We start from the raw sequence: 115,343 nt of genomic DNA, 5'->3' as shown, positions 1-115,343 counted from the left end.
GTTGCGGGATGCGAAGAGATTTAAAGAGCAGATACGAATAGCGGGATGTAAAAGCTCTAAGATCAGACTTTGGATGCAATGAAAGCTGAGAACAAGTAATAAAAAATGCACTAACCCAAAGATGAATTAGTGCATTCGAAATATCTAAGCTTGGCTGCTTTTAAAGCCGCAGACGCTAACTAATTATGATGATGAAAGTACCTGCTAAGGTCATCAATATATTGGCTATCGCGTACGTACCCGCGTAACCCAGAGCAGGGATAGTTGAGCGAGCGTGGTCATTTACGATGTCCATCGCCGGAGCACAGGTTCGCGCGCCAATGATGGCTCCAAATAGTAGAGCTCGGTTCATCTTCAATACGTAAGCACCCACCAAGTAAGCGAAGAATACCGGTAGCACACTCACTACTAGAGCAATACCGATGACCTGAGGGCCTACTTGCGTTAAGTGTTCAAACATCTTACCACCAGCGCTCAAGCCGATACCGACCATAAAGAACATCAAACCTAGGTCTTTGACCATGTTTAACGCCCCTTGAGGCACGTAACCAAAGGTAGGGTGGTTCGCTCGTAAGAAGCCAAGCATGATGCCCGATAGAAGTAGGCCAACCGCATTACCTAAGCCAAATGACACCTGACCAAATGTCATGGTAATCAAACCAAACAAAATACCCAGAATGAAGAAGCTACAGAAGGCCATCAAATCCGCCATTTGGCTGTGGATTGAGATGAAACCAATTTTCTCAGCTAGGCCGTGAACACGACTCTTTTCACCACTGACCTGCAGTACATCACCTTTAGAAAGCACGATGTTTAAGTCCATCGGCATTTCAATCTGAGCACGTACTACGCGGTTAAGGAAACAGCCGTATTCAGACAGGTTTAAGTCTGACAGGCGCTTACCTGCGATGCTGTCACTCTTAACGACGATCTCTTCTTCAACGATACGAAGGTCGAGAAGGTTACGGTCGAAAACCTCTTTACCATTACGGAAGCTCGGGTCGAGACGCGCATGGCTATCAGGGAAGCCTACCAATGCGATCTCATCACCCTCTTGCAAGATCGCATCACCATCTGGGTGGGCAAGAATACCATTACGGCGAATACGTTCGATGTAACAGCCCGTTTGGCGATAAATACCCAGTTCACGAAGGTTCTTACCGTCTGTCCAAGATATAAGCTCTTGTCCTACGCGGTAAGCTCGTATGATTGGAAGGTAAACCTTACGTTGCCCTGAAGCACCTAAGCCACGCTCTTGGGCGATTTGCTCAGCTGAATCGTGTAGGTTAACTTTCTGAAGCTTTGGAATAAGGCGAGCAAACATAATCATACTGATTAAGCCAACTAAGTAAGCCATCGCATAACCAACGGAGAGGTTCTCGATGATCAGGCCTATATCCATGTTTCTTGGTAATTCTGCAAGCCCAGAATTCAGAGCATCTTGAGCACCTACTAATATAGGCGTTGCTGTTAAGGCCCCCGCCATCATGCCTGCGGATAAACCAAAGCCTAACCCAAGGTAGTGACTACTGAAATACGTTAAAGCAATTGCGGTAGAGAGCACCACAAGGCTCAGAATGAGATAGTGCTTACCGTCTCTAAAGAAGATACCAAAGAAGTTTGGTCCTGCTTCAATACCCACACAGTAGATGAAAAGCATGAAGCCAATCGTGAGCGCATCAGCGTTAAACGAAAAACCAAGATGTCCCATGATAAGGGAAGTAATCAGAACACCGATTGAATTGCCAAGTTGGAGGCTACCGAAACGAATTTTACCAATGGCTAATCCAATCGATAAAACAACAAAGATGAGGAGAATGGGGTTTTGTTCTAACAGAAAAACAACGTCGATATTCACAGTGGTCGCTCAATAATTGGCGTGAAACACAGGGTAAGTTTGAGAGGTGAATTGTATCTAAATATAAATTAAATATAAGCGATATTTTGCTATTTTACTTGATTTTGACTTTATTATTATTCCGTACGAAAACTGGTCATAAAAAAAGCCCGCTACAGTGAGCGGGCTTGATATAAATCGTACAGTCTAACGCGTAAATTAGTCAGCTGTTTAAGGCCGTAGCCTCGATTCTCGTATGAGAAATCCTAGCTTAGTCGAAAAGACCTAGGTTTTCTTTTGCGTATGCTTCAAATTCTGTGCAGCCGCCGATGTGGTCTTGGTCGATGAAGATTTGTGGCACTGTGTCTACAGGCTTACCAACAGTCTTCTCTAGGTCAGCTTTGCTGATGCCTTCAGCGTGGATGTCAACGTAACGGTAGTTGAAGTCATCGCGTTTAGCTTTAAGAGTTTCAGCATGCTCTTTTGCACGAACACAGAATGGGCAAGCAGGGCGACCAAAAATAACTACAAACATTTAATTTCTCCTAAATACGGGATGAGGCTCGTTAACTCAATTATGTTAACTATTCTTTAATGAATGCCACTCAAAATTTCTTAAAACCAACTATGCCTCAATGCCATGGGGAAATAAAGATGGAATTGCCTCTTAATACGATAGGTTTTGCCTATCAGCGCAAATATTAATCATAAAAAGGCAGGGTCGCGTTCACTGGCCTCTACCATTGTTAAGTACCCTTAATATTAGAGTGTGAATTACCCCTAAGATTGCGACTTTAATCCATCTTTAGTGTGACAAGTTGCACCTCGTCAAAAAAATCAAACACAGAACGAGGCATCTTATCATTGGGTATAGAACCATATTCGGTAAGCTGCCTGATGTAACCCCATTTTAGTCTGCTTGTATTTAAGATGCAGGCATTGTGTTGTAAGTACAAAAGTTACATTCCGAAGGTTAAATTCCAAAAAAACAAGAATTTCAAAAAAACCAAGAGTTCGTAGTTTTGTTTAGTCATAGGCGCAGGAGGCTCCATGTTTCAATTTATGACATCTACAAAGATCATCTTTGGTGATGGGGCACTTCCCGCTTCATTGTCTCTCTTTAATCAATACGGCTACAGCGTGTTATTGGTTACTGGAAATACATTAGAACGCACCTCACTTGTTACTGATTATCTAGATGCGCAGAGTATGCGTTACCAGCACATTGCCGTTTCCGGTGAACCCAATATCAAAATGGTTGAAGAGGCTGCCACGTCTGCTCGGCGATTTAAACCTGATATGGTGGTGGCAATGGGTGGTGGCAGTGCCATTGATATGGGAAAAGCGTTAGCTGCGGTTTTACCTAATCAAGGTAATTTATACGACTATGTTGAAGTGGTTGGGCGTAATGTTCCTCTTAAAACCAAACCACTGCCGTTTATCGCTATTCCAACCACAGCGAGTACTGGCGCTGAGGTTACTAAAAATGCGGTACTTAAATCAGGCCAAGACCAAGTCAAGATAAGCCTTAGAAGCCCAGACATGCTAGCTGACGTCGCGATTGTTGACCCAGCATTAACCCATGGCACTAATCCGTATTTATCTGGCCGCGGCGCTATGGACGCATTTACCCATTTAATGGAAGCCTATGTGTGTGGTGAACCGAATCCGTTAACCGATATGATTTGTGAAGAAGGGTTGCGTAAGCTGAGTCGTTCTGTCATTCAGGCGTGTATCTATGATGAACCTCAAGCGCGTTCTGATCTTGCCTTCGCTTCTATGCTCGGAGGAATGGCGATAACCAATGCTAAGCTCGGCGCTGCGCACGGGTTAGCTTCTGCGTTAGGAGGTAAAATTTCTGCGCCGCACAGTGTGATTACAGCGCGCTTGGCGCCATTTGTGATGTTAGAAAACATAGCCGTAGCGAAAGAGCAGCAAAGAAACGACATATTAGCGCGTTATCAGCGAATCGCTCAGATAGTGACGGGTAACGTAGAAGCAAAAGAAGAAGAGGCGATTGCTTGGTTATCTGAAGTGTTGGATACACTCAAGCTACCAAGCTTACTTGAATTTGGTGTCTGCGAAGCTCAGTTTGATGAGGTGTCTGCCGATGCGCTCAAATCAGTGGCGATTAAAGGAAACCCTTTACCGTTGAATCAAGAGAGGCTTGTACATATTCTGAAGCAGGTTTGCGAGGAGTGCAGTTGTGGAGAAGGGGATCATGAGGAAGCTTCAATGAATCAAGTTGTGCAAGAACAGGCTGCCGAGTCGAGTTTTACCATTATTAACTCTTATGCGTCTGAGAATAATGTTGTAGAGAAAGGCAATAGCTGGACGATCTAACGGTCTTCGAACAGTTCACGGCATAAACCATTATAAACAGATAAATAAAAACGGAGCACTAGGCTCCGTTCTTTAATTCAACTTGTTCTCAGTTCATGCCTTAACAGATTAAAACTGAGAATACTTCTCGTAACGTGAATCACGAAGTGACTCTTTCACTCGCTTTAGGTTCTCTCTGAAACCAGAACCACGACGAAGCGTAAAGCCTGTTGCTAGCACATCAATAACCGTCATCTGAACAACGCGACTTGCCATTGGCATGTAAACGTCAGTGTCTTCCGGTACATCCAATGAGATAGACAGCGAGCTCGCTTTATCTAATGGAGAGTCTTTCGCTGTGATAGCGATAACTGTTGCGCCGTTCTCGCGAGCTAAGTTCGCAATCTCAACTTGGCTTTTTGTGCGGCCAGTGTGAGAGATCAGAACAATAACGTCGTTGTCACTGCAGTTAATGCAGCTCATGCGTTGCATCACGATGTCTTCGAAACAAGTGATTGGGATATTGAAACGAATGAACTTGTTTTGAGCATCTTTGGCTACAGCAGAAGAGGCACCCAGTCCGAAGAATGAAATGCGTTTTGCTTGAGTCAGCAGGTCAACCGCACGGTTAACTTGCATCGCGTCTAGACTGTTTTTAGCTACGTCTAGACAAGCCATAGTTGATTCGAAAATCTTATGCGTGTAAGCATCTGGACCATCATCTTCTTCAACATTACGGTTCACGTAAGGTGTACCGTTCGCCAAGCTTTGAGCTAGGTGAAGTTTGAAGTCAGGAAAGCCCTTTGTGTCTAAACGACGACAGAAGCGGTTAACTGTAGGCTCACTCACGTCAGCCATTTTAGCTAAGGTAGCAATGCTAGAATGAATTGCAGTTTGAGGGGAAGCCATGATTACTTCGGCTACCTTACGCTCAGACTTGCTGAAATTTTCCAGGTTTTTTTGTATTTTTTCTAATGTATTCATAGTGTTCACAAGGGTATAGAGAACAACTTGCTAGTTAATATCTTTTACCAGGGGGTATGGCTGAAGCAAATATCAGTAAACACAAAGCCAAAGTTATATTCGGTCTTGTAAATACTGCTGCATCAAATAGATATCAAGCTAACTAGCACCATAGAGTCAGTATAAACCCAACATACTATTTACTAATACAAAAACACGGCATGAATGCTTAAGAATATGACAAACCTCAACAAAATTTTAGAAAACTACAGAATTGGAAGAGAGTTTGAGCAAAAAGAATGCAAATTGAGTATGAACTGACAGCTTAGTTACATCAAAAAGAAAGAAATTTTCAATTTGATGCAACTAAAATTGAATGACTATGCGTTGATTTGCGTAACCAGTTTAGTGATTTTACTCATCAAGTTAGGTGCTAGTTTAGAGATTTCACGCTGTTCTTCAAGCACTGAAGAAAGAATATCATTACCTGTCAGTGGATTTGCTAACACTACCCGGAAAACGATGATTGGTTGATGCGCCCATGCTTCGGGATTTAAGCGCGTTCGCGATACGAAAGACTTGCCTGTTTCACGCTGCTTCTTTTGAATAAACTTGGTCAGTTCATTCAGTAGCTCATTCAGTTCAACGCGTTTTGTTGCGTCAGCTTTAAGCAGCGCCGCTTTAACTGGTTCAGGCACGTAGCGATAAGTCAGTAGGCACAGCTCAGGCTCTGAAACCAGTTCGAAATCGCTTTGATTTTTAATCAGGTCGGCAAAGTAGCGCGCTTTGTTGATGCTTTGGTCGATTAGCAGTTCGTAGCCAGGTCGGCTGATGATGTGCATCGACGCATAAACAAGCATTGCCATACCGGAACGAGAGCCTTCTAACGTATGGCTACCTAGGTCTTTCGAACCCTTACGCAATATGTATTGAGCATGATGTTCGATCGCTGTCATCGCATCTGGTTTCTTAAACAGCACCATACCCGCACCCATAGGGATATAAAGTTGTTTATGAGCGTCAATCGTGACTGAATCTGCTAGCTCGATGCCATCAAGCAGGTGACGATGATTGTTCGACATCAGAGTCGCACCGCCCCAAGCTGCATCTACGTGGAAGTGACAATCTGTTTCGGCACACACCTCAGCAATGTCTCTTAGCGGGTCGATATTACCAGTTTCGGTTGTACCAGCCACACCAATGACGGCGAAAGGTTTGATCTTGTTCTGCTTGAGTTGCTCGATCTTGAGTCTTAGATCGTCAGTGCAAATGCGGTTGTCGTTATCCGTCTTAACAGACACTAGACCTTCTTGACCAATACCAAGGACATCTGCGGCTTTTTTCAGAGAGTAGTGACCACGTTCAGAAACTAAGATGGCTAGGCCTTCGTAGTCGTAGTGTTTCATGGCTTTAAACAAGCCTTCTTTTTCTACACCTTTGAATGAGCCTTGTGCCTTCAGCGCATTGTTGCGTGCAACCCAAAGCGCAGTAATGTTCGCGATGGTACCACCAGAACAAAACGCACCCAAAGAGTGGTTCGCACTGTGCATCCAGCGTGAATAAAACTGATCGTCATCTTGGTAGATCAAGCGATGTAGCATACCCAGAACTTGACGCTCTAGGGGCGTGAAAGCTTTGGAGGTCTCAATTTTTACTAGATTCTGATTCAACGCAATCATGATTTTAGAAAGCGGCATCAGAAAGTACGGCAGAGCAGACGTCATGTGGCCAATAAAACTTGGCGAAGACGTATGAACCGAGTGAGACACGAGAGAATCGAGGAGATGCTCAGTATGTTCAGAAACAAACTCAGGCTGCTCAGGGATATGAGCATTTGAAAAATCTTTCTCAATTTCACGCAGCGGCTTTTCTTCAGCCACAATGTGTTCACGTAAGAATTGATTCAGGTTTCGTGAAAGTTTGTCTTCAATTTGAGTGAGTGTTGAATCTGGGCCTTCAGGTACCGTGAAGATACGTAAAAGACTGTCGAAGCTAACATCTGCTGTTTTTTGTTCCGTAACCATAGCAAGCGATTTATTTTTTTTTATATTGACGCGAGCGGGACAATCTAAACGAAAACGGGAACAATGTCCCGTCTTAATTATGAAATCCAACTTCTCAAAAAAGCATATTAAATGAGGGGTTATTTACACTTAATCGCTTCAAGTTTAGTAATTGACTGATTGTAGCGTTGCAGTGCCGTATCGATTTGCTTAGGGTGGCTAAGCAATTCTGCAAAGGCTGAGCGTAGCTCGTAGTTTTGAGCATGAGGCGTTGACTGGCGGTCGTCGAACGTTGTTTTCGCGATTTTACCTAGCTCATCATCACGTGTTGATAGCGTTTTAATGTCGTGTTGCTCTAGTTGTAGCCAACCTTCGACAGGTTGTTCTGTAGCCACTTTGCTTGAGTCGTTCACAAGGTAGTAGTTTACTGCAGCACGATTAAGCTCAAAGTGGTGCTTACGACCTTCTAGGAACCACTCACTGACTTCTGTTAGCTCTGGGTATTGCTCAGAGGTCAATGCAGCAAGGTCGGCATACCAATTCAAAGAGGCGTCGATGTACGCATCATATTTTTTTGCTTGGCACTGGTTTGTTTCAGACATTGAATCTGCTGCAAAAGAGAAAGTAGAAGTTGAAGCTAGCAGTAATGCGACGCAAAGGCGTTTCATAGTGGTTCCTTTTGTAAGTTTATTCTTTTTATAACTTTGTCGTTACAGGTTACCGTGATCGTTATTTGTTGAGCAATGACACTTAGTGTCTTTTTATTTCGGTAACTGTATCGGTGTCTTGGGCATGGGTATTCGAGTTGCATTCTAATCTAAAACAAACGCTATTCCTGCGATCTAGTTAGCAAGAGATACAAAGAACAACATCAAAATCGGGACAAGCAAGCTTAGGATAAAGCCACTGACGATAGCGATAGGCACACATCGCACACCGCCTGTTGTTTGAATGACAGGTAGAGTGAAGTCCATCGCCGTAGCACCTGCATAGCCTATAGAGGTACACGGATAGCTGCGAATCAGCACTGGAATCAGTACTAAGGCAACTAACTCTCTTAACAGCTCAAGCATGAAAGAAGCACCGCCATAAACAGGGCCAAAGGCGTCACCCATCAAGATACCAGCCAGAGAATACCAACCAAATCCAGAAGACATAGCCAAGGCTTTGAACAGAGGGATATCCAGAATGTAAGCCGCGATAACGCCACCTAGCATTGAGGTGATGATAATCGTGATTGCGATGACCATGCCGTGTTTGTTCAGCAAAATTTGTCGAAGTGTTAAACCGCTATTACGCAGTTGAATGCCAATAAAGAAGAGAAGTACAAACAAAATCCACTCACTGGCGGTATCAACCCAATCAAGGCCAATAGGGAGCACTAAGCCAGCGATAAGGCCTGAACCCACAACTAGGATCAGTTTGGCAGACTCCATCGCCATCGAAGAGAGGGGAAGCTTCTTTTTGCTGCTGTCGGTTTTGAGTGGTAGTAACTTATCAATAGCGGGTAGTGCCATCAGATTACAGACGCTTAAGCAGACAAAGAAAGTGACGGTGTAAAGAAGGATTGTTTGCAGATTACTGCCTAGGTTATCGAGGGCGGCTAAGCTTAGCCCCATTAACGCGAGAATCACGTAGATCAACCGCGATGTCGAGCGGTTGATAAATTCTAGCGTCTGATCGTTCGAAATAGAAAAAAGATACCCCACGACGAGTGGTGCAAATATAAAGATCATCCCTGTAAACATGCTTTCCCCATTGCATTTACTTCATATTACATTTACTTGTCACTTAACAGTGACTTAGAAGCCACTAGTATTGATCACGTCGCTTAGCTTTGCATTAAAATCATGTTTGCTCAAGTTGCTTAATTTATAAAGCACCTCTGCACCTGTCACGTTAAGTTCAACTTCGTGATCATCGATGTTCTCATCCTTGTTTCTGAACATCAGCAGGTGATTAGCGATTCGAGCAATATCCAAGTAAGACACTTCGCGTTCTTCGTGGCTATTAATGGTATTACTGCACACATCAATAAAGTCGCTGTCGAAGCCCCAACGATTAAGTACCAGTTTACTGGTTGCGGAACATTGGCCTTGGAATATTTGTAGGGCGATATCGTGGTCTAGGTAATTGCCATTTTCGAGGTAGAGATGGTATTCGCTAACTAAACAGAATAAACCAATGTCAGCCAGTAACCCAACAAGCAGTGACTTCTCATGTTCAAGGTAGCGGTATTCAATAGGGGAGAGTTCTTTGAAGCCGTTGGTAACCAGTACCATAGTGGCGCCGAGTTCTTTGGAGACAGAAGCGCTCTGAACCAGTAACTCATTACACTCTTTGCTCAGGTTGACTGAATGCTTGAGTTGTTCAATAGCCTGAGCCGTAACGATGTCACGCACTCTTAATATGCCAAGGCGTGACACAGCCGTCATCATATCGACGCAAGTAATGTTGCGTCTGTTGAATACGACAGAGTTAGCCACTCGAATGACGACAGCAGTGAGGCCGGGGTCTTCAAGTAAGCATTCGGCAACTTCGGCAATCCCGGTTGATTCGAGAGTGCAAAGCTTTTGAATTTTCAGTACAACGTTAGGGATAGGAGGAAGTGTTATTTTTCCCGCTGAAATAGAATGGCCAACAAGTTGGGCAAACTCTGATTCTAGACCCTTTAAGAGAAGAGCCTTATTTTGTGGTAGCCAGAAAAACGATAAATGATTCATAAAAAAAGTAACAACATGTATGTTCTGCCATTTTACAAGCCGCGATGCTGTGAAGCAATACTCATCCGACGACATAACCTTGAATAATTTGAACGGGTGTATCACTGGGTGTCGAAATTTAAGCATGGTTTGATAGTTTACTGTGATGTCAATCATGAAAAATCATAATACTCAATTGATTGATGTGAACTAAGCCCAGACTTATTTTTCTTTTCGAAGTATCATTTATTTAAAGGTGGAAAACGAAATCATAATATTCACCTAAAGAATAAAAAAATAGATTAAAAATTTTTCGCATAAAAAGCTGCTTGTCTGGTAATGAACCTAATCGGGGTAATTTGATTAAGGATCAACGGATATGACCGAGACAGCATTTATTAATTACGTGAATCAATTTGGTGAGCATCAAAAACGTTCTATGTTTGGAGGTATTGGCCTCTTTCAAAATGACGCTATGTTCGCTTTATTGAGTGAAGGTTGTTTATTCATCAGAGGTGGAAAGTCATTAGATAAAAAACTGACGGATCTTGACTGTGAAAAGTATCGTCATGTAAAAAAACAGACAACAGCTACCGTAAATTATTACGATATTACTGACCTGTTTACCTGCGAACATCCTGAATTGGATAGTATTATTCGTACTTCAATCGATAATTCAATTCAGCAACGTAGCTTTAAGAAATCATCCGCTAGCCGTCGATTAAGAGATCTACCAAACATGCAGCTTACATTAGAGCGCATGGTTAAAAAGGCGGGGGTGGATGATGTTTCAATGTTTATGCAGTTGGGCGCGCCTGAAGTGTTTAATAAGGTTCGCAAAGCGTACGGAAACGATGTTGACCTAAAACTACTTTGGAAATTTGCGGGTGCAATTGATGGTATTCACTGGAAACTATTACAAGAACCACGCAAGCAGCAATTATTAAAGGGCTGCCACTAAAGAAGTTTGCCTTATATGCTTAAGATTATTACTAATAAATAAAAACCGAGGAATGTCCTCGGTTTTTTTGTTTCTGTCTTAGCCGGATTTCTTAAAAGACTATGTATCAAAAGGCTAAGTGCTCATGGAGAGCTTATTTGCTAGGGCTTGAGCGTTAAGTATTAGTACTTGAAACGAGCCGTGAACATTAGCTGATCACCGTAGAAGTCGTTAATACGAGCTTCAGCACCTAAAGAGAAAAGCTCTGTAGAGTGGAAACGCGCGTAAACAGAACCCGTCCAATCATCGTTATCATCGATAGAAACGTAACCACCTTTACCACCCACTTCTAGTTGTGGACCAAGCCATTGGCGAACACCAACGTTGATTTCCATACCGATATCAGTAGAGCTTGAGTTTTCAGGCTGAACGATACGAGCTAGCATTTCACCTGTTAGGTCTGCCCAGTTGTTTAATGGAGCGTGGAAACCAAGACCTACAGCTGAGTCGTAATCGCCTTCAAATTCTGAATCGATACGTGCTATAGCGTGAGCATTCGGGTGAATTGACTTACTGAACGCGCCACCAAATGTTACTGGGCTAGCACCGATACGTGCTTCAAAGTAATCGTAGTTAAAGTTGCTCATTACTTGTGGTTGTTCATCAACAGCTAGTGCTTGGCTAGAAGCCAATAGCATAGCGGTAGTAAGTAGAATTTTGCGCATAACGACCGTAAACCTTTATTTAGTGTTAATTCCTTTGGCTTGAGAAAAATCAGGCAAACCATAAACATTGAGACAGTTTAATCTAACTCGTGGAAAAGTAATCCATAAAAATGCCAATCCTTTGCCATTTAGTTAAAAAATATACAATTTAGGCGCTGCTCTGCAACTGAGATCTCATGTTTATAGGACTATTCACCAAAATTTAAGGTCGATGCACAATGTTAGGTTATTCACCAAAGCTTGTTCGCTTGTTTGCCATTGACGTGAGGATGCGCTCGGTATCTAAAATGGAAGTCCAGTTTAGCAATTGCTTGTCGTTTGCAATGACATAGTCGGTCAGTTGTTGAGTAATCGTGTCTCTGAGTTGATCACCTTGCCAAGGCTTAGAAATATAGAAATCAAGCGCAGCGTTGTTAATCGCGGTCACCGTATCTTCCAGGCCTGCTTGCCCTGTGAGCAGTAGTTTGCGTGTCGGCTTAGTGTAATCGTTCTGATTGAGCTCTATGAGAAAGTCGATACCGGTTTTGTCAGGCATGATGTGGTCGCACAAGATTAAGGCGAGTTTAATGCCATCTTGTCCCATTTCTTTGATTACCTGCTTGGCTTCATAGACCGATTCGGCGCCTTCAACAATAAAGTTTTCTTCAAATGGTGCTAAGTCTTGAAGGACACTGTTGAGGACTTCAGGCTCATCATCGACACATAAAATTAGGTACTTATTCATGAGGTGCTCCTTCTTGTTTGAATGGAAGCCACACTTGCATGTGTGTATGGCTGCCTACCTCAGACTCCACCAAAATAAACCCTTGATGAGCCGAAACGATTTGTTGAGAAATAGATAAACCAATTCCTAAACCAAAATTGCCTTCTTTTTTGGTCGTGAAATTTGGGTTGAAAATGGTGCTGATGTCTTCTTTCGCAATGCCATGGCCGGTGTCGGAGATTTCCACTACAAGAAATGTGTCGTCACCTTGCGTCTGTTGAGAGGTAGTGATTGACACTTTTCCTCGTTCAGAAAGGGCATCGAGTGCGTTAGAGATCAGGTTTGTCCATACTTGTTGTAGCGAGAGCGACTGGCACAATAAAGGCGGTAATTCGGTGTCGTAATGTTTTTCGAGTTGGTGATGTTTGAGTCTGTTTTCAAAGATCACTAAGGTATCTTCAAGCCCTTCGTGAATGTCTGCGTAGTGGCGAACCTCTTCATCTTCTCGGGCATAGCTTTTTAGGCTTTTAACCATATCGGCAATACGCTTGCTGCATACCTGAATTGAGCGGATAGAGTTTCCCACATAGTGGTAATGCTCTAAGTCATTGAGCAGCTCTTTGCCTGCGACAGGGGAGTCTTTTAGGGTATCTAAAACCGCCGAATCTTGGCTTAGGTTTAGTCTCACGGCTTTTTTGGCTAGCGCACGATCATCGATAGTAGAGGTGAGGTGCTTTACGAGTTGTCTTTCTTGAGCCGTTGATAGTGGCTTGGCTAACTTTGAATGCGCCAGCACGTCAGTCCCTTTATTCGATTCTGGGAGCGACGAGTTTACGAGTATCTGGTCGAGATGTTCAGACAAGGTTTCAATACTTCGTAGAATCGCAGCAATAGGGTTGTTCAACTCATGAGCAACGCCCGCGACAAGTTGCCCGAGCATCGCCATCTTCTCTTTCTCGATCAATTGTTGATGTGCAGATTCCAGTGATTCGAGCGTTTGCTGCAGCTTGATCTTATTGGTGATGCTTCTTTGTAAGCGTCGGTTAAAGTGACGGAGCAATAGGTTGGTGAATAACGGCAGCAGGGTATTGTTTGAGTGCATCACTTGAGCAAAGCTATCTTTATCCAGCTTGATGACTCGTGTTTGCGTTAGGGTTATCGCGGTTGAGAATGAAGGTTCACCCGTCACAAACGACATCCCGCCGACAATGTTGCCCTTAGAGTGTCGTACCACTTCCCGTTGTTGCCCCAACTCGTCTTTTTTATAGAGAGCGGCTTCACCCTCAATGATCAGCCATAAAAAGCGATTGTCTTCACCTTCTACAGTGAGGAGATGTTCGGGTGAGTAGTCTCGAATAGCCTTGGTTTTGTCATCTTTTGAAAACACATCTTGTAATGCACTAACGACACGCTCTGCAAGGGCATTGTCAGAAAGCTGGTGGTAGTCGTGAATGAACCCCGATTGAAAAGAATGAATCTTTTGCTCGATGTGCGCTCTGAATAAGCGCTGTTGATCCAACGCATCACTGTAAGATAACAGGTTTTCTGAGTCGTATTGGATAACAAAAGAGGTCAGTTCTTTTTGCGCCGATTTGAATAGAACTTGATCTTGAACGGGTTTGGTTAGGCAGTGATTGAGCCGGCCTTCATTCACCGCGGTCAGAATGGATTGAATGTCTGACGAAGCGCTGACTAATATCGTTCTTGCGGTATTACTATGGGGCAGCTGTTCCAGTTCAATAAGAAATTGCACACCATTAAATCCAGAATGATGATGAGTGATCACTAAAGCAACGGTTTGGTGGTGATCATGGATATCTTCTAATGCGTGATGCGCGTCTTCTATGTTCTCGGCAGTATAAATATCGAATACAGAAGCTAACGGAGCCAGCTCCGAACGTATTCTTTCAATGCTAACCGGATTATTGTCCAAACAGATAACAGCGTATTGATTCACAGCTCAACCTTAATAGTAGCGACGTCTCTAGCCTAGCAAGAACCGCTGAATAAGGATGAGAGCTAGCCGTTAATTTATTGAGGCAATCGAAGTATCGAGCAATAGACTGATTTAACTCAATGTTTCTTGTTTGCTACTGATGGGTTAGACTAAAAAAAACAGACTAGTGTAGAAAGAGAACTCATGGAACAGTTAAGAAAAATTGGTGCAATTGGCGGAGCAATCTCATTGGCACTTTGTTGGCCATTAGCGGTTGGGCAAATTGGACAAAATGCGATTACTGATGGCGTTGCAAAGCTTAACAATTCAAGCATTCAAGCTGAGATCGTGGAATACGATAGAGGTTACCTTTCTTCTACTGTAACCACTCGCGTAACTGTGACGGATGAGAGCTTGAAAGAGCAGCTTGCGCTCGATGGCTTACCAAGTGAGTTTGTCATTAATAGTGCGGTGAGCCATGGCTTAGTGAGCTTAAACGCGCTGTCGACGTTTGAGAATACTGACATTCTGCCTCTTACTCTGACTACCAGCACTGAACTAAACGGCAACACGGATTTCAACTTCGAGTTAAGCCAGTTCAATCACCAAGGCTCAGAAGAAAATGGTACCTCGGTATCTATCACGAAGTCGAATCTGTCTGGCCACGCCACTGTATTAGGGCAGGTTGATTACCAGCTTTCTATCCCATCGGTTCAAATTGATTTTGAAACGGGTGAAGAGGTGACACTCTCAAATCTAAAAGGTATTGGTTCAGGCCAACAAGCGAAAGGTTACTGGTTAGGCACGCAAAACTTTACTATTGATAGCTTCTTGATTTCAGATTCTGCAATGCAGCCATTCATGACCATCGAAAACTCTAAGTACGATTTTGAATCGCATCTAGATGAAGCGACTAAGCGCTTGAGCAGCAGTCTTAAGTTGGATGTCGCCAATATTGAGACCAACGAAGGCCAGTTGAACAATCTAAACGTCGATTTTGAAATGTCGAAACTGGACAGCCAGTCGTTTGAGAAAATCTTTGAAATTTACCAGGCGAACCCTGTTCTGACACAAGAAGATGTGGCTGAGATCATTCCGTTCATCGACGTACTGTTTGCTAAAGGCTTCGACCTTTCAATGAACAATATGTCGTTAGAATTAGGTAAAGGTCAGTTTGAATCTAAATGGTTGGTGAGCGTACCGGAAGGCACAGAAAACATCAGCAGTAACCCTTCAATGATTGTTCCTGCATTAACAGGTAATGTTCAATCTAGCTTCTCAAATGAGCTTGTTGAAGAATACCCTTTTATCCGTGAAGGTATCGACGAATTGATCGTGATGGAAATGATCAAGCAAACAGAAAGTGGTTATGAAATCACGGCTGACCTAAAGAATGGAAATCTAGTGTTTGAAAATGGACAAGAAATTCCATTAATTGCACTGCTTATGCCGGCTTTTGTTCAATAAAAAGAGTCGGGCTTAATACTGATAGGGCGATCTAACGGGTTAAGTTAAACATTTTGTACGGTACGAAACAAAAGAGGTCTTAAGACCTCTTTTGTTGTTTTTATGTTGGGTAAAACATGGTATTACTTTCATAGTTATTATTTAGCAGGAGCAATTATCCCCATGGAACTTACATTAGATAACGTATTTAACTTTAGTGCTGGCCCAGCGGCACTGCCTAAACCGGTAATGAAACAAGCGCAAGCAGACTTCATTGATTGGAATGGTTTAGGCACTTCCGTTATGGAAATCAGCCATCGCAGCAAAGAGTTTATTCAAGTTGCCGATGAGTCTGAGCAAGACCTACGTGATCTTCTGAACATCCCAGACAACTATAAAGTTCTTTTCTGTCAGGGGGGAGCTCGTGCTCAATTCGCTGCTGTTCCTCTAAACCTTCTTGGTGACGCGACGAAAGCGACTTACATTGATGCGGGTTACTGGGCAGAAAGCGCAGTGACTGAAGCGAGCAAATATTGCGAAATCGATGTATTTAACGCGAAGACATCTATTGATGGCAAAGCGGCGGTTGTTCCGGCTAAAGATTGGAAAATCGACCCTGAAGCGGCATACGTGCACTTTTGTCCAAATGAAACCATCGATGGCATTGAAATCAGTGAGCTTCCTCAAACGGATAAGCCAATCGTCGCGGATATGTCATCTAACATTCTGTCTCGTAAGATCGATGTGTCTCAGTACGGTGTTATCTACGCGGGTGCTCAAAAGAATATCGGCCCAGCTGGTATCTGCATTGCTATCGTACGTGATGATCTACTAGAACTAGCAAACGAAGTATTGCCGAGTATTCTGAACTACAAAGTACTTGCTGAAAAAGACTCAATGTTCAACACACCGCCAACGTACGCTTGGTACCTATCAGGCCTTGTATTCAAGTGGCTGAAAGCTCAAGGTGGCGTTGAAGCGATGGAGTTGGTGAACAAAGAGAAAGCGGCGTTGCTTTATAATGCGATTGATAGCTCTGCTTTCTACAAAAACGATGTTCACACCGCAAACCGTTCAAGAATGAACGTACCTTTCCAATTGGCGAAACCAGAACTAGACGCAAAGTTTTTAGAGTTAGCTGATGCTGCGGGTCTGAAATCGCTAAAAGGTCACAGAGCGGTAGGCGGAATGAGAGCTTCACTTTACAACGCGATGTCTTTGGAAGGCGTGCAAGTATTAGTCAGCTTCATGAAAGACTTCGAAGAGAAATACGCTTAATCAATAACAGAAGTTTGAACAATAAACAGCATCCTTGCTTTTGATTGTGTCAGATGTACTAAACGAGAAGAATGCCGCTTTTGCGGCATTTTTTTTGGTTCATCGCGGCTTTCCGGGGAAAGCCGCTTTTATCTTCAAGAAGAAGTAGTCTGTATCTCGATACCCATACCCCATTCGCTTGATTAACTTTATCTTGTTGTTTATCCCTTCCAGTGTGCAGGTGTTCAACGGATAACTTGCCGATGCGATAATGCCGTGAAGATAAGGACTCAGTTTTCGTGCGAACTCTTTCAATGGCTTAATTCCACTCTCTTGCACTTGTTCCCACCACGTGTCCCAGAGCCCCTTCGCGTGCCCTTCGGATTCACAATACCAAAGCTCTTTGAGTTGGGCTCCGAGTATATAAGTGGTCATTAAGTCCTTATTGATATTCAATATTTCAGTAAGATAGCTATCTTGACGTGTATTTAAGTTGCCTCTATTTTTCAGCAGTACCCACCGTGAGCGCTTCACCCATTGCCTCGCTTTTTTATCTTGCTTGAGTTTGTTGGCTTGGTCGACTCTGACTCTATCCATCACCTCGCGACCGAACTTAGCAACAACATGGAATAAGTCGTAAACGATTTTTGCGTTCGGGCAGTGCGCTTGAACTTCAAGGTCAAAAGCCGTATTCATGTCCATCGCTACTGCTTCGATATTTACCCCATTCTCGCCTAGCTGCTCGAAGAACGGCCGTATGTCCTTGCGGCTGCGGCCTAATCCAACCCAAATGACTTGATGAGTCTTCGCATCAGCGATGACGGTGGCATATCGATGCCCTTTAAAGATGGCGAACTCATCCATCACGAGCTGCTTTAGCTCACCCCATTTCACTGGCGGCACCACTTGTCGAAGTCGGCGTTTATCTATTTCTTTAATGGTGTGCCAATGAACGCCCGTAATTTGGGATATATGCTTAATGGGAAGCAGGGGTAGCAGTTGTTCTATATAGCTTTTTAGGCGCTTTGTTATACGAGCATAAGGCTCTAACCAAGAGAGAGATTCTGTTTTTATGCCGCAGTCACGACACTTAATCCTTCGAGTTTGAACGGAAAGTTCAACAGGCACACCGAGCAACATGGCATCCTTTACGTGACGCCATTGATACTCATGGATAGCCTCGGCCTCAAGACCACAAAGGCATTTAGCCTCAGAGCTAGGTTTAAGAGTCAGGGTAATAAGTGATGCAGTCTGGAGAGACTTTACTATTTGAAAGCCTTCCCAGAATGAAGATAGGAAAGTATGATTCGGCATAGAAACGGTAGTTTGTGTATGATTTTTGTTTGGCGACTAAACCATATCACTTACTACCGTTTTTGTTTTTAGTTCCCGCTAATCCGCGATGAACCTTTTTTTTTGCCTAAAAAAGCATAAAGGGTATGATATGTTGCATTTTTTGTTCAGAGTTAAGTTGAACAAAAAGGTTTGGTTGTTATCGGGGAGAGCAATTTGTATCGATCGAAAAAATGAACAGATAGCTTGGTTTTTCTGTTTATTACTGACCTTTTACTATATAACGTCTTGCCCCAAAATAACGACAAACCCCAACAGCCAATGTCATCAGCATTCTTGATGATTTCTGGCGCCATTCGAGACATGATACTTTTCGCCATGAGGAATTAGGTGTGAGATTTTTGAGTATATTAGCGGCGTTGTTCCCCGTGGTTACTTGCGCCTCTACGCTCGAAATATGGGCCGGTATCAATTATGAAACCGCTGACTACGTTAAAGAACACATCGAATCGATGACTGATCATCGTGTTGAAATACGACCATTTGATATCAACAGTATCCGATCAGAGCTGCTTGTCGCAGATCCTCGAGACAATACCTTTCCTGATGTTATTTGGGTGCCTTCTGATTTCTTGGGGCTTACTGAGTATATTGAGCTCTCAACGTTACCTTCCGCTTGGGTCGATACTTCACGCTATGAGAAAAAAGCTCTTGATGCCGTAGTGATTAATGATGAACTAAAGGCGTTACCAGTAGGAATCGGTAACCAATTAGTTCTGTATTCGAACAAGCCGCAAGATCATGACATTACTTGGGAAGAGTTGATTCAACGCTCATCTGATTCGAACCGTGCCACTATTTTGTTCCCAAATCCAAACATGTACTTCTATTTGGCTTTCTTCCAACTGTTTTCTCAAGACATGCTTTCATCGATAAACATTGATGGGGAAGGTTTGGTCTCAATTTTTGAGTTCATCGATAAGCTTGAGAAAGCCAAAACCATTGAAGCGTTTTGCAATGAGACATGTGCGCGGCAACGTTTCATTACTGGTGAAGTCGAGTTTTTGATTGATGGTGATTGGGCTTTTAGCGAACTAGATCAGGCGTATGGCGAGCACTTACATGTGAACTCTTTACCTACCTATCGCGACAAGGCGATGTCTTCATTTAGTGGTGCCAAGATTTTTGCGATCACAAAGAAAGGGATGAACAACCCGGAGAAAAGAGAAGCATTAAAAGAAGTTGTTCAGTACTTACAATCGAACAGTTTTACTTATTTAGCGCATTCAAGCGCGATGATCTCGCCATTTCGTGAGGTGAACCAACGCCGTGTTGAAGAAGGAAACAAGACTTTCTCTAACATGTACGATGAATTTCAATCTTCGCAAATGATGTCGAGCGACTATAAAATGGCGATCGTATGGGAAGCTTCAGCACGAGCGTATGAGCGATATAAGTCGGGAATGCCGAAGCAAGAGCTGAACAAGTTTTACGATGACTTTGTAAGCTACTACTCAGCGAACATGGGGGCTGGCGATTGAAACTTTCATTGAAATACTCCATGGGTTTGGTGTTGTTGGCGTGTTCGTTATTCCCAGTTTATCTAGCCGGTCAACTGATACTGAATAAGCAGAATGAAAGCTCTCTTGAACAAAAAGAGATCAAGCTAGCCAACTCAACGGTAGGTATTCAGCAAACGGTGCAAGAGCAGCTAAACCTTACAGCCAGTCTCACGCAGTGGTATTCGCAAGATCGTTCATTGATTAAAGCGGGTGGGAATATCTTTTTCTCTAGTGTTGTGTGGGACAAGATGGAGAGCTTTAACGCACTAGCCGATAGCGTGTCCGCAACCTATATATTGGATAGTAACTGGAAGCCCATTTATGACAGCAAAGGTAGCTTGTATCATTTTGAACAAAGTCAATTACTTGAGGGTTTGAAGCTTCCTCATTCTGCGTACAAGCAAGGCAAGTTGTTTCACGCTGAGTTTATAGAGCCAGAGATCGCAGATAACGCGGATTCAGGTATCGTTTTTGTCGCGCCAATTTTGCCGTATCGGTTGATAGAGGGCTCAAGTTATACGCCGCAAGGCTATCTCGTCGTGCTGATGGGTTACGGCCGATTAGAGTCTAAAATGGCGCCTTTCCTGTATGACAATGAGTCAGTGGAGTTTGATTACTTGGCTTCGGTTAGCGATAAAACTGAACAAACAGGCACCCAGTTAATCTCTAACGACAATAAGTTGTTTTCAGAAGCATTAACATTAGCGGTGAAACACCATGTATCGGACAGTGCTCGTTTACAAGAGATGCAGCAATCTCAGGTAGTGTTCGTTCGAATATTATTTGCGACATTAGCCGTCGCAATTGTCTTCGCGTTAGTATTGAATCGCGCCTTTTCGAGACAACTTAATTTGCTCACAGGTTCGGTGGAGTCCTACTCAAACAACCAGCCCCCTGAGCACAATCCAGATAAGCATCGTTTTACTGAGTTCACTGTATTCAGCCGTTTATTGGAAAAGATGTGGTCTCGAATACAGAGTCAATTGAGTGAACTGACGATACGTAATAATCAGTTGAGATCCGCCTATCAACAGATAAAAGAGAACAACCACAAGCTTGAAAGTTTTAACACACAGCTAGAGCAAACGGTTGAAGAGAAAACGAGTAAATTAACGCATTCATTAGCCCGCGAAGAGTCACAGAAAAACCGTATTCTTAAGATCGTTAAGTTTGCTTCTATGAGACAAAGTGTCGAGTATCGCTTGATTCCTGAGCTGGTGGATCAACAACTGGAATCGTTGCTTCCTGATAGCTTAATCCAATTCAGCTTTAACTCTGTTTCTGATGGCGACATTGCTGATAGCGATATGACTAGTCGCGACAAAGATTTAAAAGATTCAAAAGGCACCACGATTGGTTACTTCTCGTCTCAGGGTTTTGGTTTACTGAGCGAGGAAGACTTATTGATTTTTGACCTATACCAAAAACAGTTAGCTGGTTGGATAGAGCTTGAGAACATTACTCGTATCAACATGCCAACAGGGTGCTACAACCGTAAAGCCTTCGATGAAGATCTGGATTTCTCTAAGCAGCGTGCTACAGAGTATAAAGACAGTTTGTCTTTGCTGATCATTGATATTAATGGACTAAAGACCGCTAACGATCAGTATGGACATGCGGTTGGTGATGAGTTGATCAAAGGCTGTACGGATGTGATTCGCAATCGGTTAAGCCATACCAGTAATCTGTATCGATTAGGTGGTGATGAGTTTGCTATTCTTACTTTGAAGTCTGCTGAGCAACACGCGCAAGGCCCTCACCAACTCGCTGAACAGCTGTATGCGGATCAAATCGATCAGGCTATCGAAACGCAAGTCGGCGTTAGCATACCGGTTAGATTCTCGATTGGCGTCGCGTCAACGGAATCGACAGAAGTCGAGCTACTGTTTTCTCAAGCGGATGAAGATATGTACCGCCAAAAGCGTCGTTATTATCAAGATCTAGCTGAAGTAGCAAAGTAGCAAAATAGCGTAAGTCACCTTGTAAATTAGAATCAGGGCCTAAAGATAGGCTCTTACTACCTTCTTCGACCATTTAAGCGAAACTGCTGCGGGGTTACATCAAAAGATGCCTTGAAAGCTTTAATGTAAGACGAGTCGTTTTGATAACCGACTTGATCAGCAATATTCTGGATTGAGAACTCTTCATCCAACAAAGACAACGAGTAAATCAGGCGGATTTGTTGTCGCCATAACTGAAATGACGTGTTGAACTCTTTTGAGAATAAGCGCGATAAGGTTCGCTCTGATGCACCGACTTTACCTCCCCATTCCTTCAACGAAAAGTCCAACGTTGGTGCCTCTGTCAGCGCTTCAAAGATAAGCTTCAATCGTCGGTCTTCGGGTAGCAACAATTGATAGGTCTGAACGTTGTCTTTCATGATCTGATCGTGCAATACCGAGAGCAATCGCGATACCTCTTCATCACTCACTAATCCTTCGCACTGTCTGCGAATTTCCTGCAATAACTCATTCAAAAACGGCGTCAGGGTAATGGTTCGCACTTGAGGCTCATACTCAATACCAAAGGCTGGATTAAGGTAAATACCGACAAACGTCGTATGGTTCAATGCGATAGATTCATGTTGAATCCCTGCAGGCACAAACAAAGCAGAAGTATGGGGCACAAGATGCTGGTAGTGATCGGTTTTCGTTTGCAATAGGCCTTTGAGCGGGAAGATCACTTGATGCCATGTATGTTGGTGCATTGCATCGACGTAGCCCTTGGGCATATCGATGGTCTTCACTAACGCTGGTGAATTAGGATTAGCGACCATCATCTCATTTGAGGTGATGATTCCGGAGTGAGAATCTATTTGGCGGGTTGGCATGGTTAAGTGTCTTTATGTCCCTATTCTGACGTGGCGAGACTAGGCTATCATGCCCGGCAGAGTGAATGAAGTAGAGAGGGCACGCGTATGCGATATCAAGTTGAAATATCGAAAGAAAACCAACTACTATTCAAAGTCGAGATTGAAGGTATTAACCAAAATAAGTGTGAAACATCGCTCGAAACGGTCTTGGCTAAGTTTCCGAAAACAGAAGGTTATCAGCGTCATCTATTGCTTTCGAACAGCGAAACGCGTTACTTAAAGAGCGCAGAAAACCACATTGAAGTATTAGCAGCGGTTCCGGTATTTAAATCACTGGGCGAGCAATAAGTTGGCTTTAGCTCGTATAAAACAGCAAATAAGTTTAGGTAAAAGGGAAAGATATGAAGAAGTTAGGCTTAGTAAATAGCGTATTGGTAGGTAAAACTGTTGCCTTTGCACACGGTGCAAATAGTGCCATCAACAAGCAGGTTTCACCTGAGCGTCAGCATGCCACAGAACTTGGTTTTACCAATGATGAACAAGGCGACCCTCGCTTTCACGGTGGTATTCAAAAAGCCCTTCATATCTACCCAAGCGAGCACTACCCAGTTTGGCAGGAAGAGTTAGGTGACAAAATCATCTTTCAATCTGCAGGCGCATTTGGCGAGAACCTAAGCTCAAGCGGCGTCACGGAGCATTCCATTTGCTTGAAAGATAAGATTCGTATTGGTTCAACATTGTTGGAAGTCTCGCAAGGGCGTATGCCGTGCTGGAAGCTGAACGTGAGATTCGATCAAAATGATATGGCAAGAAGGCTGCAAGATACGCTAAGAACTGGCTGGTATTTCCGTGTATTGGAAGAGGGTGATATCGGCGCTGGAGATGAGATCATTCTATGTGAAAGACCTTATCCAGAATGGCCGTTAACTCGCATCATGGGGGCGGTGTTTACAGGTTGTTTGGATAAACAAGAGCTCAAAGAATTGGCGGAGCTACCTTTAGTCGAATCTTGGGGAGCACTTATAGATCGTCGCCTTGAAACTGGCAAAGTCGAAGATTGGGAAATGCGATTAGTTGGTCCGACAGCGAAGTAAGCTTTTCCTAATACGCAAAAACAAAACGCTCACTATTTAGATAATGTGAGCGTTATGAGTATTAAGGTGTAAAACGGCTAATGGCTAGTCGCTTCACGTACGATTTAAACAGTATTTAAATCTAGCTATAACCAGAAATCTTTAACCGGCATGTCAGGGCTAAAATGATGCGCAATCTGCGCTTGTAGTAACTCTGCGGTTGCAATTGCATCCGTTAATGCATGATGCGGCGTGTAGTCGGGTAAGTGGTACCGACGGCGACTCTGACCAAGCCTTACTGATGCTGGTTTCTTTCCTTTGAGCTTATTCCATAAGCCGCCAGCCAGTTTGTTCTGGATTTGAGATTCAATCTCGAGTGTGTCGAGGACTGGAAATTCGATCCCTTCACCTAATCTCACTTTCAGTGCGTTATCCAAGAAATCACGCTCGATACGACGGTAATGAACCACTGGGATGTGACCCGCCAGTGATTCTAATATCTCATCTAACACCTCGCTAAGGTCTGGTGCGTCAATGATGTCGTTGTGAGTAATGCCATGAATAACCACAGAGTCTTCTTCTAATTTCTGCTTTGGTCTCAGTGTCCAGTGTTTGGCTTGTCGTAAGTAAATACGATTTAGCGTAAACGGGACAAGGCCAATGGTAATGATGCCATCTTTGTTTGGGTTTAAACCCGTAGTCTCAAAGTCGACAGCTAAGAAGGTTACTTCTGATAATGGCGTATCAGGTACAGGAAGAGGTTGGCTATAAAATTGCTTTAAACGCTCGTCTCTCGCTCGTTCCAGCTTTTGAGCAAACTTAAATGGCCAGTCGACCGCAGGTGATCTGAATAGTTTGTTCATAGGCCCTACTTAAACTTATTGCTGGCTTGATAACGGAACTTAAGGAAGTTCTGCGCATTACTTAATATTTGGAATGCGTCCTTTAGGTTGCGTCGCTCGAAGTCAGATAGGTTCTCTGGCTCAATGTTGTTATCCGGTTCTATGTTGTTGTCGACATCGTGTGCCTGGTGGCGAATACGAACTAAGGAGATAAACTCCATCGCATCTTTCAAATCTTGAGCTCGGCCTTTTGGCAGAATACCTGCGTCGATAATGTCATCCAAACGTTCGAATGAGTTCTTCGAACGAGATGCTACCGCCAAAGAGTGAACACGAATTAGATCGGCAAGTGGTGCGGTACCACGACGTTTAAGGTTGATCGAGTTGTTATGACGACCATCTTTTTCCATAACGAAATCTTTGAAGAACCCGAGTGGCGGTGTGCGGTTAAGCGCATTACGAGCAAGACATGCTAAGAAACGGTTGTTCTTACGTGCTCGGCGAACAATAAAGCTGTTCAGTTGTTCCGCCCATTTCAAGCGGCCGTAGACACCGTCTAAATCAAAGAAAATAGAAGCGTTCAATAGCGCTTTCGGGTTTGGATCATCAATCCAATCGGCAAAGCACTCTTCCCATTGGCGACGAGTCATACGCCACGTTGGGTTGGTGGCCATGATGTCACCAGTACAATACACGTAGCCACACTGATCTAAGCCATCACAAATGAAGGTTGATAACTCTTCAAAGTATTTACCGTGCTTTTTCTCGTCGTAGGTGTCATCAAGAATAATGGCATTATCTTGGTCTGTTACGAGCAATTGCTCATCGCGCCCCATTGAACCGAGCGCAAGGAAACAATAGGGAATGGGTGCTTTACCCAATTTTTCTTCACCAAGCTCGATAATACGCTGTTTAAAGCTACGGCCAATTACCGACATAGCTGTGCCAACCATGTGGGCGTTGGCATCTTCGTTTACTAGGCGAACGAAGCTGTCTTTTACTTGTTCAGAAAGTACTTTAAGATCTTCAATGCTTTGTTGCTGGAAGATGCTGCTTACCAATAACAGCGAGTTTTGAGACTCGTAGCGAACAATATCGGTCGCTTCGATAATACCGATAGGTTTCTTATCTTTAAGCACTGGCAAGTGGTGCACGTTGTAGCGAAGCATAGTCATCATTGCTTCATATACATAGGCATTGTGGTCGAGTGAGATAACCTCTGGTGTCATTACACTGGATACTTCATCTGATGGGTCAAGGCCTTCGGCTAGAACGCGAGTACATAAGTCTCGGTCGGTAATGATGCCGATAACAGGTGTTGAATCGTCTTCATCATCTTCAACAATATCAGGGTCGATGATCAGTAGAGAAGAGACATTGTCTTCTGCCATCATGGTTGCTGCTTGTTGGATAGTGCGCGTTTTCTCGATCATCGGCGCTTCGCTGGTCAAGAGCGTTTTGACCTTAGATGTCGATAAATCGTTGGCGTCGTTGCTGTCTGAGTTTGCTTGGCGAAGTCGCGCGTTATCTTCCACCTCGACAAAGTCGGCGAATGAATCATAGTTGTCGTAGAGCTCTTGGAAAATCGGCTCAGGGATGCAGTAGAGAAGGGTATCTTCGGTCGCTTTAACTGGGAAGCGAACTTTGTTGTTGGTCAGCAGCCCCATTTGTCCAAACACATGCCCTTCATCAAGGCGATTATAGAGTTCGCCCTTACGACGATAGACTTCAACTTCGCCACTTCGAACGATGTAGAGATCATGAATTTGATCACCAAAGTGAATGATAGGGGTATCTTGGCGGTAATAAGAAATTTCCACACTACTGGTCACTTTCACCAATATCTCTTCAGGAAGTTCAGAGAAAGGGGGGTATTGTGCCAGAAAGTTTTGAATCTCTAATAACTCAGCATCCATAATGATCATCCATTGGTTTGTATGATTTCATGGTACAACATTTGATAATAATTTTCCGGCACAAATCAATCTGTGAGCTAAAACCTTTTTAAAGTCTTATGGATAGACTAATCTTTCAGTTAATGGAGTGACAGTTGAAGGATGATAGGAATGTCGAAGTGGAAGCTTAGTTTGGTACCTGTAGTTTTTATGTTTTCTCCAAGTTTGTGGGCGGACACTAACGCGGTGGATATTCTTGATTATGACCATATATATGCCACCGCGCATTCGGGCAGTTTAAATGAAGATGCAGGTGGCAATAATAATGCCTCATCGTATGGATTAGGCGTCAGTTACGCGATGACGGATGATTGGTTGTTGTTGGGCGACTACAGTGCGCGCTTTATTCACCCGGATGACACGACAACTCGAATTGATACGCTTATGCCAGGTGTTGGTTACCGTTACAGCATTAAGAAAGATTTAGATATAGTGGCTTACTACCTGCTTGGTATCACTAAGGGGGAGGTGGAAGATAACGATACCAACCGAACTGAGTCTTCAGATACCGAGTTTATCCAAGGGATTAAAGCCGAACTTAACTATGGCTTCGCCAAACGCTGGATTGCGAACGGTAGTGTGCAAGCAAATCGCAGTGACCTGTTTGATGAAGAGATCTATCACCTAGGTTTACGCTATCTGGTGACCAACAAGTTTGCGATTGGTGGCTCTTATCAACACCGAGATGGCGAAGGTAAGATTCGTAGTGAGCGTACTAACGAGCTAGGTGTAGAGTTCTTCTTAGAGTACTAACCAGTAACGCAGAGGCTAAGCGTTAGTACACAGAGACAGACACAAAAAAGCCAGCTTAATCGCTGGCTTTTGCATATCTATAGGTCGACAGATAAAGGTTTCGCTTTTCGATTAAAGAACCGCAGCAAGACCTTTACATAGAGGACCCATGTTTGACTTAGTCATGCCAGCAACACTGATACGGCCAGAACCAACAATGTAGATAGCGAATTCGTCTTTCAGGCGAGTTACTTGCTCTTTGCTTAGGCCAGAGAACGAGAACATGCCGTTTTGGCGCTCGATGAATGTAAAGTCTGCATCAACACCTTCAGATTTCAATGTTGTTACGAATAGCTCACGCATCTCTTGGATACGGTCACGCATTTCTGCCACTTCCGCTTCCCATTCAGCACGTAGATCAGCATCACCAAGGATGTGAGTTACTACAGCACTACCGTGCGCTGGTGGGTTAGAGTAGATAGAGCGGATGATGCTCTTAACTTGAGAGAACGCTGTCGTTGCTACGCCTGCAGATTCTGCAACTAGAGTAAATGCGCCCACACGCTCGTTGTACAAGCCGAAGTTCTTAGAGAATGAGCTAGCAACAAGGATCTCATTGTTGTATTGAGCAAAAATACGTAGACCAGCTGCATCTTCTTCAACGCCTTTTGCAAAACCTTGGTAAGCAAAATCGAATAGAGGTAGCAGTTTCTTCTCAGCAACCAGTTTAGCCAGCACTTCCCACTCGTCAGTTGTTGGGTCGATACCTGTTGGGTTATGACAGCAACCGTGAAGAAGAACGATATCGCCTGCAGATGCTTTCTCTAGGTCAGCCACCATACCAGCGAAGTCTTTGTCTTTTGTTTCAGCGTTGTAGTAGCTGTATTGAGCTGTTTCGATACCTGCAGCAGCGAAAACGCCGTTGTGGTTAGCCCAAGTTGGGTTACTGATCCAGATTTTTGCGTCGCCTAGTTGGCGCTTGATGAATTCGCCCGCTACGCGAAGTGCACCTGTACCACCTGGAGCTTGTGCTGTTTTAGCGCGTTGAGACGTTACGATCTCTGCGTCTGAACCGAAAAGAAGTTTCTGAACCGCTAGGCCGTATTCAGCTGTACCTTCAATTGTTAGGTAAGATTTGGTTTTTTCGTTTTCAAGAAGTGAAGCTTCTGCTTTCTTTACTGTTTTAAGAACAGGCGTTTGACCATCTTCATTTTTGTAAATACCAACACCAAGGTTGATTTTTTCTGCGCGAGAGTCTTTTTTAAACTCTTCAGTAAGGCCGAGGATAGGGTCGGCGGGAGCAGCTAGCACTTTTTCAAACATAATCTTCATCCATGTCAATTGAGAGGGGATAGTATCTATTGGTAGTTATACCTGTATGAAATTTTTAAGACAATACGAAGTGAACAGAAAGACCAAAAAAAATCCATTTCAATCAGATTAATTGACTAGAGAGGGTATTTGATAACAAAACACCCTACGGATTAACCTATAGGGCGTAAGAAGTTAGTGCTTTTTGACAGGATTATGCAGGTTGAGCAATGAAGCTTTCTCGCTCAAGTTCGCTCTGAACATTTTTGCCATCTTTGTAGATCGCGGCAATCTCTACAAATTGCGATTCAACGGCAAGAAACGCGAGTACAACTTGCGGGTCAAAATGCGTCCCATTGCCCTCTAAGATGATCTGCTTGGCTTGCTCATGAGTAAAGGCTGGCTTATAAACTCGTTTCGATATTAGCGCATCATAGACATCCGCTAATGCCATTAATCGACCAGACAAAGGGATCGCTTCTCCAGACAGTTGATTGGGGTAACCGCTGCCATTCCATTTTTCATGGTGAGTCAGTGATATTTCTTTTGCGACTTTTAAGAAAGAGCAGCTTCCCAACTGCTTTTCTGCGATAGACAAGGCTTCAGCGCCAATTGCAGGGTGGCCCTTCATTATTTCAAATTCTTCGTCGGTTAATTTCCCCGGCTTTAGTAAAACATTGTCAGGGATACCCACCTTGCCGACGTCATGCAGGGGAGCCGACTTATAAAGCAACTCGATATAATTTGGTGTTAACAAAGTAGAGTGCGTTTCAGATTTGCTGAGTTCTTGTGCGAGTACCTTAACGTATTCTTGGGTTCTTAGAATATGGGCGCCAGTTTCATTGTCTCGAGATTCTGCGAGTGCAGACAGGCTTACAATTGCAACGTCACGGGTAGTTTTGACTTCGTTTTGTGCCGTTTCGAGGCTATCAAGCATGATGTTGGTCATTGATGCCATTGAACCCAGCTCATTGTAGCCGAAAATAGGTAAGCGAACGCCTTGTTCGCCACTGGTAACCTTTCTCAATGCGTGTTCTTGGCTTAGGAGAATTCGCTTAATCAGCTTACTCCATAAAGTCATAATGGTTATCGCGTATCCACCCAGAACTACTGCCAAATAAATGAACTCTTTAATCACGCTGATCTTGCCTGTGCCATCCAACAAGCGTTCAGGGTTGTGCTCTAACCAGAAGATGTCTTTAACTGCAATCATCGTCAGCATGGTGGTCAGTGTAACCAGAAGTACGATGACTAAACCGACCATTTGTTTAACTAATGAACTTCGTTCGCCAATCAGTTGGAAGTCAAACTGCCCAGAATGTTCCATTTTGTCCATTTGCGCAAGTTTAGCTTTCAACTGAAGAATGCTTCCAGTAAAGAAGCCAAATAACGTCATTCCAAAGAGCACTTTTAAATTGCTATCGATGGTGAAGTCATAACTTAAGTTGTAATAAAGCGCAAAAGGGACACTAGCAGCAAAAAACAACAAGGTGTCGAGCTGCGCAAACCGACCTTGTTTAACTAAAGCATGGCGGGCTAATAGGTAATGGCGCACAAACCAGACTAAGGCAAAAACGACACTCACTTGAGTGAAAATTTCTAACGTCGTTAAGGTGTCGAGCATAGGGCATACCCGACTGCCATAGGTGCCAAAAAGCACACCAGCGATGGCATATAGCTGGGTTGTTAGCGATTGATTATAGTTTGATGTATCCATCGATAAGCCTTTGTTCAGTTTCGTTTCTGGTCTGTATAATTCTTACTAGATTCACGACTTTTAAGTACGCATATTTTACTTTGCAAGACGCATTGCTTGCTTTGAAATATACATAACTTGAATGACTTGCGTAAATAGGACCAGAAATTCTATCGATAGCTTTCGCTGAATGATACAAGAAACTGGTTTGTGTTAGTGATTTGTTAGCTAGGTGGGGGTTATTGCAGCATTACTATGAAGATACTTGAATAGCCTCGTTAAGATTAGAGGCTATTCAGTCGGTATACTTGAGTGGAATCGCGAGTGATTGAGTTCGCTATCTACTTTAAAACAATTACTTTTTCAGGTTGATTTCAGCTTCGATAGAACCTGTTTCAATCTCAGGGTGAGATGCTAGTTTGTCTGATGCCCATTGGTTAAGGTGTTTCAGAATAGCAGACACCGCGTGTTTCTCAGTTGGTGCTTGGTCTTGATCGACGTCGATCTTCTGCTTTGGATGTGAGCCTGTTGCATCTTCAGCGATATGTAGCCAATCTGGGTGCCAGTAATATGGCTGGCCACTCGGTGTTGTCCAACTATGAACACCGTTTGACTCTCCTTTATAACTTAACTGGTCTGCTTCTATTTTTTTCATTGTTATCTCGCATGTTTTTTGGGTTACATCAAATTATAGAGGCGTAGAGCGAACTTGGCTCCCGCCTTGGTTACAAACTTAGCAAAGCATACAAAGTTATCTGTGAACCAATTCACACTATTATAGAAATTAGGTCCAATCATATGGATAGCAGCAATAGTTGTTAACGTTAGTGATAAAATCCTCGGCTTATTAGAATTTATCTAGGTAGTACAATTAGATGGCGCGTTATGAAGAGCTTGCAAAGGATATTCGAACTCAGATCGCTAATAACACTTGGCGATCCGGAGAGAAGATCCCTTCGGTACGCATGAGTTGTCGAAATTACAACGTCAGTAATAGTACTGTCTTACAAGCCTACCAATTGTTAGAAAGCGAAGGGTGGATCATCGCTAAGCCTCAGTCGGGCTACTTTGTTGCACCACGTGTGGACGGCGTTGATTATGAACTGCCGTTAGTACACCAAAAGAAAGCCATTAATGATCGCTTATTCGACTTTTTGAAGTCGAGTTCCGCAGAAGGTGTGATTCCTTTTGGCTCAGCATTCCCAGACCCTGATCTGTTTCCTTTACCTACCTTGACCCGAAATCTCGCGAGTGCTGGCAGAAAAATGACTGGCGCGAGTGTCATTAATAATCTGCCACCGGGCAGTGAGTCCTTAAGAAGACAAATCGCGCAGCGTTACCTGCAACAAGGCATTACGGTTAACCATCAAGATATCGTGATTACCTCTGGCGCAATGGAAGCGCTTAACTTAAGCCTGCAAACGGTTACTAAGTCGGGTGATAATGTTGTGATTGAATCTCCTGCTTTCTATGGTGCTTTACAGGCCGTAGAGAGGTTAGGACTCAATCCTATCGAAGTGGATGTTTGTCCAATCAATGGATTGAATATTGAGCAGTTTGAAAGCGCACTACAAAACCAAGATGTAAAAGCGTGTTGGTTGATGACGACGTTTCAAAACCCGACAGGGACAAGTTTGTCTGAAGAAGCGAAGCGCCGTGTGGTTGAGATTGCAGAACAACACGAAACCTACATTATTGAAGATGACGTATATGGTGACCTCTACTTCGAAGGGCATAAGCCCAAGCCACTAAAAGCCTTCGATAAGACCGATTCTGTTCTGCTTTGTGGTTCGTATTCAAAAAGTTTATGCCCAGGTTATCGTGTGGGGTGGGTTGTTAATACTCGTTTCAACGATGCCATTCAAAAGCTTCAGCTCCTTTCTACGTTATCAAGCAGTGCGCCTGTTCAGCTTGGTGTCGCACACTTTTTAACGCATGAAAGCTATGACAATCATCTTCGTAAATTGCGTAAAAATCTTCTAGTGAGAAAAGAGCGATTCATTGAGGTCATCAAGCAGTACTTCCCGCATTCCGTCGAGATTGAAGAACCGGCTGGTGGATACTTCATATGGATTCGTCTTTCCACCAAATTCGACAGTCAACAATTTTACCAACTAGCGATTGCTCAGGGGATCAGTGTCGCTTCAGGCGATCTGTTTAGTGAGCAGGGCAGAGTAGATAACGCGATCAGATTGAACTTCTCTTATGAACTCACAGAAGAGAAAGAACAAGCACTAATCTTGCTTGGCAAACTGGCACATCAACTTACGCATTCGTAAAACCTTAAGTCACTCATAAAACAGACCATGATTTCAACTGTACGGATTGTTTCTGGCGCAACTGTACGCCTTGTACAACAAAGAGTTGTGATTCAATACAGTTAGACCAAATATTGGAGATACCGTTATGTTGAAAATGACTATGGGAAATGAAGTTAAGCTGATTATCGTCGCGATTGTGTGTGCGCTTCTGCTTATTCTCGGCCACGTATTGCTGGCAAAAGCCTTCGCTGATATGGCTTGGGCGGAATACACAACTGCGGCTATCCCGTTCGTTATGATGGCAATCTGCGGTCTCGCGATAAAATACGCTATCGACCAAGATGTAGATTAAGCCGATTATCCAGTCGAATTATTTTAAGCCCTGCCAGAATTTGGCAGGGCTTTTTCGTTTCAAATAACCTGAATTTTTGAATAATGGCATCAAACCTGAGCTCTGAAGGCTATCTCATACTTTAATGCCACAGGCTTTGTAAGTCTGTGTAAGCGCGAAATGGTGATTATTTGGAATATGCATCACCTTTAGTCAAAAACTTGGCTTATTGGTTGTGCTAGGAAATAACCAGAGCCTACCTTTCATTGTTATACATTCACGTCAATTATTGGTCGCTGTGCGATAAAAGTGACCCAGTTAAAGGCTTACAGTACCTTACAGGTTTAAATTCCCCATTTATTACAATTGGTTATGACTAATTGAGGTGCGGGATTATGAGATTGAAATATACAAAAACAAACCTGTGCATGTTGGCTTTGATAGCCACTAATGCTTCAGCAAGCGAACTCGATGTTGATTTAAATCGACTAAGCAATTTTTCGGAAGTTGGTACTAATAGACTGTCTATTACCAGTGAATTTATCGGCTATGAGCTTGATGAGGGAAAGTATCGTTACGCAAGAGAGGTGGATCTAAATGGTTTGGATTGGGCATTTTTGTATGGTGATCATCAAAGAGTTGAGAAAGAAAATATTGATCTGATAAGCGATGTAACCGTGAGTGGTGAATTAAATCAGATCATTAATTCAGATAGTAAAAACGCCTTTGGCAATCGTTATTACTGGCAAGGCGGTGACTCTAACGATTATAAACAGGAACTATCTTTTGCTGGTCTAATTCAAGGTGCTGGTGGTTTTGATTTTCATGTTAAACCGGGGAAACAAGGGCGTTTTTCTGTTGAACTGTACACGCACAACTGGCTGTCTTCTGCCAATGTGACGGCGTGTATTAAAAAGCAATGTAACACTATCAAAAATGATATTTCCTTTCACATGACCAGTGTAAAAAACATCGTCACCTTTGAAACCCAATCTCCAGATGACATCGTTGAAATCTCATATTCACGCCAATATAGGCAGTTTGATTTTGAATCGAGACAAGGCTATCACGCTATTGAGGCTATCCAGTTGAGAGAGGTTGAGTAACATGAAAAGAATCATTCTAGCATCAGCAATTGTAGCGACTTTTTCTGCGCACGCGGGTCTCGGAAAAATGGATCGTTCGGTCACTCAACACAAAACGTTCGCTCTACAAACTCAATTCGATTTTGCATGTCATATGAATGCAGGCTCGGCAACGTTGATTGACCCTTACTGGGTGATAACGGCAAATCACGTATCAGGCTCTAAAAGTGAAGGGTATGAAAATGCAGTAACTTGTTCTTCTTATGAAAAAGATGAGAACGGTAAGTACAACGTTATTCATACATCACGTGCGACTACTGACCCTGATGGTGAGTGGGGGGAGTATGAATTTACCGATGGCATTTATGATTTCGCTCTGGTGCGCTTAGACACGCCAATAACCGGTATTAAACCTGCGAAGTTACCAGAGAAAGGGATGTTCGATCATTCAGAGGTTTATGAAGTAAATAGCGTTGGCTTTGGCAACTACAACGGCCGTAATGGCGGAAAGAAATTTGTTAAGTACAATGACACAGATAAGAAATGGTTAGCTGAATATAAATATAACCCGGTGATCATGCCTCAAAGTGATTTGCAGTGGCTGATCATCCATGGCGACTCAGGTTCAGGCATTACGATTGAACGAGACGACGAGTTTTACATTATTGGAGAAATTGGCCTTCAATATTATGGCGAGCTTGGTTGGCAAGATACCTTTGATGATGTTTTGGGGAGATTAGATTCCTTAAACAAGGATATGAGAACGCATGGGTTTAGTTACTCGAAGCCAGTAAATCTTGGTGACGTAAGATGGACGCCAACGACCCAGAACAGTATCGAAGATCTTCATGCCTTTTACAGCTACTGGAAAGCTGGAAGTATGGACTTTAATGGTACTTATTGGACGAAGGATGGCGGTATTTACAACACCGCTTATGCGCAAGAAGGTGAAACGTACACTTTTGAAACTGTCATTCCTGCAAACCCAAAAGCGCCCGCTTTTGATGTGTTTGTAAATGGTCGTCAGGTTGCTCATAACATTAGGGCGGATAAGGATAGTTTATTCTTTAAAGTGAATGCTTTTGAGCAAAAGGGTGATCAGATGGTGATTGAATTTAAGCCGCTAGAACAGACGGGCGAGAAGATACTTTTAGATCACTTTTTGGTTCGTACTGTCGAGTAGATTGAGCAGTTAAGCTTTTATCAGTAGGCGCTTATCAATGGCGCTTATGAACATGCCCTTATAAATGAGCGCGTATAAAAAAACCTCCGTATATACGGAGGTTTTTATCTATCTATACTGACTTCTCTGAAAGAAGAAAGCTGAGATTAGAAGTTAGCAGAGCGTGGCGTACGTGGGAATGGAATCACGTCACGAACGTTGCCCATACCTGTTACGTAAGATACTAGACGCTCGAAGCCAAGACCGAAGCCTGCGTGTGGCACGGTGCCGTATTTACGTAGGTCGCGGTACCAGCTCATGTGTTCTGGGTCGATACCCATGCCAATCATGCGCTCGTCTAGAATGTCTAGACGTTCTTCACGTTGTGCACCACCGATGATTTCACCGATGCCTGGTGCAAGTACGTCCATTGCTGCAACTGTTTTACCGTCGTCGTTTAAGCGCATGTAGAAAGCTTTGATGTCTTTCGGGTAGTTCTTAACGATAACAGGAGCTTTAAAGTGCTCTTCAGCTAGGTAACGCTCATGCTCAGAAGACATGTCGATGCCCCACTCAACGTCAAATTCAAACTTCTTACCAGAGTCTAGTAGGATTTGGATTGCGTCAGTGTAGTCAACTTGTGCGAAATCAGCGTCTACAAATTGCTCTAGACGAGTGATTGCTTCTTTGTCGATGCGAGAAGCGAAGAACTCAAGGTCGTCGCGGCGCTCTTCAAGAACAGCAGCAAAAACGTACTTAAGCATGTCTTCAGCCAGTTTCGCTACATCGTCAAGGTCTGCAAACGCAACTTCAGGCTCAACCATCCAGAACTCAGCTAGGTGGCGGCTTGTGTTTGAGTTTTCAGCACGGAACGTAGGACCGAACGTGTAAACCTTGCTTAGTGCACAAGCGTAAGCTTCAGCATTAAGTTGGCCAGATACAGTTAGGAAAGTCTCTTTACCGAAGAAATCTTCGTTGAAATCAACTTTGCCTTCGTCAGTGCGAGGTAGGTTTTCCATGTCTAGCGTAGATACGCGGAACATTTCACCAGCGCCTTCTGCATCAGATGCAGTGATAAGCGGAGCTGAAGTCCAGAAAAAGCCTTGCTCGTGGTAGAAACGGTGAATCGCTTGAGATAAACAGTTACGTACACGTGCTACTGCGCCGATCACGTTTGTACGTGGGCGTAGGTGAGCAACTTCACGAAGGTATTCGATAGAGTGACGTGTCTTAGCCATTGGATAAGTGTCAGCGTCTTCAACCCAGCCTACAACTTTAACGTCAGTTGCTGCTAGTTCGAAGTCTTGACCTTTCGCAGGAGACTCAACAATCTTACCCGTTACTTCAACAGAGCAGCCAGTTGTTAGCTTTAATACTTCGTCTTCGTAATTATTAAGATTATTAGGAACCACGGCCTGAATCGGGTCGAAACAAGAGCCGTCATAAATGGCAAGGAAAGAGATTCCAGCTTTGGAATCACGACGTGAACGGATCCAGCCGCGAACAGTTACTTCACTGTCTACCGCTAGCTTGCCGCCAAGTACGTCTGTTACAGGCGCGTAAGTCATGTTGGTTTCATTCTCCATTGAGGGACAAATTCAGCTCAAAGTTACTGGCATTAATACAAATAAATAGACATTTGCACAATAATTAGCCGAAACATTGAGTTGTATAAACTTTTTAAATCGATTGAACATATTACCTGTCATACGGACAGCTTCAACCTTTATTCTTGCTCGACGAAAGAAATATTGTGTCTACAGACAATAAAAACCACTAAGGGTTGTTTTTTTGTTCGATTTCATGCGGTGTAATTGCCGTTAGACGTTTATAAACGTCATGCCGAAGTTAGGTTATTAAACTAGGTTAGTAACGGTTTTAGTGAATAGCAGTAACCGTTTTAATGAATAGCCGTAACCGTTGACGAGCTGATATAGGTTTGGAATCTTTGTTTGCAATAATGAATGTGTGATTGCATCAAGACTCACTTTATATTGGCGCGGCTCAAGATAGCTCAATGCTTACGATCCAACTTGATACTTACGATCTAGTCTAATGTTTACTCGCTAGCTTAATTTTTACTGTTTACCTTAGTGCCTATTATTAATCGGCTTGAGCTTACTTGATCAATAGCAAACCAATCACAAACCAGAGGAGTTTAATATTCACGTGTTAATTACGCCGCCTTAGCCCCTGCATTCTCTCTACACCCGCACTTTTCGAGCGCTCGCTCATTCAAGAAAAACAGTCGATCAAATTATGTCTCAACAAGGCAGGGATGACTGTATAAGTAAAAGAGAATTACATGCTTAATTATTTAAAAAAACACTGGTTATCAAATGTTAAAGGAGATTCATTATCTGGGATTGTCGTTGCACTTGCATTGATCCCTGAAGCTATCGCATTTTCAATTATCGCAGGCGTAGATCCAAAAGTAGGGTTATACGCATCTTTCTGTATTTGTGTCGTCACCGCTTTGGTTGGAAGTCGTCCGGGAATGATCTCCGGAGCAACAGGCGCAATGGCGCTGTTAATGGTTACTTTAGTTAAAGACCACGGGCTAGAATATCTACTCGCCGCTTCATTCCTTGCTGGCGTGATTCAAATTGCCGCGGGTTATCTCAAGCTGGGTAACTTAATGAACTTTGTTTCAAAATCAGTCATAACGGGTTTTGTTAACGCACTCGCGATTCTTATCTTCATGGCGCAACTCCCCGAACTCATCAATGTGCCATCAAGCGTTTACCTGTTAGTCGCTCTTGGTTTAGCCATTATTTATCTGCTTCCTTATTTCCCTAAATTAGGCAGTGCGATACCGTCTCCATTGATTGCCATCGTAGTACTTACTATCGTCAGTCTGCTCCTTGGTTTGGATGTCAGAACAATTGGCGATATGGGTAAGCTTCCCGATTCACTCCCGGTATTTTTGATTCCTAATATTCCATTCACGTTTGATACGCTGGCGACCATACTTCCTTATTCTATTGCTCTGTCCCTCGTAGGCTTATTAGAGTCCTTAATGACAGCGACGATCGTCGATGATCTGACTGATACAGAAAGTAATAAAAACAATGAATGCAAAGGGCAGGGTGTAGCGAATATCGTGGCCTCTTTATTTGGTGGCATGGCGGGGTGTGCGATGATCGGCCAGTCGATAATCAATATCAAATCTGGCGGTTTGACGAGGTTATCAAGCTTAATTGCAGGTGTTGTCTTGTTGTTGATGGTGGTGTTTGTTTCTGATTGGTTGAAGCTGATACCGATGGCCGCTTTAGTGTCTGTGATGATCATGGTTTCAATCGGCACGTTTTCATGGCGTTCCGTTGTTGAGCTTAAAGACCACACACTCCCAACTAACGTAACCATGCTAGCAACCGTGGCGGTGGTGGTGTTTACTCACAATCTCGCAATAGGTGTTGCGGTTGGCGTGGTGCTATCGGCTCTATTTTATGCGCATGCTAGCAAGTCGATGGTCTTTATATCCGATGAGGTCGTGACCAACGAACTGCACACCACTCATCGAGTAAAAGGCCATGTCTTCTTTGCTTCTTCGGATGCCTTTGTCGATCTATTTGATTATGACAACGCCACGTCTTTAGTGACGATCGATATATCGGATGCGTCGTTCCTAGATAACACGTCGGTTGAGGCGCTTGATAAGGTCGTGTTTAAGTTCCGTAAAAAAGGCGCTTATGTAGAGGTCGCAGGAATGGATACCGTGAGTGCGAATCTGATATTCAAACACGCGATGTACCACAAGCATAAAGATTTAACCGCGGTTTCCATTACGCATTAATCATGGTTTAAGGTATTTTGAAAGCCTGAACTAGACATTGTTATGAAGATAAAGCGCTCATCTTTGAGCGCTTTTTTTGTTGATGTCGGTCTGGGAGTTCTAACGACCTATGACTGACCTTTATCGTTGGTGTTTGAGTTCGATAAGGTGAATTGGTTGATAAGAGATTCAAGGTGATCAGACAGCTCTTCTAAATCATTACTGATTCCACGAGTCTCAGCCGCAGACTGCGATGTGTTGTCGGCGTGAGAAGTGATGGTTTCAACTTTTTGTTGAACATCTTCAGTTGCGTGTGTAGTGGATTGCGTCTGTTGTTGAATATTTTTCGCATGAGCCAGCACTTGTTTCATTTCTTCAACGACACCATTCATTTCAACGGACAGAGCGTCGATATCTGTTGAGCTTTGATGTGCTTGTTCGCAAACACGGTCGGCCGAAGTTAACGACTCTTCGCTACCTTGTTGGAACTGATGGATAATCGATTCAATACTGCCTGTCGCTTCAGCCGTTCGTGATGCAAGATTACGAACTTCATCAGCAACCACAGCGAAACCACGGCCTTGTTCGCCTGCGCGAGCAGCTTCAATCGCTGCATTTAAGGCTAGAAGATTGGTTTGGTCGGCAATGCCACGAATCACACTCAATATTGAAGAAACCTCTCCGGTTTGCTCATTGAGTGTCAGTATCTTGTGTTTCACTTCTTCTATGCTGCTGACTAGGTTCTTTATCTCACTACTTGCATCATGTGCTTGGTTAGCACTTTTACAGGCCACATCAGCGGTATGATTGATGAGCTCTGAAGCGGTTAAAGTGGCTTGTTCTACATTGACTTGCTGCGCCTGTATCCCTTCGATATTGTTTTGTACTTCAGCGGTTTCGTTTTGTTGATCGCTGGCGGCTTGCTCGGTAATTTGTGCAACACTGGTCAGTTGGTTGGCAGACGCATTCAGTTTGTGCGAGGTGTCTTGTACCTTCTCTAAGCTGTAGGAAACGGTGCCCATGAACGAGTTGATGGAGTTAGCAAGCGTGCCAATTTCATCCTTGCTTTGCTCTGGCAGCCGAGTTGATAGGTTTTTATCACTGCTGACTTGGGTCATAAAGCGAGAGGTTTGTTGAAGCGGGCGGACGATTATCTTGCGAATCAATCCCATAGTAAGAACGAATCCGGCAAAGGAGATCACCGCCATGATACCGATCGCTGTCATCGTTTGAGTATTGATCAGCGAGTTCACATGGCTAAGGTTATATTCAAGTCGAATTGCACCTAATACTTCCCCTTCTGGCGCCATATGACATGCCACACAATTGGTGCCGCGATAGTTCTCGCTCGACTTCATTGGCAGAGCAATAACCAAGCCTTTTCCCCAATCGGCTGAAAAGGGTTCGATAACGGTTTCACCCGCTAGCGCTCGTTTATCAATATCATCCACAGGTGTTTGGTTGTCATTGCCAGGCCCGTATAACTTACTTACCGCATCAGCACGCAATACACGAACATTTTCAATGCCTTCTTGAGCTAAGGCTTTCTGACGAAGGGTCTCTTTTTGTGCCATGGTGCCAGTGAGCATCATCATATTGAGGCTATCGAAATAGTTGCTCGCTTTATCGTGAAGCTGCTCACTTAACACTGAGTTTACAAGTTGCTTTTGCTGCGAATATTGAAAGTAGGTCGATATTGCTAATAGAAAAGTGAACACAATGGCGAGGGCCACTAGGATTTTAAAGGTGATTGTTGAGCGCATAAGGTGTTTGTTTTTATTAATTATAATGACGCGCATACTTTACGTGTAAGAGACTCTACCACCTATGAGGTATAACCGATTGTGTGACCACACTCCGGTTGTGGTTATGTTTCTGTGATGTAGCGAGTTTGTGATGATGTTCTTTGGGCGAATGAAAGGGAGTTTATCGTTAAATTTGAAGGGTATGAAAAGCCCAAATAAACGTACATGACTTGAATAAACATATTCAGCGGGCTGTCTTTATACTGGCCAAGCGTCAATATTAAAATCCACCTGCCAAAACAGGTGGATTTTTACTTTTACTTTCAGTTGTCGATTGACAGTTAGCTGACGGTTGAAAGGGGAATGGCGTCAGAGGTTGATTTCTCTAATCTGATGGCAATAAATTTTGAGGTCGGAGTAAAGGTTCGTTCACCATAGCTGTCTAGAGGAACCAAAGGGTTGGTTTCAGGATAGTAAGCCGCCGCCTGACCCTGTGGAACGTCATAAGCTACCAGGGTAAACCCTTTCACTTTTCTCGTTACACCATCTTCCCAAAGCGACACCATATCGACCTTGTCACCCGGTTCAAAACCGAGCTTCAATATATCAGCTTCATTGATAAACAAAACTTCGCGCATACCAAAGACACCGCGGTACCGATCATTCAAGCCATATAGCGTGGTGTTGTATTGGTCATGGGAACGCATGGTTTGCAAGATCAAATCGGGTTTATTACCACCTTGCAACACCGCTTCATTAATCAGTTGTTTTGGTAGTTCATTGGAGCCAAATTGCGCTTTGCCGCTGAGGGTGTTCCATTGACGATTTGCGGCAGGATTGACTAAATGAAATCCACCCGGATTTTCCAGTTTCTGATTGAAGTCAGTAAAGCCCGGAATCGTATCTGCAATGAGGTCTCGAATATGCCCATAATCTTGAATGACCCAATTCCAATCGATTGGATGGCTGCCCAGTGTGGCATTGGCAATACCCGCGACAATGGCTGGTTCAGAACGTAAATGCTCTGATCGAGGTTCGAGCTGTCCGTAAGAGATGTGAACCATGCTGAAGGTATCTTCGACGGTGATGCCTTGTGGCCCATTAGCTTGTGTATCGATTTCCGTGCGCCCCAAACATGGCAAAATCAAGGCATCTTGACCGGTAACAAGGTGAGAGCGATTGAGTTTGGTTGAAATATGAACGGTTAGGTCACAATTTTTCATCGCCAGATGCGTGCGAGGAGTATCGGGTGTGGCTTGCGCAAAATTACCACCTAAACCAATAAAGACTTTCGAGCGTTTTTCCTCCATCGCTTTAATCGCTTGTATGGTGTTGTGGCCTACATCTCGCGGGGCATTGAAGTTAAAGCGGCGTTCTATGCTATCAAGAAATTGGTTTGACGGTTTTTCATCGATGCCCATTGTACGATCGCCTTGGACATTACTATGCCCCCTAACTGGTGATAGCCCAGCACCTGGCTTACCGACGTTGCCGCGCAACAATTGCACATTGGCTACTTCTTTGATGGTTTGTACTGAATGACGATGTTGTGTTAGCCCCATAGCCCAACACATGATCACCTTTTCTGAACGGCGGTACATGTCTGCGACCATTTCTATTTCGCTTAAAGCTAACCCTGATTGTTCAGCGATATGCTCCCATGTTGTCGCATCAACTTCTGCTAAGTATTCATCAATACCTGTGGTGTGTTCGCTGATGAATTTACGATCAAATATGGCTTTTCCTTCGGTTGCGAGCGCATCACGTTCCCATTGCAGTAAATACTTAGCCATCCCACGAAAGACCGCCATATCGCCACCTAATGCTGGTCTTAAATAAGGTTCATCGCGGCTTTCCGGGGAAAGCCGCTTTTATCTTCAAGAAGAAGTAGTCTGTATCTCGATACCCATACCCCATTCGCTTGATTAACTTTATCTTGTTGTTTATCCCTTCCAGTGTGCAGGTGTTCAACGGATAACTTGCCGATGCGATAATGCCGTGAAGATAAGGACTCAGTTTTCGTGCGAACTCTTTCAATGGCTTAATTCCACTCTCTTGCACTTGTTCCCACCACGTGTCCCAGAGCCCCTTCGCGTGCCCTTCGGATTCACAATACCAAAGCTCTTTGAGTTGGGCTCCGAGTATATAAGTGGTCATTAAGTCCTTATTGATATTCAATATTTCAGTAAGATAGCTATCTTGACGTGTATTTAAGTTGCCTCTATTTTTCAGCAGTACCCACCGTGAGCGCTTCACCCATTGCCTCGCTTTTTTATCTTGCTTGAGTTTGTTGGCTTGGTCGACTCTGACTCTATCCATCACCTCGCGACCGAACTTAGCAACAACATGGAATAAGTCGTAAACGATTTTTGCGTTCGGGCAGTGCGCTTGAACTTCAAGGTCAAAAGCCGTATTCATGTCCATCGCTACTGCTTCGATATTTACCCCATTCTCGCCTAGCTGCTCGAAGAACGGCCGTATGTCCTTGCGGCTGCGGCCTAATCCAACCCAAATGACTTGATGAGTCTTCGCATCAGCGATGACGGTGGCATATCGATGCCCTTTAAAGATGGCGAACTCATCCATCACGAGCTGCTTTAGCTCACCCCATTTCACTGGCGGCACCACTTGTCGAAGTCGGCGTTTATCTATTTCTTTAATGGTGTGCCAATGAACGCCCGTAATTTGGGATATATGCTTAATGGGAAGCAGGGGTAGCAGTTGTTCTATATAGCTTTTTAGGCGCTTTGTTATACGAGCATAAGGCTCTAACCAAGAGAGAGATTCTGTTTTTATGCCGCAGTCACGACACTTAATCCTTCGAGTTTGAACGGAAAGTTCAACAGGCACACCGAGCAACATGGCATCCTTTACGTGACGCCATTGATACTCATGGATAGCCTCGGCCTCAAGACCACAAAGGCATTTAGCCTCAGAGCTAGGTTTAAGAGTCAGGGTAATAAGTGATGCAGTCTGGAGAGACTTTACTATTTGAAAGCCTTCCCAGAATGAAGATAGGAAAGTATGATTCGGCATAGAAACGGTAGTTTGTGTATGATTTTTGTTTGGCGACTAAACCATATCACTTACTACCGTTTTTGTTTTTAGTTCCCGCTAATCCGCGATGAACCAAAAAAAAGCCCCTGCAGTTGCAGAGGCTCTTGTAAGAGTCGTTAACGCTCTTTATTCCAAGCGCAGTACGCATTATTCCAAGCGCAGTACGCTTTATTGAGAGCGCAGCACGCTTTATTAGAATGCAGTACGCTTGTAGCGACGGTAAACCGGCTGCCAGAAGTGCTGGTCAATCGCTTGTTGAAGAGCTTCTTCAGTGATCTCTAGTGCAACACCTTGTTCAATCGCTTTTTTACCAACGGCAAGAGCAATCTTCTTAGATACGGTGTGAATCTCTTCCAATGGTGGAAGTAGCGCACCTGAACCATTGATAGCAAGTGGAGAACACGTAGCAAGCGCACGGCTTGATTCCATCAGCATTTCATCAGTGATACGTGAAGCATTCACAGCCAATACACCAAGGCCAATACCTGGGAAGATGTAGCTGTTGTTACATTGAGCGATTGGGTAAGTGGTGCCGTTATGAGTTACTGGCTCAAACGGGCTACCTGTCGCAACCAGTGCTTGGCCATCAGTCCAACGAATAATGTCGTTTGGAGTTGCTTCAACACGGCTTGTTGGGTTAGACAGTGGGAACACGATAGGGCGTTCACAGTGTAGGTTCATCTCTTTGATGACTTCTTTGCTGAACAGACCTGGAGCACCAGATACACCAACTAATACTGTTGGTTTCGCGTGGCGAACAACGTCTAGTAGAGAGAAACCAGTGCCGTCGCTTTCCCAGTCTTTGGTGTTTTCGTTGGTTTGAACGAGACGCTGTTGGAAATCAAGCAGGTTTTGCATGCCTTCCTGTAGCAGACCCCAACGGTCAACCATGTAAACTTGAGAGCGTGCTTGTGCATCGCTGATACCTTCAGACACCATTTGAGCAATGATAGCTTCAGCAATACCACAACCTGCAGAACCCGCACCTAAGAAGGTGATGCGTTGATCTGAAAGTTTGCTGTTTGCTGCTTTACATGCTGCAAGTAGAGAACCAACCGTTACGGCTGCTGTGCCTTGGATGTCATCGTTGAAACAACAGAGGCGATCTTTGTAACGCTCAAGCAGTGGCATTGCGTTCTTTTGTGCGAAATCTTCGAACTGAACTAATGCATCAGGCCAGCGGCGTTGAACCGCTTGGATGAACTCTTCAACGAATGCATCGTAGTCAGCACCTGTGATACGAGGGTGACGCCAGCCCATGTACATTGGGTCTGCAAGACGTTGAGGGTTGTTTGTACCCACATCGAGCACGATAGGTAGCATGTAAGCTGGGCTGATACCGCCACAAGCTGTGTACAGTGCTAGCTTACCAATTGGAATACCCATGCCACCGATACCTTGGTCTCCCAAACCAAGAATACGCTCACCATCCGTAACCACGATAACTTTAACGTTGTGGTTTGTCGCATTGTTCAGTAGGTCATCGATACGATCGCGGTTCGGGTATGAGATAAACAGACCACGGCCACGACGGTAAATATTTGAGAAGTTCTCACATGCTGCGCCAACCGTTGGCGTGTAAATGATAGGCATCATTTCAGAGATGTGGTTTTGAACTAAACGATAAAATAGCGTTTCATTTGTATCTTGGATGTTACGAAGGTAGATATGTTTATCCATATCGCTTTCGAAGTTGCAGTACTGCTTATATGCACGTCCAACTTGCTCTTGGATTGTTTCGGTTGTTTCCGGTAACAAGCCTTCAAGGTTAAAAGAGCTTCGCTCTTCTGCAGAGAATGCGCTGCCTTTGTTTAGAAGAGGAGTACTTAGTAGAGCAGGACCTGCATAAGGAATATATAGAGGGCGTTTATCGTTGTTCATTGGATGCCTAATATGGGAGAAAGAGTAACTGAAAAATGATAACGGTTTAGTTATTCAATTGTAAATAGTTTCCCTCCGATCTTTGCAAACAAAATGATATTCTTACTTCTGTCCCACACTTATCGAATTCGAACGCCATAATTCGTTATACTTCGCTCACACTTTTTTGCGACTCTTCCTTTTTATGTCACAACTTCCCATCGATGCTTATCAAAATACATTCCATGAACAAATCTCAAATTCTCATCTCGTAGTAGAAGCAGAAACGGGATCGGGCAAATCAACACGCCTACCTATTTGGGCCTCTCAGCATGGGCGAGTGCTCGTGGTGGAGCCAAGGCGAATCGCGTGTATGTCACTCGCTAATTACCTAGCACAGCAGTCGGGTGAGAAGCTTGGTGGTAAGGTTGGTTATGCGATTAAGCTTGAGTCGAAGTACAACGAGCAAACCAATATTGTTTTTGTGACTCCCGGTATTGCGTTGCGTTGGTTGTCAGAAGATGGACTAGCCGGTTTCGATGTGATCGTGGTGGATGAGTTTCACGAGAGGCGCTGGGACATTGATCTGCTGGTGGCGATTCTCAAACAAAAAGAGAGCCATCGCTTGGTGATCACTTCAGCAACTATTGAAGGGGAGCGTCTTGCTCATTACTTGGGGGCGAATCGAATTAGCTGTGAAGGCCGAACTTATCAAGTTGCTATTGAACACAGGGCGAATGAATCAAGAGCATTGCCCGATATTCGATATCTAGAGCAACGCATTGCTGAAGAAGTGAATCATCAACTGATCGCTTCACATGGCGATATCTTGGTTTTCCTGCCGGGTAAAAAAGAGATCGTGCAATGTGAACAAGCCTTGGCAAAGAATCCAGATATCCAAGTGGTGAAGTTGCATGCTTCGGTCAGTGAAAAAGAACGAGATTTAGCGTTATCGGGTCGTAATATCAATACTGAAGGTAATGGCCTGAGAAAGGTCATTCTTGCTACTAATGTTGCTGAAACTTCCCTCACCATACCTGATATTGGCGTGGTGATAGATTCAGGATTAGAAAGACGCACCGTTCAACGAAACGGAAGAACCACACTGATGCTTAAATCCATATCACGAGCGAGTGCCAAACAACGAGCTGGCCGCGCGGGTAGGGTGATGGATGGCATTTGTGTTCGTCTATATGGCGAACATGCGGCGTTAGAGTTAGTCACACCACCTGAATTGCAGCGTGAAGAGCTTACTGAACCTATGTTGGCCGCGGCATGTTGTGGTGCTCCGCTTGAGAGCTTGCCTTTCCTTGATCCTATTCCTGAGAAGTCATTAAACAGCGCGACTCAAACCTTGCTCACGATGGAGGCGATTAATACCGACCATCAAATTACCGAGCATGGAAAGAAACTTTACCCGCTGCCAATTGACGCTTTGTATGCCGATATTGTTACTCGAATCAAAACCAAAGCATTAAAAGAGGCGATGGTCGATCTCACTGCCGCGCTGTCCGTTCCTGCTCGCTTGTACCAATTACCAAACAATGCAGAACATCTTGAAGCGCTGGCTCAACAAGAGAAAGAAGGGTGTGATCTAAGCCTGTTAATTCAGATTGTTCGTGGTCGCGATTATCCGCATTTAGAAATCGACCAGCAGGCATTGAATGAAGCACAAGGATTGGCTAAGCAAATGCGTGAGGTGTTTGAACTTCCTCAGCTAGAAGTCGCGTCACGTTTCCAACGTATTGAACTGTTTAAGACTATTGTGAACCTTCATCCTGAGCTGGTGTTTGTGCGCCGACTGAAGAGGAAAGAAGCTTTTGCCAATGGAGTGTTAGAGGTAGTACTCGGCCGTCAGAATCGTTTCCCGGACAATGCACAAGCGATGTTGGTGCTTGATACCCATAGTTTGCCGGGAAGAGGCGTTAAGCAGACATTGACGTTGGCCACAACTACCGCGCCTATTTCTCTTGAGCTTGTCGTTGAAGAAGAGCTAGGTGAGTGGCAGCAAGGTGAAACGGTTGTGAACGATGATGGCGTCTTTACTGAGATGGTATTGGTGTATGCAGGTCGAACGATTGCCACTAGATTGGTCGCCGCTGAAGGTCAGTTATCATTGAAGCCAATCGTCGATCTTGTGTTAAAAGGCGTCCAGCTTCCCGGTTTTGCAAAGGTTCGTACTCAAGAAATCAGACACTGGCAGTTGTATGTAAAACTTGGGTTCGATGAACAAACAAAATATACTCCTGAGATCGAGCAACTTAGCTTTGAACTATGGTTTATACAACAGCTTGAGGTGTTAGGGGTTACCGATGTCAGCGAGCTAGAAATGTTTGAACATTCAGACATTCCATTTGATGGTATCCCAGAATGGCTTTATTCAGAGTTTTCGGAAAAATACCCGTTTGCATTGAGCCTTGCCGACTTGCAACTCGATGTAGAATATTTGCCCGCGCGAAAGCTGATTTACGTTCACTATCAATCGGGTAGCCGAAAGTTATCGCCAAAACGTTGGGAGCTGCCAACATGGTCTGGTTGGCGTATTCAGTACAAAAAAGCGAGCCGGATTATTGATATAAAATAGATAGATAACTTTTATCTCTAAAATATTAATCAAATAGGTGCATATATGATTTTTCAGTGCTTATTTTGTTACAAAATTGATTTTTATATGCCTTTTTAACCAATCAAAAGGTCATAAAAGACTATTCTTCTATATCCTATTGCTATAAAGAAAGAGTTGGTGGATATTGAGTATATTGTGTTGCCAAAGTGTCGGGGGACATCATGGATAAACAGGAAGAGACGCGTGTAGAGTTTGATTACACAACATTTCTTGGCGCATCATGCAGTAAAAAATGGACTTTTCTGGAAGCACTAACCACGATTGCGCCAGTATTCAGCACTGTCTGGAGAGATAGCATCAAAGAGCTAGCAACCCCAGAAGACCGTTTATGGCAGATGGCTTTGAAATCAATGTCTACGCGTAAAAGTGATGAATCAAACATTGTCACCTTACTTAAGCTTGCCAAGCTAGAAGGGATAAATGAGCTCAAAGTTGTTATGCCGTATTCTCTTGAAGAAGAGCAGATTGATTACATAGAATCACGTAGCCATTTAGTGATTGCAGATAACTCTGGTGAAGAGTTTACTATCAAGCTGTGATCATAATGTTTTTAGTCCTATGACTTCAAAGTTAGTTCATTGAATTCAAGGCTAATTCTATGAATTTAGTGAAGTGTATATCATAAAAAAGGGCCTCAATGATGAGGCCCTTTTGCGTATTTTAAGACGAGGTATTGATTGAACAGTGCTTAGTCTAAGTCTAAGCCTAAAGCCAAATCGTATTAGTCGATTAGACCATAGTCGGCACGCAATACATCGACTATCTCTTGCTTAGGATTGTCGCTCAATACAATCTCGCCGCCTGTAATTTTTGCCGCGATATCAAGGTAAGTACGAGAAAGAGACATTAACGCATCCAATGGAAGTTCATTGTCACGAGCTAATGCTTCACGCTCTGGCATACGTTCTTTGTTCAATAGAATGTCAGCATCAGGGAAGTAGTTAAGCAAGAACTGACGGAAACCCTCTTTAGAGTTTTCAACGATGTTGCCTTTGTTGTATTCCTGAGTATCCCAAATGCGAGATGAATCTGGAGTACCCACTTCGTCCATATAGATCAGCTTTTCTTTACCTTGAGCATCGTTGACGTAACCAAATTCAAACTTTGTATCCACAAAGGTTTGGTCGACTTTCGCGAGTGCTTGGCTGATAACGTTGAAGCCTTCTTTTAGCAACTTCTCGTAGTGCGCGATATCGCTTGCTTGAGTAAAGTTGAACGCTGCGAAGTTATCTTCGATGTTGTTACGCGAGATGTTCACATCGTCAGCTTCTGGAACACCAGGGATACCTTTCAAAATCCCTTTTGTTGAAGGCGTGATCAGTAGCTCAGGTAGCTTCTTGTCTTTCTCGAGGCCTTCAGGCATCTCGATACCACAGAATTCACGTTCGCCGTTTGCGTATGCACGCCACATTGAACCTGTGATGTATTGACGACAAATCGCTTCGATCATGACTGGGCGAGCTTTTTGTACAATCCATACGAACGGGTGAGGGATATCAAGAATATGACTGTCAGCAAGTCCGTGGTCTTTAAACAATTTGAACCAGTGGTTAGAGATAGCATTCAGAGCCGCTCCCTTACCTGGAACACCTTTAAGATTACCTTCACCACGCCAGATACAATCAAATGCAGAGATACGGTCACTGATCACCATGATTGCTAAAGGCGCATCTGGTGCTACATCGTAGCCTTTTTCTTTGATTAGTCGTTGACTATCTTCTTCAGTTAACCAGTAGACTGAGCGAACTTTGCCACTGTGGACAGGTTTGTCAGTACGGATTGGTAGGTCATCATTTACGGCAAGAACTTGATCAGCAAGGCTCATTTAGACATTCCTATCTTTTATCAAACGTCATACAGAGAAGTGCGGTGTGCACATGATTAGACGGGCATTATACTCAATCTACTATTTCCTTCCAGATAAAAAGCAAACGATTGCTAAATCTATTATTTAAATAAAAACCCCCGCCTAACAATTCGACAAAAAATAGGCGAATTGTAGGGCAGGGGAAGGCAGTATATTTGGACTGTGTTTTGGAGCTATGCGGTTAACTTAAGTTTGTTAGCTAAAAGATTAAGCTATGTTTGTGAGCCAAAATGTTATTAAGCAAGGTGGCTTAGTGAATACGCTCTGAATTCGCATCCATAAAGAAGACCTCGCACTGAAAGCGCATTCCTAATGTTCTTAGGTATTGCTGACTGAATTGATCAATCGATGCACTTGCCACAATCGCACTCGCATTCTTAGAGCGAATGGCTTTCTCGACGGTTTCTACCTCAGTCATTTGATGAGAGGCTTTCATATGAATAACTCGGTCGCAGCAAACATTATGTTGCTTAAGCTGCTTAGCCGATGGTCTCGGTGTTTGAGCGGTAAACAGTAGCCACTGATGTTGGTTGGACAGCAACGCCATTCTTGCAAATAACGCTTCCTCGTTTGAATTTTTTCTTTTACGAGAAACTGATGTAAATGCGCAGTGAACTAGCGGGCTAGAGTGTTGGGCTTTAACGTGTGCTTGAATCATTTTGCTGTCCTTATATACATGCTGTATGTGTATACAGTAGTTTCAGTTGCTTATAAGATCAAGCGTTTTTTGCGGGATTATTGGACGATTTTGTCTTAAGTTATAGATTGAACATAGTTAAGTTGTTGAAATTAAATAATAAATTAAATTTGAATGAATTTGCTGTTTTGTCTCATAATTTGAAAAAATGTGAGCCTTATACAGGTTTATACAGTGGTTTTGACAGAAAAGTACTGTATACACCTGTATAGAAGAGAGAAGAGAGAAGAGAGAAGAGAGAAGAGAGAAGAGAGAAGAGAGAAGAGAGAAGATCTAAAACCACAGACACAAAAAAAGCGCCTTAGGCGCTTTCTTATATTTCAACGGTGTTGCTTATCTCAATGTCGCTTGGGAGAGTTTTGCTCTCATTTCCATTTCACCAATATTGAACTGGCGAACATCAATGGTTGCAATATCATTGCACTCTTTACATGCATGATGACACTTACCATCTAGGTAGTCGTGCTTTTTAACTAGGCTTGGCTTTTTGCACCAATCACAAACGCCTTCTATTGTGAACATATTCTCTCCTCACCTGTTTAAGTCAGGTGTATTTTCGGCGCAAATTATGACACAAGTAAGACCCATTAGTTAATAGTTTGTTACCCGTTTTTGAGAGGGGGATCGATTGCAACACTAATAAAATCGATATCTTTGCGACCTTGCAAATTTAATATGTGTAGTTGTTTACGGTTTTGTAACATTTTGTAAAATGGTTTTTAGCGCATTGTTCAAACGTTTCATTTCTTCGTCACATCCGTGACCATCTGGATGGTAGATCTTTGATAATTGTTTGTATCGTATCTTGATGCTTTTCTGGTCCGGAATTGAGCTAGGCGTGTAGCCAAATAGCGCACAAGCTACCTGAAAATTGTTCAAGCTCTTGTTGTTTTTCTGCTTCTTCAGTTCGTTATAGATAGTGTGAAGTTGGCGCTTTTGCTGCTTAATGGTGAAGTCTTTCGCGCTAAGTTGCGCTTCAAGTGTCTGCTGTTGCTGATTTAACTCACCAGACTTCAGAATCTGTCGCTTTCGCGATACAACCAGAGTCGCGCTGATACTCACTATTGCAATTAAAACGGCCAGTACTGCGCCGATCATATAGTCATAGTTTGTTAGGTTAGAACGTGTTGCTTGGTCTCTAGAAGTTAGTGCCGAAGGGAAGGTACTTGGTTGATTCGTATTGGCTTCTGCACTGACGTTGTCATTAAGCTGCTCAATCGAAGAGATCTGCTTGGCGCGTTGTTGGTTGAATTGGGCTTCGAGAACGCGATTGTAACCATCTTCTGCATCAGGGTTGTCTTTTAGGGCCGCTTCATACCATAGCTGTGCTGCATCTAATGGTTGGAGTAGATCTTTCTCAAGTGAGGACTCATAGATCTTTGCGACCTCAACTGAGGCGCGTTTGTTACCTTGCAATGCTGATTTGATAAACCATTCTAAAGCTAGCTTGTTGCTTTGTTCAACACCTGTTCCTGCCAAGTACCATTCACCCAGTCTAAATTGCGCGTTTGGGTTGCAATTTTCTGCTGACTGCGTGTACCAATACAATGCATCACTAGTGCTAACAGGAACGTCGATACCCGATTCATAAGCTTGAGCTAATTGGTATTGAGAAACTGGATCTTGAGGTTGTGACTCTTGAGATTGTGGAGCTAATGAAAATTCATCACTGCTTTCTGCGTGCACGAAATGTGTGGTGGACAAAGGTATCGTGGAAAAGATGAGGGCTAGAAATAGAGCTCTAAGAAGTGATGATGACAGAATGTTGGATAGGATCAGCAAAAGATAAGTCTCGTAAAAAGCCCAGAATCGATATGTCAGTATGAATACGCTATGTGGCTGAGCGTTAAGTCGTAACGCTTAAAATAAGCGATACGAATGACAAGCAACTATATAGTGGTTAATTCAATAGATAAAGGTAACTGGGCTTTAACCGTGCTACTTAAGCGGCAATATTTGAATTTCTACGCGACGGTTACAAGCGCGACCTTGAGACGTGTTGTTGTCACATAGAGGGTAACGTTCACCGTTACCACGAGCAATGGCACGACCGGCAGCAACGTCTTGAGAGATCAAGAATGCACGAACAGATTCAGCACGACGCTCAGAAAGGATTTGGTTAGACGACTCGCTGCCAGTGCTGTCAGTGTGACCGTCGATCACTAGGCTAGTGTCTGGGTATTCAACTAAGATACGAGCAACACCACGTAGTGTGTTGTGAATACTAGACTCTAAAGCGTAAGAGCCAGAACCAAAACCAATGCCGTTTTCTAGGCGAAGTAGAAGCTGGTTCTCACCAACGCGTTCAACTTGAACACCAGAGTTCATGAGTTCTTCACGAAGTGCAGCTTCTTGTTGGTCGAAGTAGTAACCTATACCACCACCAACGGCGGCGCCACCAGCAGCACCAATGAGTGCACGTTTACGGCGATCTTTAGAATCGTCACCAGTAGCAGCACCAGCAACGGCACCAGCGATTGCACCAATTAGAGCGCCTTGAGTTGCAGAGTTCGTCTCAGATTCGCCTGTTGTAGCATTTTGGCGTTGAGTTGCCTGACAACCCGTTAGAGCGACAGTAAGCGCTAGGGCTAGTGTGATTTTTTTCAACGTATTTCTCCATCATGTACTTCTGTCAAACGCATGGATTGCGAATGACAAACATATAGTCCTATAAGTATTATTGATGGTTGTAACAATGTGCTGAGGAAATGTAAAGAGCAAGCATTATGATTTAGCTAAATGGCATGCTCTACGATTTGGTGATTTTTTTAGCCGCTTGAGTTCCGCCAACAGGGCGGTTTACCGAGAGCTTACGACCTTTCTTCAAACCAACTTCATAGTCAGCGGTGAGGTTTTTCATCGCCTCTCTGAGTTGTTGTTTGAAGGTTTCACGGTCAATATTTTCAAATTCTTTATCAATGTAGTTATTGATTTTGTTGTTTGACTCGTCATCCGGGGTAATGATTGGCAACTTTTCAAGCGCACCTTCTACCCAACCAGAGACGTAAGAGTTCACACGACGAGTGACTTCGAGAGTTCCTGTACCAGATCCTGCAAAGCTGTTTCTGAATTGACCCGTATGCTCGTTCAATTCGCGATAAATAATATCGAAAGCAAAGGCAGCAAAGATCGCTCGATCAGCTTCACCAATGAACTCCACACGCTTAAGGCCTTTGTGGTTCAGTAATACGGCTTCTACGCCAAACTTGGTGTTAATACCGCGAATAACACGCAGCAGTGTAGAGCTGATATTTGCAGGTAACAGATGACTGGACTGAGTTTTTCCCATCTTGATAAATTCAATATCGTCTTTCTCGAGACCATATTTCAGCATCAAGTTATGCGCCATTTTTATCGCATTGGCCGCTTCATTGACGTTCGCAGAATTTCCAAGCTCAAGGCACTTGGCAATTTTCTTTAGGGCTTTTTTCTTATCCATCGACTACTTAATCATTACCGCAAATTTTGAAAAGTCCGACATTTTACATGTTTTGGCAGGTAACAGCAAAGTCAAAAGTCATTTGTTATTACGCGGTGAGCCATTATGAAGGATGGAAAAGGCGGCTTCTGGGTAATACAAAAACGCCATCAAGCGTATTGATGGCGTTAGTGACACGATTTTCCGGATTAACTAGAGCATTAGCAAACTAGATACCAAGTTCATCGAGTAGATCGGCTGCCGAATCATTACCTGAACTTTGAGCGGGCTTATTCGCTTCCTGCATTTTTTTCTGAGTAGCCTCAAGAATACTGTCTGGACATTCGTCTTCAGCGATCTCAAATTCTTCTAATTGGATGAATTCTGTCTTATCCATTGCAAGCTCTAGATAGAAGATGTTGTTGTTTGCAGTCGAGAAGGTCACTCGGCGAGCTTGTGGACGATCTAGGTTAGTATCAACAGAAAGGTTTACTTGCTTGTTCAATGCCAGCATTTTCGGTTGGTTTTGTGTGATGTTGGTTTGCAGTTCTTTACGGATTTTATTGGTGAAATCACCAACTAACTGGTTCATCAGCTCACCTAAAACATCGCCCACTTCGTCTGAAGTGTGCAGTACCGCCAGCTCATCTTCTGGCATGCCCATGTTACGCATGTAATTGGTATAGATCTCTAGCGCGGCTTTAGACGTAAAATTGATGACAACAAGACCAGAAAAGCCACCGTCAAATAAGACGAAACAACCAAAGTCTGGCTTCAGACTTGTCTTGTTGATCTTTTGAACCATAGCTGAATAGGACACCTGAGAAGCCGTCGCTGAAGTGAGTACGCTTGAGACTGATTGGCATAGCTTAAGAAGAATATCTTCAGTTGTGACTGTTTTGTTTTTTTTCATTGTGATGTGCTCATGGAGATGTCTTAAACAAAATGTTATTCAGTATATTGGACTGAATTAAGACGAAAGTGACTATTTCTCCATTCTTGCACTGAGATTCTGATTTGATCACCTTTTTATATGATCTTAATAGTAGTAAAGTGACGAAATTCAAAGAAAATTATTAAAAATCTCAGATAACCCAATGCTGATTGGATCAGCGAAGTAGGGGCAGGAAGCAAATGTTACCAAGACTTCAACTTAATGCTGATGTCGATCCAGTAGTCGTACGCTTTTTAGATGAACTAAAAACAGCGGGCTTTACTGGCGACATTGAATCTCAATATTCTAGCCGTTTGGCTGTGGCGACTGATAACAGTGTCTATCAGCAATTGCCGCAGGCGGTCATCCTTCCTAAAACAACTCAAGACGTTGTGTTGCTCGGTCAAGTGGGTGCTAAATCCGCTTACGAACGTGTGACCTTTTCCCCTCGTGGTGGCGGTACCGGAACCAACGGTCAATCGTTGACGAAAGGTGTCGTGGTTGACCTTTCACGACACATGAATAAGGTTCTTGAGATTAACGAGAAAGAGGGCTGGGTAAGAGTTCAGTCTGGCGTCGTTAAAGACCAATTGAATGATGCGGTACGTCCCTACGGTTACTTTTTCTCTCCAGACCTTTCTACCAGTAACCGAGCAACCTTAGGTGGCATGATCAATACCGATGCTTCGGGCCAAGGGTCGTTGAAGTACGGAAAAACGTCCGACCATGTGTTGTCGCTACAAGCGGTGTTCGCGGATGGTTCGTGTCTAGAGTCTGATTTATCGCACGGCTTGCCAGTTGAGGGTGAATTTGCTCACCATGCCCTTGCGGTTACTGAAGCCGTTTGTCGAGACAAGCGCGCTCAAATTCTTAATAAATTCCCACCATTGAACCGCTTCTTAACAGGTTACGACCTAAAGAACGCAATCAACGAACAAGACGACAGCTTTGATCTGACTCGCGTCCTATGTGGTGCCGAGGGCTCATTAGCCTTCATTACGGAAGCAAAGCTCAACCTAACGCCTATTCCCAAAGCGCGAACGCTGGTCAACGTGAAATACAACACGTTCGATTCTGCGCTGCGTAATGCGCCGTTCATGGTAGAAGCGAAAGCGCTGTCTGTTGAGACGGTTGATTCAAGAGTATTGAACCTAGCGAAGCAAGACATCGTTTGGCACACTGTGAGCGACCTGCTTATGGATGTTCCCAATAAAGAGATGCTTGGTATCAACATGGTTGAGTTTGCAGGCCAAGATGAAGCGGAAGTTGAACAACAAGTTCAAGCACTGACCGCGCAACTTGAAAGCATGCTAGAAACCGAAGAAGCAGGTGTGATTGGCTTCCAAGTGTGCAGCGACTTAGCGAGCATTGGCCGAATCTACAATATGCGTAAAAAAGCGGTGGGTTTGTTAGGTGCGGCGAAAGGCAGAGCTAAACCAGTCGCTTTTGCTGAAGATACCTGTGTGCCACCGGAAAACTTGGCTGACTTCATATCTGAATTTAGAGTACTGCTCGATTCAAAAGAGTTGAACTACGGCATGTTTGGTCACGTTGATGCGGGCGTATTACACGTTCGTCCGGCACTTGATCTGTGTGACCCGATGCAAGAAGCACTGATGCACGAAGTCTCTGACGAAGTGGTTAAGCTGGTGGCGAAATACGGTGGCTTGATGTGGGGTGAACACGGTAAAGGTTTCCGTTCTGAGTATGGCCCTGACTTCTTTGGTGAAGAGCTGTTTACTGAGTTAAGACGCGTTAAAGCAGCATTCGACCCGCACAACAAGATGAACCCTGGCAAGATCTGTACGCCATTAGAAAGCGACGCTGAATTGGTGAAAGTCACCGATACCAAGCGTGGCTTCTATGACCGTCAGATCGACGTACAAGTGCGTGACAGCTTCAAACAAGCGATGGAATGTAACGGCAACGGCCTATGTTTCAACTACGATACAAGCTCGCCAATGTGTCCTTCGATGAAAGTCACGGCAGACCGTCGTCATTCACCAAAAGGCCGCGCAGGCTTGGTAAGAGAGTGGCTTCGTCAGTTAACTGAGCAAGGCGTCGATATTCTCGATTTAGAGCAAGAAGCGCTGAAGGACAATACTCCGGTTAAAACCATGGTTGAGCGTGTTCGCAATACGATGAACAAACGCCATGAGTACGATTTCTCGCATGAAGTTCACGAAGCGATGAACGGTTGTCTTGCGTGTAAAGCGTGTGCGAGCCAGTGTCCGATTAAAGTCGATGTGCCGAGTTTCCGTTCTCGATTCTTGAACATCTATTACTCGCGTTATCAGCGCCCAGCAAAAGACTATTTAGTTGCCAACATTGAAACCATGCTGCCGCTAATGGCGAAAGCACCGAAAGTCGTGAACGCAGCATTGGGTCAAAAGTGGATACAAACCGCAACGGCTAAAACAGTCGGTTATGTTGATGCACCATTGATGTCGGTGCCTACGCTAAAAAATCGTCTGGCGAGTAAAGAACTGCAACTCTTCGACTTACAGTACTTAGAAGGCTTGTCTTCTGAGCAGAAGAAACAGCATGTACTTATCGTTCAAGACCCGTTTACTAGCTTTTATGATGCAGAAGTTGTTGAAGACTTCGTTACCTTGGCTCAGAAACTTGGTAAAACACCGGTACTACTGCCGTTCAAACCCAATGGAAAAGCGCTACACATTAAGGGCTTCTTAAATCGTTTTGCTCGAGAGGCGAAATCTACATCGGATTTCTTGTCGATGGTGGCGGATATCGGTATTCCTTTGGTCGGTGTTGACCCTGCACTGGTGCTTTGTTACCGCGATGAATACGTCGAGATCTTAGGTGACAAGCGTGGCGACTTTGATGTGCTGACCGTGCATGAATGGTTAATGCCATCGTTAGGTGAGTTCGAAGCTCGTTCTGAAAGTGAAGAGATGTGGTACTTGTTCGCTCACTGTACTGAGAAGACCAAAATGCCGAACGCTGAAAAAGAGTGGGGCACTATCTTCAAACACTTTGGTGCTGCGTTAACCAGCGTTCCTGTCGGCTGTTGCGGCATGGCGGGCACCTTCGGGCACGAAGTCGATAAGCTACAAATGTCGAAAGATATATACGGTTTAAGTTGGAAGCCTCAAATGCAAGACTTACCGAAAGAGCGTTGCTTAGTGACGGGTTATTCCTGTCGAAGCCAAGTGAAGCGTTTTGAGGGTGAGAAGCTTGCCCACCCATTACAGGCGCTCGCAAAAATTCTTTAATACATTTAGCCCAGCAATTGCTGGGCTTTTTTCTAAACTAACAATGGAATTGTTAATAAGGAAAGCTATGAGATTTCTAGAGTTAAAAGTACCACCCGTTGCACTATTCATTATTGTATTCATGGCCTCGTACTTCTGTGCTCAGCAGTTGAGCCAAGGAACATTGACACTGCCTTATGGAATGGCTGTGCTCGGTATCGGGATTGTATTGAGTGGCGTTATTGGAATATCAGGCATATGGGAGTTTCGAAAACAGAAAACCACTGTTAATCCGATCAAAGTCGAAACCGCTTCTGCAGTGGTGGACAGTGGAATCTTTGGCTATACACGAAATCCAATGTATCTAGGTCTATTCATCCTACTGTTTTGCTTCGGTTACTTCTTCCAAAACCTATTCAGTGTTTTGCTTAGCTTTGTATTCGTGATTTACATGACTCAGTTCCAAATTAAGCCAGAAGAGCGCGCTCTAGAGCAATTGTTCGGTGCGGAATATGTTGATTACAAACAAAAGGTTAGGCGCTGGATTTAGTATTGACTTGAGTGCAGGCTTGAGTGTCTTCGTGTAGTCAGGGATCGTACTAAAAAAGCCCAGCTTGAGGATATCAAGCTGGGCTTTATTGATCTTATTCTAGAGCTTATTTACATCGAGATGTGTAAATAAGGATGCTGATTAAGCGGCAGCTGCAAACTGAGCTAGAAACATCTCTTTACGCTCGTTGAAGCGGTTTACTAGGTCGTCGACAGAAGCTTGGTCGTATGGCTTAAGGCCACTTGCTACCATGCGTTTTACGCCTTTACCGACTACTTCGCCGTCTTCTTTGAAATCAAAGTTCAATGTCACGATGCCACGCTTGCCTTCAACATCAAAAGTTGCACCTGAGAATTCAACTTCTGGGTGAGATAGGTCTAGGCGAGTAAACTCAACTTCCATGCTCTCGTAAATAACAAGAGGACGTTGGCAGTTGATCATCATCTGTTGCTCTTCCATAAGAGGAACCATGATATGTGGGAAGTTCATACCAGAGAACTTGACGTAGTTTGTTACTACGTGCTCAATGAACGCTTGATCGTGGCTCTTTTCACCTTCACAAGACATGTGTAGGTACTCTTTGCCTTTCTCGTCAACCAGTGAGCTTTCTTTCTCACACTTGTTGTCAACGCTTAGCGCAATACCGTTACCCACCATACCTGAAAAATCAAAACGCATTTTTTGGCTGATGCCTTCTTTTTGCAGAAGTACTGCAAACAAAAGATCGCCAGGCACGCAGAAGCGCTTGTTGTCTTCATCGTGAATTGGGTTGAAGTCAGCGGCTACTTTTTTAGCAAAGTGGCTAGCCTGTTCACGAGTGAATTGAAATTGATTGTCTTCAGTTGAAAAGTAAGGTGTCAGAAACATAGTATCGCTATTAGTCATCAAATCTGGCGTGGATTATAGCTAACTAACTTCGATCTAATGGTCTATCCAGTTAACTTTGTTTATATATCAGTCAATTAGATAAATGCGTTGGATGGTATGTGACGATTTTTAAGAGGGTATGGTCTTTGACTCAATGCAACAAGGGCTAATTAATAGCCCTTGTTTATACAACACTTTAAGAGGTGTTGTTTAGAGTGTTTTTGCTTTAAAAACTACACAGAGTGCCTTCTGGCATTAGATGGTTATGAACGGACAACTTAAGTAACAGATTCGCTTGTTCAATATCAGGTGAGAAGTAGCGATCTTTGTCGTAGAAGCTGACCTTCTCACGCAGAATTTGTTTCGCCTCTTCTACGCGAGGAGACGAAAGGTTTGGCGCTCGGAAGTCTAACCCTTGTGCTGCAGCTAAATATTCTACGGCCAAAATCCCTCGTGTATTTTCGGCCATGTATCTAAGCCTGCGTGCTGCGAAGGTGGCCATCGATACGTGGTCTTCTTGGTTTGCAGAAGTTGGTAGGCTATCTATTGACGCCGGATGAGCCAAGGTTTTGTTCTCACTTGCTAATGCTGCTGATGTTACTTGAGCAATCATAAAGCCTGAGTTCACGCCGCCGTTATCGACCAAGAAAGGTGGAAGTTTACTTAGCGCGCTATCAATCAGCAGTGCCATTCTTCGCTCTGACAAACTACCTATCTCGGCGATTGCCAATGCAAGGTTATCGGCTGCCATTGCGACGGGTTCGGCGTGGAAGTTACCACCTGAAATGATGTCACCGTCTTCAGCAAAAACAAGTGGGTTGTCGGATACGGCATTTGCTTCAATGTTTAAGGTTTCTGCTGAATTACGAATCTGCTGTAAACACGCCCCCATAACTTGAGGCTGGCAACGCAGCGAATAAGGGTCTTGAACCTTTTCACAACAAGTGTGTGATTCACCAATCTCACTCTTTTGATCAAGCATGTGACGGTAAGCAAGTGCTGCATCCATTTGGCCACGATGACCACGAACGCGGTGTATACGAGGGTCAAACGGACGACGACTACCTAGCGCTGCTTCTACAGACATCGCACCACACACGGTTGCAGACGCAAACAAGTCTTCAGCTGCGAACAGACCTTCTAATGCAAAGGCGGTTGATGCTTGTGTGCCGTTTAACAGCGCCAAACCTTCTTTAGGTGCTAGTGTGATAGGCTCCAAGCCAGCGATTTGCATTGCTTCTAAGCCTGTGATGATTTTTCCGTTGTGACGTGCTTGGCCTTCACCTAGCAGAACGGTACTCATGTGTGCAAGGGGAGCGAGATCTCCAGATGCACCAACTGATCCTTTCTGTGGAACACATGGGTAAACTTGTGCGTTCACTAGATCGATAAGAGCGTTGATGACCTTGAGTCGGATACCTGAATAGCCACGAGACAAGCTGTTAATCTTGAGCACCATCATCAAACGCACAGTTTCATCAGACATGAATTTGCCAATGCCCGCCGCGTGAGAAAGTACGATACTTTTCTGCAGTACTTCGAGATCTTCAGGCGCAATTTTGGTATTTGCTAGCAAGCCAAAACCCGTGTTGATGCCATACACAGTACGATCTTCAGCAATCACTTGTTCGACAACGTGCATGCTCGCTTCAATATCAGGAATGGCTGCAGGATCGAGCGATAAGTTTACAGGGCTACGGCTAATCTTACGCAGTTCAGGTAGGCCAAGAAGTCCTGGTTTAAGTAATAAATTCAACATGTTTTCTCCAGACATTAAAGGCGACGAAGTTCTTCGTTTAGCATAGGTAAATCAAGCATCTGCTCTTTAGCACACTGCTTGGCAATATCGTAACCCGCATCAGCATGACGCATAACGCCAGTTGCCGGGTCATTGTGAAGTACACGAGCAATACGTTGTGATGCATCTTCACTGCCGTCACAACAAATCACCATACCTGAGTGTTGTGAGAAGCCCATGCCAACGCCGCCACCATGGTGGAGAGAAACCCATGTTGCGCCGCCTGCAGTATTTAACAGAGCGTTCAATAGTGGCCAATCTGATACGGCATCTGATCCATCCATCATGCCTTCTGTTTCGCGGTTAGGGCTTGCAACAGAACCTGAATCTAGGTGGTCACGACCAATAACAACTGGTGCTTTCAGTTCACCATTTTTCACCATTTCATTGAATGCTTGGCCCAAACGTTCACGGTCTTTCAAGCCCACCCAACAGATACGAGCTGGTAAACCTTGGAACTGAATGCGTTCACGCGCCATGTCTAGCCAATTGTGTAGATGTGGGTTGTCTGGAATCAGTTCTTTTACTTTTTGATCTGTTTTGTAGATGTCCTCTGGATCGCCAGAAAGAGCAGCCCAACGGAATGGACCGATGCCTTCACAGAATAAAGGACGAATATAAGCAGGAACGAAACCTGGGAAATCAAATGCGTTTTCTACGCCTTCTTCAAGTGCCATTTGGCGAATGTTGTTGCCGTAATCTACAGTCGCAGCGCCACGGTATTGAAGATCTAGCATGGCTTGTACTTGAATCGCCATAGATTGCTTAGCGGCTTTCACTACTTTCGCTTCATCAGCTAAACGTTCTTGAGCCGCTTTTTCCATTGTCCAACCTTGAGGTAAGTAGCCGTTCAGTGGATCGTGGGCAGAGGTTTGGTCAGTCACTACGTCAGGCGTGATGTTGCGTTCAACTAACTCTGGGAATACATCAGCAGCGTTGCCTAATAGGCCAACAGAGATTGGCGTGTCTGATTCTTTAATCATTGCCATTGCTTCATCGATGCTGGTGGCTTTTTTGTCGACATAACCAGTACGCAAGCGATAATCGATTCGTGATTCATCACATTCAACCGCAATCATCGAGAAACCTGCCATTGTTGCAGCAAGAGGTTGAGCCCCACCCATACCGCCAAGGCCACCAGTAAGAACCCATTTGCCGTTTGCTTCGCCTTGGAAGTGCTTCTTCGCGATTGCAACAAATGTTTCGTAAGTACCTTGAACGATGCCTTGAGAGCCAATGTAGATCCAGCTGCCTGCTGTCATTTGGCCGTACATCATCAAGCCTTCTTTATCGAGCTCGTTGAAGTGCTCCCAGTTCGCCCAGTGTGGAACAAGGTTAGAATTCGCGATCAGTACGCGAGGTGCGTTTTTATGAGTCGGGAACACGCCCACAGGTTTACCTGATTGAACAAGTAACGTTTGGTCGTCTTCTAAACGCTCTAATACTTCAACAATCTTGTCATAACATTTCCAATCACGCGCAGCGCGACCAATACCACCATACACAACCAGTGCATGTGGGTGTTCTGCCACATCAGGGTCTAGGTTATTCATCAGCATACGCAGTGGTGCTTCTGTTAACCAAGATTTAGCGCGCAAAGTGGTGCCATGAGGTGCGCGAATTTCGCGAGTCGTGTCGAGACGAGGGTCACTGTTGTGGTGTTCCGTCATTTTGGAATTCCTTCTGTTTCACGTTATATCGTTGTAGTTGTAGTTGTAGTTATCGGTATAGCTGGATTAGTCGCTGGCCATTGCACTGGCTATATCCCAACACAAACGTGCCGCCAACCGAGCCGTTTGGCCATCGATGTCGTAGTCTGGGTTGTATTCTGCAATGTCCGCGATAATGAGTTTTTCACTGTGTTGGAAAATCTGTTCTAGAAAAGGAGCGAGTGCTTCATAGCTCACGCCTCTTGCCGCTGGTGCACTTACGCCCGGTGCAGTCGCAGCGGGGAACACATCAAGATCAATAGTGAGATAGAGGTAATCACACTCAGTGATGAATTTTTGCAACTTAATGAGTTGAGCGACTTGGTTAACTTGGGTCATGTTGCGGTCGTGTTCATACCAAACGCCCAGTTGGTCAGCTTTATTAAACAGCGCTTTGGTATTACTAGCGGCACTCACGCCAAGGCAAGCGTATTGGAATGGCCATTGATGTTTGTGGCAGTAATCGCTGATCTGATTAAAAGGCGTACCTGAACTGGGTTTAACATCTGCAATGTCGCTTTCAAATTCACGAAGATCAAAGTGAGCATCAAAGTTAACGATGCCGATCTTAGGTTTCTGTTCTGGCTGATCTTTATCAAGACGTTCTGCTTTATCTAGGTTTTCCACTTTATGTAAATGTTCAGCGAGGCCTTGGAACGATGCCCAAGCAACTTCGTGACCACCGCCAAGGGTAATCACTTTGTTGGTTGCTAAAGCATTGGCAATCACAGAAGCACACTGTTTTTGACTGACTTCAAGTTGGCCATCATTGCACTCGATATCACCAAGGTCTGCGATGTGAGCGTCACTGTGCCAAGCCATATTAGCCAACGCTTGGCGAATCAGGTTGGGGGCTTGTTTCGCGCCTACGCGTCCTTTGTTTCTTGCAACGCCTGCATCGCTGGCAAAGCCGACCAAAGCGATAGCGCCATCAGTAAGCTCGTTACTTAAATCACTACTTTGCACTTGTTTAGTAACGTGATGTACGCGTGTGCCGAGTGCGCCATCTTCAAGGTCATTGCGTCCCGTCCACACAAAGTTATGTACGGTTTCTGCGTTCTTTTGAATGCTGTTGGACTTAGATTGAGTCATATGACACACCTCGCCATTAACAATGCGTTTATGAAGATGAGGAACACCGACTTGATAGCTTAAATCGGCAGGGTGCTCGATATTCCAGATAGCTAAATCAGCGGCATAACCAACTTCAATTTTGCCTCTAGTTTGTGAGTCGCCAATAGCAGCCGCAGCATGACAAGTCACACCGCGTAGCGCTTCTTCAGGCGTTGTGCCAAATAGGGTGCAGCTCATGTTCATCATCAGTGTTAAATCAGCAAAGGGAGAAGTACCGGGGTTTAAGTCGGTCGCGATCGCCATTGGAATGTTGTGTTCGCGAAGCAGGGCGACTGGCGGCTGTTGAGTCTCTTTAAGGAAATAGAAAGCACCGGGAAGTAAAGTGGCAACTGTGCCTGATTTCGCCAGTGCTTTGACTCCGATTTCATCAAGGTATTCAACATGGTCAACAGAGAGTGCGCTGTATTTTGCTGCAAGCGCACTGCCACCCATATTCGAAAGTTGTTCAGTGTGGCCTTTAATCGCGAGCCCGTGTTCTTGGGCTGCTGCAAATACACGTTCGGTTTGTTCTAGATTGAAGCCGATAGATTCGCAGAACACGTCAACTGCATCGGCGAGTCCTTGCTCTGCAGCTTTAGGAATGATCTCTTGGCAAACCAGATCGATATAGCTGTCCGGTTTCGCTTTATATTCTGGTGGAATAGCATGGGCAGCAAGGAGAGTGGTCGTGATCTTAATACGGCGATGATTCTCTAACGCTTTGGCTGCACGCAGCATCTTGAGCTCATCTTCAAGTGTTAAACCATAGCCAGATTTTACTTCGATGCTGGTTACGCCACTTCTTAGCAGACCATCAAGTCTCGGCAAGGCCATTTCAACCAGTTCGGATTCTTGCGCTGCGCGTGTTGCAGTGACTGTCGCTAGAATGCCACCGCCTTGCTTGGCGATGTCGGTGTAAGACACACCATTCAAACGCAGCTCAAACTCGTTGGCGCGATTACCCGCAAATACGAGATGAGTATGGCAATCAATTAACCCAGGTGTTACTAGCTTGTTTTTGCAGTCATAGGTGACGTAATCCAAAGAACCATCAACACTTACTTGTTCTAATTCAGAAGCAAGTGCGCTTTGGTTTGAACAAGATATGGACACGATCTTACCGTCTTCGATAAAGATATCTTGAGGGGAAGAAGGCTGATAACCATCGGCTCCCGAACTCATGGAGACCACTCGTGCGTTTTTGAGGATCAAATTCATAATCACCTAGATCTTTGCTAAACATTAAATGTATATACAAATAAATAGGCTAAACGCTGACCCGAATCAAGTTGATGTTGCAAAAATGTGATCGGCGATCAGGATGATGTTCTTTAATCTAGAAGTATCTTGGAGCTTAATTTGTACTTAGAACCAGGATGGTAGAGCAATGCAAAGCTGATGAGGCGTTCTTTGCTCCATGTTCTTCTATTCAAAAGAAGGCAAGGCTCTGATTCAGAAAGCTTTAGTGATGTTCTGATTTGCAAGTCTGGGATAATGGCTTCAACCGTGTGCTCTATAGCACTTAACGGGCAGCTTTTTGAAAGGTATTCATTAGGTGTCGAGGTTGAAAAGTCTTGCTCTAGATATTTTGGAGCGGCTTGAGAATTCACCCAGCGTGCTTCCAATTGAATCGGTATGTTGTCAGCAAAGTGGATGATTTCACTATAGAATACTTCGGCATTGATCATGACACCTAACCGTGTGGCGGTGCTTTCATCAGCCTTGATGCTCTTGTGCTTGATAACTTGACTAGCATACGTTTGGCCTCGGTCTTTGATCTCTTGCGCGATGTTGTTGATATCAAGTAGGGGAGATTGCGCTTTTTCGTCTGGTTCACAAACGAACGTCCCCAGCCTTGGCTTCCTAATGAGCTTACCTTCAGACACCAGATCTCGAATGGCTTTATTTACAGTCATTCGACTCACTTTGAACTGCTCGGTGAGTTCTAGCTCTGTGGTTATCTGGTAACCCACAGGCCAGTGACCACTGGTGATATTATCGTCTATGAATTGTTTTATCTGAAGGTAGAGCGGCGCTTTCGACATAATGAAACCTTATTTGACTATACAAATAGAGTAACGGAATTTTTCACGATTTCAACATTTCCTCGGGCAATGTGACCTTATTCAACATAGATGGGGCAAATTGCTTGATTCTGTGAGGCAAGTGTCGCAAATTGTCACGCAATAACTATTAGTAAATCAGATAATTAGAAAGGGAAGTAATATGTTTAAGAAATTAAAGGCTTCGTTGGGCATCGGTGCAGCAAAGGTTGATACTGTCTTAGATAATATTGAAGTTTTCCAAGGTGGAGAGTTGTCTGGCAATGTTCACATTGTTGGTGGTGACGTTGAGCAACAAATCGACCTGATCAACTTGGTTCTCAACACAGAAGTTAAAGTAGAAACAGAAGATAGCACCAGTTACGAAACCTTTTCACTGGGTTGCATTCAAGCCGTAGAACCTTTCGTTATCCAACCGGGCGAAACCAAACTGGTGCTATTCCGTCTCAAGTTAAATGATGAAACGCCAGTCACCGCGTTGAACGCACAAATGAACCAATGTCATGTGTGGGTTGAAACCAACCTAGATATCGGCTTCGCGATCGACCCTAAAGACCGTGACTTTATCTCCGTACACCCACTGCCAACAGTTGCTAAAATCATCCAAGGTGTTGAGGCATCGGGCATGGCCATGGTGAAAGCAGACGTAGAGAAGGGTTTCTTAAAAGGCAACAGCTTTGCTTCTCGTTCGGGCTGTTACCAAGAGATTGAATTTCGCAGTGGTGGTTTCATGAACAAAAAAGAGATAGAACTGTCATTCATCGTTGAAGGTTCAATGGTTCACTGCCTAGCAGAAATCGACCGCTCAATGAGCTTTCGCGGCGACCAATACATCTCATTCAGCTTGCCTGCGAACGCAGCCGATTCAGACATTCGCAACGCAGTCTCAAGAATCATGAGTGCGTAGTTGCTCTCTCTGTTAGTAGTTACTCTTTCTATTAATAGAGACAAGATAGTACGATTTCTATAGCCGAACTTAACCGTTCGGCTTTTTTGTTTGTAAATAAAGACAAAGAACCAATCATTGAACGTTAGCTTAGGGTGTTAGAAGGTCCTATATAGAAGATACATTTAAGTTATGTAGTTTTTGTGGCGCTGTGGGACTAACATTGTCATTTCATATAATTTCGTTACAATGTTCGGCTACTCACAAATGGGGCATCTGTATTTGCTTTTATGTGGGTATCTTTATTATGCATATATCTCCGATCAACATACTTGTTGGTTGAAAAACATATATTAAATATTTTCATGTGTTGCTTGGTGTGCAACACCACTGTAAAGGACAAATAATGCCAATTATTACTCTTCCTGACGGTAGTCAGCGTCAATTTGACAACCCTGTATCAACTCTAGATGTTGCCCTATCAATCGGTCCTGGTCTTGCGAAAGCAACCATTGCTGGTCGTGTAGACGGCGAGCGTGTTGATGCTTGTGATCTTATCGAAAACGATGCAAGTCTAGAAATCATCACAGCTAAAGATGAAGTTGATGGTCTTGAGATCGTTCGTCACTCTTGTGCTCACCTTTTAGGTCACGCGATTAAGCAGCTTTTTCCAGAAGCGAAAATGGCGATCGGTCCTACCATCGATAACGGTTTCTACTACGATATCGACCTTGAGCACTCTCTAACGCAAGAAGATCTAGAAAAGATTGAAAAGCGTATGAAAGAGCTAGCGAAGACCAAGTATCAGGTTGTTAAGAAGAAAGTTAGCTGGCAGGAAGCGCGTGACGCATTCGAAGCTCGCGGCGAGACTTACAAAATCGAAATCTTGGATGAGAACGTTTCTAAAGACGATCGTCCAGGCCTGTACCATCATGAAGAATACATCGATATGTGTCGTGGTCCACACGTTCCACATATGGGTTTCTGCCAACACTTCACACTACTTAACGTAGCGGGTGCTTACTGGCGTGGTAACAGTGACAACAAGATGCTTCAACGTATCTACGGCACTGCATTCCACGACAAGAAAGCACTTAAGGCTCACCTAGTGCGCCTAGAAGAAGCGGCTAAGCGTGATCACCGTAAAATCGGTAAGCACTTAGATCTATTCCACATGCAGCAAGAAGCACCAGGCATGGTGTTCTGGCATCACAACGGTTGGACTATCTTCCGTGAGCTAGAAGTATTTATTCGTCAGAAGCTGACTGAGTACGATTACCAAGAAGTAAAAGGCCCATTAATGATGGACCGTGTTCTTTGGGAACGCTCTGGTCACTGGGATAAGTACGCTGAAGCGATGTTCACTACTTCTTCAGAGAACCGTGAATACGCGATCAAGCCAATGAACTGTCCTGGTCACGTTCAAATCTTTAACCAAGGTTTGAAATCTTACCGTGATCTTCCGCTACGTATGGCTGAGTTCGGCTCATGTCACCGTAACGAGCCGTCTGGCGCACTTCACGGCATTATGCGTGTTCGTGGCTTCACTCAAGATGATGCTCACGTATTCTGTACTGAAGACCAAGTTCAACAAGAAGTGAAAGCTTGTATTGAAATGGTTTACGATACTTACACAACTTTCGGCTTCGATAGCATTGTTGTTAAGCTATCTACTCGTCCAGAACAACGTGTAGGTTCAGACGAAATGTGGGACCGTGCAGAGGCTGACCTTAAGCAAGCGCTAGAGGCAATGAACATTGCATACGAGATTCAAGAAGGCGAGGGTGCGTTCTACGGACCTAAGATTGAATTTACTTTGCATGATTGTTTGGACCGCGCATGGCAATGTGGTACAGTGCAGCTCGATTTTGCATTACCAGAACGTTTAGGTGCAACTTACGTAGGTGAAGATAACGAGCGTCACACGCCAGTTATGATCCACCGCGCGATTTTAGGTTCACTAGAACGCTTCATCGGTATTCTTATTGAAGAATACGCTGGCTTCTTCCCAACGTGGTTGGCGCCAGAACAAGCAATTGTTATGGGCATTACGGACAAACAGTCTGAATATGTACAAGAAATTGCGAAAAAACTGCAAAAAAGTGGATTTAGAGTCAAAGCAGACTTGAGAAATGAGAAGATTGGCTTTAAAATCCGCGAACATACTTTGAAACGTGTACCGTTCATGCTTGTGTGTGGTGACCAAGAAATGGAAGCCGGCGAAATAGCAGTACGTACACGTAAAGGTAAGGACCTTGGTAAATTTAAAGTGGATGACTTTATTTCATACATCCAAGCCGAGGTTTCAAACCGTAAGCTCAATCTGGAGGAATAGCTATTAAAGGCGGAAGACGTGGCCAACAACCGGCCAAACAAAACCAGCACCGTTTAAACGGTGACATTCGTGGCGTTCGTGAAGTGCGTCTAACTGGCGCAGACGGCGAAGCTGTTGGTGTAGTAACAATCGCTGAAGCGATGGAAGCTGCAAATGAAGCTGGTATGGATCTCGTAGAGATCAGCCCTAACGCCGAGCCGCCAGTTTGTCGTGTGATGGACTACGGTAAGTTCCTCTTCGAGAAGAGCAAAGCTGCGAAAGAGCAGAAGAAAAAGCAAAAGCAGGTTCAGATCAAGGAAATTAAATTCCGACCTGGAACTGATATTGGAGACTATCAGGTAAAACTACGCAACCTGACTGGTTTCCTTGAAGACGGCAACAAAGTGAAGGTAACAATTCGCTTCCGTGGCCGCGAAATGGCTCACCAAGAAATCGGTGTTGACGTTCTTAATCGTTTGAAAATCGATACTGAAGAATTTGCAGTTGTCGAATCTTTCCCAACGAGAATTGAAGGTCGCCAGATGATCATGGTGTTGGCCCCTAAAAAGAAGTAATTAACGGCTTTACAAGTAATTAAACCTTGCAGCCATAGGCTGTAGGGTTTTATTCGCCCTAATTACTATGTTATTAACAACTCAACAATGCGGAGTTATTCATCATGCCTAAGATGAAAACCAACAAAGGTGCTGCTAAGCGTTTCCAGAAAACTGCTGGTGGTATTAAGTTTAAGCACGCTGGTAAACGTCACATCCTGACTAAGCGTACTACTAAGAACAAGCGTCAGCTTCGTCCGAACTCAATCCTTCCAAAATGTGAAGTGGCTGCAGTTCTACGTATGATGCCATACGCTTAATTCTTTTTAGTTTATAAATTCGTTTAGTTTAGGAGAAGCATAATGCCTCGCGTAAAACGTGGTGTACAAGCTCGTGCACGTCATAAGAAAGTTCTAAAACAAGCTAAAGGTTACTACGGAGCACGTTCACGTGTTTACCGCGTAGCTTTCCAAGCAGTTACCAAAGCTGGTCAATACGCTTACCGTGACCGTCGCAACAAGAAACGTCAATTCCGTCAACTTTGGATTGCACGTATCAATGCGGCATCTCGTCAAAATGGTCTATCTTACAGCCGTTTCATTAATGGCCTTAAGAAAGCATCTATCGAGATCGACCGTAAGATTCTTGCTGACATCGCAGTATTCGACAAAGCAGCATTTGCTGTTCTAGTTGAAAAAGCGAAAGCATCTCTATAATTTAGAGTTAGCTTAAAGGTTTAAGAAAAGGAGAACTTCGGTTCTCCTTTTTTATTGCCTGCTATTTGGCTCTGCCATATTCTCTCGCATCTCGCATCTCGCATCTCGCATCTCGCATCTCGCATCTCGCATCTCGCATCTCGCATCTAATTTTTATTCGCTTGAACAAGCATTCTGGTATATAAACATCTACCTAACCTTTAAATGTTAAGCGACCGAGATAAATGACCGCACCTACTACTATGACGTTCTTCGAACGTTTTGAAGCCGATATCCTTTCAGGCAAAAAGACCATTACGATTCGTGATGAATCTGAGCGCGATTACCAGCCGGGCAGTGTTGTAGAAGTATCAACGCTAGAGCAGGGACGTGTATTCTGTAATCTTAAGATCATTAGCGTTGAACCAATCCTGTTTGACGAATTAGGTGAGTTCCATGCTCAGCAAGAGAACATGACGCTAGAAGTTCTGAAGGGTGTGATTCAAGATATCTACCCAGGGATCTCTGAGCTTTATGTTGTCTCTTATGAGTTGGTAGCTTAAGCCTTATTGGATTGGATTGGATTGGATTGGATTGGATTGGATTGACTGGCTAGGGATGGCGATTAATGAGTAATAACCAGCAGACACTGCTTCAGCTTTACTGTCGTGAACAACAAGACCAAAAGTTACTGTCTAAAAATGACCTTGATAGTGATCTGAGTGAGAGTACCGATTATTTAAAATGGTGCGAGAGCAAAAGAAACTTTGTTGAAGAAGATGTATTAGGGCGGACTTGGGTAAAAAGTTGCCCAGCAGGGTACATTACCGAGGTTCACTTTCATTCTGATGGTAGTCTAACGGAATATCGTTTGTTTGACCGATTTGAAACCGAAGGTCATTGGTTGCTGAAAAGCGGGTTGCTGCAAGTCGAAATCAATAAAGGTGACAATCGTTACCAGTTTGATGTTGTCGCGTGTAAAGACCTCAATATCCACTCTGCGGTTGAGTATAAGAACGGTGAGCTACATTCGTACTTGAAGCTTGTTCAAGTTGAAAGCTAAACGCTGATTCGTTTTATGAGCAAATAAAAAGCCAACAGTGATGTTGGCTTTGTTGTTTTCAATTCGACCGAGTACTTCTGAACAATGAACTATTAAGCTTCGAAGTTCGCCAGTTTAGTATAAAGCTCGCTGTCTTGGTCTTGCTTTGCACATACGGTCAATAGGTCTTCAATAAAGTACTTGAGAGCGCGAGCTTCGATTTGTCGAATGCCTTGTTGCTGCTCTTCTGTTAGGTAACCGTAGATAGTCGCTGCTCCAAAATCGCCAAAGATCATTTGGCCTTGCTCATTGACTAGGGTGTTGTGCGCATACAAGTCACCGTGACAAACTTTATTGGCATGAAGGTGTTCAAACACATCAATCATTTGTTTGGTAATGCTGTTGATTTGAGTAATTGAAAGCTCGAAGTCTTCGTTGAATGTGTCGCGAGTACAACTTTCAAGAGTAGGGGGCAAGCCTAGGTTGTAATAGTTGCTCGGGATAAGCTCCATCACCAATGCTAGGTAGTTCTCTTCATCAACTTGAGCGATAGACTTCACTAGGTTGCTATGATGACCTGCTTGAAGGCACGCTTCGAGTTCATCGTGTGGGTAACCGTCGCTTGTTACTTCGCCTTTGAATACTTTAACCGCCACTTCTTGTGGGAAATCAAAGTCACCATTTAACCAGTTAGCATGAGAAATTACACCAGACGCGCCTTGGCCTAGGACTTGATTGAGTGAGTAGCATTGTAAGCTTACTGCAGGCACGCTATCTAAGCTGCTTGGATGTTTGCAAAACGGGTTACCCGCAAACGCTAACCAAGCCAGTTTTGGTAGCTTGATAAGGAACTCTGGGAATTCAGTCAGTTGGTTTGCAGACAGACGAACCAGTTCAAGGTTTGATAGGTTTTCCATGCTTTCTGGCAAAACGCGAATCTTGTTACCTGCCAATGCGAGCTTTTGCAGGCGTGGTCTTTCACCCAACGAGTGAGGGAGAACCTCGATTGCATTGTCTGTCAGGATCAACCAACGTAATTGAGTAGGCAGAGACTGTTCGCTAACGGTTTTGATTTGGTTGGTTTTGAAGCCAACCATTTCGAGCTTAGGAAGTGACCCCAGAACATCAGGCAGGTGCGTGAACAGGTTATTCGACGCGAAGATAATACGCAGGTTAGTCAGCTGTGATAGCTCTTCTGGTAAATCTGACAGTTGGTTACCTGAGAGGTCTAGAATCTCAAGAGAATCAGCAAGTTCCAAGATCTCTAAAGGAAACTCAGTGAGGCCTTCTGACAGTTTTAAGCGTTTAATACCGTTTAGTTGCCCTGATTTTAGTTGTTCTAGAGTATGCAAACCTTAGCCTTATGAATAGATGTTTGAGGCGCGTAGTTTACTTGTCTCAATCGAGAAAGGCGAGTACCGGAACGATGCTCGCTTAACTAAACTAAGTGAACGATTTTACAAAGGTTAAAGTCGCATATGGTTTTGGCTGACACCGACCTCCTCAACAAAGTCGCTGTCATGACTCACTAAGATAAATGCACCTTGGTATTCACGTAAAGCGGACGCCAATATTTGCTTTGAGTCGATGTCTAGGTGGTTGTCCGGTTCATCGAGTAATAGAAGTGGGGTGTCTTGCTTATGGCTAACGATCAACATCGCCAGTTTCATTTTTTCACCACCACTTAAATGAGCCACTTTTCGGTATACGGAGTCTCGCCTGAACCCTATTCCAGCGAGCAAGGTTCGTGCGTCACTTTCTGTTAACCCAAAGCTGTGTGTCATCAAGCTATCGAACATGGTGTCGTTGGTGTCTAATAAGCCAAAGTGTTGATCCAAGTATACGGTCGCCCCTAAGCGCTTAATGGATCCGATATAGTTCGAGTGTTGGCCGTGAATGGCTTTTAACAGTGTCGATTTTCCGCACCCATTAGCCCCAGTTAGATAACATCGTTCCCCTTGTGATAGAGAGAAGCTAATAGGAGCACCAGAACCAAAACTCAGGCGACACTCTTCAATGGTTAATAGTGAGTGTTTTTTAGAACTATTCGCTTGTTGTAGGTACAACGCTTGCGGCTTCAGTTGCTCTTGCTGTTCTTGATCCTTTAAGTGCTTGTGGCTTGTTGCCGATGCACCTTGGGTTCGTCCTGCTTTATCTTTCATGGCATCCAATAATATCTTGGGTTGGCTACCCGACTTTCGGAGTCGGTTACCTTGAGACTCACGTTGTTGAGCTTTTTCCTTGTTAGTCTGAGCTTGGCGCTCGAGTCGTTTCTTCTCCGATTGGTGATGCGTTATCTGCTTGTCCAGTGCTTCACTTTGACTCGACATTTGCGTGAAGTAATCATCGTAATTCCCTTTATAGAAACGCATGCCCAAATTGTTGAGGTGATAGATCCCTTCCATGTGTCTCAACAAACTTCGATCGTGACTGACGACAAGCACTTTGCCTTCAAACAACTGGCACTGTTCTAGTAACCAATTGCGTCCGTCGCTATCCAAATGGTTTGAAGGTTCGTCGAGAATCAGTATGTCGTGGTTTGATACGAATAAACGATGAAGCTGTAAAAGGGCGAGTTGCCCACCACTCAATGTATGGCACGGTGTGGTCAACCCACTGGTTATTTTCAATGTGGCTAAAAGTTGCTTCGTGTTCGCTTGTAAATCCCAATCCTCGCCAACGATATTGAAGTGCTGAAGTTCGCAGCTGCCTTGTTCTATGGCGTGTAATGCGTCTAACTTTTCGGTGATCCCTAAGAAGTCAGCAATGCTGGTTGTGCTATCTAATAGCTTTGAAGGTAACTGGGAGTAAAAGCCGATCGAGCCTTGTCTGGAAATACTGCCTGATGTGGGTTGTGTTTTCCCGACCAGTAACTAAAGCAGTAGTGACTTTCCAGCCCCATTTCTTCCGACTAAGCCTGTCAGACGACTGCTCAAACTAAAGGTGATGTCTTTGAATAACCACTCACCAGTATCGAGCTGGAATGAGAGATTGTTGGCTAATATAGTAGGCATAAAAATACCTCCCTTTACGTGTAAACGAGTAAAAGGGGTGAGGCGCTTTTCTACATAGACTCCAACATAGGAGTCTAAGAATAGGTCGCCAAGACGTTACTTAGGTAGATGACCAATCAAAGATAGAAAAGCTGCGCTGAGATAATTTCTGTCTTTGAGGTACAGTTCTGCAAGATACATGTTGTCAAAAAACGGATCTTTAAGAACTTGATTTGTCGCGAAAATAGATGACGAAGTAACGCCCACTAACCCCGAGTGTCCAAATGATTTTTATAAAAATAAATCGGATGTCAGGATGTTAGTACTTCATTATGGCGTTATTCTCTTTTGAAATGATGGTGGGATGTTACTGAAAGAGGGTGCTTAAAGTCAATATAGTGATGTGATTAAAATGTATCCAAATAATTAAAGCGCCTCATGCCTATATAGATATAACCATGAGGCGCTTTAGAGTGTTCTTTGAAAGCAAGAGCTTCAAAGAATTTGGAAATTACAGGTTTTGTCCGCCGACAGCACGCCAGCACATGTCAAAGCTATCGCTAATGTACTTGGCTGACTGCTCTGGTGGTAACTCATTCTGCTCAATCAACCAGTTTGCACAAATCAAAAAGTGGCTGTGGATGAAGTGCCTAACAAGGCTGATGTCTAACACCATCAGCTCACCGGCTTCTTGTCCTTTCAAAACGATTTCATCTAGCGATGCGAACATCTGTGAGACGATAACTTCTCGAGTTTGAGTCGTCGGATCGAAATGAACATTGGTGAAGAACTTCATCGCAACTGGATTTTCTAACGCCCACTCAAGCCCTGTGATCCACATGAACTTTAATGCTTGATAGCGATCTTGTTCAGAGACATCTGTGTGTTTAGCCAGCGTAGTGAATAGCTCAAGTTTCAGTTCGCGAAATAGTTCATCAATTAACAGCGACTTATTCTCGAAGTGGTGAAACAGTGTCGCTTTCGCTACGCCTGCCGTTTTCGCTATTTGTCCGGTAGATGTGCCCTCTAGCCCTTGCTGAGAGAAGAGTAAGAGCGCAGCATCTAAGATTTTTTGCCTTTTTGTAATCATCTATTTAGTACTTTGAACAGAAGCTTTTTAATTGGGTTATTGTAAGGAGGGTGCATTAACTTGGTGAAGTTAATTTTGCCTCTGCTTAGAACGGTTTTAGCATGGCTAAAGGTCTTGAAGCCTTCAATGCCGTGGTAGTGTCCCATGCCTGAAGGGCCAATGCCACCGAACGGTGCATCTTCTGCTGCCACATGCACTAGAGAGTCGTTAATACAAACACCGCCAGAATGTGTGTTCGATAAGAACTGGTCTTGGGTCTGCTTATCATGACTCATCAGGTACAAAGCAAGTGGACGTTCTCTTGCCGTGATGTAGTTGATCGCTTCTTCAATAGAATCATAAGGCACGATAGGCAGAACTGGGCCAAACAGTTCTTCTTGCATTGCGACCATGTCGTCGTTCACTTCGGTTAGAAGATGCGGTGTCATTCTATGGTTCACATCGTCTTGTGCTTGTTCGGTTACCGTGTGAACAACTGCGCCTTTCGATTGCGCATCTGTAATCACACCCTTCAAGCGATTGTATTGACGCATATCGATCACTGAAGTTAAGTCTTTGCTCTCAATGCCTGCTTTATACAGCTTTTTGAAGTATTGCTTATAAGCTGTGATGAACGCATCGACTTTTTCTCGTGGCAATAAGATGTAATCAGGCGCTACACAAATCTGGCCAGCATTTAAGCTTTTTGCAAACAGGATACGCTCAACGGCGTCAGCGATATCAAAGTCAGGGGCAATAATCGTTGGAGATTTGCCGCCCAATTCTAAAGTCACTGGCGTCAAGTTGTCGGCTGCTGCTCTCATTACGTGCTTACCCACAGAGGTCGAGCCTGTGAATAGGATATGGTCAAACGGCAGTTGGCTAAATTTCGCGGAAACGTCAGCTTCTCCTTCGATGATCGCAACCTGATCTTCACTAAAGCCTTCAGCCAACATTGCTTTCAAAACTCGATTGGTCGCAGGAGTAAACTCGGACATCTTGAGCATTGCAGTGTTGCCCGCCGCTAATGCAGTGATGAGAGGGCCTAAAGAGAGCATTATAGGAAAGTTCCAAGGAACGATAATGCCCACAACGCCTACCGGTTGATAGTGAACAGTGATCTTCGCTGGTGTCAGCATCAAGCCTGCTTTTCTACGAGATGGCTTCAACCACTTCTTAAGGTTCTTATCACTGTAATTAATTTGGTGAAGAGAAGGGGTGATATCAGCAATCAAGCTGTCGTGTTTTGCGCGATGACCATAATCTTCAGACACCGCATCAATCAATTGCCCTTGGTAGCGCATTAGCAACGCTTTTAATTCCGAGAGATCTTTTATTCTCTGCTCAAGCGACGGATTAACATTATTACGGTAGTGATCTTTTTGTCGGTTGAACATTTGATCCATGTCGTTGATGTTCGACGTGTTTGGTTCAAGGTCTAGATTATGACTCATAGTATTCCTTAAATTCGAAGGCTGACCGATTGATTGGTCAGTTAAAATTACAAGAATATCTAGCTGAATACAAGATATGCGCGAGAAAAGTTCAATAATTGAGCGTTTACAACATTGAAGTGAGCGAGTTTTAGTTGGAAGAACGAAGTGTTAATAGGCATCGAATCGCGGGATACAAGTTGTGTTGGTGATAGCGAGAGTTGTGGTAGATAAGTGGTTATATTTGGCACAACCCTGACTTAACTTGACCAGAATAGCTAAGAATTTTATGTGTCTTTGGTATTTTATTCACCTGAGTTTTTGTTAGAAAGTGCTTTAAATCTCATGTGCTTCAGACTGTTTTTTGGCCTAAAACCTTGTAATTCCTTATCTGTCACTTTAAGTCTGATCGTCGATAAAAAAACGTAATCGTAACCACAAATATCAATGGTTGGACTCATTCTTAATAATATCGGTTAATGCAGCCAACAAATCGTTTTTGAACGTTTTTTGTTGGGTTATACCTCGCTATTCCAATGAGGTATCTTCTGTCGATGGCCCTATAGTGTGAGGTCTCTAGAATTGGAAAATTCGGTTAATTTGGAACGCATCCGTGCTGAGTATAATGTAAAGCACTGGAGCCAAGGTTTTTATGGAATTGATGATAACGGCGAGGTGTATGTTTCACCGAGCGAAACCGATCATCAAGTTCCGCTAAGTCAGATCGTAAAACAGTTAGAGCTGCGAAATATTGGTTTGCCTGCTCTTGTGCGTTTCCCTCAAATTGTGCATCAACGTGTGCATAATATCTGTAACGCATTTAACCAAGCGATCGACGAATATCAGTACGACAACCGTTACCTGCTTGTTTATCCGATTAAAGTTAACCAACAGAAAGAAGTGGTTGACGAGATCTTAGCGAGCCAAGCTCAATTAGAGCAGAAGCAGCTTGGTCTAGAGGCGGGCAGCAAGCCTGAACTATTAGCGGTATTAGCGCTGGCTCAAAAAGCGAGCTCAGTGATCGTTTGTAACGGTTATAAAGACAGAGAATACATCCGTCTTGCGCTGATTGGCGAAAAGCTAGGTCATAAAGTATTTATCGTTCTAGAGAAGCTGTCAGAGCTTGATCTTGTTCTTTCTGAAGCGAAAGCGCTTGGCGTGAAACCTCGCTTAGGTTTGCGTATTCGTCTTGCTTCTCAAGGCGCTGGTAAATGGCAAGCAAGTGGTGGTGAGAAGTCGAAGTTTGGATTGTCTGCATCACAAGTATTGACCGTTATTGAACGTTTAAAAGCAGAAGACCAACTCGATGTTCTCGAGTTAGTGCATTTCCATCTTGGCTCACAAATGGCCAATATTCGTGATGTGCGAAATGGCGTGAGTGAAGCGGCGCGTTTCTATTGTGAACTGCGCGATATCGGGGCTCAATTGAAGTACCTCGATGTGGGTGGCGGTTTGGCGGTGGATTACGACGGCACACGCAGCCAGTCTTCAAACTCAATGAATTACGGTTTGCTTGAGTACGCTCGCAATATTGTGATGACAGTAGGGGACATTTGTAAGCTCTACAATCAGCCACAACCTGTGATTATTTCGGAATCTGGTCGCTCACTGACTGCGCACCACGCTGTGCTTGTGACCAACGTGATTGGTACCGAGAGCTACTCTCCAGAAGACATGGCGGCTCCAGAAGCTGACGCACCAATGTTGCTAAACAACATGTGGAAGAATTTCTTAGAGCTAGATGCGGGTAATGATGACCGAGCGTTGATCGAGATCTACAACGACACGCAGAGCGATATCGCAGAGGCGCACAACCAATTTGCCACAGGTATGCTGAATCTTCAGCATCGTGCTTGGGCAGAGCAGATGTCTTTGCGTATTAACTACGAACTTAGCTCTCGAATGAGCACTAAGAACCGTTACCACCGTCCTATTTTGGATGAGTTGAGCGAGCGTTTGGCTGATAAGTTTTTCGTGAACTTCTCGTTGTTTCAATCGTTGCCAGATGCTTGGGGTATCGATCAGGTATTCCCTGTATTGCCTCTAAGTGGTTTGGATAATGCGGACGAGCGACGCGCTGTGGTATTGGATATCACATGTGATTCTGACGGTACGATTGATCAGTACGTTGATGGTCAAGGTATTGAAACAACGCTGCCAGTTCCTGCATGGAACCCAGATGAACCTTATTTGATGGGCTTTTTCCTAGTAGGCGCATACCAAGAGATCTTGGGCGATATGCACAACCTATTTGGTGATACGCACAGCGTAGTGGTCAACGTTGACGAAAGCGGTGAAGCGAACATCGATTACATCAACGAAGGCGACACGGTTGAAGACATGATGCGTTATGTTCACATCGATACAGATCTGATTCGTCAGAACTACAAAGATTTGGTCACGGCGAAAGTACCAGCACAAGAGCAACAAAGCGTACTTGAAGAGTTAGAGCAAGGCTTGATGGGTTACACCTATCTTGAGGATTTTTAATGAACGATCTATTTACTAAACCAGATTACTCGCTGTACTCCAATGCAATGACGTTTATGCGTCGTCCATTGGTGAAAAATCCAATCGACAATGATGCTGATGTGGTTGTGTTGGGCGCGCCTTTAGATATGGCGACGTCGGGTCGTCCGGGCGCGCGCATGGGACCAGATGCGATTCGTCGTGCGTCAGTAAACTTGGCGTGGGAAGGCAAAAAGTTTCCTTGGGACTTCAATGTATTCGAACATACCTCGGTGATTGATGCGGGCGATCTTGTGTTTGATTGCGGTGATGCTGAAGACTTAACTCAACGTTTAGAAGCGGCTGCTGATGCGATTCTAAACAGTGGTAAAACATTGTTAGGTTTAGGTGGCGATCACTTCATTACATTGCCTTTGCTAAGAGCATACGGCAAGAAGTACGGTGAGATGGCGCTGATTCACTTCGATGCACATACTGACACGTACAGTCAGGGCAGTCGTTACGATCACGGTACCATGTTCTACCATGCGCCAAATGAAGGTTTAATTTCGCCTGAACATTCAGTGCAAATTGGTATTCGCACAGAGTACAAGCAGGAAGGACACGGCTTTAACGTTATTAACGCGATGCAAGCGAACGACATGAGCGAAGACGAGATCATTGCTCAAGTAAAAGGCATTGTTGGTGATAAGCCAGTTTACCTAACGTTTGATATCGATTGTCTGGATCCTGCTTTTGCTCCGGGTACAGGTACTCCGGTATGCGGCGGTTTGAATTCAGATAAAGTTCTGAAAATTATCCGTGGCTTGCAAGGTATCAACATGGTTGGTATGGACGTTGTAGAAGTGTCTCCTGCCTATGACCAAAGCGAAATTACAGCATTGGCTGGTGCGACGATTGCTCTCGAGCTGCTTTACGTTTGGACGGCGAACCGCCTTGCTAAATAGTTGTGTGTCATTGCTAACAGCATAACGCTATATACTGATTTTAAAGCCCACTAAGGTTCAACTTAGTGGGCTTTTTTTGGATACCTCGAAATATCCATTTGCAACTTCTACTCATTGTCCCTGCGTACCCATTCAATACTCTAACGGTTGTATATGTAATTGACGCCATATACGGTGTTTGAACAGTTTCTCATCAGCTTTATGCTGCACCTTGTCTCAAATATGGGATTTAGTTCTTCTTTGGGGTTTAGGTATATATCGACCCTATCAATCGCCCATAAATCCTAATGATTTATCAACTTTATTACTGTATATATTTATAAAAATTTGAGGTGTAATTAAGATGTGCGTTTTATTGCATATTAATCAACACCCTATAAACTTTTGCTTAGTCCATGAACAAACTAAAGTGAATGCCTAGATTTGTGAAAAGAAGTCACTTCGCACACACATGACATTTCGGATAAGAAAGACTAGGCTTAAGGTTAAGTCAACTATAAAAAAAAACAGGCGAAACGGAACTGACTCATCACATACATCAGTCTACGTAATTGATTGTTAATGAAGAGAATAAGTTCTGAATATAATTTAAGCCTGAAACCGTTATTACTATCATTTTCACGATGTTGGGCAATACAGCATTTTGTGACCTCGGGGGATATATGGGTATTGAAGTTTCGCGCCAAGCTGCAGTTGTAGAGGTAGTGAGTGGAGAAGTCATTGCGGTTAAGTCTGACGGAAGCGCACGAAAAATTTCAGCTGGAGATATTATTCGTGAAAACGAGATTGTTATCACTGCCAACCAAGCAGAGCTTGTATTAGGTACCCCAAACGGTGTCACTGAGGTGACAAGCAATTGTGTTGGCTGTGTTGATCAAGATTTAGCGTGGGCTGATGCTCCGATCGCTGGAGAAGTTAATTTTGACTTACAGCAAGCCGGTGCTGGAGATTTTGATGATGATGAATTTGCTGCAATCCAAGAAGCTATTTTAGGTGGTGCCGATCCGACTCAAATCTTAGAGGCAACAGCGGCTGGTGGCGGACTAGGCTCTGCGAATGCCGGCTTTGTGACGATTGATTATAACTATACAGAAACTCATCCATCGACATTCTTTGAGACCGCTGGTTTAGCAGAACAAACCGTTGATGAAGACAGAGAAGAATTCAGGTCGCTCACTCGTTCCTCGGGTGGTCAATCAATCAGTGAAACACTGACTGAAGGCTCCATATCTGGCAATACTTATCCCCAATCTATAACAACCACAGAAACGATTATTGCTGGCAGCTTAGCGCTCGCTCCTGACTCTTTCGTACCAGAAACGCTATCCCTAGCTTCACTGCTTAGTGAATTAAACACCGACATTACTTCAAGTGGTCAGCCCGTCACCTTCACGTATGACGCGGCGACTAATTCTATCGTTGGTGTTCAAGGTACCGACGAAGTATTACGTATCGATATTGATGCCGTCAGTGTTGGTAATAACATTGAGCTTTCTCTAACCACAACGATTTCTCTGCCGATTGACCATGTACCGTCTGTTGGCGGTGGTCAGGTTTCTTACACTGGCGATCAAATAGATATTGCTTTTGATATTCAAGGTGTAGACACCGCTGGAAATCCGCTAGCAACATTCGTTAACGCACAGGTTTCAGTGTTTGACGGGATAGATCCGTCTGTTGAAAGTGTCAATATCACTAACGTTGAAACTAGTAGCTCGACAATCGAAGGGACGTTCTCAAATATTGGTAGTGATATCCTTCAATCAGCCGTATTTGATGCAAGCGCACTCGACCAGTTTGATGGGTTGCTCAGCGACAATCAAAACACGCTTGCGAGACTTTCTGACGATGGAACAACGATTACTCTGTCCATCCAAGGTCGAGGTGAGGTTGTTCTCACTATTTCTCTAGATACCGATGGCACCTATAAATTCGAGCAGTCTAATCCGATAGAACAAGTGGGTACCGATTCACTGACGTTCGTTTTGCCAATCACGATTACTGATTTTGACCAAGATGTTGTAACCAATACCATCAACATTGCCATTACTGATGGCGATAGTCCTGTTATCACTAATGTTGACAGTATTGATGTTGATGAAGCGGGTATTGTTGGCGGCTCACAAGAGGGCACGGCGCCAGTGTCTGGTAGCGGCAGTATTATCGCGGATATTTTTGAAAGTGACATCATTGACCATTATGAACTTGAGCCGGCAGAATTTAATACTGGTGGCAGCTTGGTTTCAAATGGCGAGGCTGTGCTACTTGAGTTGATTGATGAAACCAACGGTGTAAGAACCTACGAAGGTTATGTTGAGGTCAATGGTTCGAGAATTACGGTCTTTGACGTTAAAATTGACAGCCCTTCATTAGGGAGCTACGAATTTAATCTGTATGAAGACCTTTCACATCAAGGCGCTGAAGATGCGCTGCTGACCTTTGCATTGCCAATTTATGCCGTTGATGCGGATGGTGACCGCTCTGCATTGTCTGGAGGTTCGAACACACCAGAAGCCGCTGAGATCCTAGTCAATGTTAAAGACGATGTCGTTGAGTTAGTTGATAAGGTTGAATCAGTCACCGAGCCGACCTTAGCGGGCGATACCGTTGTTTCGTATAACCTATTCAATTTCGAAGGCGCCGATGGTTCGACAATTCAATCGTTCAACTTCGACGGTGTTGACTATTCGTTAGATCAAAGTTTATTACCTGATGCTGATCAAACCTTCAGTTTTACGGAGGGTGTGGTCACTATCTCATTGAATGGTAATTTTAGCTTTGAAGTGGCTCGTGATATTGACCATACAAGCAGTGAAACCATCGTCAAACAGTTTTCATTTTTGGCCGAAGATAGTGATGGCGATACTGATACATCAACGCTTAAGTTAAGTATTACAGATGGTCAGAACCCAACGATAGATTTGATTCCACCTGTAACATTATTCGAAACCAACCTTGCTGATGGTTCTGCACCAAGCGGAAGTGCAGTGAGCGCGACTGAAACGATTACCTTTACTGCGGGCAGTGATGATGTGGCGAGTTTCCGTATTGAGCCAACCGAGTTCAATGTGGGCGGTGCACTGAAATCGAATGGGTTTGCGGTAGAGATAAAAGAAGACTCTGCTAATCCGGGCACTTACATCGGTTTTATTACCGATGGTTCGAACACTGAAATCCCAGTGTTCACCATTAGTTTTTCGGCAACAACATTAGGCGAATACACCTTTACTCTAATTGAAGCGTTAGACCATGTGGATGGTCTAGATAACAACGATCTGAGTTTCGATCTGCCCGTTTATGCAGTTGACACAGACGGCGACGATTCACTGGTGTCTCAACTTAATGTGACCATTGGTGATGATGTCCAAATCATGCAAGACGGTACGTTAGATATCACCGAGCCAAATTTGGCTGACGGTACGATCACAACCAACACCATTGATGTCATGCCAAACCAAAGTGCCGATGGCGCGACGATCACTCAGTTCACTTATGACGGTCAGCTACGAACACTTGATCAAAATGACAATGGCGAGCAGCAGTTTAGTTTCACGGAAGGCGAACTGTTTATCACCCTTGAAGGTGAAGTGCGATTTGAGCCGAACCGCGACCTAGATCATTCCGTTAGTGAAGACATTGTGAAGTCGATAGTGGTGACTTCAAACGACTTCGATAACGATCCGGTGACTTCAACAATTACGCTAACCATTACTGATGGTGACAATCCGACTATCGATTCGGTACCGAGCGTTGTACTTGAAGAAGCTGATTTAACTGATGGCTCATCGCCAAGTGGCAGCGCGGTTAGTCAAACGGAAACCATCACTTTCACTAATCAAAGTGACGATGTTGAGAAATTCCGTTTAGAACCAAGTGAATTTAATACTAACAACGCGCTCAAGTCCGATGGCTTGATCATTGAGATTCGAGAGGAACCAACAGGATCAGGCAATTATATTGGTTTCACGACCGATATTTCGAATGTCGAAACCACTGTGTTTACACTCGATTTCAGCAGTACCACTTTGGGTGAGTACACCTTCACGCTTCTGGAAGCGATTGACCACACGCCTGTTCAAGGCAATAACGATCTAACATTCAACTTGCCAGTCTACGCGGTTGATAGCGACGGTGATGATTCGCTAATGTCGCCACTGGCTGTAACTATCACTGATGATATTCAAGTGATGGTTAATGACTCTCTCACAATTGAAGAGCCAACGGTTGCAGATTTGGCAGCAGGTACTCCGACGACAACTACCGTTAATGTACTTGATGAAGAAGGTGCTGATGGCACGATTATTACTCAGTTCACTTATGATGGCGGTGCGGTATTAACGCTTGATCAAAACGATGCGGGTGAGCAAAAGTTTGTGGTTGCTGACGGGTCTTTGTATATCACTCTGCAAGGCGATATTCGTTTCGAACCAAATCGTAACTTAGACCATACTAGTGGCGATATCGTGAAGTCGATAGTCGTAACCTCAAGTGATTCTGATAACGATCTTGTGTCTTCAACGGTAACGCTAACCATTACCGATGGCGATATCCCAACCATTGACACAGTGCCAAGCGTTACGCTATCAGAAACGAATCTGAGTGATGGCTCTGCTCCAAGTGGCAGTGCGGTTAGTTCAACTCAAACCATTACCTTTACCAATCAAAGTGATGATGTGACAAGTTTCCGTATTGAACCAACAGAGTTCAATATTGGTGGTGCTCTCACATCAAACGGATTAGCGGTTGAGCTAAAAGCCGACCCAACCACTCCGGGTGGCTACATCGGTTATGTTACAGATGGCTCAAACGTTGAAACCAACGTATTTGCGATTAGCTTCTCGGGTACCAATTTAGGTCAATACACCTTCACCTTACTTGAAGCGTTGGATCATGTAGATGGCTTAGTGAAGAATGATCTGACTTTTGATCTTCCTGTTTATGCGGTTGATAGCGATGGTGATGATTCACTGGTGTCTCAACTGAATGTGACCATTGGTGATGATGTACAGGTCATGCAAAACCAAGCGCTTAATATTATTGAGCCAACGGTTGCTGATTTGGCTGCAGGTACTCCGACGACAGCTACTGTTGATGTTATGCCTAGTCAAAGTGCCGATGGCGCGACAATCACTCAGTTTACTTACGATGGCGGGGCGGTAATAACGCTCGATCAAAACGATACGGGTGAACAAAAGTTTGTCTTTGCTGAAGGTTCACTGTTCATCACATTGCAAGGTGAAGTTCGCTTTGAACCCAATCGTAATTTAGACCACACGCTCAGCGAAGATATCGTGAAGTCGATTATGGTGACTTCAAGTGACTTCGATAACGATCCAGTGATAGCAACGGTTACGCTGACGATTACCGATGGTGATATCCCAACCATTGATGCAGTGCCGAGTGTTACTCTATCTGAAACTAACCTTAGCGATGGCTCTAGCCCGAGCGGTAGCGCAGTAAGTCAAACCGAGACGATTAGCTTTACTAATCAGAGTGATGATGTGACTAACTTCCGTATTGAACCAACAGAGTTCAATGTGGGCGGTGCACTAAAATCGAACGGTTTTGCGGTCGAGATAAAAGAAGACTCTGCTAATCCGGGTACTTACATCGGTTTTATTACCAATGGTTCGAACGCTGAAGTTCCAGTGTTTACCATTAGTTTCTCGGCAACCACGCTAGATGAGTACACCTTTACCTTACTGGAAGCGTTAGACCATGTAGATGGCCTTGCGAATAACAGCTTAAGCTTTGACCTGCCTGTTTACGCTGTCGACAGTGATGGCGATGATTCACTGGTGTCTCAACTCAATGTGACCATTGGTGATGATGTTCAAATAATGCAAGACGGTACGTTAGATATCACTGAGCCAAACCTTGCAGACGGAACAATCACAACCAACACCATTGATGTGATGCCAAATCAGAGTGCCGATGGTGCGACGATCACTGAATTCTCATTTGGCGGTATTGTCAAAACACTCGATCAAAGCATCGTAGGCGAGCAGCAGTTTAGTTTCACAGAAGGTGAATTATTCATCACTCTTCAAGGCCAAGTGCGCTTTGAACCTAATCGTGACCTTGACCACTCTGTCAGCGAAGACATCGTGAAGTCGATTGTCGTTACTTCAAGTGATTTTGATAACGATCCTGTGACTTCAACCGTTACGCTAACCATTACCGATGGTGATATTCCAACCATAGATGCAGTGCCAAGTGTCACGCTCTCAGAAACAAACCTAGCTGATGGTTCTGTACCAAGTGCCGGCGCGGTCAGCTCAACACAGACGATTACTTTCACCAACCAAAGTGATGATGTGGTTCGCTTCCGTTTAGAACCAACCGAGTTCAATACTAACGATGCACTTAAATCGAATGGCTTAGCGGTCGAACTGCGCGAAGAACCTCAAGGCTCTGGTCAGTACATTGGCTTTACCACCAGTTCGTCTAATGTTGAGACAACAGTATTTACGTTGGACTTTAACTCCGGAACCTTAGGTGAATACACATTTACTTTAATCGAAGCTCTGGATCATCAAGATGCGCGTGGCAACAACGATTTAAGCTTTAATCTACCTATGTATGCGGTGGATAGTGATGGCGATGACTCGTTAGTCTCGCAGCTTGGCGTGACCATTGGCGACGATGTGCAGTTGATGCAAGACGGCACAATCACCAGTCGTGAGCCTGCAGCAAGTGTTGAAACATCAAATACCTTTGATGTGATGCCAAACCAAAGTGCTGATGGAGCCAAAGTCACTTCATTTGTTTTCGATGGTAAGACTGCAGAAAGTCTTGATTTGAATGTGAATGGTGAACAAGAGTTTGTCTTCACGGAAGGCTCGGTATTCATTACGACGGAAGGTGAGATACGTTTCGAACCTGTACGTAATCAAAATCATGCTGGTGGTGATATTACCAAGTCGATTGAGGTGACGTCTGTTGACCTCGATGGCGATATTGTTACATCGACCGTGACGCTGAAGATTGTTGATGGTGACCTTCCTACTATTGACCTTGTTCCCGGAATTACGTTATCTGAAGTGGACCTGGCCGATGGCTCTGTGCCAACCGGTAATCCAGTGACAATGACACAAACCATTACCTACACAGCGGGTAGTGACGACGTAAGCCATTTCAGAATTGACCCTACGCAGTTCAATACTTCAGGATCTTTGAAATCGAACGGTCTAGATGTCGAAATAAAAGAGCAGCCAGCTAATTCTGGTAATTACATTGGCTTCGTTAAAGACGGTTCTAACGTAGAAACCAACGTCTTCACGATCAGCTTCTCGACGAGCAATTTAGGGCAATACACGTTCACACTACTTGAAGCGTTAGATCATGTAGATGGATTACAAAACAATATACTAAGCTTCGATGTCCCTGTTTTAGCGGTTGATGCGGATGGTGATGATTCTGCAATGTCGCCAATGACAGTTGCGATCACCGATGACGTACAAGGTGTTCAAGATGGTACCTTGAGCATCATTGAGCCTTCATTAGCTGATTTGGCATCGGGTACGCCACCTACGACACCAATCATTGATCTTATGCCAACGCAGAGTGCTGATGGCGCGAAAGTGACACAGTTTACTTACGATGGTGGCACAGCTGTAACGTTAGACCCAAGCATTTCTACAGAACAAGTCTTTACCGTAACCGATGGCTTACTGTACATCACCATTGAAGGGGAGGTTCGTTTTGAGCCGAGCCGAGATCTTGACCATTCATCCGGCGACATTGTAAGAACGATTGTCGTCACCACCAGTGATTTTGATAACGACACAGATACCGCGGACGTCACTTTGACGATCAAAGACGGTATCGATCCAGTTATCGACGTGGTTCCAGATGTTAACTTATCGGAAGTCAACCTAGCGGATGGCTCTACGCCAACTGGTTCTCCGGTAAGTTCGACTCACACAATCACTTACACCGAAGGAAGTGATGATTTTAGTCACTTTAGAATTGCGACCAACGAATTCAATCCTGGCGATCTGTTGAAATCAAGTGGTCTTGTTGTTCAACTAAAAGAAGATCCTGCTTCTGCTGGTGACTACATTGGTTATACCGATGATGGTATGGGTAACGTTACCGATGTATTTACCATTAGCTTTGATAGTGCAAACAAAGCTCAGTTTATATTTACCTTGATTGAGGCGCTTGATCACCTTGATGGTGTGCTTTACAACGATCTTACGTTCCGTTTGCCTATCTATGCTGTTGATACAGATGATTCTGAATCAACGAAGCGCGATGTGGTGGTTACGCTAGAAGATGACATCCAGCAAATGCAAGATGGCTTCTTAACCATTACCGAGCCAAATTCTGGTACTCCAACAACAACTACCGTTGATGTGATGCCAATACCAAGTGCAGACGGCGCGAACATTACGCAGTTCACGTATGACGGTGGTTCTCCAATTACTCTGAATCAGAACATCAGTGGCGAACAAGAGTTTGTTTTCACTGAAGGTTCACTGTTTGTAACATTAGATGGTGACGTAAGGTTTGAGCCAAATCGAAACCTTGATCACTCTGCGGGTAACATTGTTAAGTCAATCGTGTTCACGTCTTCAGATTTTGATAACGATATCTTTTCCTCAACAGTCACGCTCACCATTATTGATGGCGATGGCCCAACGTTAAATGTTGTACCGAGTGTTAGCCTGTCGGAAAGCTTGCTTGCTGATGGTTCTACCCCTGGTACAGCCGCGGTCAGTGTGACTCAAACGATCACTTCACTTGCAAGCAGTGATGATATTGCTGAAATAGTGGTGGAAGTAGGGTTGTTCAATATCAACGGCGCGTTGAAGTCGGATGGTTTGTCACTGAGTTTGCGTGAAGACCCTGTAAATTCTGGCGACTACATTGCATTTACTACTAATGGTTCGGGTGTTGAGAAAGTAATCTTCACTCTGGATTTTGATGATACGAATCCGAGCCAATACACATTTACTCTGCTTGAGCGTTTAGACCATGTTGATGGTTTAGGAAATAACGATCTGAGCTTTGATCTTTCTGTTTACGCGGAAGATACTGATGGTGATATTTCAGCGTCTAAACCGCTGACTGTCACCATCACCGATGATGTTCAGCTGATGCAATCAGGTGCGCTCAACATCACGGAGCCAATTACGGGAACACCAACTACAACAGTCTTTGATGTGATGCCTGCGCAAAGTGCAGATGGCGCGACAATCACTAAGTTTGTGTATGACAATCAAGCTGAAACAGCCTTGGTACAAACCGACACGGGTGAGCAAGAATTTGTGTTCACTGAAGGTTCCTTGTTTATCAATCTCGAAGGGGATGTACGTTTTGAACCTAACCGCAATCTAGACCACTCTAGTGGCGATATCGTCAAGACCATTACGGTGACATCTGAAGATAAAGACGGCGATATCGTGACGTCTACAGTGACGTTAACTATTGCCGATGGCGCGCCACCAACTATCGACACCGTACCGACTGTCGCGTTGGCTGAAGCAAATCTGATTGATGGTTCTTCACCGGGTTTACCTGTTAGCCAAACTGAAACCATTACTTTCACAGCAGGAAGTGATGATGTGAGCCACTTCCGTATTGATCCGGCTCAATTCAACACATCAGGCGATCTGAAAGCGGATGGTTTGGTGGTTCAGTTAAAAGAAGATCCTCTAAACAGCGATCATTATATTGGTTACGTTGAAAGCGGCGGTGTTCAAACGGATATCTTCACCATCACGTTTAACAGCGTAGTTCTAGGAGAGTACATATTCACTTTGTTGGAAGAGTTAGATCACCTGCCTGTACAAGGTAACAATGATCAAATCTTCACCTTGCCAGTAATCGCAGTCGACAAAGACAACACTGATTCAGTGATGAAACCCCTTACCGTGACCATTACCGATGATGTTCCAACCATTACTGACACCACTGTCGCGAGTACGTTTGTGGTTGATGAAGATGATTTGGGCACTCTGGCACAAGCGACGGGTTCGTTTGTAACCACAGAAGGTGCAGATCAAGTCGAGGTTTACGAACTACGTAATATAGCGACTCTAGAAACTACGCTTACCTCAAGTGGTGAAGCAATTTCGATTACTGAGGTCTCTGGAGCAGCGAACACAACCATCTATCAAGGAACCACCACAAGTGGAACACCGATTTTTACTCTTGTTTTGGGTAACGATGGGTCATACACATTTACCTTACTTGGTCCTCTAGATCATGAGCCTAGCTCAGAGGCGAGAAATAAGCTGCCTATCTCCTTTGATGTAGTGGCTGTTGACAGTGATGGTGATGATTCCAACCAGTATAAATTACCCATCGAAGTTATTGATGATGTACCGGTAATGACGGCGCCGACTGGTGAAACGGTTGTTGATGAAGACGATCTTACTGGCATTGGTTCCGATCAATCTGAAGACACCATCATCAATGGATTGTTCACAGTCGATGAAGGTGCCGATGGCGTTGTGAAGTATGAGCTTGTTGATGAAGACCTAGTGCTTAGTGGCTTAACTTCAGACGGCGAAAGCTTAGAGTGGTTACCTGTTTCTGTATCAGGCAGTACGTTTACTTACGTTGCTCAAACTGCCACAGGTCAAGTGCCTGTTTTCGAGATTATTTTTGATACGTCAGATAACAGCTATCAATTTGAATTGTTTAAACCGCTTGAACACCCTGACGGTGCCGATGAAAACAACATCGAACTTGATTTCTCGGTCGTGGCTGAAGATTTTGATCAAGACCAATCAAACGCAATCGATTTGAAAATTACGGTAACCGATGATGTTCCGTTAGTGACAACTCAGTCGATTACTCGTATTGAAGGTCAGAATTACAATGGTTCTAAAGTCGATATGTTTGCCAATGCGACGGATGTGGGGGCTGATGGCGCGGTACTGAGTCGAATTGAAGGTATCTCAAGTAACGGGGCTGATATTGTTTTTCAACGAGGTAACAATACTGGCTTTAGCGATGGCTTGAATGTTCAAAGTGGACGTCGAACTATCCGTGTTTATGAGCAGACCGATGATGGCAATGGTGGTACTCAGGAAAGGCAACTGGGTACTTTACGTATCAACTCAAATGGCGAAATAGAATTTAGAGCTAATGGCTATCTAGATCATGACGGTGATGACACCATCGACTTCTCGATTAACGTGATTGCGACGGATGGAGACTTAGACACCTCTGAAACTCCGTTAGATATTACGATTACTGATAAGGACTCTACAAGAATCGCGCTGAAAGTGACGACCTTCGAGGATGCGGGTAGAGATTCAACCATACTTTACGCAACAGGCGATGCACCGACTCTAGAGAACGTTCAAGATAACCAGAGTGGTTTGCCTAATGCCCCTGCACAAGTCACGTTGCAGGTTAACCTGAAGGACCAAGATAACAACGAGTCCATCGGCCAATTGACGATCCAAAGTGGCAATCACAGAGGGACGTTCTATTACTTTGATGGCGTGGATTATCACAAACTAGTGGCAGAACCAAACGGTGATATCTTGTTTGGTCCGCCTCAAATGCAGCAGAGCTTTGCTCCAAGCTCGAACCAACCATTAGACACCATCGCGACAATCGACAACTTGTTCTTTGTTCCAGACCAGAATTTTGGCTCTGGTGAAAATGGGGTTCGAATCAATTATGAGCTCGAAATTGATAATAATGGTTCGCTAGACCATACCGTAAACTCAAACTTCAGAATTGAGATTGAAGCTGTAGCTGATATTGCAACTTGGGATGACACCAGTAGCACGTATCAGTATCAAGTGAACGAAGATGAAGACAACGTTACCCTACAATTAAACGCAGAATCACAAGATAACAGCCGCACTGAAACCATTACCTACGAGCTCGAAGTTGTTCAGGGAGATGGGAAGTTTGAGCTGCTTGATCAAAATGGCACAGTGCTTACGCCAGTTAATGGTGTTTATATCATCACATCTGCTGATATCAATAGCACAGTCGTTAACCCAATCGACAACTTCTCTGGGCAGATTGAGTTCAAAGCGACGGCAATTACGGAAGAGACGCTTAACCCATACGATGACTCAGCCAACGGCGGAGCAAACGATAAGACGACCGCTCGTTCTGTAGAGCAAAATATCATTATTGATGTCACTGCTGACGCCGACCCGGGCAAATTCAGTGTGAGTCGTATCCAGATCAACGAAGACAACATCGATAACCCTGATTACATTGGTCCTTTGGACAATAAAGACGCATTCACGTTAGACGAAGTCATTACCATGACAGGGTCGGTGGACACAGATGGCTCTGAAGAACTGTTTGTCCGTATCAGTAATATCACAGAAGGCGCAGTGCTTTACTTTGTAGGTACAACCACGGTAGTTCCTACCGTTAATGGTACCAATTATCAAGAAATCGCATATTCCGATTTGGCTAATGTTGAGGTTGTTCCAACTAAACACAGTAATGTAGATTTCACCTTTGATGTTACCGGTGTAGTCAAAGATACTGCAAACTTGTCAACCAACCCTCAACAAGTTGATGAAGAAATTCTGGGTAATAAGACGGTCAACGTCGAGGTTAAAGGTGTTGCAGATGTTCCGTATGGTGGGACGAATGGTACCGATTGGACCTCAATTACAGATGGTACTGCAAGCGGCGTTCAAACTACGATTCAAGAGAGTCAAAACGGCGACAGCTTTGCTCTGCTTGATTTCACGGTATTGTCGGGTGAGAGAAAGCCTGCTTCAGGCACAACACCATTACCGGACGATGGTTCCGAAGCTATCACTGTCATTCTATCGGGTATTCCTGATGGCGTTATAATCGAGGATGGTGACGGTACGGTAATTGATCTTAACTTTGTCGGTTACGAAACCGGACCTGGCGGTAGCCCTGATTTATCAAAACCTATCTATGAAGCGAATATTACTGATGCGGGCAAAACGTCGGGCATTCGTATCAGACCTGTTGACTCTTCGACCGAGAATATCCACATTCAAGGCAAAGTGGTCGTAACGGAAAACGATGGTCATACGCTTTCTTTTGATCAGGAAGTTCGAGTGTTGGTAGAGCCTAGGATCGATACCTCAGCAACTTACAATACCGTGACCAACGGCGACGAAGATACGGCTATCAACATTGATTGGCACCCAGAGGGTACTGACTATATTGATGATGATGAGCATTTCACTTCTATTGTCATCAGTGACATTCCAACGGATGTTGAAAGTGTTGTGGTTAATGGCGATGTAATTTGGGTTTACGATGCTGCCGCAGGCACTTTAACCATCACACCTAAGAGTGGCCAGACGCCAGAAGAGTTCACTCAAATTGCGCTGAACAATAACTTCATCCAAATCACTCCAGCTCAAGACTCAAGTACTGATTTCACGCTTGATACCGTTGTAATGATCGAAGAACGCGATCATGAGTATGTTGATGCAACTAATCCTGGTCAGGGCATTGTTACCGCGACGACTAACGGTTCTATCGATGTTCGAGTTCGACCTGTAGTTGAGCCTGAAGATGCGAGCAACAAGCTGGTTGTCTCTAATGAAGATGGTTCTGGGGACTTATCGACTATCGTCGCTGACGAGAATGGTGTCCTCAAATTTACAACCAACAGTGACAATACATCGGTAACGGATGAGTTTGTTATTCGTTACGAAGAAACTGATGCTTCGTCCGCTATCGAAGAAGTGGACCAGTTAGTTATCCAATTAACAAACGTGGACGACTCGGCGCTATCAGATGATGTGCTCAATCAGTTACTTGTTATCGGTGCTGCATACGAAGGTAATGGTCGCTGGGTTGTAACGAATGAAGACATATTTAGCATCAGTGCACCGAACGGTCTTGCTTTTCCACCTCTATCAGGCACCTCTGGCGTTTTCAATGACATCAAGATGACCATCTTTAGTACAGTGGTTGATCGCGGTGATGGTGTTGAAATTGAGTCATCAGCGGCGGTTCAAAGGGAAGGTGAAGTAAATCTATCGTTCCCAGAAGTGCTTGTTGGCGGGAATGAGGTGGCTGCAGATATTACGATGACACCAGATAGCGTTGTCGATGCTATAGAAGACACACAGCTAGACTTAGGATCTGCGCTAAATAGTTTGATCACTTTCTCTGGCGAGGATGCTTCAACAGACCAAGTGACCATCATTATTGATGACTCAGTTACTATTAATCCAGGCGGCACCTTCCCAATCAGTTTGTCGGGAAGCAGTGAAGTCGACTTCGTTAACGGCAAATATGTATTCGAAACAACAGTCGACCAAGGCGTTTCAACGGACTTTTCTGGGCTGTTACTGAACCTACCAGCGGACTACTCTGGTGACTTTAAGTTACCACTAACCATTGTGACCAAAGATCTCCTTTCAGGTGATGAAAAAACCTTGGAGACCGATGTGGTAATCAAAGTCGCGCCAGATGTTGAAGGCAACCCAGACATCGACGTTACAGTCACAGGCTCATTGGACGACTTGTTTAATCCTGTCGATACCGATGGCCAGGCTGGGCAAGATCCAGTTGGCTACGAAGATACCTATATCCAGCTTGATTTCAGCTCAACTATTACTGACCAAGTAAGTGGGGTTGAAGGTGGTGACGAAAAATTCACATCTATTACGCTGACTTTGGATGACACGAGTGTCGGTGCGTTTTATACCAGCGCGGGTGTATCTCTTGGCACAACGGTGACCTTCGATGAAGCTCAGATTAACGCGGGTGCTCTAGATAACGTCTTATTCAGAGCTGCTCCTAATTATCCAACGGGTAATGACGTTAATCAGGTTCAAGTGAATGTCAGTGGGACGATTACCGATACGGCTACCTACAATGAGACAGCTTCTCCTGTTGGCAGTGCAACCGACACGGATACTTTCTCTACGAGTGTGAACTTTGAAGTGGTTCCTGTCGTGGATGATGTCCTTGTCACAGGGCCGGGCAGTGATCCGGATGTTATCGAGATTACAGGTAACGAAGACCAACTTATTTCCTTGTCAGGTACGGGGCCTGTATCGATCGCATTGACTGACCTTGATGGCTCAGAGCAGTTCGTTTCGATTAAGTTCACTGGTGTACCAGATGGCTTCTTAATGAGTGCAGATGCTGCCTCAACTTATACTGTGAAGAACAACGGTGGTGGTGAATGGAGTGTTCAACTGCCTCAAGCATCAGGACTGTCATTCGACCTGAGTGAGCTGTCGATTTTACCGCCGAAAAACTTCAGTGGTACGGCCGAGTTTGGCGTTGAAGTCTTCACTCAAGAATCTTTGTTGGGTGTGCCTACTGCGGCGGCAAACTTGCCAAGCTTCAAACTGCATGTGGTACCTGTTGGTGATGATGTCGATACTAACCCGACCGACTCTGTGACAGGCAATGAAGGCCAAAACATTGATATCGAAATCAATGCGACGATTTTGGACAAAGAGCTGTCGGCAACAGGAAGTGGAACGTTTACTGAAAATGCACCTGAAACACTTCGAGTTGAAGTGGCGGGTGTGCCTCAAGATGCTTCTATTTTCTATCCAGATGGCACGACCTTGGGCAGCTACGATCCGACGACACAACTATGGACACTTGATGTTCCTGCTCAGTCGTTAGATAAGATCGTATTCAACTCAGGTGAGCACAACAGCGATACGGGCAATGTGCTTGGCATTAACGGACCATTGCAGATTACGGTTCGCTCGGTGGATACCGACGCTGACAACACCGAATATTTAGGTACACCAACCAGCTTCGATGTTGATTTAGTGATTGATCCTATCAATGATCAACCGACGTTTGTGAATGTGACCAACATTGAAACGGCGGAAGATCTTAGCATTGCTATCGACAACTTCAGTATCTACGATGTTGACGCAAACTTTGATAATCCAGATGCTCCGTATGAACTGACGCTTAAAGTCGACCAAACACTGCCGGGTGCACAGGGCGAGTTTGTATTCCCAAATAGTATCTCTAATGGCGTGACGTTTGTCTTGCAAGCTGATGGCTCACTTGTCATGACGGGTAAAGAAGCCGACATCAATACCGTTCTAGCTAGTGGTGACGTTACATTCAAACCGGACCCTGAACAGAACTACCTCAATCAGGGAGGGTTAGTAACGATTAACGCTACGCTCGATGACGGTGGTAATAACGGTTTGATTGATGCGGGTGATCCCAATACCGCTCAAACGAATCAAACTACCTTCACTATTAAAGTGACAGAAGTGAACGACCAACCAGTGGCAACCGATATTGATTTGGGCACCATGCTTGAAGAAGGTCAGCTAATCATCAAAGCTGAAGACCTGATTACAGCGACGACCGACCCTGAGGGACATGCCATTTCGGTTACTCAGGTCGCTATCGACCAAGGTCAGGGGCAAATTCAGAAGTTTGAGAATCTTGGTGGGACAGACGACAACTCGATTAATGGTCCATACTGGGTATTTACGGCGGCTGATGAATACAACGGCAACGTTAAGTTTACCTACACCGTAGAGGATGATGGTACCACCAACGGCAGCAATGATTTCCTAACGGATACAGCGGAGATCACCGCGATTGTCGAAGGAGTGAACGATACGCCTGTTGTTAATGGTGACAGTGTCACAACCTCTGTCGATGAGGATGCTGGTCAGCTGTTGAGTGGTATCAATGTCAGTGACCCTGATTATGTAAATGCATTCTCTGATGACTTAATGACAGTCACGCTGACGGTGGATTACGGCACATTAAACGTATCGCTTCCTGCTGTGACGACGGTTGTCGTTAACGGCAACAACACGGGTTCAGTCATCTTAGTGGGAACATTGAGCGACCTGAATGCGTTGATTGATACGCCAACCAGTCCAAATGGTGTTTTCCTTGATGCGAGCCTGTCTCCAACCAATAGCATTGGATTAGAAGTTGTCGCCAAAGACAGCGGAAACCCTTCAGGTATTGCGATAGAGACAGCACCTGTGGTTTACAACATCGCGGTGACGCCAGTGGCGAATGCACCAACCCTGTCTATCGATAGTGCGACTAATTACGTGAGAAACATTACTGCGAGTCAGTCGGTGAGTGCGAGTGGCATTCCTTTGGTTGGGATTATCGCGGCCTTAACGGACATTACAGAAGAGCTAACGCTGCATATTAGTGATGTGCCTGCTGGCGCTCAAATCACCAGTGCTGCGGGTTCTGTAACGGATCTTGGCGGTGGTGTTTGGGTCGCAACGGCGGATGCAATTGAAAGCTTACAAGCGGTTGGGCTTTCTCAAACTCCAGGTAACTATACACTGAAAGTTGAGGCAGTTTCTGAAGAGACTGACAACAACGATACGGCAACCTCTACATCGATTGACCTGAATTTGAACATTGTGTCTAACGCGGTTGATATTAACTTGGCTTCGGAAACCGATGATGTTCAGTTACTGGCTGGTTCTAATGCGACTGACTTAACGGGTGGCTCAGGTAATGATCGACTGGAAGGTGGCGCAGGTGATGATACGCTCGTGGGCGGTGATGGTAACGACACACTCATCGGCGGCGGCGGTTCAGATATTCTAACCGGTGGCGATGGTATGGATTCGTTCGTATGGCTTAATGTTGAAGATGGTGTTGAAGATACTATTACCGACTTTGATTTGTCTGAAGGGGACAGTATTGACTTGAGAGAAGTGTTGCCAGAGCTTAAAAACACATCTCCAGACATGACCGCGTTGCTTCAACAGATAGACGCGAAGGTGGAAGGTAATGATATTGAGCTTACGATCAACCCAGATGGCGTAGGGACCACGGAACAGGTGATTGTGGTTGAAGACCTTGCTCCTCAGTTAACACTAAGTGGCACTATGCCTTCAGATATTCTGGATGCATTAGTCCAGCAGAATGTGATTACTCACGGTTAACGCGAACCATTAAGCCAAAACGAAATAGGCAGCAATGCTGGCCTATTTTTTATCTAGAACGATAGAAGATTATTTCAAAGAGTTGTGGATCAGGAACTCTTCTTCAACGCCTTTCAATTTCATCTCATCCATAATGAAATTCACTGTGTTCAACAAACGTTGTTCGCCTTTAGGAATTAGGTAACCGAATTGGCTATTGGTGAACGGAGTTTCACAACGGGCTGCTTCAAGGCGTTCGTCCGTTACTTGATAGAACAGACCTTCAGGGGTTTCTGTCACCATCACATCAACTTTGCCTTCCGCAACGGCTTGCGGCACATCTAAGTTGTTCTCGTAACGTGTGAAGCTTGCGCTCTGCAGGTTGGCGTCTGCAAACATCTCGTTAGTGCCGCCAATATTCACGCCTACACGCACCGAAGATAGATTTACTTTTTCAATGCTGTCGTACTGTTCTGCTTTGCCTTTCGCGACTAAGAAACACTTACCAAAGGTCATGTATCCCTGAGTTTGCTCTGCGTTTAATTGGCGTTGCATTTTACGCGTAATACCACCCATCGCGATGTCGTATTTATCGTTGTCGAGGTCGGTCAGTAGATCTTTCCATGTGGTACGAACAATCTGTAATTCGACGCCTAGCTGCTCTGCAACATGCTTAGCCACGTCAATGTCATAACCAGAGTAGGTTTTGCCGTCGAAGTAAGAAAAAGGTTTGTAGTCGCCTGTGGTGCCGACGCGAAGTGTGCCTGATTTTTGAATGTCTTCTAACTGGTCAGCTTGCGCTGCGCCGGAAAGTACCAGAGTAATGGAAGCAAGTAATAGTGATGTTTTTTTCATTGTAATTATCTGTTGTGTTTGTCTAGTTGTTAAAAGTAACAGAAAGAAAAGCAGAAAGAGATCAAACCATTGGAAAGTTTAAAAGAAAGTGCGATTACAAAAAATAGAGGTAAGAAAACTCTGTCTGAAAGAAGGGTGTAACGGGTGTAATTGAAAGGTTTAGGGAAGGGGAGAAGACACATTAAAGTGCTATTCAGATTTAAAAGTATCAGAAATTTTGAGTGGTAAACAAAAAGCCCATGTTATCGAATAACATGGGCTTCATATTGGTTTAACGTGTTAGATGCTTTCTTTAGCGATTGGGCTATTTAGCAACTGACTCGTTGGTCATCTTAGCTGTAGCTCTTGATGCGTTGATTAATAGTATACCTACTGTCAAGACGATTGTGCCACACAGCACGAACATTGAGCGACCAAACATGTCGTTTGGAATCAATGCCATCAATAGAACACCAAGGCCTGCAACTGAAATCAATTTACCAAGCATACTGCGTTGTTTCATATCTAACTGTTGCTGCTCTGCACCTTCTGAGATAACAGGTGTATTCCAGTTTTCAAACAGCTTTTCAACTTCCGCTTCGCGCTCTGGCGTACGGCCTTTATAGAGCAGCATTGTTAGCAAGAAGAAACCACCTGTAAAGATAACATGGGCAGCAAGACTGAGACCTACTTTTAAGTCACCCCACTCACGTGCTGTTAATGCTTGATCTAGGTTAAACCAGTTTTCAATATCTTCTGCTTGTAATGAAATACCAAAGATATAAGAAACAACACCACCAACAACTAATGTTGCCCAGCCAGACCAGTCTGGAGTCTTGCGAATCCACATACCCAGCAAGATTGGAATTAGCATTGGGAAACCAATTAATGCGCCGATATTAAGTACAATATCAAACAGACTTAGGTGACGCAGTGAGTTGATGTATAAGCCAAGGCCTATAATGACCAAGCCCATAAAAATTGTCATTGCCTTACTTACTATAACCAACTCTTTCTGCGAAGCATTTGGGCGAACAAACGGGTTATAGAAGTTAACAACAAAAATACCTGCATTACGGTTAAGGCCAGAGTCCATTGAAGACATCGTCGCAGCGAACATTGCAGACATCAATAGCCCAACCATACCAGCTGGCATCACATTTTCCACAAACGCAAGGTAAGCAGCATCTGCGCCAACACTGTAGTCACTTACAAAATCTGGCATAAATGCAGAAACGTACCAAGAAGGAAGGAACCAAATTAGCGGGCCAACAATTGCTAGAACTGTTGCTAAGCCTGCAGCTTTACGTGCGTTTTCGCTGTCTTTAGCACACAGGTAACGGTAAGCATTAATACCATTGTTCATTACACCGAACTGTTTAATAAGAATGAAAACAATCCATAGAATGAAGATACTCATGTAGTTGAGATTGTTACCAACCCAAAAGTCACCAGTAAAGTTTGTAACAATGTTCGATACACCACCACCGTGGAAGTATGCTGCCACAGCACAGGTAATGGTTACTGCCATTATAACTAACATCTGCATAAAGTCGGACGCAACAACCGCCCATGAACCACCAGTTACCGACATGATCACTAGTACAACACCAGTGAAGACAATCGTCACCTCCATCGGAATGTTGAATACGGCAGATACAAAAATTGCGATACCGTTTAAGGCAACACCCGCAGAGATCAAGCTATCTGGCATACCAGCCCAAGTGTAGAACTGTTCTGAACTTCTACCAAAACGCTGACGAATAGCTTCGATTGCTGTAACAACACGAAGCTGCCTAAACTTAGGCGCGAAGTAAACGTAGTTTAAGAAATAACCAAATGCATTGGCCAAGAATAGGATTACAACGACGAAACCGTCGGTGAATGCGCGTCCTGCGGCACCTGTAAACGTCCATGCTGAAAATTGTGTCATGAAGGCAGTTGCACCAACCATCCACCACAACATTTTGCCGCCACCTCTGAAGTAATCACTAGTAGAGGTGGTGAACTTACGGAACATCCAACCAATAGCGATCAAAAAGAAGAAGTAGGCGAGAACAACAAAAGTATCAATAGTCATCTTTTCAGCCTTTTAAATATCATAATTAACTGCGCTTAGATTAACGCGTCTAAAGGCTTATTTGTACTATAATATGTCTTTAGTATGATCTAGGTCGCATTGATTTTTTATTCATTGGTAAGGGTTTGATTAAGTCATTGTTTTAATTGGATTTAATTGGATTTAATTGGTTATGTATTTTGTTTTATATATGAAATAAAGTGAGGGGTAAATGTTTATATGTATTACAATATAAGCAAAAGCGCTTACTTTACTTTATCTATAAGATTTTAATTATAACCGTAACAAATGTGCTACAAATTGGTGTATTGTGCGACGCCATTCACGTTGATTTGGAACTCTATTCTGGAAATTCTTATATTAGGATTTCAAGTGTAGCTCATTGTTTTCACCTCGCTATTTTGTGTTTGTCTGCGGTTCTGTAGCCTTTCCATGCTATTGATTAATTTTTTCGTGCTAGAGAGACGCGTATTTGGAATGTTTGTCACTGAGTGGGCGTTAAACTGGACGACGGGACACACTTTCGGCTCACTTTGTCTATTGTGGTCTTCAGTGCATGCTATGAGAGATGTTTGACGACGTATTAAAAAGGAATATTGTCGGATAAGGGGATGGATAAGGAGCTGGATAAGCGGTAGAGAGCACCAGTAACGCTTCGCTAGATGCATACTGAGGTCGCTTGAAAGCCTTACATCACTCGTTCTTGCCTGTCTTAGTCACGGAGCTGTACGAGGCCATAGGGAGAGCGGCGGTAGGGTATGGGGAAACAGAGCGTTGATTGAGCGTGTTTTACGGTTAGTCAGCGCAATAAACGCCAGATAACAAAAAGCCCCACCGAAGTGAGGCTTTATCACGAAATCTAAAACAGATTAAGCGTTAACGTGATCAACTGCGTCACGAACAAGCTTGCCTAGTTCGTCCCACTTACCTTCATCGATAAGGTTAGTTGGAACCATCCAAGTACCGCCACACGCAAGTACAGAAGGGATCGATAGGTATTCATCAACATTCTTCAAGCTTACGCCACCAGTAGGCATGAATTTAACAGGGTAAACGGCTGTTAGTGCTTTAAGCATGCCAGTACCGCCTGAAGGCTCAGCAGGGAAGAACTTCAACGTGCGAAGACCCATTTCCATTGCTTGCTCAACTAGGCTTGGGTTGTTAACACCCGGTACGATTGCAACACCTTTATCGATACAGTATTGAACAGTACGCGGGTTGAAACCTGGGCTTACGATGAAATCAACACCAGCTTCGATAGATGCGTCAACTTGCTCGTTAGTCAGTACCGTACCTGAACCGATTAGCATGTCTGGGAATTCTTTACGCATGATGCGAATCGCTTCGATTGCACATTCTGTACGTAGTGTAATTTCTGCACATGGCATGCCATTTTCAACCAACGCTTTACCTAGAGGGATAGCGTCTTCAGCACGGTTGATCGCGATTACAGGAATTACTTTTAGGTTTGCTAGTTGTTCATTTAATGTCGTCATGAATTCTTTCTCACGTTAAATGTGGGCCTGCTTTCAACTAAGCAAACCCTTGATTAATAGTTAAAGTGCGTAATTATAGAGACAGATCAGGCGTCGCTTCTAGAGGAATGATAGCACCTGGATGCTGAATCACGGTTCCTGCCACAATATGACCTGCAAATGCAGCATCACGAGCACTACCGCCACTCAAACGCTTGGCCAAGAAGCCTGCACTGAACGAGTCGCCGGCGGCAGTCGTATCAACGATGTTGTCTACAGGGTTGGGTGCAACGTATTGAGCGCTTTGGCTTTCAACCACTAAGCAGTCTTTCGCGCCACGTTTAATGACGATCTCTTTCACACCAGACTCAGACGTACGTGTAATACACTGTTCAATGCTTTCGTCGCCGTACAGCTCTTGCTCATCATCAAACGTCAGCAGGGCCGTATCTGTGTATTTAAGCATTTTCAAATACCAAGAAATCGCTTCTTGTTGGCTTTCCCAAAGTTTAGGTCGGTAGTTATTGTCGAAGAATACTTGGCCGCCTTGAGCTTTGAATTTGTCTAAGAAGTTGAATAGCTGCGTGCGACCATTTTCTGTCAAGATTGCCAGCGTAATACCACTTAAGTAAACCGCGTCAAAAGAGAACAGCTTATCAAGAAGAGCAGGCGTATCTTCCTGATCAAACATGAACTTCGCTGCAGCATCACTACGCCAGTAGTGGAAACTGCGTTCACCAGTTTCATCGGTCTCGATGTAGTAAAGCCCTGGTTGTTTGTGATCCAACTGAGCAATTAAGCTAGTGTCGATACCTTCCGCTTGCCAATTTTTTAACATGTCGGTACTGAATGGGTCAGTGCCTAGTGCAGTTACGTAGCTCGTGTTGATATCTTGCTCTTTTGTTAAGCGTGACAAGTAAAGTGCAGTATTCAGCGTATCACCACCAAAACTTTGCTTAAGCCCGTCTTGTTTCTTTTGTAGCTCAACCATGCACTCGCCAATGACCGCGATGTTTAATGATTTCATATGCTTACCTTAGCAACTGAGGTTGCGCTAGTTGTTATTTTAGGAAATCTTCACGCGCAGGGTTGAAGATATCAAGAAGGATGCTGTCTTGTTCTAGAGCAACTGCACCGTGCATCATGTGTTTACGAGCGAAGTAAGCATCGCCTTCTTTAAGCACTTTCTTCTCGCCGTCGATTTCAGCTTCGAAGCTACCACGAACAACATAACCGATTTGGTCGTGAATTTCGTGAGTATGAGGGTGACCAATCGCGCCCTTATCAAAACACAGGTGTACAGCCATAAGGTCGTCAGTGTAAGCAACGATTTTACGCTTAATGCCGCCACCAAGTTCTTCCCATGGGTTTTCATCTAGGATAAAGAAAGAGTTCATTGTGTATCTCCTAATCTGTTTAAATCTTTTAAGTGTTACTTAACTTGCATCCATCATAAGGTAATGAGCCTAATTGTAATACAATATATCTAAATTTGTGTGATATTGATCAAGCGATAGTTTATATAGCGTAAATGAATCAACAACTTAAGAAATGCTTGGTATCTGGCATTAGTTAACTGCATCAATGGCTTACGGTGAATTATGTGACTCTACTCATCATTTGGCGACGAATAGGTATAATTAAAGCTCATATTGTATTACTTTATGTGGAGTTTGAAAATTTAATCAAAGTTTAAGCAGATAAACTCTTTATTGAGGGTGACAAAGAATATGACGACTAAACCAGTATTGTTGACTGAAGCTGAAATCGAACAGCTTCATCTTGAAGTGGGCCGTTCTAGTTTAATGGGCAAAACCATTGCAGCGAACGCGAAAGACCTAGAAGCATTCATGCGTTTACCTATTGATGTTCCAGGTCACGGTGAAGCAGGGGGTTACGAACATAACCGCCATAAGCAAAATTACACGTACATGAATCTAGCTGGTCGCATGTTCTTGATCACTAAAGAGAAAAAGTACGCTGACTTTGTTACAGAATTACTAGAAGAGTACGCAGACAAATACCTAACGTTTGATTACCACGTACAGAAAAACACCAACCCTACCGGCCGTTTGTTCCACCAAATTCTGAACGAACACTGCTGGTTAATGTTCTCAAGCTTAGCTTACTCTTGTGTTGCTTCAACACTGACACAAGAACAACGTGACAACATTGAGTCTCGCATTTTCGAACCAATGCTAGAAATGTTTACCGTTAAATACGCACACGACTTCGACCGCATTCACAACCACGGTATTTGGGCAGTAGCCGCTGTGGGTATCTGTGGTCTTGCTTTAGGCAAGCGTGAGTACCTTGAAATGTCAGTGTACGGCATCGACCGTAACGACACTGGCGGTTTCTTAGCGCAAGTTTCTCAACTGTTTGCACCTTCTGGTTACTACATGGAAGGCCCTTACTACCACCGTTATGCGATTCGCCCAACGTGTGTGTTCGCTGAAGTGATTCACCGCCACATGCCTGAAGTTGATATCTACAACTACAAAGGCGGCGTGATTGGCAACACAGTACAAGCGATGCTTGCGACGGCTTACCCGAACGGTGAGTTCCCGGCTCTGAATGATGCTTCTCGTACTATGGGTATCACAGACATGGGTGTTCAAGTTGCCGTCAGTGTTTACAGCAAGCATTACTCTTCTGAAAACGGCGTAGACCAAAACATTCTCGGTATGGCGAAGATTCAAGACGCAGTATGGATGCATCCATGTGGTCTTGAGTTATCTAAAGCCTACGAAGCCGCTTCTGCTGAGAAAGAAATCGGCATGCCTTTCTGGCCAAGTGTTGAGTTGAACGAAGGCCCTCAAGGTCACAACGGCGCACAAGGTTTTATCCGTATGCAGGATAAGAAAGGCGACGTTTCTCAGCTAGTGATGAACTACGGTCAACACGGCATGGGTCACGGCAACTTCGATACGCTGGGCATTTCTTTCTTCAACCGCGGTCAAGAAGTGCTGCGTGAATACGGCTTCTGTCGTTGGGTGAACGTTGAGCCTAAATTCGGCGGCCGTTACCTAGACGAAAACAAATCTTACGCTCGTCAAACGATTGCTCACAACGCAGTAACGATTGATGAAAAATGTCAGAACAACTTTGATGTTGAACGTGCAGACTCAGTACACGGTTTACCTCACTTCTTTAAAGTAGAAGACGAGCAAATCAACGGTATGAGTGCATTTGCTAACGATCACTACCAAGGCTTTGACATGCAACGCAGCGTGTTCATGCTAAACCTTGAAGAGCTAGAATCTCCGCTACTATTAGACCTTTACCGTTTAGATTCTGAGAAAGGCGGCGAAGGCGAACATCAATACGACTACTCACACCAATATCAAGGTCAGATTGTTCGTACTAACTTCGAATACCAAGCAAACAAAGAGCTGAACACTCTAGGTGACGATTTCGGTTACCAACACTTATGGAACGTGGCAAGCGGTGAAGTGAAGGGCACAGCACTTGTAAGCTGGCTACAAAACAACACTTACTACACGTGGCTAGGTGCAACGTCTAACGACAATGCTGAAGTGATTTTTACTCGAACAGGCGCTAACGATCCAAGCTTCAACCTACGTTCAGAGCCTGCGTTCATTCTACGTAACAAAGGAGAAACAACACTGTTTGCTTCTGTTGTTGAAACGCACGGTTACTTCAATGAAGAATTCGAGCAATCAGTTAATGCACGTGGTGTAGTTAAAAACATCAATGTTGTGGCTCACACCAATGTCGGTTCGGTAATAGAGATTACGACAGAGAAATCAAACGTGACAGTGATGATCAGCAACCAACTTGGCGCGACTGACAGCACTGAACACAAAGTAGAACTGAACGGCAAAGTATACATCTGGAAAGGCTTCTACTCAGTAGAGACAACTTTACAAGAAACGAATTCAGAAGAACTTAGCACTGCAGGGCAGGGGAAATAATAATGAGCTATCAACCACTTTTACTTAACTTTGATGAAGCAGCTGAACTTCGTAAAGAACTTGGCAAGGATAGCCTATTAGGTAACGCACTGACTCGCGACATTAAACAAACTGACGCTTACATGGCGGAAGTAGGCATTGAAGTACCAGGTCACGGTGAAGGCGGCGGTTACGAGCACAACCGTCACAAGCAAAACTACATCCATATGGATCTAGCAGGTCGTTTGTTCCTTATCACTGAAGAAGCAAAGTACCGTGACTACATCGTTGATATGCTGACAGCGTACGCGACGGTATACCCAACACTTGAAAGCAACGTAAGCCGTGACTCTAACCCTCCGGGTAAGCTGTTCCACCAAACGTTGAACGAGAACATGTGGATGCTTTACGCTTCTTGTGCGTACAGCTGCATCTACCACACCATCTCTGAAGAGCAAAAACGTCTGATCGAAGACGATCTTCTTAAGCAAATGATCGAAATGTTCGTTGTGACTTACGCACACGACTTCGATATCGTACACAACCACGGCTTATGGGCAGTGGCAGCAGTAGGTATCTGTGGTTACGCAATCAACGATCAAGAGTCTGTAGACAAAGCACTATACGGCCTGAAACTAGACAAAGTAAGCGGCGGTTTCTTAGCGCAACTAGACCAACTGTTTTCGCCAGACGGCTACTACATGGAAGGTCCTTACTACCACCGTTTCTCTCTGCGTCCAATCTACCTGTTCGCAGAAGCGATTGAACGTCGTCAGCCTGAAGTTGGTATCTATGAATTCAACGATTCAGTGATTAAGACAACGTCTTACTCTGTATTCAAAACGGCATTCCCAGACGGTACATTGCCAGCTCTGAACGATTCATCGAAGACAATCTCTATCAACGATGAAGGCGTTATCATGGCAACGTCTGTGTGTTACCACCGTTACGAACAGACTGAAACTCTGCTTGGTATGGCTAACCACCAACAAAACGTTTGGGTTCATGCTTCAGGTAAAACATTGTCTGACGCGGTTGATTCAACAGACGACATCAAAGCATTCAACTGGGGTAGCCTGTTTGTAACCGACGGCCCTGAAGGCGAGAAAGGCGGCGTAAGCATCCTTCGTCACCGTGACGAGAAAGACGACGATACGATGGCGTTGATCTGGTTTGGTCAACACGGTTCTGATCACCAGTACCACTCTGCGCTAGACCACGGTCACTATGATGGCTTGCACCTAAGCGTATTCAACCGTGGCCACGAAGTACTGCACGATTACGGCTTCGGTCGCTGGGTAAACGTTGAGCCTAAGTTTGGCGGTCGTTACATTCCAGAGAACAAGTCTTACTGTAAGCAGACGGTTGCTCACAACACAGTAACGGTTGATCAGAAAACGCAGAACAACTTCAACACAGCATTGGCTGAGTCTAAGTTTGGTCAGAAGCACTTCTTCGTAGCAGACGACCAGTCTCTGCAAGGCATGAGCGGCACAATTTCTGAGTACTACACAGGCGTCGACATGCAACGCAGCGTGATTCTTGCTGAACTTCCTGAGTTCGAGAAGCCGTTAGTGATTGATGTTTACCGCATCGAAGCTGACGCTGAGCACCAGTACGACTTGCCCGTTCACCACTCTGGTCAAATCATCCGTACTGACTTCGATTACAACATGGAAAAAACGCTTAAGCCATTAGGTGAAGACAACGGTTACCAACACTTATGGAACGTTGCTTCAGGCAAAGTGAACGAAGAAGGTTCTCTAGTAAGCTGGCTACATGACAGCAGCTACTACAGCCTAGTAACCAGCGCGAATGCGGGCAGCGAAGTGATTTTTGCTCGCACTGGTGCTAACGATCCAGACTTCAACCTTAAGAGTGAGCCTGCGTTCATCTTACGTCAGTCTGGTCAAAACCACGTGTTTGCTTCTGTACTAGAAACGCATGGTTACTTTAACGAGTCTATCGAAGCCTCTGTAGGCGCTCGTGGTCTAGTTAAATCAGTGTCTGTTGTGGGCGATAACAGTGTCGGGACTGTTGTTCGCATTCAGACTACTTCTGGCAACACTTACCACTATGGTATTTCAAACCAAGCTGAAGACACGCAGCAAGCAACTCACACTGTTGAGTTCGCGGGTGAGACATACTCGTGGGAAGGATCATTTGCTCAACTGTAAATGATTAACATACATGTCGTTTAACGACGACATGTATTGATGTGGTGCTTTGCGGGAACGAAGCATCACATTGAATTCAGTCGTGATTGCAAAATCGTTCGTTGATACCAACAACGACTGAATACATCGGGAATAAGTCAAACCGAGTAACTCACTGTGAGTTACTCGGTTTTTTTATGCGTGTAGGAAACAAATGGAACGTTCAACAAACGAAAAGCCTACTCTGCAAGTAGGCTTTGATAGACATCCATGATGTATTGATTAGATAAAGGCTTTTCTTGCTTTGGCTGCTAACCATTCAGAGAAGACGACTGTCACTAAAATCGCAAAGAAAATCACAGTCACTTGAGGCCATGCCAGTATTGCCATCGACTCTTGCAGTTTTAAGCCGATACCGCCAGCGCCCACCAAACCTAACACTGTTGACTCTCGAATATTGATGTCCCAACGGAACAAGCTCGTGCCGATGAAACTTGGCATTACTTGCGGAAGAATGCCGTAGTTCAATACTTGTAGTGGGGATGCCCCCGACGATTGAATCGCTGACATCTGCGTGACGTTTACTTCTTCAATCGCTTCGTACATCAACTTAGCTACGAAGCCAATCGAGCGCAGCGCAATCGCGATAATACCTGCCAATAATCCCGGGCCGATGATAGCCACCAACAGGAGCGCCCAAATTAGGGAGTTGATCGAACGACTTGCCGCAATGATGAACAGTGCGATAGGCCTGATAAACGTTGTGCTTGGCGTTGTGTTGCGTGCGGCTAAGAATGCAACTGGAAATGCCAGTACGATTCCTAACAGTGTGCCAAGTGTTGCGATGTTGATTGTGTCCCACAAAGGGTTCCAAAGTGACTCTAAATAACTCCATCTTGGTGGCCACATACGTGACGATATATCAGCAAGTTGGTTGGGCGAATCAGTCACAAAGTACCAAATCGTGTCCTTGTTCATGACTTGCCATGCAAAAACCGTCAGGGCAACAAAGCAAAGCCAGCCTAGCCATAGCATTAGGCTGGCTTTGCTGTCATAACGTTGCCATTGGGTACGATTCATGGCGCTTGAAGGTGTGTCATTTAGCGTGCTCATTTAGTCGTTCCTTACTGCACATGCTTGCGAATGATGGTCGATAGATATTCACACAACATCACGATCACGATAATAATCAATAGAATAGCGGCCGCTGCGCTGTATTCGTAGCGGTCCATGGCGGTGTTCAATGTTGCGCCGATACCCCCTGCGCCAACAATACCGATTACAGCAGATTCACGGAAGTTGATGTCGAGTCGGTACATCGAAAGCCCGATAAAGCGTGGCATTACCTGTGCTTGAATCGCATAGTTCACTTGTTGTAACCAACTCGCGCCAGTCGCACGCATTGCGGTGAGCGGCGCTGGGTCAATAGCTTCAATCTCATCGGCAAACAGTTTTGCGAGAAAGCCGATGGTTGCGAATGTCAGCGTGACAAAACCCGCAAACGTACCAAAGCCAAACAGAGCCACACACAGAATCGCAACGATGATCTCCTGTAAGCTACGAGCGATCGAAATAAACGCACGGCAGAATAGATAAACGGGAGTAGGGGCAAGGTTTTTGGCTGCGCCTAATCCGAATGGGATTGAAAGAATGACACCTGCCACGGTTGATGTGAGCGTCATGGTTAAGCTCTCAATTAAACCTTGTGAGATGTTGTTCCAACGGCCACCAAAATCTGGGTTCATGAAAGCTAAAATGAACTGCCAGCCACGCTCGCTGCCTTCGTAGATTCGAGCCCAGTTTACGTGTACCGATTGAGTCGCAAGGTATAAGTACACCGCGACAATGATGATCAAACTCCAACGTAACCATGAGTTGGATATCAGTGGCGGCTTCGTCCACTGTGTCGGGTATTGTTTGGGATTCTGTTGTGCTGACTTCAAATGTTGCTGAGCTTGATTTGGATATGGCTGAGTCATATTGTTGCCTCAGACAAGCGAGGGTTCATGATGATGAGATCATCTTCCTCTTCTTCTGCTTGTTGGCTCCAATCTTCTTCACCGTAGATCTGTGTGAGTACGTCTTCGGAGAGTAGGTTTGGTTTGTCATCAAATACCACACAGCCAGCATTTAGGCCGACAACACGGTCGACAAACTGTTTCGCTAACTGAACATCGTGAATATTGATGATGGCTGGGAGTTGTTGCTCTGAACAAATCTCGCTAATCAATCGCATGATCTGGCGCGCAGTACGTGGATCAAGTGCCGCTGTTGGCTCATCAATCAACAGTAATTTTGGCTTCTGAGCGAGTGCACGTGCAATACCAACGCGTTGACGCTGGCCACCTGATAGGGCATCGGCTCTTTTATTGGTGTGCTCTAATAAGCCAACGCGGTCGAGCAGAGCATAAGCGGCTTGGATATCCGACTCGGGGAAGCGACGAGTAAAACTTTGCCAGAAGTTTACGTATCCCAAACGCCCTGAAAGCACATTTTCCATCACCGTTAAGCGCTCAATCAATGCGTACTCTTGGAAAATCATCCCAATTTCACGTCGTGAATGTCTTAGTTGTCGCTTAGACAGTGTCTCTAGGTTGGTGTTGGAGAAGATAACTTCGCCGCTGGTGGGCTCGGTTAGTCGGTTAATACAGCGAATCAGCGTTGATTTACCCGCACCAGATGGGCCAATCAATCCAACGACTTCGCCGGCATTGACCGATAAGCAAACGTTGGTCAGGGCTTTGTCAGAACTTGAGTAGTGCTTGGTAAGCCCTTTAAGGGTAAGAGTAGACATAGAATTCCTATAAGAGCGGTGTACTAAGAGTTCGCCTGAGACAGGCATGGAAAGTAAACCGAAAGAGTGATGAATAACTGCAGGCGCGTAAGCCCGCAGTTAGTTTTATCAATGTGTGATTGGCTTTTTAGTTCGGTTGAACTTAGCTACACGTGTAAGACACTTTATTAGCGGTATCGATAGTGCGGATCACTTCCCAGTGCTCTTGGTAAGTGATCGGAACAAACTTCGCTTCGCCGTTACGCTCAAATTCTTCTTGAAGTTTCGTGCCTTCCCAGTCGAAAGTGAAAAAGGCCTTTTGAATCTTCTCTTGAAGCTCTGGCGTTAGGTTGTGCGCTGTGCCGTAAGCCGTTGTTGGGAAGGTTTGTGATTTGTAGATGCTCTTGATTTGACCTTCTTTCACCACTTCACGTGAAAGCATGCGGTTTAGTACTGAGTTAGCGACGGCTGCTGCGTCGTAATCTTTGTGCGCTACACCCAGAATTGAGTTGTCATGGGCACCAGAGAAAGCCGGTTTGAAATCACGCTCAGGTTGAAGCTGGTATTCAGCATCCAGAATCGCAGAAGGGGCTTTGAAACCAGAGTTTGACGTTTGCGATGTGAATGCTAGGTTTTTGCCTTTTAGGTCTTCAACCTTTTCGATGCCTGAATCTGGGTGCGTGATGATTTCCATTTCGTAACCGAAAGAACCATCTTCAGCGGCCATCATTGTAAATGGAGCAAAGCCAGCACAGTTAACCGCTAGTGGCGTTGAACCAGTGTTGAAACCTGCGATATGTAGACGACCTGAACGCATTGCTTCAATTTGAGCTGCGTTATTTTGAACAGGGAAGAAACGAATCGTTTTTTCGGTTGTTTTTTCAAGGTGGCTCAAAAACTCGCTCCACACATCAGCGTATACTGCTGGATCTTCAACTGGCGTGTAAGCAAAAATTAGCGTGTTTGGATCCACCCATTGTGATTCATCTTGGGGTACATCGGCGACCAAGTTACCAGAGCGGTCTTCGTATCGCGTATCCATCGCTAATGCAGAACCAGAAAAAATCAGCGCAGCAGTAATCGCGCTTTTAAGCGTGAGATTTGTTTTTGTCGGTTTCATTATGTCAGTCCAATTGAGTGATTTGTTGGAAGGAAGTATAGGAATCGAGGATGACAGAACCGATGCTTTTTGATGACGGATTTATGAATGGTGTAACATAATGTTTCTAGCAGAGTAGAATTAGCTACTTTCTAAGTGTTTGATTAGGCAACTAAATTAATAGTCTGTGATTCGTTTGGATTTTACTCAATTGGCTGTAGGTTGAAATACTGTTATAGTGATCCTTAAATAATACATAAACATAACATATAAAATAAGTGAACTTATGGTTACCACTTTTAATTCAATTTCGGGCTCGAAGCGCAGCCTGCACGTGCAAGTAGCTCGTGAAATCGCTCGTGGAATCTTGTCTGGCGAACTGCCACAAGGTTCTATTATTCCTGGTGAAATGGCGTTGTGTGAACAGTTTGGTATCAGCCGAACGGCACTTCGCGAAGCTGTTAAACTATTGACCTCTAAAGGTCTGTTAGAGTCTCGCCCGAAAATCGGTACTCGTGTAGTCGACCGCGCATACTGGAATTTCCTTGATCCTCAACTGATTGAATGGATGGACGGCCTAACCGACGTAGACCAATTCTGTTCACAGTTCTTAGGTCTTCGCCGTGCGATTGAACCTGAAGCGTGTGCGCTGGCGGCAAAATTTGCGACCGCTGAGCAACGTATTGAGCTTTCAGAGATCTTCCAAAAGATGGTCGAAGTGGATGAAGCTGAAGTGTTTGACCAAGAGCGTTGGACAGACATTGATACTCGTTTTCACAGCTTGATCTTCAATGCGACCGGAAACGATTTTTACCTGCCATTTGGTAACATTCTGACTACGATGTTCATCAACTTCATCGTGCACTCTTCTGAAGAAGGAAGTACGTGTATCAATGAACACCGTAGAATCTATGAAGCTATCATGGCCGGTGATTGTGACAAGGCGAGAATTGCTTCTGCCGTTCACTTGCAAGATGCTAACCACCGTTTGGCGACTGCGTAATAGAAACGATTTAGAGTGCATCTGAGCCATCTCACATTGAGATGAACAGCCACACGCTCAGATAAACGACTTAAAAAGGTATGCCAAGCGCATGCCTTTTTGGTTTTTAGGCCTCGTGTTGCACCATCTGTAGCACTATTTTGGGGCAGCCTTTTCGCTACGTCTCTTAAGCTATTCTTCCACGTTACAATCCGCCTTATTTTTAACGTCAACGTAACAATCCCAAATCATCGTTCTAAACACACATTTTTAGACTGTCCGTATCAGACAAATAGTTATGCGACAGTCGGGATTTTTTACCTCTAAGTATTCTAAATCTGCGATAACACAAACAGGGTTCGTGGATTTAGAATACTTAGATATTTGAATTGAATTCTAATGATATTACCCGCTCGATTTCGATAAAAAACACTGGTTTATTGTGTGATGAATGATGCGGATTTGGTCACGGATTCTCTTTTATTATTTTTTAGGTCTTTATGTTTATATGTGTTTGGTTGTATTTGTTAATAAGTGTGCAAAGTCTCACTTTTATTTTAAGTTGTTGTTTTTAAAATTAAATTTATTTTAAGTGTTTGATCTTTTGGGTTTTTACCTAAAACCCTAACAATTTCCTTAATGGATTAGCCATATTCCATCCTATGTCATATATATAATTAACTTAATCAATCAAAATAAGATCACCATCACTTATTTGGATTATTGTACTACAAATAAAGAGTCGAATTTCCTATAGTCCTCGTAACAAATTAAAACGGACAAAGGATACACGATGGAACTCAACACGATTATTGTCGGCATTTATTTCCTATTCTTGATTGCGATAGGTTGGATGTTTAGAACATTTACAAGCACTACTAGTGACTACTTCCGCGGGGGCGGTAACATGTTGTGGTGGATGGTTGGTGCAACCGCCTTTATGACCCAGTTTAGTGCATGGACATTCACCGGTGCAGCAGGTAAAGCGTATAACGATGGTTTCGCTGTAGCGGTCATCTTCGTAGCCAACGCATTTGGTTACTTCATGAACTACGCGTACTTCGCGCCGAAATTCCGTCAACTTCGCGTTGTTACGGTAATTGAAGCGATTCGTATGCGTTTTGGTGCGACCAACGAACAAGTATTCACTTGGTCTTCAATGCCGAACTCAGTGGTATCTGCGGGTGTGTGGTTAAACGCATTAGCAATCATCGCTTCGGGTATCTTCGGTTTCGACATGAACATGACTATCTGGGTGACTGGCCTAGTGGTCTTGGCGATGTCGGTAACAGGTGGTTCATGGGCGGTAATCGCATCTGACTTCATGCAGATGGTTATCATCATGGCGGTAACGGTAACTTGCGCGGTTGTAGCGGTTGTTCAAGGTGGTGGTGTTGGTGAGATTGTTAACAACTTCCCAGTACAAGATGGTGGTTCGTTCCTTTGGGGCAACAACATCAACTACCTAAGCATCTTTACGATTTGGGCATTCTTCATCTTCGTTAAGCAGTTCTCTATTACTAATAACATGCTTAACTCTTA

General features: G+C 44.3%; 77 protein-coding genes and 3 pseudogenes (1 of these 80 running past the window's edge). 32 read left to right on the top strand and 48 right to left on the bottom strand.

Annotation, left to right across the window (positions count from 1 at the left end):
- Positions 1-175: 175 nt before the first annotated feature.
- Together AC3CHU_RS09755 and AC3CHU_RS09750 are read right to left on the bottom strand one after the other, a co-directional pair.
- On the bottom strand, positions 176-1,858 hold the full coding sequence (locus tag AC3CHU_RS09755) for an aspartate:alanine antiporter (RefSeq protein WP_017077841.1): 1,683 nt from the start codon (positions 1,856-1,858) through the stop codon (positions 176-178).
- A gap of 250 nt (positions 1,859-2,108) precedes the next feature.
- A complete protein-coding gene (locus AC3CHU_RS09750; RefSeq protein ID WP_009847069.1) occupies positions 2,109-2,372 on the bottom strand; it encodes a GrxA family glutaredoxin in 264 nt (87 codons plus the stop codon).
- 515 nt (positions 2,373-2,887) lie between these two features.
- Between AC3CHU_RS09750 and AC3CHU_RS09745 the strand changes: the two genes are divergently transcribed.
- The gene (locus AC3CHU_RS09745; protein ID WP_108155564.1) at positions 2,888-4,180 is read left to right on the top strand and encodes an iron-containing alcohol dehydrogenase; all 1,293 of its coding nucleotides are present in this window, start codon (positions 2,888-2,890) and stop codon (positions 4,178-4,180) included.
- Positions 4,181-4,288: 108 nt separating this feature from the next.
- On the opposite strand, the gene AC3CHU_RS09740 is transcribed toward AC3CHU_RS09745, so the two are convergent.
- From AC3CHU_RS09740 to AC3CHU_RS09720, 5 genes are all read right to left on the bottom strand, one after another.
- Entirely contained in the window at positions 4,289-5,143 is an 855-nt protein-coding gene (locus AC3CHU_RS09740; RefSeq protein ID WP_004734686.1) for a MurR/RpiR family transcriptional regulator, read from the bottom strand.
- 359 nt (positions 5,144-5,502) lie between these two features.
- Positions 5,503-7,146, bottom strand: coding sequence for a pyridoxal-dependent aspartate 1-decarboxylase PanP (gene panP, locus AC3CHU_RS09735; protein WP_054546576.1), 1,644 nt, complete (start codon positions 7,144-7,146; stop codon positions 5,503-5,505).
- Between the two features lie 119 nt (positions 7,147-7,265).
- The gene (locus tag AC3CHU_RS09730; RefSeq protein ID WP_004734688.1) at positions 7,266-7,793 is read right to left on the bottom strand and encodes a hypothetical protein; all 528 of its coding nucleotides are present in this window, start codon (positions 7,791-7,793) and stop codon (positions 7,266-7,268) included.
- Between the two features lie 174 nt (positions 7,794-7,967).
- Positions 7,968-8,873: a LysO family transporter gene (locus AC3CHU_RS09725; RefSeq protein WP_372243773.1), complete on the bottom strand. Its 906-nt coding sequence runs from the start codon at positions 8,871-8,873 to the stop codon at positions 7,968-7,970.
- Between the two features lie 54 nt (positions 8,874-8,927).
- Positions 8,928-9,848, bottom strand: coding sequence for an HDOD domain-containing protein (locus AC3CHU_RS09720; protein WP_004734690.1), 921 nt, complete (start codon positions 9,846-9,848; stop codon positions 8,928-8,930).
- Between the two features lie 358 nt (positions 9,849-10,206).
- Here AC3CHU_RS09720 and AC3CHU_RS09715 point away from each other — a divergent pair, with 358 nt between their 5' ends.
- Positions 10,207-10,788 carry a TfoX/Sxy family DNA transformation protein gene (locus AC3CHU_RS09715; protein WP_004734691.1) on the top strand — a complete coding sequence of 194 codons (582 nt, stop codon included), beginning with the start codon at positions 10,207-10,209 and terminating at the stop codon, positions 10,786-10,788.
- A gap of 161 nt (positions 10,789-10,949) precedes the next feature.
- Here the strand turns inward: AC3CHU_RS09715 and AC3CHU_RS09710 are convergent, their stop codons facing one another.
- From AC3CHU_RS09710 to AC3CHU_RS09700, 3 genes are all read right to left on the bottom strand, one after another.
- On the bottom strand, positions 10,950-11,492 hold the full coding sequence (locus AC3CHU_RS09710) for a hypothetical protein (protein ID WP_004734692.1): 543 nt from the start codon (positions 11,490-11,492) through the stop codon (positions 10,950-10,952).
- A 226-nt stretch (positions 11,493-11,718) separates the two neighbouring features.
- On the bottom strand, positions 11,719-12,216 hold the full coding sequence (locus AC3CHU_RS09705) for a response regulator (RefSeq protein ID WP_146458092.1): 498 nt from the start codon (positions 12,214-12,216) through the stop codon (positions 11,719-11,721).
- Entirely contained in the window at positions 12,209-14,152 is a 1,944-nt protein-coding gene (locus AC3CHU_RS09700) for an ATP-binding protein (protein ID WP_146458094.1), read from the bottom strand. Before AC3CHU_RS09700 ends, AC3CHU_RS09705 begins: the two co-directional genes overlap by 8 nt.
- 183 nt (positions 14,153-14,335) lie before the next feature.
- On the opposite strand from AC3CHU_RS09700, the gene AC3CHU_RS09695 reads away from it, so the two are divergent.
- Positions 14,336-15,598 carry a DUF945 family protein gene (locus AC3CHU_RS09695; protein WP_488524437.1) on the top strand — a complete coding sequence of 421 codons (1,263 nt, stop codon included), beginning with the start codon at positions 14,336-14,338 and terminating at the stop codon, positions 15,596-15,598.
- A gap of 162 nt (positions 15,599-15,760) precedes the next feature.
- Positions 15,761-16,855 (top strand): 3-phosphoserine/phosphohydroxythreonine transaminase, encoded by a 1,095-nt coding sequence (serC, locus tag AC3CHU_RS09690; RefSeq protein ID WP_029222145.1) that lies wholly within the window; start codon positions 15,761-15,763, stop codon positions 16,853-16,855.
- A gap of 99 nt (positions 16,856-16,954) precedes the next feature.
- Here serC and AC3CHU_RS09685 read toward each other — a convergent pair whose 3' ends face one another.
- Complete coding sequence (locus AC3CHU_RS09685) at positions 16,955-18,148, bottom strand: ISL3 family transposase (protein ID WP_488524348.1); 1,194 nt, start codon at positions 18,146-18,148, stop codon at positions 16,955-16,957.
- Between the two features lie 371 nt (positions 18,149-18,519).
- On the opposite strand from AC3CHU_RS09685, the gene AC3CHU_RS09680 reads away from it, so the two are divergent.
- Both AC3CHU_RS09680 and AC3CHU_RS09675 read left to right on the top strand, forming a co-directional pair.
- A complete protein-coding gene (locus AC3CHU_RS09680) occupies positions 18,520-19,668 on the top strand; it encodes a sugar ABC transporter substrate-binding protein (protein WP_488524436.1) in 1,149 nt (382 codons plus the stop codon).
- Positions 19,669-19,688: 20 nt separating this feature from the next.
- On the top strand, positions 19,689-21,650 hold the full coding sequence (locus AC3CHU_RS09675; protein WP_488525488.1) for a diguanylate cyclase: 1,962 nt from the start codon (positions 19,689-19,691) through the stop codon (positions 21,648-21,650).
- A gap of 56 nt (positions 21,651-21,706) precedes the next feature.
- Here the strand turns inward: AC3CHU_RS09675 and AC3CHU_RS09670 are convergent, their stop codons facing one another.
- Positions 21,707-22,519, bottom strand: coding sequence for an AraC family transcriptional regulator (locus tag AC3CHU_RS09670; RefSeq protein ID WP_488524435.1), 813 nt, complete (start codon positions 22,517-22,519; stop codon positions 21,707-21,709).
- An 87-nt stretch (positions 22,520-22,606) separates the two neighbouring features.
- On the opposite strand from AC3CHU_RS09670, the gene AC3CHU_RS09665 reads away from it, so the two are divergent.
- Both AC3CHU_RS09665 and AC3CHU_RS09660 read left to right on the top strand, forming a co-directional pair.
- Positions 22,607-22,849, top strand: a complete 243-nt coding sequence (locus AC3CHU_RS09665; protein WP_428783547.1) for a hypothetical protein — start codon at positions 22,607-22,609, stop codon at positions 22,847-22,849.
- Positions 22,850-22,902: 53 nt separating this feature from the next.
- A complete protein-coding gene (locus AC3CHU_RS09660; protein ID WP_237290632.1) occupies positions 22,903-23,595 on the top strand; it encodes an MOSC domain-containing protein in 693 nt (230 codons plus the stop codon).
- Positions 23,596-23,720: 125 nt separating this feature from the next.
- On the opposite strand, the gene AC3CHU_RS09655 is transcribed toward AC3CHU_RS09660, so the two are convergent.
- Entirely contained in the window at positions 23,721-24,437 is a 717-nt protein-coding gene (locus AC3CHU_RS09655) for a 3'-5' exonuclease (RefSeq protein ID WP_237290631.1), read from the bottom strand.
- A gap of 5 nt (positions 24,438-24,442) precedes the next feature.
- Positions 24,443-26,332: a DUF294 nucleotidyltransferase-like domain-containing protein gene (locus tag AC3CHU_RS09650; RefSeq protein WP_004734701.1), complete on the bottom strand. Its 1,890-nt coding sequence runs from the start codon at positions 26,330-26,332 to the stop codon at positions 24,443-24,445.
- 150 nt (positions 26,333-26,482) lie between these two features.
- On the opposite strand from AC3CHU_RS09650, the gene AC3CHU_RS09645 reads away from it, so the two are divergent.
- Entirely contained in the window at positions 26,483-27,124 is a 642-nt protein-coding gene (locus AC3CHU_RS09645; protein ID WP_237299399.1) for an outer membrane beta-barrel protein, read from the top strand.
- A gap of 111 nt (positions 27,125-27,235) precedes the next feature.
- On the opposite strand, the gene AC3CHU_RS09640 is transcribed toward AC3CHU_RS09645, so the two are convergent.
- The 3 genes from AC3CHU_RS09640 to AC3CHU_RS09630 form a co-directional block, all read right to left on the bottom strand.
- Positions 27,236-28,426: an amino acid aminotransferase gene (locus AC3CHU_RS09640; protein WP_488524434.1), complete on the bottom strand. Its 1,191-nt coding sequence runs from the start codon at positions 28,424-28,426 to the stop codon at positions 27,236-27,238.
- Positions 28,427-28,628: 202 nt separating this feature from the next.
- Positions 28,629-30,131, bottom strand: coding sequence for an HD-GYP domain-containing protein (locus AC3CHU_RS09635; RefSeq protein ID WP_488524433.1), 1,503 nt, complete (start codon positions 30,129-30,131; stop codon positions 28,629-28,631).
- A 334-nt stretch (positions 30,132-30,465) separates the two neighbouring features.
- Positions 30,466-30,765, bottom strand: coding sequence for a hypothetical protein (locus tag AC3CHU_RS09630; protein ID WP_004734705.1), 300 nt, complete (start codon positions 30,763-30,765; stop codon positions 30,466-30,468).
- Between the two features lie 220 nt (positions 30,766-30,985).
- On the opposite strand from AC3CHU_RS09630, the gene AC3CHU_RS09625 reads away from it, so the two are divergent.
- The 4 genes from AC3CHU_RS09625 (at position 30,986) to AC3CHU_RS09610 (ending at position 34,970) form a co-directional block, all read left to right on the top strand.
- Positions 30,986-32,389, top strand: coding sequence for an aminotransferase-like domain-containing protein (locus AC3CHU_RS09625; RefSeq protein WP_237290628.1), 1,404 nt, complete (start codon positions 30,986-30,988; stop codon positions 32,387-32,389).
- Positions 32,390-32,516: 127 nt separating this feature from the next.
- Positions 32,517-32,723: a hypothetical protein gene (locus tag AC3CHU_RS09620; RefSeq protein ID WP_004734707.1), complete on the top strand. Its 207-nt coding sequence runs from the start codon at positions 32,517-32,519 to the stop codon at positions 32,721-32,723.
- Positions 32,724-33,130: 407 nt separating this feature from the next.
- Positions 33,131-33,808, top strand: a complete 678-nt coding sequence (locus tag AC3CHU_RS09615; protein ID WP_488525487.1) for a hypothetical protein — start codon at positions 33,131-33,133, stop codon at positions 33,806-33,808.
- 1 nt (position 33,809) lies between these two features.
- Entirely contained in the window at positions 33,810-34,970 is a 1,161-nt protein-coding gene (locus AC3CHU_RS09610) for a trypsin-like serine peptidase (protein ID WP_428786383.1), read from the top strand.
- Between the two features lie 146 nt (positions 34,971-35,116).
- On the opposite strand, the gene asnS is transcribed toward AC3CHU_RS09610, so the two are convergent.
- On the bottom strand, positions 35,117-36,517 hold the full coding sequence (gene asnS, locus AC3CHU_RS09605; RefSeq protein ID WP_004734710.1) for an asparagine--tRNA ligase: 1,401 nt from the start codon (positions 36,515-36,517) through the stop codon (positions 35,117-35,119).
- Between the two features lie 737 nt (positions 36,518-37,254).
- On the opposite strand from asnS, the gene AC3CHU_RS09600 reads away from it, so the two are divergent.
- Positions 37,255-38,745: a SulP family inorganic anion transporter gene (locus AC3CHU_RS09600; RefSeq protein ID WP_488524432.1), complete on the top strand. Its 1,491-nt coding sequence runs from the start codon at positions 37,255-37,257 to the stop codon at positions 38,743-38,745.
- A gap of 107 nt (positions 38,746-38,852) precedes the next feature.
- Here AC3CHU_RS09600 and AC3CHU_RS09595 read toward each other — a convergent pair whose 3' ends face one another.
- From AC3CHU_RS09595 to AC3CHU_RS09580, 4 genes and pseudogenes are all read right to left on the bottom strand, one after another.
- On the bottom strand, positions 38,853-40,487 hold the full coding sequence (locus AC3CHU_RS09595; protein ID WP_171314644.1) for a methyl-accepting chemotaxis protein: 1,635 nt from the start codon (positions 40,485-40,487) through the stop codon (positions 38,853-38,855).
- 323 nt (positions 40,488-40,810) lie between these two features.
- A pseudogene (locus AC3CHU_RS09590) lies at positions 40,811-42,307 on the bottom strand (molybdopterin dinucleotide binding domain-containing protein); the annotation flags it as partial.
- Between the two features lie 4 nt (positions 42,308-42,311).
- A complete protein-coding gene (locus AC3CHU_RS09585) occupies positions 42,312-43,505 on the bottom strand; it encodes an ISL3 family transposase (protein ID WP_488524348.1) in 1,194 nt (397 codons plus the stop codon).
- Between the two features lie 213 nt (positions 43,506-43,718).
- On the bottom strand, positions 43,719-45,407 hold the full coding sequence (locus tag AC3CHU_RS09580) for an NAD-dependent malic enzyme (protein ID WP_004733414.1): 1,689 nt from the start codon (positions 45,405-45,407) through the stop codon (positions 43,719-43,721).
- 184 nt (positions 45,408-45,591) lie between these two features.
- Between AC3CHU_RS09580 and AC3CHU_RS09575 the strand changes: the two genes are divergently transcribed.
- Positions 45,592-47,970 carry a helicase-related protein gene (locus AC3CHU_RS09575; protein ID WP_488524431.1) on the top strand — a complete coding sequence of 793 codons (2,379 nt, stop codon included), beginning with the start codon at positions 45,592-45,594 and terminating at the stop codon, positions 47,968-47,970.
- A 203-nt stretch (positions 47,971-48,173) separates the two neighbouring features.
- A complete protein-coding gene (locus AC3CHU_RS09570; protein ID WP_017072933.1) occupies positions 48,174-48,551 on the top strand; it encodes a hypothetical protein in 378 nt (125 codons plus the stop codon).
- Positions 48,552-48,733: 182 nt separating this feature from the next.
- Here the strand turns inward: AC3CHU_RS09570 and AC3CHU_RS09565 are convergent, their stop codons facing one another.
- The 7 genes from AC3CHU_RS09565 to AC3CHU_RS09535 form a co-directional block, all read right to left on the bottom strand.
- Positions 48,734-49,837, bottom strand: coding sequence for a phosphoribosylaminoimidazolesuccinocarboxamide synthase (locus AC3CHU_RS09565; protein ID WP_488524430.1), 1,104 nt, complete (start codon positions 49,835-49,837; stop codon positions 48,734-48,736).
- A 292-nt stretch (positions 49,838-50,129) separates the two neighbouring features.
- Positions 50,130-50,537, bottom strand: coding sequence for a SulA-like leucine-rich domain-containing protein (locus tag AC3CHU_RS09560; protein WP_488524429.1), 408 nt, complete (start codon positions 50,535-50,537; stop codon positions 50,130-50,132).
- 372 nt (positions 50,538-50,909) lie between these two features.
- Positions 50,910-51,098: a hypothetical protein gene (locus AC3CHU_RS09555; RefSeq protein ID WP_004733419.1), complete on the bottom strand. Its 189-nt coding sequence runs from the start codon at positions 51,096-51,098 to the stop codon at positions 50,910-50,912.
- Positions 51,099-51,263: 165 nt separating this feature from the next.
- Positions 51,264-52,358: a tetratricopeptide repeat protein gene (locus AC3CHU_RS09550; RefSeq protein ID WP_479277301.1), complete on the bottom strand. Its 1,095-nt coding sequence runs from the start codon at positions 52,356-52,358 to the stop codon at positions 51,264-51,266.
- Between the two features lie 156 nt (positions 52,359-52,514).
- Positions 52,515-53,183: a YiaD family glycine zipper/OmpA-like lipoprotein gene (locus tag AC3CHU_RS09545; protein WP_004733421.1), complete on the bottom strand. Its 669-nt coding sequence runs from the start codon at positions 53,181-53,183 to the stop codon at positions 52,515-52,517.
- Positions 53,184-53,325: 142 nt separating this feature from the next.
- Positions 53,326-54,015, bottom strand: coding sequence for a DUF2786 domain-containing protein (locus tag AC3CHU_RS09540; RefSeq protein WP_004733422.1), 690 nt, complete (start codon positions 54,013-54,015; stop codon positions 53,326-53,328).
- Positions 54,016-54,223: 208 nt separating this feature from the next.
- Positions 54,224-54,907, bottom strand: a complete 684-nt coding sequence (locus tag AC3CHU_RS09535; RefSeq protein WP_004733423.1) for a DUF3334 family protein — start codon at positions 54,905-54,907, stop codon at positions 54,224-54,226.
- A gap of 221 nt (positions 54,908-55,128) precedes the next feature.
- Here AC3CHU_RS09535 and ydiJ point away from each other — a divergent pair, with 221 nt between their 5' ends.
- Together ydiJ and AC3CHU_RS09525 are read left to right on the top strand one after the other, a co-directional pair.
- Positions 55,129-58,164 (top strand): D-2-hydroxyglutarate dehydrogenase YdiJ, encoded by a 3,036-nt coding sequence (ydiJ, locus tag AC3CHU_RS09530; protein WP_488524428.1) that lies wholly within the window; start codon positions 55,129-55,131, stop codon positions 58,162-58,164.
- Between the two features lie 67 nt (positions 58,165-58,231).
- The gene (locus AC3CHU_RS09525) at positions 58,232-58,693 is read left to right on the top strand and encodes a methyltransferase family protein (RefSeq protein ID WP_488524427.1); all 462 of its coding nucleotides are present in this window, start codon (positions 58,232-58,234) and stop codon (positions 58,691-58,693) included.
- 141 nt (positions 58,694-58,834) lie between these two features.
- Here the strand turns inward: AC3CHU_RS09525 and AC3CHU_RS09520 are convergent, their stop codons facing one another.
- The 6 genes and pseudogenes from AC3CHU_RS09520 to hutC all read right to left on the bottom strand — a co-directional run bounded on the left by AC3CHU_RS09520 (position 58,835) and on the right by hutC (position 66,225).
- Positions 58,835-59,560, bottom strand: coding sequence for a DUF3581 domain-containing protein (locus tag AC3CHU_RS09520; RefSeq protein ID WP_010438254.1), 726 nt, complete (start codon positions 59,558-59,560; stop codon positions 58,835-58,837).
- A 226-nt stretch (positions 59,561-59,786) separates the two neighbouring features.
- Positions 59,787-61,319 (bottom strand): histidine ammonia-lyase, encoded by a 1,533-nt coding sequence (gene hutH, locus AC3CHU_RS09515; protein ID WP_017072924.1) that lies wholly within the window; start codon positions 61,317-61,319, stop codon positions 59,787-59,789.
- Between the two features lie 14 nt (positions 61,320-61,333).
- Positions 61,334-63,028 (bottom strand): urocanate hydratase, encoded by a 1,695-nt coding sequence (gene hutU / locus AC3CHU_RS09510; RefSeq protein WP_488524426.1) that lies wholly within the window; start codon positions 63,026-63,028, stop codon positions 61,334-61,336.
- Positions 63,029-63,094: 66 nt separating this feature from the next.
- Entirely contained in the window at positions 63,095-64,159 is a 1,065-nt protein-coding gene (gene hutG / locus AC3CHU_RS09505; protein ID WP_488525486.1) for a formimidoylglutamase, read from the bottom strand.
- Positions 64,160-65,398: pseudogene (gene hutI, locus AC3CHU_RS09500) on the bottom strand (imidazolonepropionase); the annotation flags it as partial.
- 113 nt (positions 65,399-65,511) lie between these two features.
- Entirely contained in the window at positions 65,512-66,225 is a 714-nt protein-coding gene (hutC, locus tag AC3CHU_RS09495; protein ID WP_488524425.1) for a histidine utilization transcriptional repressor HutC, read from the bottom strand.
- Positions 66,226-66,406: 181 nt separating this feature from the next.
- Here hutC and AC3CHU_RS09490 point away from each other — a divergent pair, with 181 nt between their 5' ends.
- From AC3CHU_RS09490 to AC3CHU_RS09460, 7 genes are all read left to right on the top strand, one after another.
- Entirely contained in the window at positions 66,407-67,150 is a 744-nt protein-coding gene (locus AC3CHU_RS09490; RefSeq protein WP_488524424.1) for a sporulation protein, read from the top strand.
- A gap of 385 nt (positions 67,151-67,535) precedes the next feature.
- On the top strand, positions 67,536-69,464 hold the full coding sequence (gene thrS, locus AC3CHU_RS09485) for a threonine--tRNA ligase (RefSeq protein ID WP_029404979.1): 1,929 nt from the start codon (positions 67,536-67,538) through the stop codon (positions 69,462-69,464).
- Positions 69,465-69,547: 83 nt separating this feature from the next.
- The gene (infC, locus tag AC3CHU_RS09480) at positions 69,548-70,018 is read left to right on the top strand and encodes a translation initiation factor IF-3 (protein ID WP_004733519.1); all 471 of its coding nucleotides are present in this window, start codon (positions 69,548-69,550) and stop codon (positions 70,016-70,018) included.
- Between the two features lie 104 nt (positions 70,019-70,122).
- On the top strand, positions 70,123-70,317 hold the full coding sequence (gene rpmI / locus AC3CHU_RS09475) for a 50S ribosomal protein L35 (protein WP_004733518.1): 195 nt from the start codon (positions 70,123-70,125) through the stop codon (positions 70,315-70,317).
- 42 nt (positions 70,318-70,359) lie between these two features.
- Positions 70,360-70,713, top strand: a complete 354-nt coding sequence (rplT, locus tag AC3CHU_RS09470) for a 50S ribosomal protein L20 (RefSeq protein WP_004733517.1) — start codon at positions 70,360-70,362, stop codon at positions 70,711-70,713.
- Between the two features lie 224 nt (positions 70,714-70,937).
- Complete coding sequence (yqfB, locus tag AC3CHU_RS09465; protein WP_488524423.1) at positions 70,938-71,255, top strand: N(4)-acetylcytidine aminohydrolase; 318 nt, start codon at positions 70,938-70,940, stop codon at positions 71,253-71,255.
- Positions 71,256-71,320: 65 nt separating this feature from the next.
- Positions 71,321-71,755 (top strand): hypothetical protein, encoded by a 435-nt coding sequence (locus AC3CHU_RS09460; protein WP_488524422.1) that lies wholly within the window; start codon positions 71,321-71,323, stop codon positions 71,753-71,755.
- A gap of 92 nt (positions 71,756-71,847) precedes the next feature.
- Here the strand turns inward: AC3CHU_RS09460 and AC3CHU_RS09455 are convergent, their stop codons facing one another.
- From AC3CHU_RS09455 to AC3CHU_RS09440, 4 genes and pseudogenes are all read right to left on the bottom strand, one after another.
- Complete coding sequence (locus AC3CHU_RS09455; RefSeq protein ID WP_488524421.1) at positions 71,848-73,086, bottom strand: leucine-rich repeat-containing protein kinase family protein; 1,239 nt, start codon at positions 73,084-73,086, stop codon at positions 71,848-71,850.
- A gap of 114 nt (positions 73,087-73,200) precedes the next feature.
- A pseudogene (locus tag AC3CHU_RS09450) lies at positions 73,201-74,748 on the bottom strand (ABC-F family ATP-binding cassette domain-containing protein).
- Between the two features lie 490 nt (positions 74,749-75,238).
- Complete coding sequence (locus AC3CHU_RS09445; protein WP_488524420.1) at positions 75,239-75,817, bottom strand: TetR/AcrR family transcriptional regulator; 579 nt, start codon at positions 75,815-75,817, stop codon at positions 75,239-75,241.
- The gene (locus tag AC3CHU_RS09440; protein ID WP_488524419.1) at positions 75,814-77,250 is read right to left on the bottom strand and encodes a coniferyl aldehyde dehydrogenase; all 1,437 of its coding nucleotides are present in this window, start codon (positions 77,248-77,250) and stop codon (positions 75,814-75,816) included. Before AC3CHU_RS09440 ends, AC3CHU_RS09445 begins: the two co-directional genes overlap by 4 nt.
- A gap of 579 nt (positions 77,251-77,829) precedes the next feature.
- On the opposite strand from AC3CHU_RS09440, the gene speA reads away from it, so the two are divergent.
- From speA to AC3CHU_RS09425, 3 genes are all read left to right on the top strand, one after another.
- A complete protein-coding gene (gene speA / locus AC3CHU_RS09435) occupies positions 77,830-79,719 on the top strand; it encodes an arginine decarboxylase (protein WP_488525485.1) in 1,890 nt (629 codons plus the stop codon).
- Positions 79,719-80,645, top strand: coding sequence for an agmatinase (gene speB / locus AC3CHU_RS09430; protein ID WP_488524418.1), 927 nt, complete (start codon positions 79,719-79,721; stop codon positions 80,643-80,645). Before speA ends, speB begins: the two co-directional genes overlap by 1 nt.
- 662 nt (positions 80,646-81,307) lie before the next feature.
- Positions 81,308-98,506, top strand: a complete 17,199-nt coding sequence (locus AC3CHU_RS09425) for a retention module-containing protein (protein WP_488524417.1) — start codon at positions 81,308-81,310, stop codon at positions 98,504-98,506.
- A gap of 69 nt (positions 98,507-98,575) precedes the next feature.
- Here AC3CHU_RS09425 and AC3CHU_RS09420 read toward each other — a convergent pair whose 3' ends face one another.
- The 5 genes from AC3CHU_RS09420 to AC3CHU_RS09400 all read right to left on the bottom strand — a co-directional run bounded on the left by AC3CHU_RS09420 (position 98,576) and on the right by AC3CHU_RS09400 (position 104,271).
- Complete coding sequence (locus AC3CHU_RS09420) at positions 98,576-99,340, bottom strand: transporter substrate-binding domain-containing protein (RefSeq protein WP_488518035.1); 765 nt, start codon at positions 99,338-99,340, stop codon at positions 98,576-98,578.
- 304 nt (positions 99,341-99,644) lie between these two features.
- Positions 99,645-101,399, bottom strand: a complete 1,755-nt coding sequence (locus AC3CHU_RS09415) for a sodium:solute symporter family transporter (RefSeq protein ID WP_086049217.1) — start codon at positions 101,397-101,399, stop codon at positions 99,645-99,647.
- Between the two features lie 869 nt (positions 101,400-102,268).
- A complete protein-coding gene (locus tag AC3CHU_RS09410) occupies positions 102,269-102,895 on the bottom strand; it encodes a bifunctional 4-hydroxy-2-oxoglutarate aldolase/2-dehydro-3-deoxy-phosphogluconate aldolase (RefSeq protein ID WP_017069898.1) in 627 nt (208 codons plus the stop codon).
- 73 nt (positions 102,896-102,968) lie between these two features.
- Positions 102,969-103,901 (bottom strand): 2-dehydro-3-deoxygluconokinase, encoded by a 933-nt coding sequence (gene kdgK, locus AC3CHU_RS09405; RefSeq protein ID WP_017077178.1) that lies wholly within the window; start codon positions 103,899-103,901, stop codon positions 102,969-102,971.
- Positions 103,902-103,935: 34 nt separating this feature from the next.
- The gene (locus AC3CHU_RS09400) at positions 103,936-104,271 is read right to left on the bottom strand and encodes a cupin domain-containing protein (RefSeq protein WP_004733502.1); all 336 of its coding nucleotides are present in this window, start codon (positions 104,269-104,271) and stop codon (positions 103,936-103,938) included.
- A gap of 333 nt (positions 104,272-104,604) precedes the next feature.
- Here AC3CHU_RS09400 and AC3CHU_RS09395 point away from each other — a divergent pair, with 333 nt between their 5' ends.
- Together AC3CHU_RS09395 and AC3CHU_RS09390 are read left to right on the top strand one after the other, a co-directional pair.
- On the top strand, positions 104,605-106,812 hold the full coding sequence (locus AC3CHU_RS09395; RefSeq protein ID WP_488524416.1) for a heparinase II/III domain-containing protein: 2,208 nt from the start codon (positions 104,605-104,607) through the stop codon (positions 106,810-106,812).
- A gap of 2 nt (positions 106,813-106,814) precedes the next feature.
- Complete coding sequence (locus AC3CHU_RS09390) at positions 106,815-108,968, top strand: heparinase II/III domain-containing protein (protein ID WP_488524415.1); 2,154 nt, start codon at positions 106,815-106,817, stop codon at positions 108,966-108,968.
- Positions 108,969-109,229: 261 nt separating this feature from the next.
- On the opposite strand, the gene phnE (AC3CHU_RS09385) is transcribed toward AC3CHU_RS09390, so the two are convergent.
- From phnE (AC3CHU_RS09385) to phnD, 4 genes are all read right to left on the bottom strand, one after another.
- The gene (gene phnE / locus AC3CHU_RS09385; RefSeq protein ID WP_488524414.1) at positions 109,230-110,060 is read right to left on the bottom strand and encodes a phosphonate ABC transporter, permease protein PhnE; all 831 of its coding nucleotides are present in this window, start codon (positions 110,058-110,060) and stop codon (positions 109,230-109,232) included.
- 11 nt (positions 110,061-110,071) lie between these two features.
- Positions 110,072-110,926, bottom strand: coding sequence for a phosphonate ABC transporter, permease protein PhnE (phnE, locus tag AC3CHU_RS09380; protein WP_017110881.1), 855 nt, complete (start codon positions 110,924-110,926; stop codon positions 110,072-110,074).
- The gene (phnC, locus tag AC3CHU_RS09375) at positions 110,923-111,741 is read right to left on the bottom strand and encodes a phosphonate ABC transporter ATP-binding protein (protein WP_488524413.1); all 819 of its coding nucleotides are present in this window, start codon (positions 111,739-111,741) and stop codon (positions 110,923-110,925) included. Before phnC ends, phnE (AC3CHU_RS09380) begins: the two co-directional genes overlap by 4 nt.
- Before the next feature lie 142 nt (positions 111,742-111,883).
- A complete protein-coding gene (phnD, locus tag AC3CHU_RS09370; protein ID WP_488524412.1) occupies positions 111,884-112,840 on the bottom strand; it encodes a phosphate/phosphite/phosphonate ABC transporter substrate-binding protein in 957 nt (318 codons plus the stop codon).
- A 265-nt stretch (positions 112,841-113,105) separates the two neighbouring features.
- Here phnD and AC3CHU_RS09365 point away from each other — a divergent pair, with 265 nt between their 5' ends.
- Both AC3CHU_RS09365 and AC3CHU_RS09360 read left to right on the top strand, forming a co-directional pair.
- Positions 113,106-113,822, top strand: a complete 717-nt coding sequence (locus AC3CHU_RS09365) for a FadR/GntR family transcriptional regulator (RefSeq protein ID WP_171316132.1) — start codon at positions 113,106-113,108, stop codon at positions 113,820-113,822.
- Positions 113,823-114,594: 772 nt separating this feature from the next.
- Positions 114,595-115,343 carry the start of a sodium:solute symporter family transporter gene (locus AC3CHU_RS09360; protein WP_017092953.1) on the top strand. Its footprint extends 1,030 nt past the window's final position, so 749 of the gene's 1,779 nt are visible here — the first part of the coding sequence; the start codon lies at positions 114,595-114,597; its stop codon lies off the right edge, out of view.

It is taken from the genome of Vibrio sp. QJM3NY_39, from assembly GCF_057785895.1.
This window is presented reverse-complemented; position numbering and strand designations above follow the sequence as displayed.

Coding starts and splice junctions, on each gene's coding strand:
- AC3CHU_RS09685 (WP_488524348.1), bottom strand. CDS start 18,148: ATGCCGAATCATACTTTCCTATCTTCATTCTGGGAAGGCTTTCAAATA.
- AC3CHU_RS09400 (WP_004733502.1), bottom strand. CDS start 104,271: ATGAACTCTTTCTTTATCCTAGATGAAAACCCATGGGAAGAACTTGGT.
- AC3CHU_RS09675 (WP_488525488.1), top strand. CDS start 19,689: ATGGGTTTGGTGTTGTTGGCGTGTTCGTTATTCCCAGTTTATCTAGCC.
- AC3CHU_RS09635 (WP_488524433.1), bottom strand. CDS start 30,131: ATGGATACATCAAACTATAATCAATCGCTAACAACCCAGCTATATGCC.
- AC3CHU_RS09445 (WP_488524420.1), bottom strand. CDS start 75,817: ATGATTACAAAAAGGCAAAAAATCTTAGATGCTGCGCTCTTACTCTTC.
- AC3CHU_RS09560 (WP_488524429.1), bottom strand. CDS start 50,537: ATGATTCAAGCACACGTTAAAGCCCAACACTCTAGCCCGCTAGTTCAC.
- AC3CHU_RS09580 (WP_004733414.1), bottom strand. CDS start 45,407: ATGAACAACGATAAACGCCCTCTATATATTCCTTATGCAGGTCCTGCT.
- AC3CHU_RS09390 (WP_488524415.1), top strand. CDS start 106,815: ATGAGCTATCAACCACTTTTACTTAACTTTGATGAAGCAGCTGAACTT.
- AC3CHU_RS09650 (WP_004734701.1), bottom strand. CDS start 26,332: ATGGATGCTGAGTTATTAGAGATTCAAAACTTTCTGGCACAATACCCC.
- AC3CHU_RS09615 (WP_488525487.1), top strand. CDS start 33,131: ATGTTGGCTTTGATAGCCACTAATGCTTCAGCAAGCGAACTCGATGTT.
- phnE (WP_017110881.1), bottom strand. CDS start 110,926: ATGACTCAGCCATATCCAAATCAAGCTCAGCAACATTTGAAGTCAGCA.
- AC3CHU_RS09565 (WP_488524430.1), bottom strand. CDS start 49,837: ATGAGCCTTGCTGATCAAGTTCTTGCCGTAAATGATGACCTACCAATC.
- AC3CHU_RS09575 (WP_488524431.1), top strand. CDS start 45,592: ATGTCACAACTTCCCATCGATGCTTATCAAAATACATTCCATGAACAA.
- hutC (WP_488524425.1), bottom strand. CDS start 66,225: ATGTCGAAAGCGCCGCTCTACCTTCAGATAAAACAATTCATAGACGAT.
- AC3CHU_RS09490 (WP_488524424.1), top strand. CDS start 66,407: ATGTTTAAGAAATTAAAGGCTTCGTTGGGCATCGGTGCAGCAAAGGTT.
- AC3CHU_RS09460 (WP_488524422.1), top strand. CDS start 71,321: ATGAGTAATAACCAGCAGACACTGCTTCAGCTTTACTGTCGTGAACAA.
- AC3CHU_RS09695 (WP_488524437.1), top strand. CDS start 14,336: ATGGAACAGTTAAGAAAAATTGGTGCAATTGGCGGAGCAATCTCATTG.
- AC3CHU_RS09410 (WP_017069898.1), bottom strand. CDS start 102,895: ATGACGACATTAAATGAACAACTAGCAAACCTAAAAGTAATTCCTGTA.
- AC3CHU_RS09670 (WP_488524435.1), bottom strand. CDS start 22,519: ATGCCAACCCGCCAAATAGATTCTCACTCCGGAATCATCACCTCAAAT.
- AC3CHU_RS09415 (WP_086049217.1), bottom strand. CDS start 101,399: ATGACTATTGATACTTTTGTTGTTCTCGCCTACTTCTTCTTTTTGATC.
- AC3CHU_RS09585 (WP_488524348.1), bottom strand. CDS start 43,505: ATGCCGAATCATACTTTCCTATCTTCATTCTGGGAAGGCTTTCAAATA.
- AC3CHU_RS09425 (WP_488524417.1), top strand. CDS start 81,308: ATGGGTATTGAAGTTTCGCGCCAAGCTGCAGTTGTAGAGGTAGTGAGT.
- AC3CHU_RS09655 (WP_237290631.1), bottom strand. CDS start 24,437: ATGAACAAACTATTCAGATCACCTGCGGTCGACTGGCCATTTAAGTTT.
- AC3CHU_RS09595 (WP_171314644.1), bottom strand. CDS start 40,487: ATGCGCTCAACAATCACCTTTAAAATCCTAGTGGCCCTCGCCATTGTG.
- yqfB (WP_488524423.1), top strand. CDS start 70,938: ATGACCGCACCTACTACTATGACGTTCTTCGAACGTTTTGAAGCCGAT.
- AC3CHU_RS09710 (WP_004734692.1), bottom strand. CDS start 11,492: ATGCGCAAAATTCTACTTACTACCGCTATGCTATTGGCTTCTAGCCAA.
- AC3CHU_RS09725 (WP_372243773.1), bottom strand. CDS start 8,873: ATGTTTACAGGGATGATCTTTATATTTGCACCACTCGTCGTGGGGTAT.
- rplT (WP_004733517.1), top strand. CDS start 70,360: ATGCCTCGCGTAAAACGTGGTGTACAAGCTCGTGCACGTCATAAGAAA.
- AC3CHU_RS09600 (WP_488524432.1), top strand. CDS start 37,255: ATGCTTAATTATTTAAAAAAACACTGGTTATCAAATGTTAAAGGAGAT.
- AC3CHU_RS09645 (WP_237299399.1), top strand. CDS start 26,483: ATGTCGAAGTGGAAGCTTAGTTTGGTACCTGTAGTTTTTATGTTTTCT.
- AC3CHU_RS09720 (WP_004734690.1), bottom strand. CDS start 9,848: ATGAATCATTTATCGTTTTTCTGGCTACCACAAAATAAGGCTCTTCTC.
- AC3CHU_RS09440 (WP_488524419.1), bottom strand. CDS start 77,250: ATGAGTCATAATCTAGACCTTGAACCAAACACGTCGAACATCAACGAC.
- hutG (WP_488525486.1), bottom strand. CDS start 64,159: ATGACTCAATCTAAGTCCAACAGCATTCAAAAGAACGCAGAAACCGTA.
- ydiJ (WP_488524428.1), top strand. CDS start 55,129: ATGTTACCAAGACTTCAACTTAATGCTGATGTCGATCCAGTAGTCGTA.
- AC3CHU_RS09525 (WP_488524427.1), top strand. CDS start 58,232: ATGAGATTTCTAGAGTTAAAAGTACCACCCGTTGCACTATTCATTATT.
- phnE (WP_488524414.1), bottom strand. CDS start 110,060: ATGAGCACGCTAAATGACACACCTTCAAGCGCCATGAATCGTACCCAA.
- AC3CHU_RS09715 (WP_004734691.1), top strand. CDS start 10,207: ATGACCGAGACAGCATTTATTAATTACGTGAATCAATTTGGTGAGCAT.
- AC3CHU_RS09705 (WP_146458092.1), bottom strand. CDS start 12,216: ATGAATAAGTACCTAATTTTATGTGTCGATGATGAGCCTGAAGTCCTC.
- AC3CHU_RS09745 (WP_108155564.1), top strand. CDS start 2,888: ATGTTTCAATTTATGACATCTACAAAGATCATCTTTGGTGATGGGGCA.
- phnD (WP_488524412.1), bottom strand. CDS start 112,840: ATGAAACCGACAAAAACAAATCTCACGCTTAAAAGCGCGATTACTGCT.
- thrS (WP_029404979.1), top strand. CDS start 67,536: ATGCCAATTATTACTCTTCCTGACGGTAGTCAGCGTCAATTTGACAAC.
- AC3CHU_RS09420 (WP_488518035.1), bottom strand. CDS start 99,340: ATGAAAAAAACATCACTATTACTTGCTTCCATTACTCTGGTACTTTCC.
- asnS (WP_004734710.1), bottom strand. CDS start 36,517: ATGACTTACGCGCCTGTAACAGACGTACTTGGCGGCAAGCTAGCGGTA.
- AC3CHU_RS09630 (WP_004734705.1), bottom strand. CDS start 30,765: ATGAAAAAAATAGAAGCAGACCAGTTAAGTTATAAAGGAGAGTCAAAC.
- phnC (WP_488524413.1), bottom strand. CDS start 111,741: ATGTCTACTCTTACCCTTAAAGGGCTTACCAAGCACTACTCAAGTTCT.
- hutU (WP_488524426.1), bottom strand. CDS start 63,028: ATGACGGAACACCACAACAGTGACCCTCGTCTCGACACGACTCGCGAA.
- AC3CHU_RS09660 (WP_237290632.1), top strand. CDS start 22,903: ATGAAGAAGTTAGGCTTAGTAAATAGCGTATTGGTAGGTAAAACTGTT.
- AC3CHU_RS09535 (WP_004733423.1), bottom strand. CDS start 54,907: ATGAAAAAAAACAAAACAGTCACAACTGAAGATATTCTTCTTAAGCTA.
- AC3CHU_RS09640 (WP_488524434.1), bottom strand. CDS start 28,426: ATGTTTGAAAAAGTGCTAGCTGCTCCCGCCGACCCTATCCTCGGCCTT.
- AC3CHU_RS09365 (WP_171316132.1), top strand. CDS start 113,106: ATGGTTACCACTTTTAATTCAATTTCGGGCTCGAAGCGCAGCCTGCAC.
- AC3CHU_RS09395 (WP_488524416.1), top strand. CDS start 104,605: ATGACGACTAAACCAGTATTGTTGACTGAAGCTGAAATCGAACAGCTT.
- AC3CHU_RS09625 (WP_237290628.1), top strand. CDS start 30,986: ATGGCGCGTTATGAAGAGCTTGCAAAGGATATTCGAACTCAGATCGCT.
- AC3CHU_RS09555 (WP_004733419.1), bottom strand. CDS start 51,098: ATGTTCACAATAGAAGGCGTTTGTGATTGGTGCAAAAAGCCAAGCCTA.
- AC3CHU_RS09610 (WP_428786383.1), top strand. CDS start 33,810: ATGAAAAGAATCATTCTAGCATCAGCAATTGTAGCGACTTTTTCTGCG.
- speB (WP_488524418.1), top strand. CDS start 79,719: ATGAACGATCTATTTACTAAACCAGATTACTCGCTGTACTCCAATGCA.
- rpmI (WP_004733518.1), top strand. CDS start 70,123: ATGCCTAAGATGAAAACCAACAAAGGTGCTGCTAAGCGTTTCCAGAAA.
- kdgK (WP_017077178.1), bottom strand. CDS start 103,901: ATGAAATCATTAAACATCGCGGTCATTGGCGAGTGCATGGTTGAGCTA.
- AC3CHU_RS09750 (WP_009847069.1), bottom strand. CDS start 2,372: ATGTTTGTAGTTATTTTTGGTCGCCCTGCTTGCCCATTCTGTGTTCGT.
- panP (WP_054546576.1), bottom strand. CDS start 7,146: ATGGTTACGGAACAAAAAACAGCAGATGTTAGCTTCGACAGTCTTTTA.
- AC3CHU_RS09665 (WP_428783547.1), top strand. CDS start 22,607: ATGCGATATCAAGTTGAAATATCGAAAGAAAACCAACTACTATTCAAA.
- AC3CHU_RS09620 (WP_004734707.1), top strand. CDS start 32,517: ATGTTGAAAATGACTATGGGAAATGAAGTTAAGCTGATTATCGTCGCG.
- AC3CHU_RS09540 (WP_004733422.1), bottom strand. CDS start 54,015: ATGGATAAGAAAAAAGCCCTAAAGAAAATTGCCAAGTGCCTTGAGCTT.
- AC3CHU_RS09730 (WP_004734688.1), bottom strand. CDS start 7,793: ATGAAACGCCTTTGCGTCGCATTACTGCTAGCTTCAACTTCTACTTTC.
- hutH (WP_017072924.1), bottom strand. CDS start 61,319: ATGTTGAATTTATTACTTAAACCAGGACTTCTTGGCCTACCTGAACTG.
- AC3CHU_RS09740 (WP_004734686.1), bottom strand. CDS start 5,143: ATGAATACATTAGAAAAAATACAAAAAAACCTGGAAAATTTCAGCAAG.
- AC3CHU_RS09570 (WP_017072933.1), top strand. CDS start 48,174: ATGGATAAACAGGAAGAGACGCGTGTAGAGTTTGATTACACAACATTT.
- serC (WP_029222145.1), top strand. CDS start 15,761: ATGGAACTTACATTAGATAACGTATTTAACTTTAGTGCTGGCCCAGCG.
- AC3CHU_RS09520 (WP_010438254.1), bottom strand. CDS start 59,560: ATGTTTCTGACACCTTACTTTTCAACTGAAGACAATCAATTTCAATTC.